The following is a 115343-nucleotide window of genomic DNA, read 5'->3' as shown; positions in this document are numbered from 1 at the left end:
TGCACATGTGCTTGGCTTCAATGACCACCGCAACACCCAGCGCACCCGTGACCTGCTGAATGGCCTCGGCGATCTGACGGCTGAGGTTTTCCTGGATCTGCAGGCGGCGAGCGTACATGTCGACGATGCGTGCAACTTTCGAAAGGCCCAGCACCTTGCCATTCGGGATATACGCGACGTGAGCCTTGCCAATGAATGGCAGCAGGTGGTGCTCGCACAGCGAATACAGCTCGATGTCCTTGACCATGACCATCTCGCTGGCATCGGAGCTGAACAGCGCCCCGTTGGTCACCTCTTCAAGGGTCTGCGCATAACCGCGACACAGGTACTGCATGGCCTTGGCGGCACGTTTCGGTGTGTCGAGCAGACCTTCGCGGGAGACGTCTTCACCCAGCTGCCCCAATATGGCGGTGTAATTCTGTTCCAGTGTCACAGGACTGTGTTTCCGTGTGGGTTTCGATAAACGCGAAGGCATGACCCCTTCGCCAAGGCGCACATAGTAACTTACGCGCAGTGACTGGTGCACGGCGGGGCTGCAAAACGGCGTTTTGTATCGGTTTGCTTACTCGATAGCAACGCACTGGCTACCCCTTTTTCCCGGGTGACGCGGTCTGATGGACAGGTTTTCAAATACTGTCCGTTGAACGAGTGAATCCGGGATGTTAAGTCGAATGGTAAAAGTGGCGATGTTCGCCGTCGTGTTGTCTTCAATGTCGGGCTGTTGGCCGTTCTGGCCCGGTCCGGGCGGACATGGCGGGGGAGGCGGCGGTCACCACCAGGGGCCTGGCGGTGGTCCGGGCTTCGGTCCTGGTGGCGGTCGCTAAGGTCAAGGGCGCAAGGCCGCCTTACGTCCCTATCGCCAGTACGCCATGGGGATGGCTATCAGCAGGAGAAGGCGACAAAGAACAGCCGTTATCGCTGAGCTGATCGTCGGGAAAAGCATTTTGATAAGGGGGTAGAGATGACCGCAGTCCAGAATGCGCTTATGCATTCAAATGGGGCAGGCATGCACTGAACTGCCAGCCGGGCGTTTGCCCGGCTATTCGTCGCGACCTTCCATCATCGTACGCTTGAGCATCACGTACACCGCGCCCGCGCCGCCGTGCCTGGCCAGGCATGAGCAGAAACCCAGAACCTGCGAATGCTGACGCAGCCAGGTGTTGACGTGGCTTTTGATCATCGGGCGCTTGCCGTCCAGTCGTACGGCCTTGCCGTGGGTGACACGCACGCAACGAATTTCGAGTTTCGTGGCTTCGGCCAGAAACTCCCACAGTGTTTCCCGGGCCAGCTCGACGTTCATGCCGTGCAGATCCAGCGTGCCTTCGAAGCTGATCTGCCCCAGCTTGAGCTTGCGCATCTGGCCTTCCTGAACGCCGTCGCGCGACCAGTTCAGCACGTCTTCAGGGCCGACATCGATCACGAACTGATCTGACAGGCCGTCGACTGTCACCGCATCGGTGCGCACGGTCGCCGACTGGCGCAAGCGGGCCAGCAACTTTCGATCAGTTCTGGGTTTGCCGACATCGGCGTGTTCATGTTTGATGGGCTTGACGCCACGCGTCTCGCTTCTGAACAGGGAAAAATCGTCGTCTTGCATGGGGCCTCCGCGAAGGGGGCTAGTTTAACCGGGAAGACGAAGCGCTCATTCGTGTTTTTTCATCAGGTGGGCTGACATGCTCAATCCACCGGAACTGCGTGGTCCGCGACCGCTTCTGCGCCACAGCCACATGCCCAGGAAAAACACCAGCAGACCGACCACGGCAATTACCGCAGCGCCCGCAGGATTGGCGTTCAAATCGCCGAGTGCCTGAGGATGCAGGATCAGACTGGACCCTCCGGTCAGGGCCAGCGCCACGCCGGATACCAGAAACACGAAGGCAATCGTCTTGCCGATTCGTGTCCGCCAGTTACTCCGCCCTTTGGGACGCAGCCTGCGGGCGTCGAAACCATCGGATATCTTCATTCCGGTTTCCTCAGTGTTTATCGGCGCTCTGACCAGAACAGGCGGACCTGGGTTCCCGTTCCGGACGCAAGGGAGGGTAATAAGGGATGGGCGGTTACGTGAAGTGCTTCACACAGCCTGCCCTCTGCGGCAGGGCTCAGATCAGGTCTTTGGTCAGTGCCAGTGTTGCAAAGTTGTCGGCCATGATCGCCATCTCGGTGCGATGCACGACCTGGGCGCTGACCACGCCGTGTGGGCTTGGCAGGTCGCGGGTGGCGCAGGCATCGTCGACCAGCGTGCAGCGATAGCCATAATCCTTGGTAGCGCGAACGGTGGTGCTGATGCTCGAGTGGCTCATGAATCCGCAGACCACCAGATCCAGATGACCCAGGCTCTGCAGCAGTTCATGCAGTCCGGTGCCGTTGAAGGCATTGGGCAGGCGTTTTTCAACCAGATGTTCGTCTGCCTGTGGCAGGAGCTCCGGGACCAGTTGCCCGCGCTCGCCCTGAGGGTCGAACAGACCGCCCACGGTTCCGAGGTGGCGGACATGCACGATCGGGCACTTCACGGCGCGGGCCCTGGCGACCAACTGGCCGATATTGGCCAGGGCTTCGTCGATGCCGGTAAGGGCCAGCGGACCGCTGAGGTATTCTTTCTGCGCGTCGATGATGATCAACGTGGCATTGCTCAGGCTGGCCGGCGCATGAACACGGCCGCTGAGTTGAAACATGGTCTTGATGGAAGGCATTCGAGGGCTCCTTTTGAATGGGGCTTTTGCGACATTGTCCTCTGGCTGAAGGGTTATGGGAATGGTCACTGTTGCAAGTCACGGTTTTAATGGCCTGCAGGGCATCTGGATGGCCGGATAGCTGGCGGTTTGCCTTGATGGCGGGTCGCGAATGGGCGAAACTTCCAGGCCTGCACGCGCCGCTCAGAGATCAGGCGCCTCGCATCGTCCTGCACCCGGCCTTTTCAAGTGGCCTGTCGTTTTCTCAAGGAGTCTTTCCATGATCACTTCCCGCTTGCGTACCGTGCGCGACCACATTCGTTGGGCCGTCAGCCGGTTTCACGAGGAAGATGTATTTTTCGGTCATGGCACCGACAACGCCTGGGATGAAGCACGGCAACTGGTGCTGGGCGCTTTGCACCTGCCTTGGGAAATTGCCGACAGCTACCTGGACTGCCGTCTGGAAGTGGATGAGATCTCCGAACTGCAAGGGTTGATCAAGCGACGCATCAACGATCGCATCCCGACGCCTTACTTGCTCGGTGAGGCCTGGTTTTGTGGCATGTCATTCATTGTCGATGACCGTGTGCTGATTCCGCGTTCGCCGATTGCCGAGCTGATCGAAGCGCGTTTTGCGCCCTGGCTGGCCAGCGAGCCGACCCGCATTCTTGACCTGTGTACCGGATCGGGCTGCATCGGCATCGCGTGTGCCGACGAGTTCAAGGACGCCGAAGTCGCCTTGGCCGACCTGTCGTACGATGCGCTTGAAGTCGCCAACCAGAACATTGAGCGCCACGGCATGGAAGACCGCGTCTACACCGTGCAGGGTGACGGCTTTGAAGGTCTGCCCGGGCAGCGCTTCGACCTGATCGTTTCCAACCCGCCGTATGTCGATGCCGAGGATTTTGCCGACATGCCGGACGAATACCAGCACGAGCCCGAGCTGGCGCTGGCCTGTGGCAGTGACGGATTGAATCTGGTGCGTCGCATGCTCGCCGAGGCAGCCGATCACTTGACCGAAAAAGGTTTGTTGATCGTTGAGGTGGGCAACAGCCAGGTCCATGTCCAGGCGCTTTACCCTGAAGTCGATTTCGCCTGGCTGGACTTCCAGCGTGGCGGACATGGTGTGTTCATGCTGAGCGCCGAACAGTGCAGCGCGCATCAGGCACTGTTTCAGTCGAGGGTATAAATCCCGGGTGGCGGCCCATCAGGTGCCGCCGTATCAACGGTGGGTCGCGATCCAGATCAGCAGGCCCGCCTGAAACACCGCAAATGTCACCAGGCAGGCAATCGTGAAACGCAGGCTGCTGTCTTCGCGCTTGTACTTGCCGACCCGGTCTTCATGCTGGCGAATGGTGACTTCCTGCTCCAACAGGTTTTTCTCGGCTTTCTCCAGCATGTGCGAAGCTTCGAGAATCTCGATGATCTGCACCTTGTCGTTGTTCCAGGTGCTGTGCAGATTGCCAACGTGCACGTCCTTGATGCTGCCTTTCATGTGCTGGGCGTCGGCGTAAACCACCTCGAAACCCAGCGTGCGCAAAAAGTGGTCGCGACGCAGGCGCGTGTCCTCGTTGAGGCCGTCCTTGCTCGCCAGCGCGACGCTTTCGATCTTGTACGAAGACCATTTGCGTTGCGCCCAGTGCACGCCATGTGCGATCAGAAAACGCCCGATGCCGCGGTTCCAGGGCTCGATCTGCAGGCCCGACTCAGGACCGAAGCGCACCATGCGTTTTTCATGGTCCACCCAGATATCCAGATTGTTCTGTTCCTTGCGCACGCGCTGGCCGGGCAACTGAATGTTGATGCGCAGCAGGCTCAGTTCCTTGCTGTGACGCTCGGCGCGCCCGAACTGAACGAAACGCAGCGGTCGCCCACCCGTGGCACGGTCGGTGGGCAACGGCGACAGGCGCAGCATCTGGAAGTTTTCCGGCACCACGTCTTCCCACGGCTGGGGTGGTGTGGGCGCAGCGGCTTCTGCGCTGTCGGGTGCAGCAACGGTTTCGGTCATGGCGGTATCAGTCATGGAGGCGGTCCTTTCCATGGCGTTGTGCAGCAAACACAAAGCCAGCATTCCGCTATCGGCAGTGTTTGCCCAGACTGAAGGGCCAGACGGCGGGTTTACAGATTACTGGCGTCAAATCTTCCGTCAGGCAGGCGGCAAAGCCTGGATGAAGCGCAGAATGCGGGCCGTAACCTGCCTGGCCAGCGGTTGAGTGGGATTGCGATAGGACAGCAGTTGTTGCTCCAGATTGTCAGGAACAATGCGCAACACGTGATTCATGCCCTCGATCAGCGCCAGTTCGGCATCCGGTTTGGCTTTCTGAAGCAGCAACGCATCGCCCACGCCTACCTGAATGTCGTTTCTACCCTGAACGATCAACGCAGGCATTGTCAGCGAACCAAAGGCGGCGGTAGGGTCCTGCCGAAACAGCGATATCAGATAAGGCTGCACACTCGGTCTGAACACCACTTCGAGTTCCTGCGGCACCTTGTCATCGGTCTTGCCCGCCTTCAGCTCGTCCAGCAGTTGGTTGCTGCGCTGTAACAGCTCGGGGGGCAGGCGCTCCTGAAATTGTTCGCGCAGCACCTGATCCACCGGGCGACCGGTGCCAGCAACCGATATCACTGCGGCAGCGTCGGCTTTCTCGGCGGCAAGGGCCGCCACCAGCGCACCTTCGCTGTGACCCAGCAAAATAAGTTGACCGAGGCGCGGGTTGGCGCGGATCGCTCTGACCCACAACTGCACGTCGGCCACGTAACGTTCGACACTCAGGTCGCGCTCATCGGGGGTCACCGCCTTGCTGGCCGCCACGCCGCGTTTGTCATAACGCACGCTGGCGATGCCGTGGGTGGCGAGGAAGACCGCCAGACGCTTCATGCTGTCGTTGCGTCCGCCTTCAGGGTTATTGCCATCCCGGTCGGTGGGGCCGGAGCCTGCAATGATCAGCACGACAGGCACCGGCCTGTCTGCGCGTGGCATCAGCAGCGTGCCGTAAAGCTTGCCGTTTCCGGTGTCCACGTTCATGGGGCGTTGCACGACGTTGGGGGTGGCTGCGCTGACCGTTGCGGCAAACAGGCTGAGTATCAATGTCATCGGCAGGACCAGCAGGCGCAGCATGTTTGAAGCTTTCATCGAAGAATTACCAGATAACATCGCAGGGCCATCATAGGGCAGGGTCTCGCTTGGACGCACGCCGTAACGGAAGGTTCGAGGATGAACTGTACGGCGAGCCTGCGTATACTGGCGCGCTTGATTCAATGATCTGGTTTTTTGGCTGATTTTTCGGAGCGCCCGCATGTCCGGCAACACTTTCGGCAAGCTGTTCACTGTCACCACCGCCGGCGAAAGCCATGGCCCGGCGCTGGTCGCTATCGTCGACGGCTGCCCGCCCGGTCTGGCGCTGGACCTGCAGGACCTGCAGCGCGATCTGGATCGCCGCAAGCCGGGCACCAGCCGGCACACCACGCAGCGCCAGGAAGCCGACGAGGTCGAGATTCTTTCCGGGGTGTTCGAAGGCAAGACCACCGGTGCCTCCATCGGCCTGCTGATCCGCAACACCGATCAGAAGTCCAAGGATTACTCGAACATCAAGGACCTGTTCCGGCCCGCGCACGCCGACTATACCTATCACCACAAGTACGGTGTCCGCGATTACCGTGGCGGCGGTCGCAGCTCGGCGCGTGAAACGGCCATGCGTGTGGCGGCAGGCGCCATCGCCAAGAAATACCTGGCGACCCAGGGCATTGTCATTCGCGGTTACATGAGCCAATTGGGTCCGATCCCGATTCCGTTCAAGACCTGGGATTCGGTCGAGCAGAACGCGTTTTTCTGTCCCGATCCTGACAAGGTGCCGGAACTGGAAGCCTACATGGACCAGTTGCGTCGCGATCAGGATTCGGTTGGCGCGAAGATCACCGTGGTAGCCGAAGGCGTCATGCCGGGGCTGGGCGAGCCGATCTTCGACCGTCTGGATGCCGAACTGGCTCATGCGCTGATGAGCATCAATGCCGTGAAGGGTGTGGAAATCGGTGCAGGCTTCGACTGCGTCGCCCAACGTGGTACCGAGCACCGTGACGAAATGACACCGGAAGGTTTCCTGTCCAATCAGGCCGGCGGCATTCTGGGCGGGATTTCTTCCGGCCAGCCGATCATTGCGCATCTGGCGCTCAAGCCGACGTCAAGCATCACCACGCCGGGCCGCTCCATCGATGTCGATGGCAACGCGGCGGACGTCATCACAAAAGGCCGCCATGACCCTTGCGTCGGTATTCGTGCCACGCCGATTGCCGAAGCCATGATGGCGATCGTTCTGCTGGACCATCTGCTGCGTCATCGCGGTCAGAACGCCGACGTCAGCGTCACTACGCCTGTGCTGGCTCAGCTGTAATGAGCGTGGCCACTGTCGCGGACCGCTAGCGTGGCGCCACTTCCCCAGGGGCGGCTTCCTTACTGGCGGCTGTCCGGTTTCTATCTGTGTTACTTCGCCTTGCTTGGCTCGTCCGCGCCTTTCATGGCGCTGTATCTGCACCACCTCGGGTTTTCCAGCGCGCGGATCGGCGAACTGATCGCCATTCCCATGCTGATGCGATGCGTGGCGCCCAATCTCTGGGGCTGGCTCGGCGACTACACCGGGCGGCGGCTGGCCATCGTGCGCTTCGGCGCGGTCTGCACACTGCTGGCGTTCTCGCTTATCCTGCTGGATCACAGCTATGCCTGGCTGGCGATGGTCATGGCTCTGTACGCGTTCTTCTGGCATGCGATTCTGCCGCAGTTCGAGGTGATTACCCTCGCTCATCTGCAAGGCCAGACCGCTCGATACAGCCAGATCCGCCTTTGGGGCTCGATCGGTTTCATTCTGGCGGTGGTGGTGCTTGGGCGGTTGCTCGAATGGTTCAGCCTGGACCTCTTCCCTCACATGCTTCTGATGGTCATGGCCGGCATCGCGATCAGCAGTTGGTGGGTGCCCAACGCGCAGCCGCCCGTTTCATCAAGGCCGTCGGACGAGGGCGGTTTTCTTCGGCAGTTGTCCCGTCCCGGGGTGCTGGCGTTCTACCTCAGTGTCGCGCTGATGCTGCTCAGCCATGGCCCGTATTACACGTTTCTGACCCTGCATCTTGAGGCGCTGGGCTACAGTCGCAGCCTGATCGGTGTGCTGTGGTCAGTGGGCGTGGTGGCTGAAGTCCTAATGTTCATGGTGATGAGCCGCGTTCTTCAGCGCTTTTCCGTGCGTCAGGTGTTGCTGGCCAGTTTTCTGCTGGCGGCGGTCCGGTGGCTGCTGCTGGGTGCATTTGCCGAACACCTGCCGGTCTTGCTGGTGGCTCAGGTGATGCACGCCGCGACCTTCGGCAGCTTTCACGCCGCTGCCATCCATTTCGTGCAACGTAGCTTCGGTCCGCGTCAGCAAGGCCAGGGTCAGGCGCTGTATGCCGCACTGTCCGGCGTCGGCGGTGCATTGGGCGCGTTGTACTCAGGTTACAGCTGGAATGCGTTGGGGCCTCTCTGGACCTTTGCCATCGCCAGCCTTGCGGCACTGGCCGCAGCCATCATGATTGTCACACCCAGGAAAGAGGAAGGTGTATGACCCGCGAACACTTGGCGCAGCAGATCATCGAAGCCGGCCGGTTTCTGTATGGACGCGGCTGGTCGCCTGCCACCAGCAGCAACTATTCGGTCCGGCTGTCGGCCAGCGAGGCGCTGCTGACAGTGTCCGGCAAGCACAAGGGCCAACTGGGCATTGACGATGTGCTGGCCACCGATCTGCACGGCAACACGCTGGAGCCCGGCAAGAAGCCATCCGCTGAAACGTTGCTGCATACCCAGTTGTACAATTGCAGGCCGCAGGTCGGTGCTGTATTGCACACGCATTCCGTGAACGCGACCGTGCTGTCCAGGCTGACCGATGCCGACCACCTGGTGTTCGAGGATTACGAACTGCAGAAAGCCTTTCAGGGCGTGGCGACTCATGAATCGCAAGTTGTGGTGCCGATTTTCGACAATGATCAGGACATCGCCCGTCTGGCCGCGAAGGTGCAGCCCTGGCTCGATGCCCACCCTGACTGCGCCGGTTACCTGATTCGCGGCCATGGGCTCTACACCTGGGGCGCGCAGATGAGCGATGCGCTGCGTCAGATCGAGGCGTTCGAATTTCTCTTTGAATGTGAATTGAAGATGCGCACGGTCTTGAACCGTTGACCGCCACGCGTTAAACACGTGTGTATGCCTGACCGGCCTGTAAAAGCCGGAAGGCCTTGCCAAGCCCGAGCCGAGGATTCAATGCCATGAGCAGCCTGTCCGTTTACCACGTTTCAAGTCCTGATGTGCCCAACAAGGTACTGACCCACCTTGAAGACATCACCTCGACCCTGGCCGAGCAGGGCGTGTCATTTGCGCGTTGGGAAGCTGCCGCGCCGATCACCCCGGGTGCTTCTCAGGAAGAAGTCATTCACGCCTACCGCACCCAGATCGATGCATTGATGACCGAGCACGGTTATGTGACCGTGGACGTCATCAGCCTCAACAGCGATCACCCGCAAAAAGCCGAATTGCGCGCAAAGTTTCTTGAAGAACATCGTCATGGCGAAGATGAAGTGCGCTTTTTCGTTGCCGGCAGAGGTCTGTTCACGCTGCACATCGAGGATTACGTGTACGCCGTGCTGTGCGAAAAGAACGACCTGATTTCCGTGCCTGCCGGAACGAAGCACTGGTTCGACATGGGCGAAAACCCGCACTTCGTCGCCATCCGCCTGTTCAATAACCCTGAAGGCTGGGTTGCGAACTTTACCGGTGAAGACATCGCAGGCCGTTTCCCAAGGCTTGAAGACTGATCTGTCCGCCGTTTGCTTATGTACCGCTCTAGAGGAGCCAGACCCTGATGTCCATCAAAGCCATCCTCACGGATATCGAAGGCACCACCAGTGCGGTGAGTTTCGTGTTCGACGTGCTGTTCCCGTTCGCCAAACAGCACTTGCCGGATTTCGTTCGCCAGAACGCTGACAAACCTGCCGTTGCACAGCAATTGCAGGCCGTGCGTGCCGACAGTGGCGAGCCGCAGGCCGATGTGGAACGGGTCATCGAGATTCTCTTGCAATGGATTGCCGAGGATCGCAAGGCCACACCGCTCAAGGCGCTGCAGGGCATGGTCTGGGAGCAGGGCTACAACGCCGGGCAGTTGAAGGGGCATGTCTACCCGGACGCTGTCGAAGCATTGAAGCGCTGGCACGCGGAGGGTTACAGGCTGTACGTCTATTCCTCGGGTTCGATTCAGGCTCAGCAATTGATTTTCGGCTGTTCTGAGGCGGGTGATCTTTCCGGTCTGTTCAGCGGCTATTTCGATACCACGTCCGGCCCCAAGCGTGACGCACAGTCCTACCGCACCATCACGCAAGCCATCGGCTGCGAGGCGGGCGAGATTCTGTTTCTGTCAGACATCGTCGAAGAACTGGACGCGGCGCAGGCGGCTGGCATGGTGACCTGTGGCCTGGTGCGCGCCGAGGGCGTTCTGGCAGGCCATGAAAACGTATCGAGCTTCGCGCTGATCGACCCCGCTGCCTGGTCATAACAGCTCCTCGAACGCTGTCGCCGGCGATTTCTGTCGGCAGCGTCCTGCCCTTGAGTGGGAAGCTGCCTTTCTGTAAGTGCGTTAATCCTGTTTGTTTTAAGCGTTGTTTTCAGTCGCTTTCTATCGTGTAACTTTCGCGTTTTCAAACCCTCGTCGAGCCAATACCACGGGTTTCATCGAGCGGGGCAGGGGAGCGGCCACGATGCGCAGTGCCATGACAGACAACGCGACAATGGGTTTATTGATAGAGCAGATGGTCAGTACGATCACTGAAATCGATGGTCAGACGGCGATCGAAAATGCCCTTCGATGGCTGAGGCAGGAGTGCCAGTGTGAACGGGCCATGTTTTACCAGGTCAAGGACTTGCAATTGCTGACGTTCGTGACGTCCAACGTCAATGATGTCTGGGGCGAAGCCTACCGTCGCCAGCAGATGATTTCCCACGATCCGGTGGTCCGTCATTTTCGTAACAACCTCGGGTTTCTGGCATTGGACGATGCGATCAGGCATTACCTTCCGCCTGCCTGGTATGAAGAAACAATCAATATCTGCGACCTTGCACCGGCGCTTTCATATGGTTACACCAGCCACTGCCGGGGTGTTGACGGGGTGACGTCAATCCTCACGCTGGCGGGGCTGAAGCGTAATACCACCCAGAACGACAAGTACCTGATCACCAGTCTGGTGCCTGTGCTGCATAGGGTCGGTCGTGGCTTACAGTTCAGTTCCAGAGGGCTCACCCGCAAGGAACTGGAGATTCTTCAGTGGGCCAGGGACGGAAAGACTGCCTGGGAGATCTCAATGATTCGGGAGATCTCCGAAGCCACGGTGAAGTATCACCTGAAGACCATCTACTCCAAGCTGGGCGTCGCCAATCGGGCTCAAGCGGTGGGGGAGGCACTGTGTCGAGGATTCATTACCTGACAGTCAAAACCTGGCACGCAAAAAAAACCGCGAGAACAAAAATGTAATCGCGGCGAACAAGGGATGAGAGAGCGTACAACGACGTCACCGGGGCACGGTGACGCGAAAACATTAGCGCGTATGGTAAGTCGGCAGATCGAAGCGGTGCTGACTTTGCAGCATCGAGATGGCCGGAAGCTCGCTGGCTTGTGCGGCCAGATCACGACGAATTGCGCTGATTACCCATTCCAGCTGAACTGGAGTGTGCAGTTGTGCATAAGACACGGAGCGACGGATCTGTTTGCCTTCATCGTTGCGCAGCGACAACAACACGCCGCCGTCAGGACGAGGCTGGGTGGTCACGGTGTAGTCGGAGAATACGGAAGCGAATTTTTCTTGAATAAAAGTCATGTCTAGCGGCTCCATTGCTCATGGGATAACAAGCTTGGAAGTACTAGTGCAGTGTCTGTGCCACATTTGGCGTTAAATTTTTTCCTTTAAAATCAATAGCTTAAAAACAGTGCTTTTCGAGGGCTTCGTGCATTTTGCATGAAAGCCTGTCGGGCATCCTGCATTTTGCCGTTTGAGGGGAACCAAATGGCTGGAAAGCGGACCAAGTCGGTATTTTTTCAATCGAGGGTCTGACTTGACCCTGATCGAACAGCTGGCAAGACTTGCGGTCAGTGTGTTTACCGCTGCCGGGTACATCGGATTCCCGGATGACCGTGCGCCAAGGAGTTATTGATGACCGATTCAAATACCAGTCAACCGAAGACTATGACTGACGAAGAGACTGCCGAGTTCGCTGAACAGGTATTCAACGTTGCACGTCAGGGCGATGCAGTGATGCTGGAGCGTCTGCTGAAAAAAGGCCTTCCTGCAGACCTGCGCAACCATAAAGGTGACACCTTGCTCATGCTGGCCAGCTATCACGGCCATCTCGATGCAGTTCGTGTGCTGCTTGAGCACAAGGCCAACCCGGAAATTCGCAACGACAACGGTCAGAGCCCGATTGCAGGTGCGGCCTTCAAGGGCGACCTCGCGGTGGTGAAGCTGCTGGTGGAAAATGGCGCCGAAGTGGAAGGGGCATCAGCCGACGGACGCACTGCGCTGATGATGGCTGCAATGTTCAACCGGATGGAAATCGTCGACTACCTGATCAGCAAGGGTGCCGACCCGCATGTTCGCGATGCCAAGGGTGTGAATGCGCTCGCGGCCGCCCAGACAATGGGGGCCACCGGGACAGCAGAGCAACTGATCAATCTGGGTGTTCAGCCCGTTTGACCTGGACCCTGCGGCTGTTATCAGCCTGAGGGCATAGAGGTGCGAAGGATTTCCCGCTATCCTTCGCGCCTCTTTTTTTGCCCGCAATCAGGATGTTTCTCATGAAAGACGCGCTCGCCGAATTAATCGGCAAAATCAGTTCGGGGTGCATGGGCGATGAAGAGATTCTGCGCGTGGCTGACGAAGCCGCTCAGGCCTACGCCGACCCGCAGGCTTTTCTGACCGCCAATCCTGATATCAACTATGACGACAGCTTTCCGATCCCGTTGGGTGAGTGGGTTGTGGTGGGCAGCTTGCCGGAGACTGTCCTGTTTCAAGCCGATACCTACGCTGACCTGTTCGAACAGATCGTCCAGTCGTTTGGCAAGGATGTGACGTTCAACATCAAGTCCAAACAGCTGAGCAAGGTAGAGCCGCTGGTGGCGCTCAACCGCATCCAGATCCAGCTGAGCAGCATGAACAAGGAAATGGGTGGCTATACCCTGGTGGATTTCAGCCAGCCGCTGGATGATGAATTGCAGGCGGTGCTGGTCTACGGCAAGGATGAAGCACGTGTGCTTGAACTGGCAGCGACGGCAGGCATTCATGCCGCACCGTCGCTGCAGGCGTTGCGCGGTTAACCCAGCGCAGTATCCAGAAACATCATCACCGCAAATCCGCCCATCAGCCCCAGTGTCGCCGATGTCTGGTGACCATTGCGGTGGGTTTCCGGGATGACTTCGTGTGACACCACAAAGATCATCGCACCCGCCGCCAGGCCCATGCTCAGCGGATAGGCAATGGCGAAGCCGCTGGAAATCCCCAGGCCGATCAGCGCGCCCAGCGGCTCCATAAGGCCCGAGCCGATGGCGACCAGCATGGCTTTGAACGCTGAAAGCCCCGTCGCCCTCAACGCCAGGGCTATCGCCAGGCCTTCTGGAATGTCCTGAATAGCAATGGCCGTGGTGAGCGGCAGGCCGACGTTCATATCGCCGCCCGCGAAGCTCACCCCGATCGCCATGCCTTCCGGCAGGTTATGCAGGGTGATCGCCAGCACGAACAGCCAGACCCGATTGATACGCTCCGAATGCGGCCCCTGACGGCCCACGCTTTCGTGTTCATGTGGCGTGAACCTGTCCAGGCCCAGCATCAACAACACGCCCAGCGCCAGACCGGTCACAACCGTCGCTGCCGCAAACGGCCCGGTGCCGGTGATTTCCCGAGCGGCTTCAAGCCCCGGCAGAATCAACGAGAAAGAGCTGGCTGCCAGCATCATGCCGGCTGCGAAGCCCAGCATGATGTCCTGAGTACGTTGCGCCACGTTACGGAAAGCAACTGCCATGACTGCGCCAAGGGCCGTCGCGGCGAAACCCGCGGTGCCGCCCAGCAAGGCGTAATTAAAATTGGTCTGGCTGGTACCGAAAAAAGCGTTATAGAGGCTGATGGCTCCGAGGATCACGACGATCACGGAAGCGAATATAAAGCCCAGGCTCACCAGCGGGCTGCTTTGAAGCTGGGCGAGCCAGGTCGCCCTCAGGGTTCTTGGGTGCGCGGAAGGTTGCATGCAGAGCGGTACCTTTTGCTGATGGGCCGGTAGCCAGAATCACGAGCTGAACACGATCAAACAGGTTGTTGAATTCGGAGCCTGAAAATAAGCAGTTGGTTCAACGGAACCCCCGAACTGCACGATCATCCTAGAAGTATCAGTAATCAATCAGGGGCAACACCATGGGTTCCACCTTCAACGGTCTGGTCGGTTTGATCATCCTGGCGCTCGATATCTGGGCCATCATCAATGTGTTGAAGAGCGGAGCGGAAACCGGGGCGAAGATTCTCTGGATCCTGCTGATTGTACTGCTGCCTGTATTGGGACTGATCATCTGGGCCATCGCGGGTCCGCGTGGCAACGTGCGCATCTGACGCCACACAGGTCTGGTCGAAGACGCCTGATTACGTGAGTAATCAGGCGTTTTTTGCTTTCTGGGGCCGGAAGGGCGACACCTGCGTTGTGGGCTGTGAGCACAGAGGTTCGACCTGTCATGTTCCGCGACGTAGAATGCGCGCCTTTGTTGCGGGCGGTCGGCCGTCCTGTCATCTGTTTTTTTCGGGAGCTTACCCATGAGTGATTATCAGGAAACGTTGTACGAAGGCTACGGCCAGCGCTTTCGTATCGAAAAAATGCTGCACGAAGTGCGCACCGATCACCAGCACCTGGTGATTTTCCAGAACCCGCGCATGGGTCGCGTCATGGCGCTCGACGGCGTGATTCAGACCACCGAGGCCGATGAGTTCATTTACCACGAAATGCTTACCCACGTGCCGATCCTGGCTCACGGTGCAGCCAAGCGTGTACTGATCATTGGTGGCGGCGACGGCGGCATGCTGCGTGAAGTGACCAAGCACTCGACAGTCGAGCACATCACCATGGTCGAGATTGATGGCACTGTGGTCGAGATGTGCAAGGAATTCCTGCCGACTCACTCCAATGGTGCTTTCGAGGATTCGCGTCTGAATCTGGTGATCGACGACGGCATGCGCTTCGTGGCGACCACCGAAGAGAAGTTCGATGTGATCATCTCCGACTCCACCGACCCGATAGGTCCTGGAGAAGTGCTGTTTTCGGAAAACTTCTACCAGGCCTGCCATCGCTGCCTGAACGAAGGCGGCATTCTGGTCACTCAGAACGGCACACCTTTCATGCAGCTCAGCGGTGTACAGACCACGGCCGGGCGCATGAACGGCCTGTTTGCTGACTGGCATTTCTATCAGGCTGCCATTCCGACCTACATCGGCGGAGCCATGACCTTTGCCTGGGGCGCCACCGACAAGGCGTACCGCAAGTTGCCGCTGGAAACCCTGCGTCAGCGTTTTGCAGGCAGTGGCGTTGTTACGCGCTATTACAACCCTGACGTGCACATCGGCGCGTTCGCGCTGCCGCAGTACGTGCTCAGTGCCATCAAGAAACCGAGCAACGACTGAGTCCGGCGTCCGACGTTTCAGGCCTGAGCGCCTGAAACGTCATACCTGCCGTGTGGGACGCGACACAATTTTCACACCTCTTGTCTCAGAATTGCGCGCGACGCTGAACGCGCAGATAGCCTCTGACCCTGAACAAGACGCGCTGAACGAGCCCCAAACGCCTGTCGATCAAGTACTATCTGCCCCCCTTGCAGCCTGCCGCTCACTCGATGGAGCGCCGGTGTCGCACGTCTGAACCCAACCCTGAATCCACCGGATCCTGACAACCATGGCCAAAACGGACGCCCAGATTCATCGGCAAGCCTTGTCCCGCCTGCAAAACCCGACCGTCAAATCACATCTGGCTTATACATTGCTCAGCGGCCTGGCCCTGATGGTGATGTACACGCTGCTGCGTATCGGTCTGTTGGTCTATAACCGCGAGATGATTGGCGACACACCTGCGTCGACCTTCATCGAGGCGCTGTTCAACGGCATGCGTTTCGACCTGCGTCTGACGGTCTATCTGCTGATCCCGCTGATGCTGTCGCTGTTCAGCGCTCGGGCCATGGCAGCGCGTGGCTTCTTCCGGTTCTGGCTGACCCTGGTCGGCAGCATCACGCTGTTCCTTGGCCTGATGGAAATGGACTTCTACCGTGAGTTCCATCAACGCCTGAACGGTCTGGTGTTCCAGTACGTCAAGGAAGACCCGAAGACGGTTCTGAGCATGCTTTGGTACGGCTTCCCGGTCGTGCGCTATCTGCTGGCCTGGGCCGTAGTCACCTGGCTGTTGAGTCTGGTGTTCAAAGGTATTGATCGCGTCACGCGCCCGCGCAATGCATTGTCGGGTGGCGGTGCTGGCACTCGCTCCATTGCGCCGTGGTACATGCGCACAGGTGTCTTCTTGCTGGTCTTGATCGTTGCCGTGATCTGCGCCCGTGGCACCTTGCGCCAGGGTCCGCCACTGCGTTGGGGGGATGCGTACACCACTGAATCGAATTTCGCCAACCAACTGGGCCTCAACGGTACGCTGACCTTGATCACGGCTGCCAAGAGCCGCATGTCCGAGGATCGCGATAACGTCTGGAAAGCCACGCTGCCTCAGGCCGATGCGCAACAGACCGTGCGCGAGATGCTGCTGACGTCCCATGACAAGCTGGTTGAGCCGGACATTGCTGCAGTACGTCGTGATTTCACGCCGCCTGCGGAAAACACCCTGCCGATCCGTAACGTCGTGGTGATCCTCATGGAGAGCTTCGCCGGTCACTCGGTCGGTGCGCTGGGCAGCGATGCCAATATCACGCCGAACTTCGACAGGCTGTCCAAGGAAGGCCTGCTGTTCGATCACTTCTTCTCCAACGGCACTCACACCCATCAGGGTATGTTCGCCACCATGGCCTGCTTCCCGAACCTGCCAGGTTTCGAATACCTGATGCAGACGCCAGAGGGCAGCCACAAGCTGTCGGGCCTGCCGCAGCTGTTGAGCACGGGTCGCAACTACGACGACGTCTACGTCTACAACGGCAACTTTGCCTGGGACAACCAGTCGGGCTTCTTCAGCAATCAGGGCATGACCAACTTTGTCGGCCGCGAGGACTTCGTCAATCCGGTGTTCTCCGATCCGACGTGGGGCGTTTCCGACCAGGACATGTTTGACCGCGGCGCCCAGGAGCTGAAGGCGCGTCAGGACGGCAAACCGTTCTATGCCCTCCTGCAGACGCTGTCCAACCACACGCCTTATGCCTTGCCGGAAAACCTGCCGGTCGAGCGTGTGACTGGCCATGGTTCGCTGGACGAGCATTTGACGGCCATGCGTTATTCCGACTGGGCGCTGGGCCAGTTCTTCGAGAAGGCCAAAAAAGAGCCTTACTTCAAGAACACCCTGTTCGTCGTATTGGGTGACCACGGCTTTGGCAACAACCGTCAACTGACCGAAATGGACCTCGGCCGCTTCAATGTGCCGCTGTTGTTGATCGGCCCGGGCGTGCAGGAAAAGTTCGGCCAGCGCAGCAGCACTGTCGGCACTCAGGTGGACGTCGTACCGACCATCATGGGCCGTCTGGGTGGTCAGACGCGTAATCAGTGCTGGGGACGCGATCTGCTCAACCTGCCGGAAGGCGACAAGGGCTTTGGCGTGATCAAGCCGTCGGGCAGCGAGCAGGTGGTGGCAATCATCAGCGGCAACCGTATTTTGATCGAACCGACCGAAATGCCGGCCAAGCTGCTGACGTACACGCTGGGCGCCACGCCGCACGCGGAAGAAGTACCCAACGCTCCGGACACCGAGGAACTCAAGCGTAAGCTGGAAAGCTTCCTGCAAACCGCGACCAAGAGCCTGCTGGACAACACCGCAGGCGTGGAAGCCAGCAAGAATAGAAACTGACCGCTGTCGTCTTTGCCCGATGTGAATGGGGCAAGACGCGCAGTTGACCGTTTCAGCAACGAAGAAGGCCCTCGGCATCCACTGCGAGGGCCTTTTTGGTTATCCGTTTGAGTCCGTTTTCCGCACGCAATCCATTGGAACGAATGGACGCGGCGAAAGGTCCAGAGTAGGTAAGTCAGAGTACCTGGCTTGCTTATTCTGGAGGCATTGATGAAACAGTGGGCCATTTTGTATCTGGACAAGGATGGTGTGCAGCAACGTCGTGAGGTGCAGTGGCAGGAACGCCCCAGCGAAGAGGATGCTGCACGTCTGTTGCGCAGGGACTTGTATCCCGTCACGGATGAGTTGGATCTCAATGACCTGGAAGGTCGAACCGATGAGCCGACCGTCAAGACACTCAAGGACCATAACAGTGTCCAGATCATTTCCATTACAGAAACGAACTGAGCCATCTGAAAAAAATCTTGATGCGCCAATCACTTGGCAATGGCCCCCTGATGGGTCTACTCTGCAAATGAGGCCGTGAAGACGGCCTCTGACACAGGTCCATCCCCGGCCTGTTCAAGGTCCGGTCAGCGACATGCTTGATTCCCCACGTCGGAGTAACTGCCGTGCGGTGGCCTTCTTTTCGATGGTCACTCGGGAAGCGTTGAAACTCTATCTATCGTTGCATAGGAGGACGTTTCATGAGCACAGCCTATCAAGAGGACATCAGCAGTAACGTACTGCGCCGCATGAAAGAAGGCGGTTTTGACTTCGCACGAATTCATCCCATCGAGTTCTATGCCATTTTTCCCGACGAGGAACGGGCGCGGCAGGCTGCAGACAAATTTCGTGGTGAGTCCCTTAATACACAGATCAATGTGCGCGACGACGGTGCCTGGCACCTGCAATTGAGCAAGGTGATGTACGCCACCTACGACGGTATCGGTGACTTTGAACAAGACTTTCAAATGGCCATTTCGCCAATGGACGGGGAGGTTGAAGGGTGGGGTGTGAAACAGGAGATCAGAAGGCTGCACGCCTGATCCGCTGCAACTGAATTTAAACATGTGGGCTGACCGGCCGACCTGGAGAAACCTGCCGGGGCGGCCGGTTCTGTTTTCAGGGGGCATTCGATCTGGCGCAGGAGCTGTTCACGGGCAGCTCGCTCGCCAGGGCGGCGTAAAGTCCGAAGCTGTTATCAGTGCGCAAAAAAAAGCCACTCAAGAGAGTGGCTCAAAGGGAAGTTCAGTCGGGAGCACATGACGGTGCGTGGTACTCGCCGGGAAATGGGGTCAAGGGCAAAAGTGACGTTTGATGCCCTGTTTGCTCGGTTGCTGGCGATTGTGGCGAACTAATATCGTGTTCGGAAATCAACTCTGACTATGCTGCTCATAGATTTCGCGACGCAAAGACGCTTCCGAATGACGCATGAAAGAGGTAGCTGGGGCGTTTGGCGCACAGGAATGGTGCGCAGCCTGCAGGATTTATATCTAACGTATTGATATTGAAGCGTTTATGCCGGTGGCACGGGCCTTGCGAAGCTTAAGGTGTCCATGGTGACAAGGAGTACGGCATGATCCGCACCTTTTATGACGAGATGTACGATGCTGGCGGTCTGGTCCGTCCGCACTATCGGGAATTCGCCCGCTGGCTGGGCGATACGCCCCCTGAGCTTCTGGCTCAACGCAGGCGTGAAGCCGATCTGCTGTTTCATCGCGCCGGGATCACGTTCACGCTCTATGGTGATGAGCAGGGCACCGAGCGGCTGATTCCGTTCGATACCATTCCCCGCAGCATTCCGGCCAGCGAATGGCGGGTTGTGGAGCGAGGCTGCATTCAGCGCGTCAAGGCGCTGAACATGTTTCTTGCCGACCTTTATCATGACCAACGCATCATCAAGGCCGGGATCATTCCTGCCGAACAGGTGCTGGCCAACGAGCAATATCAGCTGGCGATGCAGGGTCTGAATCTGCACCGCGACCTGTATTCGCACATCTCCGGCGTCGACCTGGTCCGTGATGGCGATGGCACCTATTACGTGCTCGAGGACAACCTGCGCACGCCCAGCGGCGTGAGCTACATGCTCGAAGACCGCAAGATGATGATGCGCCTGTTCCCCGAGCTGTTTGCGGCACAGCGCATTGCGCCCATCGATCATTACCCGAACCTGCTGCTGGACACGCTCAAAAGCTCCAGTCCACTGGATAACCCGAGTGTGGTGGTGCTGACGCCCGGGCGCTTCAACAGTGCGTTCTTCGAACATGCTTTCCTGGCCCGCGAGATGGGGGTCGAGCTGGTCGAGGGTGCCGATCTGTTCGTGCGTGATGATCGCGTCTTCATGCGCACCACCGATGGCCCCAAGGCCGTGGATGTGATCTACCGTCGTCTGGACGATGCATTCCTCGATCCGCTGGCCTTCAATCCTGATTCGATGCTGGGCGTGCCCGGTCTGCTGGCGGCGTATCGCTCTGGCAACGTGGTGCTGGCCAACGCCATCGGAACTGGCGTCGCGGACGACAAGTCGGTGTATCCGTACGTCACCGACATGATTCGTTTCTATCTGGACGAAGAGCCGATCCTCAAGAACGTACCGACCTGGCAATGCCGCAAGCCCGAAGAGCTGTCCCATGTGCTGGCCAACCTGAAGGACCTTGTTGTCAAGGAAACCCAGGGTTCCGGCGGGTACGGGATGCTGGTCGGACCTGCCGCCACGGCCGCCGAGATCGAAGCCTTCCGGGTGCGTCTCAAAGCCAAGCCGCATGCGTACATCGCTCAACCGACACTGTGCCTTTCGACCTGTCCGACGTTTGTTGAGAACGGCATCGCCCCGCGCCATATCGATTTGCGCCCCTTTGTTCTGTCCGGTCGTGAAACCCGCGTTGTGCCCGGCGGCCTCACCCGAGTGGCCTTGCGTGAAGGCTCGCTGGTGGTGAATTCGTCTCAGGGTGGCGGAACCAAAGACACCTGGGTGGTCGAGGATTAAGGATGCCTGCCAATGTTAAGTAGAACTGCCTCGGATCTTTTCTGGATGTCGCGTTACCTGGAGCGAGCGGAGAACCTCGCCCGCATGCTGGACGTGAGCTATTCGCTGTCGTTGATGCCTCAGGACGGGCGAGGCGACGGGCTGGATGAAATAGCCATGCCGTTGTTGATCACCGGCACGCTGGAAACCTATATCGAGCGGCACGGCGAGTTGCACGCCGAGCGCATGCTGCATTTCTTCGCTCTGGATGCGAGCAACCCTGCCAGTATCTATAGCTGTCTGGGTGCGGCCCGTGCCAGTGCCCACGCTGTACGCGGCCGGATCACTGCCGACATGTGGGAGAACATCAACTCCACCTGGCTGGAAATCCGTGGCATTGCCCAACAGGGCCTGACGCGTTACGGCATGAGCCGTTTCTGTGAGTGGGTCAAGGAACGTTCGCACCTGTTTCGCGGCGCGACCTACGGCACCATCATGCGCAACGACGCATTCCGCTTCATTCGTCTCGGAACCTTCATCGAGCGCGCTGACAACACCATGCGCATGCTCGACGCGCGTTATGAAATGCTTGAACTGCGTGGTCCTCAGGCCAACGCCGCCGCTGACAATTCCGCCGCCGGTTATTACCAGTGGAGCGCGTTGTTACGTGCGTTGTCGTCGTTCGAGGCGTATACCGAGGTTTATCGCGACGCACCGGGTGCCCGCCAGGTTGCCGAACTGTTGCTGTTGCGCGCTGACATTCCGCGCTCGTTGCGTGCCTGTCTGGAAGAGATGGACCTGATTCTTGCCAGTCTGCCCGGTGTCAACGGCCGGCCTGCCCAGCGTATGGCGGCCGAGATGGATGCTCGTTTGCGCTACACCAGTATCGACGAGATCCTGGATGAAGGTCTGCATGAATGGCTCAACGAATTCATTCCGATGCTCGCCCAATTGGGTGATGCTATCCACACTTCGTACCTGGAGGCTGCATGAGACTCTCAATTAGCCACGAAACCACCTATCACTATGATGATCAGGTGCGTTCCAGTATCCAGTACCTGCGCCTGACCCCTCACGACAGCGAGCGCCAGAAAGTGCTCAGCTGGCAATTGACGCTGCCACGCGAAGCGCGTGCACAAGTCGATCCGTTCGGCAATATTCTGCACGTCCTGAGCCTTGAAGAGCCCCATGAATCGATCATCATCGGCGCGCGCGGGCAGGTCGAAATCGACGCGTCCTGTGAAGCCGAACACGAAACCCAGTCACCGCTGCCGTTCCTGCGCGTGACGCGCCTGACCGAGCCGGATGAGGCCATTCGCAGCTTCGCGGCCGCGCAATGCGGCAAGCGTGTCGACCGCACTGCGTTGATTGATCTGATGCAGGCGTTGAATCAGCACATGACGTACACGCAGGGTGCGACGGAGGTCGATACCAGCGCGGCTAAAGCGTTCGCCGGACGCTCCGGCGTTTGTCAGGACCATACTCATGCCTTTCTGGCCTGCGCCCGGACTCTGGGCGTGCCGGCGCGTTATGTTTCGGGTTACCTGTGCAGCGAAGACAGCGATCATCTGTCCAGCCATGCATGGGCCGAAGCCTGGATTGATGACGCGTGGTACAGCTTCGACGTAACCAATCAACTGGCCATTCCCGAGCGTCATTTGAAACTGGCAGTGGGTCTGGACTATCTCGATGCGTGTCCGGTACGCGGGATGCGTCGTGGAGGCGGGGCAGAGCAGATGCACGCCAAGGTAGTGGTGTCGCCGATGGTGAGTGCGCCCAAAACCAAGGCCAGAGCTCAAGGTCAGACACAACATCAATGATTCCGAATACCTGATCCTGATATCAGGCCGTACACTCACCACGGTGCACGGCCTGATGTTCAAGCGGGTTATTCACGCATGTGAATATTATTCCGCCGGGTCATCCGTAATGTCATACAACGCGTTGTGCAACTCTTCATAGTTGCCGCCATTGATCACACTGTAATAACCCGCCTTCATCAGCTTGTCCTGCGCTTTACTGGCTTTTTCATTGGAACTGCTGAAAATGACGAACACAGCGTTCCTGTCATTGAGCACCAGCTTCATCTGGTTCACCAGGCGTACCTGATCGACGCGTACGGCGTTCAGTACAGTGCCGGCGTCGTAATCGGTCTGGCTGCGCACATCCATTGCCAGCTTGCCTTCCTTCAACGCCGCAACGGCTGCAGCCTGATCCACTTCGCCCGCCTGTACGGCAAGGCTGCCTGTCAGGGCAACGAACAACGCGATCCATTGGCGCATGGGCCTTTCTCCCTTCATTCGAGTGGGAAGAGTGGCATAGTTGCGCGCAGTTCGATAGCGCAAGTTGACTAGCCGAACAGTCGATTCAGGTTCGGCAGGATCAATAAAAGAGTGGTGGCGAAGACGATAAGACCCGCCTGACGTACTTTCGAATGTTTAAACATGGCTGACTGCCTTTTGTTGTTATTCCCGAGCGACAAAAGCTGACCGGTACATGAGCGGTAATGCGGCAGCTGGCAAAGGTGCAGGCCTTGAACAGGCGGGTTCGATCAAATGACCGCAACCTGACGCAGAACAGTTTTTTTATTGCGCCGTCCTGTTACAGACTTAACCTTAGAGGTCCCGTGCCCAGCGCTTTAGATCGGTTGGGAATTTAAACGGGCATTTTTCAATTAATTGGTTATCAGTGCGGGAGTCGTTCGGCTTACAGCCCTTAACTAGACACCTCAGGCCCGATGACGGGCTTGCTACCGTTCGTCCGGGTCGGAAAGCTCTTACATTCTCTGTTTAAGAGGTTATAGCTGTTTGTTTGCAGAGGGCGGTAGGCGTAGACATTTTCTGTCTTCGCGCGTGGCTGTACCGTTTCAGTTGTAGTCAGGTCTGCGAAGCGCCGCTTGATTTGCAGGGGCCGTCAAGGCAGGCTGCTCGCTTGCGCTGTCGCCCACTACCGTTTCAGGTCCTTTTATATGCCGTTACGCATCTGCATTCTGGAAACCGACATTTTGCGCCCGGAACTGGTCGAGCAGTATCAGGGCTACGGACACATGTTCGAGCTGCTGTTCGCTCGTCAGCCGATTGCCGCAGAGTTTGAAGTCTATAACGTGATGCAGGGCATTTATCCTCCCGAAGACGACAGCTTCGACGCCTATCTGGTGACCGGCAGCAAGGCCGATTCGTTTGGCAGCGATCCGTGGATTCAGGTGTTGAAAGCGTACCTGCTCAAGTTGTATGAGCGCGGCGACAAGCTCTTGGGTGTCTGCTTCGGTCATCAGTTGCTGGCGCTATTGCTGGGCGGCAAGACCGAGCGCGCCGTTCAAGGCTGGGGCGTGGGCATTCATCATTACCAACTGGCACCCGCCGCGCCCTGGATGACGCCAGCCGTGGACAAGCTGACGCTGCTGATCAGTCATCAGGATCAGGTCACCACCTTGCCCGACAACGCCACCGTGATTGCTTCAAGCGACTTCTGCCCGTTTGCGGCCTACCACATCAACCATCAGGTGCTGTGTTTCCAGGGGCACCCCGAGTTCATTCACGATTACTCGCGGACCCTGCTCGACATCCGCCAGGAGTCGCTGGGTGAGCAGATCTATCAAAAGGGCGTGGCCAGTCTCGATCACGACCACCACGGCGTGACAGTAGCCGAATGGATGATGCGATTCGTGGCGCACAAGCCGGATGCGGCGGCGGTGTAAGCTGAGTTCTTTCAGCAAATGAAGGACCGCGGGAGGCCTCACCATGCCTCCCACGTCAATATCCGAGCATTGACCTTCAGTGTTACAGCCAACCCGACCGTTTGAAACTTGCAAACAGCGCAGAACATCCTCCGACGATCACGCCCAGCACAATGAAGTAACCGTAGTGCCAGGTCAGCTCGGGCATGTTCTCGAAGTTCATGCCGTAAATGCCTGCAATCGCCGTCGGAAAGGCCAGAATGGCTGCCCAGCCGGCAAACTTGCGCTGCACGATGCTTTGTCGTGAGGACTCCAGCAGCAGGCCGATCTCGATGGTCTGGCTGGCGATGTCGCACAGGTTGCCCAGGTCTTCCATCTGCCGTTTGACGTGAATCTCGACATCGCGAAAGTAAGGCCGCATGTTTTTGTCGATGAAGGGGAAGCTAAGCTTCTGCAGCTCTTCGCCTACTTCCACCATTGGCGCCACATAACGCCGCATTCTCAGCAGATCCCGACGCAACGCGTGAATGTGCTGAATATCCGCTTCGCGCAACGACCCACCCAGGACGTTCTGCTCCAGCACTTCCAGTTCAGCGTGAATAGCTTCGGTGACCGGCTGATAGTTCTCGGTCACGAAGTCCAGCAAGGCATACAGCACAAAGTCTTCACCGTGTTCCAGCAGCAGCGGCCGTGCTTCGCAACGCTGGCGCACCAATCCATATGACTTGGAGTGGCCATTGCGGGATGTGATGACATAGCCCTTGCCTGCGAAAATATGGGTTTCGATGAACAGCAACTTGCCATTGTCGCGTACCGGGGCGTAAGTCACGATGAACAGCGCATCGCCGAAGGTCTCCAGCTTCGGGCGGCTGTGAACTTCCATCGCATCTTCCAGCGCCAGTTCGTGCAGGTTGAACTGTTCCTTCAGGCTGGTCAGTTCCTGGGCATTGGGTTGCTCCAGCCCGATCCAGACAAAGTGACCGGGCTTGGCGGCCCAGGCTGCGCCTTCGTCCAGTGTGATATCGGTAACTTTTTTGCCTTTGCTGTAAACCGCGGCTGCAACAACTCGGCCCATGGTGCTATCGCTTCTTCAATGTGGCTGTGGCGCAAGAGGGAATGCGCAGTAGCTGATCAGATTGATCAAACGCGGATGAGTTCGCCGGCAAACTAAAGCCCGCAGTCGCGGGCTTGTCGGTGGCCTCAAATAAAACTCTTCTTGTCCAGTTCGATGGCCGCGTCCAGGGTGTCCAGAAACGCTTTTCGGGTCTTGAGCTTAGTCTTCCCGTGGGCGTTCATGTTGATCTTCTTCAGCTGCGTGGCAACCGTGCGTGCTGTCTCGGACAAGGCTTCGACGCTGACCACCTGATCCAGAAAGCCCGCCTGCATGGCACCTTCAGGGTTGAAGATTTCGGCGTTGATCACCGAGCGATTGAATGCCGATTTGCGCAGGCGATCACGGGCCAGCTCGATCCCGGCGTGGTGCATGGTCATGCCGATCTGCACTTCGTTCAGGCCGATATTGAAGGGCCCTTCGACACCGATACGATAATCGGCCGACAACAGCAGAAACGCGCCCTTGGCGATGGCATGGCCAGGGCACGCGACAATGATGGGGAAGGGGTGCGACAGCATGCGTCGGGCCAGAGTCGAGCCCTGCGTGACCAGACTGCTGGCCGCTTCGGGGCTGGACGTCATGACTTTCAAGTCGTAGCCACCCGAGAGAATGCCGGGCTGACCGGTCACGATCACCACCGCCCGATCCTTTTCGGATTGATCCAGTGCGGCATTGAGCGCGGCGATGACGTCCGGGGAAATGGCGTTGACCTTGCCATTGTTCAAGGTCAGCGTGGCGATGCCATCGTCCAGGTGGTACGAGACCAGATCACTCATGACGCGATTCCTTTTTATTGAGGTGAGCAGACGTTACGCACCCGCGCTGGACAGGTAAAGCGCTGACTGGCGGGTCACTCATTTTTGCTGAAACACCGGTTACACCTGAATATCGTTAAGCTCGCAGTACTCGTCCCAGTCCATGCCCAGCGCCTCGGCAACTTGCGCATGGGCTTCCAGACGCATCTGTTTGAGCTGTTCCGGTGATTCGGCGATCAGCTCCAGCGCCAGTTCCCATGGCTCGATCCCCTGGCTTTCAGCTTCATCTTCGAAGGCCCACTGAAGCTGCTGCTTCTGTTCGGCCACGCTGAGCTGGCTGATCTCATCTTTCAGCGTGGGGTGGGTCGAGAGGTATTTCGCCAGGGCGGCTTCGTTCCACTCAAGAGCGTTCATGCGGTGTTCCTCGATCTGGCTGGGCGGCCGTAACCCGTTGCATCGCAGGCCGGCCAAACGGCGTGATTGTGCGGGAAGGGAGAAATACCTGCCAGTGGTGTCATAACACTTTGCCGTGTGTATCGCGGTAGAGTGCCAACGCAATTTTACCTGCCAACTGGAGAATATCGACATGATCAAAGTCAGCGTGCTGTATCCCTACAAGGAAGGCGCCCGGTTCGACCACGACTACTATCGCGACCAGCACATGCCGCTGGTGCAGTCCCTGATGGGCGAGCACTGCAAACGCTACAGCGTGGACAAGGGGCTGGGCGGTGCAACGCCAGGTTCCACGCCGGTCTACATCGGCATGTGCCACATCTACTGCGATTCGATTGAGGCATTCCAGGCTGGCATGGGGCCGCATCAGGAGCGGATCGATGCCGACATCATCAACTACACAGACCTGATTCCAGTCGTGCAGATCAGTGAGGTCAGGGCTGAGTAAGGCTCAATGGCCAAGTCCGGGTTTTGCGAATGAAGCGCCGCCCGACGGATCAAAACATTGACTGTCATAGCGTGGACTCTGACATTGCGAGGGCACGCCTGGCGGCGGTAGATGACTTCTTTGAAAAGCTTTATAGCTTTCCGTTTCGTACACATTGACCTTGGCGCGGCCGCTGACTTGCAGGTATTCAGTGGCCTTCAGATTGACCTTGTGGGCATGGTCGACGGGTTCGCCCTGACGCAGCATTTTCGGCGGACCGGGTCGTTGAATCGCAGTCTCTGCCGCGCCCTCGCAGGGGATGGCCGCGTAGCTCACATGGCCCTGCGCCGACGTGCATTTGAAGATCTCGCTGTGCGCCATGCCTGAACCCGCCGCCGCTGTGATCGCGAGCAGCATTGAAAGCCTTTTCATCGTCATCCTCCGTGAGTGGCGCAAGGCTACCAGCCCTTGTGCGCGGCGCAAAGTGTTCGTGGCAGCTCCGTTCGTCAGTCCCGTCGCACGCCTGAGCCAATCAAGCCTCTGAAGAACAGGTTGTATGTTTAACCCTATGGAGGCGTCTATGACTGGCAACAAGCCAAGTGACAACAGTACCGACAAACCGGATTTCAATACCGAATCACCGGATGCCGGCGATCCGCAAGTTGACCCGGTCAAGCCCGCGAAAACGCCTGCCAAGGAGCACGGCACCCAGGACGATTACCCGCCCTACGAATCTGACAAATAAGCCGACAGAACAAGTACTGGCCCCCGAAGCGATTCGGGGGCTTTTCATTTCAGGGGGTCATTTGTTTGCGTCGAGGTATTCCAGCAGGTCTTCCATACGCTGGTCGTTACCCATCCACCACAGCTTCATGCGCGTGCCGGGTACGACGTCCCCCGGATCCTTGATGTAGGTGGTGAGTTGCTCGCGGGTCCAGGTGATGCCTGAGTTTTTCATCGCGTCCGTGTACACATAGTCAGGATGCTGGCCTGCCTTGCTTCCGATGATGCCGTTGAGTGGTGGGCCAAAGGCGCTGCGGGCACCGGGTCCGATCTTGTGGCAGCCTGAGCAGAGACGGGTGAATACCGCCTTCCCGGCTTCTGCATCGCCAGCCCCTTGAGCCGTCGCGTGTATCGCCAGCGCGAGCAGGAATAACGCAGTCTTTTTCATCGATCTCCCATCGCGGGTCTGCACAGCCAGATGTTCAAGCGGTGCATGCTAACGCAGTCATTGTTGCGCTGAAACCTCCGGCCATTCAGAGCATGCGGCATGGAACCAGTTGCCCGGCCTGACCACCCATTGCCATCTCATCGTCCAGGACACGATCATGGCTCAGCAGGCTGTCAGCACTTTTCAGTTCGTCAAAGAATTCTCATGCCTTGCCGAGCGTTGCGAGGACAACTGTTGCAAGGTCTGGCCGGTATCGGTAGGGCCCAGGACCGTAGAACTCTGGGATCAGAAACTGCCCCAGTTGCTTAACCTGATAGTCAAGGATGACGGCGGCACCTGGATGAAAAAGACCGACGGCGACTGCGTGGCGTTCGACAACGGGCGCTGCTCCGTTCATGCGACCCACGGCGAAGATGCGCTTTCCGACACCTGCCGAATCTATCCGCGCATGTACCGGCGTATCAACGGCGCGCTGACCGGATCGGCCAGTATGAGCTGTCCCGAAATCGTGCGGCTGGTTCTCAAAAGTGCGACACCCTTTGCGCCAGCGCAGGTCACGGTGGAAGACAGGACGCTTTCTGCGTATCCGGACAAGGATTTCCCAGGCATCGATGCGGAGCAGCGCGCCGCTGTCGTTCAGCAACTGAACGAGCTGGTGCTTCAGAGCCAGCAGACCACCCGTCACGCTTTGCTGAGGGTGCTGGACCTGGCGCTAAAGCTGGAAAACATTGCCTGTGAGGACTGGTTTTACGCACTGCCCGGGCTGATCATGGATTACCAGACGCCTGCCGGCTCGGGCGAGGCGCCGAATGTCGATCCGGTCATGGTGGTGTTGATCCAGATGCTCAACGGGCCAGGCGTGACAGAGGCGATGCGCGAGCAGGTCATCCGCTCGGTTGACGTCACGCCGGCCCAAGGTGATCAGCCTCAGGGCATGCGGCTTAAAACCGAGTTTCTGGACCTGGCCGGCGGGCAGGCCGGGCAGACCCTGGAGCCTGTCTTGAAACGCTTTGTCTGCGCCGAGATGTCCCGCACCGGCTTTCCATTCATCTCGACCACCGCGTATGGCCAGGACTACGGCACAAGCCTGAGTCAGTGGGCATGCACACTGGCGCTGCGGACTCTGGCCTTGCGCTGTCTGCTGCTGGTGCACTGCGATCCGGTCACCCGGCAAGCGCCCGATGAGCAAGCGATTGTCGACCTGGTCTACCGCTTCTGTCGCAGCGCCAACCACAGCGTGGCGACGGGCGCAGAGCTGTTCTTCAGGCAGAAACTGGGTGAGCAGGGCCTGGGATTCCTGCGGGTGCTGACTGACCTGGCTTGATTTATCAGAATGCCCCCAGTCTGATTCCTGAAAAGCTCTCGCACCCGGCTGGGTGACGAGGGTTCATGACCTGCAGGCCCCACAGTGCCACGGCGTTCTGCCGTTAAAATCGAAAGCCCCTGCTATTCAGGGGCTTCGTTCAATATTCATGGGCGCAGGCTGGAACCACGACGATTCAAGCCGAGGCGCTCACAGCCCAGAATGATTCCCGTACAAACCATGCCCGCCAGCATGCCTGTAAATGCGAAAAATACCGCGCCTTCCAGGAAGGACTTCGGCAAGGCATGATCGCCTGCCGACAACATCGCGTGCATGGCATGGACAAGGTTTTCCAGGGTAAAGCACAGCCAAATCAGCAACCCGGTGACAATACCTCCCGCGATGTAACGCAGCGGCGTCTTCAGATAGCGCTCGATAAACCACAAGACTGGCCAGCCAGCGAGCATGCTCAGAAATGCCCCGACCAGACATGCCATAACAAATGCCGACAGACCGATGTCGGGACCGGAGAAAGCCAGTATTGTGGTCGTCCCCAGTGTCAGTGCGCCGGACAGCGGCACGGCATACAGAGCAGCGCGCTTCGTCGGGTGGCTCTGGTTATCGCTCTTGCACAATATTTGAATGCCGTAGATCGTGGCTGAAAAGAGTAATCCGAGAGCGATGCCACGACCTATGGCCAGTGGCAGGCTGTTGAGTGAGGCGCCAGCCAGCACCCATGCGGCCAGAGCTTGAATCAGCGCGTTGAACAGGTAGCGGCCCTTGGCGTTGTTACCTTTGGCCTCGCTGCGCAGCCATAACGGAATGCCCAGGACAACCCCGATGAAGCAGCCGTAGAGAAAACCCGGCATCAGGTTTTCTCCATTCCAGACTTCGGTTATCGCGCGGGTGATCGCAAACACGATGCCAGCACACAACGGCACAGCGGCCAGGCATAGCGCCTGCCCATGTCTTTCAGGTCTCAAACCGTTTTCCTTGAGTTCTGCGTCGGTTGCATGGTTTGACGCGGCTCCGTGTCGAGCATTGATACCGGATGTTCCTGTAGCGTATACCGCTAGCCGTCCAACGCTGTGCATGACCCACAGATGAGTAAATGAAACCAGGCTTGCCAAAATACATCGCAGGCACCCAGGCATCTTCTACTCGTCTTCCCATTCGAGCTGGAGCTGGGTTTCGATCACCAGACAGCAGTGCCAGAAGCTCTATAATAACGAGAAAAGCGTCTGCGCACTTTTTGCCTAGCCCGAGCCTATCGCCCAGCAGGTCTGTTATCTCACCAATGTACCCGCTGATGACGGCGTCGGTTTGCAGGAAAACCATGCGCAAACGAAAAAGCCCCGACGTTCGCAGGGAAGGTCGGGGCTTTTCGTGTATCGAATATGGCGGTGAAGGAGGGATTCGAACCCTCGATACAATTTCTTGTATACACACTTTCCAGGCGTGCTCCTTAAGCCACTCGGACACCTCACCGTATCTCGCTGACAACGTTGTGTCTGTCGAGGCGCGCTAATGTAGTCGAAAGCTTTTCGGAACGCAAAACTTTTTTTCAGAATTTTCATGCGGTTAAGCAGAAAAACGCGGTCTGTCCGCTGAAAGGTCTGCGCAGGCTGGCTGGCTCCGGGGTTTATGAGAAGGCCGGGCCGGCCAGTCGTGTCGTTCGATGGCTGCGCTCAGGCGCCGAAGCCTCCGTCGATGGTCAGGCTGGCGCCGGTGATGTAACCCGCTTCGGGGCCGGCGAGGTAGGCGACGAAGCTGGCGATTTCCTCGCTCTTGCCGTAACGCGGGATCGCCATCATGGCTTTGAGGCTTTCAGCGAATTCGCCGTGCGCGGGGTTCATGTCGGTGTCGACCGGGCCGGGCTGGACGTTGTTCACGGTGATGCCTTGCGGGCCGAGGTCGCGTGCCAGGCCTTTGGTCAGGCCGACCAGAGCTGATTTGCTCATGGCGTACGTCGCACCGCCAGCAAACGGCATGCGGTCGGCGTTGGTGCTGCCGATGTTGATGATGCGTCCGCCTTCGCCCATGTGGCGGGCGGCTTCCTGGCTGGCGATGAACACGCTGCGCACATTGATGGCCAGGGTTCGGTCAAAGTCCTGCACGGTGAATTCGTTCAGTGGGGCAATGGCCAGCACGCCTGCGTTGTTGACCAGAATATCCAGCCCGCCGAGGTTTTCAGCTGCGGTTTGAATCGCCTGGCGGATGGCTTTTTCATCGGCGCTGTCGGCCAGAATGGCCAGTGCGCGGCCACCATTGGCGGTGATGCTGCCCTGAATCTCCAGCGCAGCTTCTTCGGAGCTGACATAGGTGAAGGCCACGGCGGCGCCTTCCTTGGCCAGGCGCTGGACAATGGCTGCGCCGATACCACGAGAGCCGCCTTGAACGAAGGCGACTTTTCCGGCGAGGTTCGGATGCTGAATCATGGTGTTCTCCAATGTTTGAGGCGACGGAAAGTGGATGTGCGTAGACAGCGTAGTCGCAATAAGCTGTCTGGCGGCTGATACCGCACTGGAACCGAGCGCAGGTTAGGACTACTGTCGCAAGCTCGAATTTCAAGGAAATCAACCCTGATGGACGTTCATCCCGATAGCGCGCTGATCCTGATCGACATGCAACAGGGCATCAATCACCCTAAACTGGGGCGGCGCAACAACCCGCAGGCCGAAGAGCGCATGTCCGAGTTGCTGTCAGCATGGCGGGAAGCCGGTCGTCCGGTATTTCACGTCAGGCATTTCTCTACGTCGCCTTCTTCGGTGTTCTGGCCCGAGCAGTCCGGCGTGGAATATCAGCCAGCCTTTGCGCCGCACGCGGACGAGCGGGAACTGAGCAAGCAAGTGCCTGATGCCTTTTGCGGATCGTTTCTGGAAATGTGGCTGCGTTCCGACGGGATCAGGCAGGTGGTGATCGCAGGCGTTGTCACCAACAACTCGGTGGAATCCACTGCGCGCAGCGGCGGCAATCTGGGGTTCGAAGTGATTGTTGCGCACGACGCCTGTTTTACCTTCGATCAGGCAGACTTTTTCGGAACGCCGCGAAGTGCCGAAGAGGTGCACGCCATGTCACTGGCCAATCTGCACGGCGAATACGCCACGGTACTGTCCACAGCGCAGATTCTCTCTCAGCGCTGAGTCGAGGGATTCTGCAGGAAAACCACGTAACCCTTGAACCATGGGCTATCGCTCAGATAGCCCGGTGCCTGCCAGTCACCGCCTTGAATCAGGCCGACCTTGAACGGCAGGCCGAGACGACCGAGGCGGGGCAGGTACGCAGCGTAATCCGGGATGCTGTGGCGACCCTGATAGGTCTGCACCACCACTTCGTCCACCACGCCTTTCAGCTCGCCGATAGCGGTGATGTCGGCATTGCTGCTCCAGTCCATCAGGCCGGTGATGCTCAATCGATAGTCTTCAGGCAGGCGCTTGCGCAGGTCGCGGAGGAAATCTACGTACTCGTTCAGGTAGCGGGTACGGGCGTCGAAGTCGATCTGGATGCCGATCACTCGGGTGCCGGATGCCTTCCAGCGCTGAGCCTGACCAAGCAGTTGCCGGTAGACAGACTCCGGCCAGCGCAAGGTGTGAGCGCGGTAGACCAGCCACACGTGCTCCTGCGGCAAGCGCGTGACCGAGATGCCTTGCGCAATGAAGCTGACACGTTGCTGCGGATCGCGGCGCGAAGTGCTGACCTGGCCTTGCAGCACATACAGGGTTTTTGCCTGATCCATCACTGGCTGCGGCCTGACGCCCGCCCACAGCCAGAACGCATCGTACTCTTCAGCCTTGACCCCAGCGTCTGCCTGCCCGAACGTCAAAAGACAAAGCAGGGCCAGGCAGTGCTGGAGCCTTGGGCGCATCACCAATAGTACTGCTGGGTCTGGCCCCATTGGGTGCTGGCGAAGTCCTTTTTCAACTGGCGGAACCAGCCCTTGCGCACAGAGGGTTCGACTTCCTTGCCGCCGCAGGTGTTATAACCCGAAGGGCCGTAGCAGTTGACCGCTCGAAAGAGCGCGTAAGCCTTTTCGTCACGCGGCGCCTTCGGGTTACCGATGACGGCCTTGTAGCCTTCCAGTCGTGAAAACACTTCACCGCTGAAGCCTGGTGCGCTGCCGCCCAGAGTATCGGCGTTGCGCTTGCTGTCCAGCGGCATGCCGTCCAGGCTGTTGGCCCGGATAAACTCGCCCATGCAGTTCAGCGCTTTGGGGTCCTTGGCATTGAGATTCAGCGCGGCGGCCGTCTGCACGACAGCGGGGCAGGTGTAGTCGGATTCGGCTTTGCTCCCCGGCCATTGAAACAGGCTCAGCGAGGGACCTTTTTCATAGGTGTAGCCCAAGGCGTAACCCAGATTATCTTCCGGCAGTTTTTCCGGGAGACGTTTCAGGTCTTCGGCAAAATCTGCGTATCGGCTGCGCATCAGGTCTTTGTACAGCAGGACGAACAGCGCTGTGTTGCGCTCGGTCTCGGTCAGGCCTTGAGTCGTCTGCCTGCGCAGCAGGTCGGCATCGGCAACACGGCTGAGCAATATATAACGCACTTTGGCGGAGCGAATCGGCGAGTCGGCGGCGAACACGCTGGAGAGCTGTTCGTCGCGTTCGAAACTCATGGCCAGCGCCAGTTCCAGTTGTTCGCGTTGCAGCGGCTGAGTGGCGCGGGGCAGCATTTCCAGCCACAGCGTCTGTGCACCCTTGAAATCCTGGCGAGTCTGCAACGCCAGACCCCGCAGCAGATGCTGGCTGAACGTCAGGTAGTCTAAGTGCTCGGGCAGCTCTTTAGGCAGGTGTTCAAGGGCCTGGTCCGGGTTATCGAGGACATACAGCGCAAGTGCGCCTTGCAGATAGCGATAGAGCTCAGGTTGCTCGGCAAACAACGGTTCCTGAGTTTTCAGACCGGCTTCGCTCAATCTGGGGCTGGATGTTTCGCGCATGCGGATCAGATCGGTGACCGCCAACATCCAGGGTGTGCGCAGGTTTTGTCTGTCGCTGCCCAATACGGCCCGGTCCATCTCGATAACGATTGGCTCAAGGTCAGCCGACGCTTTGCCTTGCTGTTCAAGCTGCCAGGCATAATCCTCGGCCAGTTTCACGTCATCGCCCGCCAGCCAGTGCACCCGCCGCAAAAGCCCTTGGGCCGAATCTGCGTAATCACCGTCGGGATAGCTGTCCAGATACCGTTTGAACGAGGTTTCGACGTCTGCGAGCGCGGCTTTGTCGACCTTGTCGCGCTGCAGTTGGCTGTATTCGTCGAACACGTCCTCCTGAGCGCTGTTCAGTTTCGTACGGGCAGTCATGTACACGGCGGTTTGCTTGAGCCAGGGTTGTGGGCTGTCCGACAGCGCGGTGAAGCCTGTCAGTGCTTCATCGAAATTGCCGTTGTAGAAGGCACTGGCGGCGCGCAGGTACGTGGCGAACGCCTTGCCGGTAACGGATTCGAGCGCTTTCGGTTGCAGTGCTTCCCGTGTGTCTGCGTCCCAGGTGCAGGCACCCAGCATCTGCATGCGGCTCTCTGCCAGTGCCTTGCGTTCGGTATCGGTCAAGTCTTTGCTGGCCAGCACCTCGCTGATAAATGACTGGGCATTTTCATCGGAGTTGCTGCGACAGCGACTCCCTTCGCCGGACAGGAACTCATCACCTGCCGCCGGAGTAACGGCGCGCGTCAGTCCGAGCTTTTCGAGCATCGCTGTCAGTGGTGATTGCGCCGCCGCAGGTGTTGGCTCGCCGGGCCTTACGTCCTCAACGTTATCTGCAGCCATTGCCAGGTCAGTCGTGCCGAAGCGAAACAGCGAGAACGGCACTGCGCCAAAACCCTCGTCCCGCTCCAGATTTTTCTCGCCTGACAACTGGAACGTGTTCAGCCCCTGGTCGGCCAGCAGCAGGCGCAGATTCACCTCGCTGTCATTGCCCGGGCTCAGGAATGGCAGGTTGCTGCACGCATCCAGATTCTCCTTGAGCACCGTCCAGGATGGGTAGCAGGAATCGTCGCCACTGGCATTGGCCTGATTGAGAAGGGCAGAGCCCACCATGACCGCTGTAACGGTCAGCAACCGGGTACGCATGAGAAGTCCTTTAGTCGAGGGTGCGAGCGCTGCCGATAGTAGCTCAGCGCCTGCATCCTGGGCTGTTATTTTCTGGACTTCTTGGGGGCTGCAGGAAGAGGGGCGAACAGGGCCTGCAGGTCTTCGTCGCGCAGCTTCCAGTCGCCGCTGGCCCGACCATCGAGTACGCCCGCCGCCAAGGCGGATTTCTCACGTTGGAGGCGCTGGATTTTCTCCTCCACCGTGCCGCGCGCGATCATTTTGTAGACGAACACCGGCTTGTCCTGACCAATGCGATAAGCACGGTCGGTGGCCTGGTTTTCGGCTGCCGGGTTCCACCACGGATCGTAGTGAATCACGGTGTCGGCGGCGGTGAGGTTCAGGCCGGTACCGCCTGCCTTGAGGCTGATCAGAAAGATCGGCAGCTTGCCGCTCTGGAAATCGTGGATCGGCGTACGTCGGTCACGGGTCGAGCCGGTGAGCAGGGCATAGGGGATGCCGCGCTGCTTCAGTTCGGCCTCGATCAGGCTAAGCATCGAGGTGAACTGCGAGAACAGCAGGATCTTGCGTCCTTCGGCCAGCAGTTCATCGAACATTTCCATCAGGCTGTTGAGCTTGCCCGACGTACCTTGCTTGCTGTTGACCGGCATGTCCGGGTTGACCAGCCGCAGGTCGCAGCACACCTGACGCAGCTTGAGCAGCGCTTCGAGAATGATGATCTGGCTGCGGGCCACGCCCTTGCGGGTGATTTCGTCCCGGACCTTCTTGTCCATCGCCAGGCGCACGGTTTCATACACGTCGCGCTGGGCGTCGTTGAGGTCGACCCAGTGAATGATTTCGGTCTTGGGCGGCAGTTCGGTGGCAACCTGTTCCTTGGTACGGCGCAGCAGGAACGGTTTGATGCGCGCATTCAGGTGCTGCAGGCGATCCTGACTGCCGTGCTTCTCGATGGCGGTGCGGTAGTTGCTGTTGAACTCCTTGCTGTTGCCCAGCCAGCCGGGCATCAGGAAGTGGAACAGCGACCACAGCTCGCCCAGGTGGTTTTCCAGCGGCGTACCGCTCAGGCACAACCGCTGGCGGGCGTTGAGGTCACGTGCCGCCTGCGCGGCCTTGCTGTTGGGGTTCTTGATGTACTGGGCTTCGTCAAGAATCAGCAGGTGGAACGACTGCGATTTCAGCAATTCAAGGTCGCGGGGCAGCAAGGCGTACGTGGTCAGGATCAGGTCGTAGTCCTGCAGGTTGCTGGCGTCCTGATGACGATTGGCGCCATACAGCGCCAGCACCTTGAGGTCTGGCGTGAAATGCTCGGACTCGTCCAGCCAGTTGGGGATCAGGCTGGTCGGCATCACTGCCAGCGCCGGACGATCCAGGCGTCCGGCCTGTTTCTCCATCAACAGGTGCGCCAGCGTCTGCAGGGTCTTGCCCAGCCCCATGTCGTCAGCCAGCACACCACCGACTTCCAGTTCGCGCAGTGACTGCATCCAGCTCAGGCCTTCCAGCTGATAAGGCCGCAAGGTGGCGTTCAGGCCATCGGGGACTGCGACCGGTGCGTCCTTGATGTTGATCAGGCGCTCGGCGAAATGCCGCAGTCGGTCGCCGCCCTGCCAGGTCAGCGGCAGGTCTTCGAGTTGTGTCAGTCTGGCCGCGTCGGCCCTGCTCATGCGCAGCGCGTTGTTGCCTTCCTGACGCCAGTAGAAATCACCGAGCGTCGCCAGCACCGGCTTGAGTCGGCCATACGGCAGGGCGATCTGCACGGGGCTGCCGCCGCTTTGTGTGAAATGGTTCAGTTGCACCAACAGTTGTTCTTCGTCGCCGCGCTTGGCAACCGCCGAAGGGCTCATCAGTTCGGGATGACTGCGGATCAGATTGATCAGGATCGGCAGCAGGCTAAGGCGTTCGCCGTTGACGATGATGCCCAGTTCCAGATCGAACCAGTCGCGCTCGTTTTCCTCATCGATGACCGCGTACCAGTCTTCCACGGGCGTGACGTCGAAGCCGAACTCGTCCTGAATCTCGATTTCCCAGCCTTGTTCGCGAAGTCTTGGCAGATCGTCGAGCACGAAATGCAGCCAGGCCTTGTCGTTCGGCAACTCGTACATGTCGCCCGCGCTGTCGGGCAGGGCCTTGCTCTGCCGCGTGGAAACCTTGAAGCCCAGGTCAGTCAGTTGCTGGCGAAGCTGGCGTTCCTGTTCACCCTGGCGGCGGATGCGCAGGGTTTCGGTCTCGGTGTGTTCAATGATGTCGCTTTTCTGGTTTACCAGATCGCTGCCCAGCGAACTCACCAGAATGCTGACGTTGGTCGTGCCGACCGCGTAGTGCTTGCCGTAGGCGAAGGCCAGTGCGGCGCGATGCTGAATGTGCCGCTGCATGCGTCCGTTGCGCGGTTCGTAGGCGCTGAACTCGATGCTGGCCAGAATCAGTCGTGGCTTGGGCTGCAGGTTATCGACCAGTCGCTCGGGCAGTTTTGGCTTCTGCTCGATCTGCGCCTGGATATCGCGTTCATGGGTATTCAGCGCGGCCTGCAGCAGCGGCTGGTTGGTCGGGTCCTGGAGGAAGTACATGGCCGCGACACAGTGCTTGCAGTCGTTGCGCACCGGGCAGGTGCATTTGCAGGTCAGGTAATTGCGGTAGCGATCCGGATCCTTGAACAGCAGCGTCTGGGTGTAGATCTCCAGCGCCGAGCCTCGGCAGGCGGTGCGGATGATCTGAGGGCTGGAGTCTTCCAGCACGATGCGTTTCTGCCGGGCATAGTCGCGCCCGCGCTCAAGCGTTCGATCAGTGAACAGGTCTGTCCAGGCCGAGGCGAGGACTTTTTCGAGAATGGACGACAAGTTAAAAAAAGCCCTACGCCGCAGCGATGCTCAAAAAGAAAGGGAGCACGCCTGTGCTCCTTGAATATGTAACGATCAAAGTGGAGAGACTTTGATCAGCAGCGCCAGATTGCCGTTGTCCAGATAATTCAGCCCGCCGTTCTTGACCCTGGCAGTCTGCTTCAGGCGCTCGCTGCTCAGGACCACGCCATGCGGGTCCAGCTGGTTGACCCAGAACTGCGCATCGATGTCAGTGAAGCGATCCATCGCCAGGCTCACCGTCCCCTCGATGGGGAAGTGGCCAAGCTGTTCTTTACCGCTTGCGACGGCAATTTTAACGGGCTCAGTGCCAATCGTCTGCTGCCAGGCGCGCTGCATCAGCACCTCGTAGTTGCCACTGCCCTGCAATTTGGCGACCAGATCGCTGAGCGCCGGACTGCGCTCATCGGCGGCGGTGATCTTCTGCGCGTCGGCGTCCCAGTTTTCGGGCGCCAGCTGGCGTGTAGCCGCTGGCTCGCCGCTCTGGCGGAACAGGATCAGCTCTACCTGATAGGTGCCCTCGGCAAAGGCGCCTGGCGCGACGAGCACCAGCAGCAGGGACAATGAGCGAAACAGACGCATGTATGAATCCTTCAAGCAGTTGTCGGGGTCAAGCGCTCGAGCAGCGCTTCGATCGTGTTGAAACGCTCATCTGCGCGCTCCATCGGCACCATGAATTTGAACAGTGTGGCGCCTTCGAACTTGTAACGGTTGGGCTGGCTCTGGATCAGCTTGATCAGCGTCAGCGGGTCGACCGGCGTTTCGGCGGCAAACTCGATGCGTCCGCCCTGCGGCCCGGCGTCGATCTTGCGAATGCCCAATTGCTCGGCGCGCAGTTTGAGCTGCGTGATACGCACCAGCGCCTTGGTCGGCTCCGGAAGCAGGCCAAAGCGGTCGATCATCTCGACTTGCAGGTCCTTCAAACCCTCTTCGTCGGCGGCATTGGCAATGCGCTTGTAAAGGATCAGGCGAGTATGCACATCCGGCAGATAAGCCTCGGGAATCAGTGCGGGCACGCGCAGGTTGATCTCCGGCCCGCCGCCCAGCGGCTGGTCGAGGTTGGGCTGTTCGCCCTTGCGAATCGACTTCACCGCACGTTCGAGCATTTCCATGTACAGCGTGAAACCCACGGCCTGGATCTGGCCGCTCTGGCCGTCGCCCAGCAGTTCGCCTGCACCCCGTATTTCCAGGTCGTTGGTGGCAAGCACAAAGCCTGCCCCCAGATCCTGCGTATTGGCGATGGCTTCCAGACGCTTCTCGGCATCGCGGGTGACTTGCTTGCGTGGCGGTGTCAGCAGATAGGCATAAGCCTGGTGGTGACTGCGCCCGACACGGCCGCGCAACTGGTGCAGTTGCGCCAGTCCGAACTTGTCGGCGCGCTCGATGATGATGGTGTTGGCGCTCGGCACGTCGATGCCGGTCTCGATGATGGTCGAGGCGATCAGCACGTTGAAGCGCTTGTGGTAGAAGTCGCTCATGACCTGTTCGAGTTCACGCTCGCGCATCTGGCCGTGGCCGATGCCGATACGGGCTTCGGGAACCAGTTCGGCGAGGTCGGCGGCGCATTTCTCGATGGTCTTGACGTCGTTGTGCAGGTAGTAGACCTGCCCGCCGCGCAGCAGCTCGCGCAGCAGCGCTTCCTTGATCGTGGGCTTGTTCTGCTCCATGACGAAGGTGCGCACCGACAGCCTGCGCGCAGGCGGCGTGGCGATGATCGACAGGTCGCGCATGCCCGACACGGCCATGTTCAGCGTGCGCGGAATAGGCGTTGCGGTCAGGGTCAGAATGTCGACTTCGCTGCGCAGGGCCTTGAGCTGTTCTTTCTGGCGGACACCGAAACGGTGTTCTTCGTCGATGATGACCAGCCCCAGATTCTTGATCTTCACATCATCCTGCAACAGCTTGTGCGTGCCGATGACGATGTCGATCTTGCCTTCGGCCAGATCGGCCACTGCGGCGCTGACGTCCTTGGCCGATTTGAAACGGCTCATGACTTCGACGGTTACTGGCCAGTCGGCGAAACGATCGCGAAAACTGTTGTAGTGCTGCTGGGCGAGCAGGGTGGTCGGCACCAGAATCGCGACCTGACGCCCGCCATGCACGGCGATGAATGCAGCGCGCATGGCCACTTCGGTCTTGCCGAAACCCACGTCGCCGCAGACCAGACGGTCCATGGGCTTGGGTGCCAGCATGTCGGCGCGTACAGCTTCGATGGTGGTCTGCTGATCCGGCGTCTCTTCGAACGGGAAACCCGCGCTGAAGGTCGCATAGTCGGCTTTCGGATCGGCGAATGCGTAGCCTTCGCGGGCGGCGCGGCGGGCGTAGATATCCAGAAGCTCGGCGGCTACATCGCGCACTTGCTCGGCGGCTTTGCGCTTGGCTTTCTGCCAGGTTTCCGAGCCCAGGCGGTGCAGCGGCGCCATTTCATCGTCGCTGCCGGTGTAGCGTGCGATCAAGTGCAGGTTGGCCACGGGGACGTACAGCTTGGCGTCCTCGGCGTAAGCGAGCATCAGGAACTCGGCAACCTGATTTTCGACTTCCAGCGTGGCCAGGCCCAGGTAACGACCGACACCGTGGTCGATGTGCACCACCGGCGCGCCTTCACGCAGTTCGGTCAGGTTCTTGATGACTGCATCGTTATTGCCACCATCGGTGCGCTTTTCGCGGCGACGGCGCTGCATGACGCGCTGCCCAAACAGTGGACTCTCCGCAACCAGTGCAAGGGCCGGGTCTTCCAGCAGCAGGCCTTCGTCCAGCGGCGCAATGGTAATCGCCAGCCGATCCTTGCCATCCACGAAGTGGAGCCAGCTGTCGACCGTCTTGGGCCGCAGCTTGAGGCGCTCCAGCAACTCCAGCAGCACTTCTCGGCGACCTGCGGATTCGGCGGTGAACAGCACGCGACCGGGGAATTCATCGAGGAATTTTGACAGCGCCGCCAGCGGCTGGACTGCCTTGGCTTCAATGGCCAGATCCGGCAGGCTCTGTGCGGGGAAGCGCGAACGATCGCCGCCGGCCTCGATGTCCTGTTGACTGGCGACGACGCGAGGCCAGTTTTTCAGGCGCGCGAAGCAGTCTTCGACCGGCAGGAAAAGCTCGGCGGGTGGCAGCAGCGGACGCGATGGGTCGACGCGCCGCTCTTCGTAACGGTTGCGCACGTCTTTCCAGAAGTTTTCCGCCGCCTGCTCAATGCCTGGCAGCGAGAACACTTGAGTGTCCTGCGGCAGGTAGTCGAACAGGGTCGAGGTTTCCTCGAAGAACAGCGGGATGTAGTACTCGATGCCAGCCGGTGTAATGCCGCTGCTCAAGTCTTGAAAAATCGGGCTGCGGCGGAAATCGACGTCGAAACGCTCCCGGAAGCGCGCCTTGAAGCGTGTGACTTCTTCTTTCTTCAGCGGGAATTCACGCGCGGGCAGCAGGCGTACCGACTCGACCTTTTCGATGGAGCGCTGCGTGTCCGGGTCGAAGGTGCGCAGGGTCTCGATCTCGTCGTCGAACAGGTCGATGCGGTAAGGCACCTTGCTGCCCATCGGGAACAGATCGATCAGCGCGCCACGCACCGTGAACTCGCCATGCTCGTACACCGTGTCCACGTAGCGATAACCGCTGGCCTCCAGGCGGGTGCGCATGGCCTCGACATCAAGCTTCTGGCCGACGTCCAGCACCAGGCTGCTGCCCAGCAGGAATTTGGTTGGCGCGAGTCTGTGTAGGGCCGTGGTGATCGGTACTACGAGAACGCCGTGTTCCAGTTCCGGCAGGCGATACAGGCTGGCGATACGCTGGGAGATGATGTCCTGATGCGGCGAGAACAGATCGTAGGGCAGGGTTTCCCAGTCCGGGAAGTGCAGAACCGGCAGCGTGGGCGCAAAAAACTTCAGCTCCTGTTCCAGCCGCTCGGCACTCTGGCTGTCGGCGGTCAGAAGCAGGGTGAAGCGCTTGGCGGCGCTGGCAGCCTCGGCGATCGCCAGGCTCAGTGCGGCACCGGGAAGATTGCCCCAGTGGTGTTTGCCTGCAGCGGCAGAAAGAAGCGGTAGACGCAGAACTGGCACGGAAGGTCAGGCTCCAGGCGTTGCGACAGGGGCGGCGATTGTAGCGGGGGAAGGTGGTGGCTGTCAGTTTTCCGGTCGATTACCGTGTATTTACGGGCCGAAATTATGTAGTGCCTAACGATCTGACAGTCGCGCATTGCTCATAAACACTGGCTTGGTCATAATGTAGCCCCTTTTTTCAGCCCCTACATGTGGAAGGTTCCCGTGACTCAGAAGCCCGACCAGTGTCTTGGTGAATGGATCGATCGTGAAGCCCTCGCCGAGGCGATGATCCCGCTTATCGGTCAGCTCTACCGCAATAATAATGTGGTGAGTTCGATCTATGGCCGCAGCCTGATCAACCGTTCAGTCATCGCGATTCTCAAAGCTCACCGCTTTGCGCGCCATCGTCAGTCCGATGCGAGCGAGTTGTCCGTACACGAGACTTTCCCGCTCATCAAGGCGATGAGCGAGCTTAAACTGGGCGCCGCTTCGGTGGACCTGGGCAAGCTGGCGGTCAAGTTCAAGACCGAAGGCAACGGCCGTACGCCTGAGCAGTTCGTGCGTGACGAACTGGCCAGCGTTGTCGGTCAGCAGAACACCAGCCCGCGCAAGGGCACGGACGTTGTGCTGTACGGTTTTGGTCGCATCGGCCGCCTGCTGGCGCGCATCCTGATCGAGAAAACCGGTGGTGGCGACGGCCTGCGCCTGCGCGCCATCGTCGTGCGCAAGGGCGCGGAAAACGATCTGGTCAAGCGTGCCAGCCTGCTGCGTCGTGACTCGGTGCACGGTCCGTTCGACGGCACCATCACCATCGACGAAGCCAACAGCACCATCACCGCCAATGGCAACCTGATCCAAGTGATCTACGCCAAGAACCCGACCGAGGTGGACTACACCCAGTACGGGATCAAGGACGCTCTGCTGGTGGACAACACCGGTGTGTGGCGCGACGCCGACGGTCTGGGTCAGCACCTGTCCTGCCCTGGCATCGACCGCGTCGTCCTGACTGCGCCGGGCAAGGGCAAGCTGAAGAACATCGTGCACGGCATCAACCACGGCGAAATCACCGCTGACGACAAGATCGTTTCTGCGGCTTCCTGCACCACCAACGCCATCGTGCCAGTGCTCAAGGCAGTCAACGACAAGTTCGGCATCGTCAACGGTCACGTTGAGACGGTTCACTCGTACACCAACGACCAGAACCTGATCGACAACTTCCACAAGGGCGACCGTCGTGGTCGCAGCGCCGCGCTGAACATGGTCATCACCGAAACCGGTGCTGCCACGGCGGCTGCCAAGGCGCTGCCTGAACTGGCCGGCAAGCTGACCGGCAATGCGATCCGCGTTCCGACGCCGAACGTGTCCATGGCCATTCTCAACCTCAACCTCGAGAAGCAGACCACTCGTGAAGAAATGAACGAGTACCTGCGCTACATGGCGCTGCATTCGGACCTGCACAAGCAGATCGACTTCGTGAACTCGCAGGAAGTGGTCTCCACTGACTTCGTGGGCTCGCGTCACGCCGGTGTGGTGGACGCCGAAGCGACCATCGTCAACGATAACCGCGTTGTCCTGTACGTCTGGTACGACAACGAATTCGGTTACAGCCATCAGGTGGTTCGTGTGATGGAAGACATGGCTGACGTCAATCCGCCAGCGTTCCCGCAGTAAATATGCGCTGCCCGGCCAGTCCGGGTAGTGTGTGACGAAAGGGCCGGATCCTGTGCAAACAGGGTCCGGCCCTTTTTTGTGGGTTGGTGGCGGCGACAGATCGTGGGAAGATCGACGCCCGCGACGTAGAGCTGATAGTCGCGCAGGCGATGGCTCATGGAAGGGTGTTCGGATGAACAATGGTTCGGTCATGGATGGTGCGCAAAAACAACTCAAAACCAGTTTCTTCTTTCTGTTTCTGACGATATTCATTCCTTTCGGCCTGGGCCACTTCGTTTCCTACCTGTTCCGTACCGTCAATGCCGTGATCTACGTGGATCTGCAGGCTGACCTTGGTCTGCCTGCCAGCAGCCTCGGGTTGCTGACCGGCGTGTACTTCCTGACGTTTGCCGCTGCGCAGATTCCACTGGGCGTGATGCTGGACCGGTATGGGCCACGCAGTGTGCAGGCACCGATGCTGCTGTTTTCAGTGCTGGGCTCGGTCATCTTCAGCCTGTCCAGCACCGAGACCGGTCTGCTGATCGGGCGAGGATTGATCGGTTTGGGCGTCGCGGGCTCGCTGATGAGCGCCATCAAGGCCTGCGCCATCTGGCTGCCGGTCGAGCGTCTGCCGTTGAGCACCGCCTGCCTGCTGTCGATTGGCGGCCTCGGCGCGATGGCATCCACCACGCCTCTGCACCTGCTGCTCGAGGGGTTCACCTGGCGTGAGGCGTTTCTGATTCTGGCGCTGCTGACGTTCGGAGTGGCAGGAATCATTCATTTCAGCGTTCCAAGAACATACGAGGCCCGGCCTGCACGGTTTGCCGACATGTTTGCCGCAGTCGGCAAGCTGTACGCCTCCTGGACCTTCTGGCGTCTGGCGCTCTACTCAGTGTTCGCCCACGCCATTTACATGTCGGTGCTGTCATTGTGGATGGGGCCGTGGCTGCACGACGTGGCTGGTCTGAGCGAATCCGACATGGCCGGTGTGCTGCTGTTCGGCGCGGTCGCGATGGTCGCAGGCTCCCTGGCGTTCGGCACGATAACGGATTATCTGCGCCGCTTCGGCGTGCAGCCGATCATGGTGTGCGGCACTGGTATGGCAATCTTCATCGGCGTCCAGGTGCTCATGATCAGTGGGTTGCCGGTTTCGCCTTATCTGATTGCCATGGGCTTCAGCTTCTTTGGTACCTCGACCACCATGAATTACGCCATCGTGGCGCAATCGGTTTCGCCGGAACTGGCAGGAAGGGTGAGTTCATCCTTCAATCTGGTGGTGTTCGTGCTGGCGTTCATACTGCAGTGGCTGGCGGGGGCAGTGCTGAACTTCTGGCCGACTCTGGACGGCGTGGCGCATCCGCCAGAGGCCTATCAATGGTCGCTCGGACTGATGATCGCGCTGCAGGTGCCAGGGCTGTTGCTCTGGATGAGTTTCAGGCCATGGAAGCTCAAAGGATGAGGTCATTACGATAAAAATCGCCTGTGCGTGTGTAATACCTGTAGCTTCGCGCCCAGATTTGCTGGATCGCAACCTGCGTCGCGAGGCGTTTTGCGCAAGACATTCCCCCTGGTAATGGAGTACACGGCATGCGGCTGGCTGATTTCATCGTTCAGAATATCGAACCCATCCTGCAGCAATGGGAAGACTTCGCGAAAACCATGACCCCGGCAGCAGATGGCATGGACACGGCGGCCTTGCGGGACCACGCCGAGCAAATGCTGCTCGCGATAGCTGCCGATCTGCGAACGGCGCAGACCCACGCCGCGAGAATCTCGAAGTCTCATGGCGAGGCGCCGGATTCACTCAGTCGCACCGCTGCCGAGACACACGCCGACACTCGGCAGGTCTCAGGCTTCACGATCGGTCAGATGATTGCCGAGTATCGGGCCTTGCGAACCAGCGTGCTCGTGCTCTGGATGCCGCCGAAGGGCGTGACTAAAGATCAGGAGATTTCAGACATTATCCGATTCAACGAGGCGATCGATCAGGCGCTTGCCGAATCGGTGGTGACCTACACGCAGGCGGTAGATGCTGCACGAAACGTCTTTCTGGGCATTCTCGGGCATGACCTGAGAAGCCCGCTGGGCGCGATTTCGCTGAGCGCCGAGGTGCTGTTGGGGGCAGGCGACCTGCCTCCCGGAGCCACTAAAAACGTGTCGCGTATATTCACCAGTGTAAGACGGTCGGTCAGCATCGTCGGTGACCTGCTGGATTTCACTCGCACCCAGTTGGGCTCAGGCATTCCGGTGCGCAGGCGCATGGACGATCTGGCGCAGGCTTGTGAAGCCATGGTTGAGGAAGCGCGTGCCTATCATCCTGATCGCACTATCGTCCTGCTGTCCGAGCCCCGGCTTGCTGCCAGTTTCGATCGTTCCCGGATGGAGCAGGTCATTTCCAACCTGATTGGCAACGCGATCAAGCATGGCGATTCCGGTAAGGCCATTACAGTGACCCTGAGCGATGATCAGGGGGGTGCCTGCCTGTCCGTCCATAACGAAGGCGTTCCGATTGAAGAGGGTGCCAGGGCCGGTCTTTTCAGTCCGATGGTTCGGTACCTTGGCGAAGGCGGCGTTGAATACGGTGCTGGCGCAGGGTTGGGACTCGGGCTTTATATCGCGTCCGCTATCATCAATGCCCATGAGGGCAGTATCGATGTGGATTCCGTCGCTGGCAGGGGCACCACATTCACGGTCAGAATTCCGTTAGCGCCCAGCCCTTCTCCAGCATCGCTTTCCGCAATGCAGTGAATAAAAAAACCGTCGGTCAGTTACTTCCAGATACATAGAAACTTGCGAGCGTGCATTCACTCACAGTTTCAAGACTTGGTTATCGGAGGGATGGGATGATGATTGACGATCTCATCAAGTGGAACAGCCGCTGGCGGCTGAACAGGCGCGTGGTGTCTTGCAGGGTTTGCCTGGCGGGGCAGGAGGAAGCTGATCGCGGAGCGGTGTTCCTGCATTCCAAAGGTTGCTGGTGCGAGCACGAGAAATCCGATCCCTGGGCTGAGCTGGACAAGGCGTGCGGTCAGGCTGCGGACTGGAATCCGCAGGTTGCCACGGGCGCTCCGTCTTATCATTCGAGGTATGGGGCGCGCTGAATAGCCAGCGCCTGATGAGCCCCGGAGAGAATAAATGCAAGGTGCAGATGCAGAAAACCCCGGTCTGAACGACGTCAGACCGGGGTTTTTTATGGCGTGCTGCGACCCGTTGTCAGGCCGTCGCTGCAGCGCCAGGTGCTTCAAGCTTCTGGCCGCCCTTGCGGAACAGGACCAGCGTTGCGATCAGGCCCAGCACGGCGGCGCCGGTTAGCCAGATGCCCGGTGCTGCCTTGTTGCCCAGTGCATGGATCAGGTAAGTACAGGCTGCTGGCGTGAAGCCACCGAAGGTCGCAGTCGCCAGGCTGTAGGCCAGCGAGAACCCTGTGGTGCGGACTTCGACCGGCATGATCTCGGTGAGCGCAACGACCATGGCACCGTTGTAGGAGCCGTACAGGAACGAGAACCACAGCTCGACCATCAGCAGATGGCTGAAGCTTGGGTGTTCCACCAGCCACGACAGGGCAGGGTAGGCGGTGGCAATGGCCAGCACGGTGGCGGCTATCAACAAAGGCTTGCGCCCGATACGGTCCGAGAACGAACCCATGATCGGCAGCCAGATGAAGTTCGACACACCCACGCACACCGTCACCAGCAGGCTTTCGAGGTCTGTCAGGTTCAGCTCGTTCTTGCCGAACGTCGGTGTGTAAGCTGTGATCAGGTAGAACGACACGGTGGTCATGACCACCAGCGCCATGCCGCCCAGCACCAGACCGAAGTTCTGGCTGATCGAGCGAACCACTTCACGCAGGGTCGGACGATGCGTACGGGCTTCGAACTCGGGGGATTCTTCAAGTGAGCGGCGAATGATGAAGATGGCCGGCACAATCATGCAGCCAACCAGGAACGGCACACGCCAGCCCCAGTCAGTCATCTGCTCGGCGCTGAGCCAGTGGTTCAGGCCAACGCCCAGCAGACCGGCAAATACCACCGCCGCCTGCTGGCTGGCGGACTGCCAACTGACGAAAAAGCCCTTGCGACCCGGTGTCGAGATTTCCGCCAGGTAGACCGAAACGCCACCCAGTTCCACGCCTGCCGAGAAACCTTGCAACAGGCGTCCCAGCAGCACCAGCAACGGCGCAGCGACACCCAGCGTCGCATAGCCCGGTACACAGGCTATCAACAACGTGCCCGCAGCCATCATGGCGAGGGTAACGATCAGACCTTTACGGCGTCCGTGGCGGTCGATGTAGGCACCCAGAAAGATTGCGCCCAGCGGCCGCATCAGGAAGCCTGCGCCGAATGTGGCCAGCGACAGCATCAGGGATGCGAAAGCGCTGTCTGAAGGAAAGAAAGCTTTGGCAATGGCCGTGGCGTAAAAGCCATAGACCATGAAGTCGAACATTTCGAGGAAGTTACCGCTGACAACGCGAAAGATCGCCTTGCCCTTACTGGTTGTGGAGGCCATTTAGTTACTCGCTCAGGCTCATCGGCTTGGAGGCCGTTGTCGTTTTTATCCCGCATGCGTCAAAACCGTGAAGTATCCCGCTCATCACGCACATTTGTAACAGTATGTGTTACGTGGCTCAAAGACAACCGTTTCGGGAATTACCTATTAGCTGGAAGGGGATTGACAGCGCTTAAAGTGTCTGGAAACAACCATGTTGGTTGAGCAGCACAACACGTAACACTGGGCGTGTTGCAGGCAACGGCACCACCTGTCTGAAACTGCTGTGGGACTTGTCGGACTTTCGCCTGTACTGAAGGGCAGTGCTTCGCAAACGATCGATGTGATTAGAGTGAATGGCCGTTTCGGCCTTGCCCGACGCTGCCGGGCAAGGCACTCTTGCTGGCTTTTGACCTCGCGGTGCTCGGCATTGAAGGCGAGCGCTCCAGGATGGGTATTCAAGACACTGATGTGCAGGGCGCTGATTTGCAGGGAATAGGGTTACGAGGGCTGGGCAGGTTGGCGGTATGCCTGTGGCTGGTCATGTGTGGTGGCTGCGAGCGGGAGCGGACGCTGGAAAGTTTTGGCGGGCCGACCATGGGCAATCACTATTCAGTGGTTTACGCCCGTGACGCCACAACGCCCGATCGCGCCCATTTGCAGTCCGAAGTCGAGACCGTGCTGGCCGAAGTGGATCAGCAAATGTCGACCTGGCGGCTTGATTCGGACATAAGCCGGTTCAATGCGCTGCCCGCCAACAGTTGTCAGTACATGCCGCCCGCCGTGCTGGAACTCATTGATGTTGGCAGGCAGTTGTCGCAGGCGAGCAATGGGGCCTTCGATCTGACCGTAGAGCCTCTCATGGAGCTCTGGGGTTTTGGCGCTCACGCCTCCAAGACACAGCAGGTGCCATCCGCACCGCAACTGGAGCGTGCGCGGGGCCTGATCGGTTATCGCAATCTAAGAATCGACGGTCAGCGTTTGTGCAAGGACGCCGCCGTGCAGGTGGATCTCAACAGTCTGGCGGCCGGTCATACTGTTGATCGCATCGCCCGTTATCTGGAAACGGTCGGCGTGCACGATTACATGGTGCAGGCCATGGGCGAGATGCGTGTGAAGGGTCGCAAGCCGCACGGTGCGCCCTGGCAGGTGAAGCTGGAAGCACCCCGCGATGATCGAGAGACTGCACAGAGAATCTTCCAGCTGGACGACTACAGTGTATCCACCTCCGGTGATTATCGTGATCATTTCGAGCATGGACGGCACGCGCGTTCGCGTACCTTCGATGCGCTGAACGGTCTGCCGGTCAGTCATGCGCTTGCTTCGGTCACGGTGCTTCATCCCTCGGCCATGATGGCCGACGGGCTGTCGTCGCTGTTGTTGATTCTGGGACCTGAGCGGGGATGGAGTTACGCGCAAGAGCATCAAATTGCTGCTTTTTTTGTGATTCGTGCCGATAAGCGCTTTATCATTCACAGCAACGCGTCGTTCGACCGGCTCGTGATGGAGCGACCACTTTAAGTGCGGCACAGACAAAAGTGGCCTTCGACGCGACCAAGGGTTAATGTTCGCCGCCTCGGCGCAGCGCTAGGCTGCGCCGCGTGATTTAGCCAGAGATGCCAGAGTGGCGCCTCGGACTGTTCTAAAGGAGTACGCATGGCTGTCTACAACTACGACGTAGTGGTACTGGGTTCCGGCCCAGCCGGAGAAGGCGCGGCAATGAACGCCGCGAAGGCGGGACGCAAGGTCGCCATGGTCGACAGCCGTCGGCAGGTGGGCGGCAACTGCACTCATTTGGGCACCATCCCGTCCAAGGCGCTGCGTCACTCGGTCAAACAGATCATTCAGTTCAACACCAACCCCATGTTCCGGGCCATTGGCGAGCCGCGCTGGTTTTCGTTTCCGGATGTGTTGAAGAACGCGGAGATGGTCATCTCCAAGCAGGTTGCCTCACGCACCGCCTATTACGCCCGCAACCGGGTCGATGTGTTTTTCGGGACGGGCAGTTTTGCCGACGAGAACAGCATCAACGTGGTCTGCGCCAATGGCGTCATGGAAAAGCTGGTCGCCAATCAGATCATCATCGCCACCGGCTCGCGTCCCTACCGGCCGGCGGACATCGATTTCAGCCACAAGCGTATCTACGACAGCGACACCATCCTCAGCCTGGGACACACCCCGCGCAAGCTGATCATCTACGGTGCTGGCGTGATCGGCTGTGAGTACGCGTCGATCTTCAGCGGTCTGGGTGTGCTGGTCGAGCTGGTGGACAACCGCGATCAACTGCTGAGCTTCCTCGATACCGAGATTTCGCAGGCGCTAAGTTATCACTTCAGCAACAACAACGTGATGGTTCGCCACAACGAAGAATACGAAAAGGTCGAAGGCCTGGATAACGGGGTGGTTCTGCACCTCAAGTCCGGCAAGAAGATCAAGGCCGATGCCTTGCTGTGGTGCAACGGACGTACCGGCAACACGGACAAGCTGGGTCTGGAAAACATCGGCCTCAAGGCCAATGGCCGTGGCCAGATAGAAGTCGATGAAACCTACCGCACCAGCGTTGCCAGCGTTTACGGTGCAGGTGATGTGATCGGCTGGCCGAGTCTGGCCAGTGCTGCTTATGACCAGGGCCGCTCGGCTGCGGGCAGTGTGGTCGACAATGGCAGCTGGCGTTATGTGAATGACGTGCCGACCGGTATCTACACCATTCCCGAGATCAGCTCGATCGGCAAGAACGAGCACGAACTGACCCAGGCCAAGGTGCCGTACGAAGTGGGCAAGGCGTTCTTCAAGGGCATGGCGCGTGCACAAATCTCCGGCGAGCGCGTGGGAATGCTGAAGATACTGTTCCATCGCGAGACGCTGGAAGTACTGGGCGTGCATTGCTTCGGCGACCAGGCATCCGAAATCGTGCACATCGGTCAGGCGATCATGAGCCAGCCGGGCGAAGCCAACTCGATCAAGTACTTCGTGAACACCACGTTCAACTACCCGACCATGGCCGAAGCCTATCGGGTAGCCGCTTACGATGGCCTCAACCGGCTTTTTTGAGCGACTCCGGCCGGTGGCCTGAGCCGGCCGGGGCGACCGATTTCAGCGATTCCCGAGCGTGGCGGTGGCCAAACCGGGAAAGTCTGTAATCAGGCTGTCTACGCCGAAGTCAGCGAGCCTGCGCATCAGCGCCGGTTCGTTGACCGTCCATACCGACACATGCAGCCCCTGACGCTGTGCCTTTTGCAGGCGTTCAGGGGTGCATAACGTCCAGTTCAACGCCAGAATTTCGCAACCATAGTTCTGCGCGACCTTCAGCGGGTCGAGCCAGGCGTATTCGGCCACCAGTCCCCGCGAGATATCCGGTGTCAACTCGACCGCGGCGCGCAACACTTCACGGGAGCTGGACGTGATGGTGACCTTGTTCAGCAAGCCGTGACGCTGAGCCATTTCGCGGATTGCCAGCACGGTGTTTGCGGCGCGGGTGCGTGAGGCGCTTTTGACTTCCAGTTGCCAGTGTTCGAAGTTGCATTTTTCGAACAGCTCTTCCAGGCGCGGAATCGGGCAGGGGTTCACCCAGCCAGGTCCACCCTTGCGTGCGTCGTAGGTCACGAGGTCCGAGGCTTCATGTTCATGGACCTTGCCGCGCCGGTCGGTGGTGCGCTTGAGGGTCGGGTCATGGATGACGATCAGTTCCCCGTCACGCGACAGGTGCAGGTCCAGTTCGCAACGGTGAACGCCATGCTTGAGGCATTCCTGAAAGCTGGTCAGGGTGTTTTCCGGTGCTTCGCCCTTGGCGCCGCGGTGGCCGTAGATAAGGGTCACGTTTACTCCTGGCCTCTAAGGCGCCAACTACTTGTGTGATCGGATGAAGGGTTGATCATGAGCCCGAGGGCTGCCCTCGCTCCAGCGCCTGCCGACGTTGCTGCGCCTGACGTTGCAGAACGTGGCGGGCAATCAGCTGGCGCTGCGCATCGGGCAGTTGCACGAACTCGACCCAGGTGTCGAAACCGCCGTCGGCCTGCGGATCGCTCTGCGTGACTCTGGCGTGCAGCATCAGACCGGATGCCTGTGGCATCAGCACCATCTTGATCGAGAGCTCTTCGCCCACCGTATAATTTTGCAACGAATTGAACTGCATGCCGCCTTCGGACAGTTTGACCTGCTGCGGTGTGCCGAGCTTGCCCAGCGCGGTGTGGGCGACGACCTGGCCGAGCAGGTCGATGCGCTTGTTCAGCGACTTGAGAAAGCTGTTGAGCACGCGGTCCCGCTCATCGAGCTGGCGCAGCAGATGCTGGGATTCGAATTCGCTGACATGCAGCTCGCTGAGCAGGTCGAACAGCGCCGAGGTCTCTTTAATGGCCTCGTGGCTGGCGGTCTCGGCTGCGGACAGCGGGTTAATTTCCAGTGCGACGCTGGCATCGATACGGTAGTATTCGCGGCGTTCTGCTTCATCTAATGTCGACATGGCGAACCCATGGTAGCGGCGGTGGTCAGAGAGTCTCGAGTGTAAAGCTGCACGTCAAGGCCCGCCACACGGACGTCCTCATTCCTGCGAACAAAGTCCCTAATGTTCAGACCTCTTTTTGTATTCATCGGCACGCGCTACACACGTGCAAAACGACGTAACCATTTTGTTTCCTTCATTTCCCTGACTTCCATGATTGGCCTGGCGCTTGGCGTTGTGGTGATGATAGTCGTGTTATCGGTCATGAATGGCTTCGATCATGAAATGCGCACCCGCGTGCTCGGAATGGTGCCCCACGCCACCATCGAGTCCGGCGATCCGATCACTGACTGGAAGGCGCTGGCCGCCAGGGTTCAGGAGAACCCTCAGGTGCTTGCGGTTGCGCCGTTCACTCAGATGCAGGGTCTGCTGACCCATGAAGGCAAGGTGCAGAAAGTGCTGCTCAACGGCATTGATCCGGCTCAGGAACGCAAGGTGTCGATCATCGACAACTTCATCCAGCAGGGTAAGCTCGACAGCCTTGAGCCCGGCAGTTTCGGCATCATGATTGGTGACAAGGCGGCGGCCAAGCTGGGTGTGGCGGTCGGCGACAAGCTGACCTTCGTGGCGCCTGAAGTGTCGCTGACGCCTGCTGGCATGTTTCCGCGCATGAAGCGTTTCGAAGTGATCGGCATTTTTCATGTCGGCGCTGGCGAGATCGACGGCTACCTGGGCCTGACCAATCTCGACGATCTGGCGCGCCTGCATCGCTGGAAGCCCAATCAGGTTCAAGGCCTGCGTCTGAAGTTCGACGATTTGTTCGCGGCACCGCGTACGTCGTGGGAAATCGCCCAGAAGCTGGGTGAAAACAATTTCTACTCCCGAGACTGGACCCGCACACACGGCAACCTGTATCAGGCGATCCGCATGGAAAAAGCCATGATCGGATTGCTGTTGCTGCTGATCGTGGCCGTAGCGGCGTTCAACATCATTTCCACGCTGGTCATGGTGGTCAACGACAAGAAGGGTGATATCGCCATCCTGCGCACGCTGGGCTCCACGCCACGCCAGATCATGGCGATCTTCATGGTGCAGGGGACAGTGATCGGCGTTGTCGGCACCCTGATCGGCGCGGCGCTGGGCATTCTGGCTGCGCTCAACGTCAGCGCGGCGATATCGGCGCTCGAAGGGCTGATAGGCCACAAGTTTCTCAACGCCGACGTCTATTTCATCGATTACCTGCCTTCGCAACTGATGGCCCAGGACGTGTTCCAGGTCTGCGGTGCGGCGTTGGTCCTGAGTTTCCTCGCCACCCTGTATCCCGCCTGGCGTGCTGCGCGCACCCAGCCGGCGGAGGCGTTACGTTATGAGTGAGTCGGGCATGTCTGATAAAGCTGTATTGAGTTGCCGCAACCTGGGTAAATCCTACGAGGAAGGCCCGGAGTCAGTGGTTGTATTGTCCGGCCTGCAACTGGAACTTCACCCCGGTGAGCGCGTCGCCATTGTCGGCAGCTCGGGGTCGGGCAAAAGTACCTTGCTCAATCTGCTGGGCGGTCTCGATACGCCTTCGCAAGGCAGCGTCTGGCTGGCGGGTGAAGAGTTGTCGGCGCTGGGCGAGAAAGCCCGTGGACTGTTGCGCAACCGGGCGCTGGGTTTCGTCTACCAGTTTCACCATCTGTTGCCCGAGTTCACGGCGCTGGAAAACGTCTGCATGCCGCTGCTGATTGGCCGTACGGCGATTCCCGAGGCTCGCAAGCGCGCCACTGCTCTGCTGGAACGGGTGGGTCTTGGGCATCGCCTGGCGCACAAGCCTTCCGAACTGTCCGGCGGCGAGCGCCAGCGCGTGGCGATTGCCCGTGCACTGGTCAATCAGCCGGGGCTGGTGATGCTCGACGAGCCGACCGGCAACCTCGACCATCACACCGCCCAGGGCATTCAGGATCTGATGCGTGAACTGAGCACCTCGTCGCGCACCGCGTTTCTGGTCGTGACCCACGACATGAGCCTGGCCAGACAGATGGACCGCGTGTTGCGTCTGGAAGACGGTCGCCTCGTCGAGGCTTGATTCACCCGGCCCGGCGCAAGTCATCGCGTCGGGTTCTACACTTTTTCTACGGTGCTCCGCGAATGTTCAGACCGTTACCCATCTTCATCGGCATGCGCTATACCCGCGCCAAGCGCCGCAAAAGCTTTATCTCGTTCATTTCGATGACCTCGATGATCGGTCTGGCACTGGGTGTGCTGGCAATGATCGTGGTGCTGTCGGTGATGAACGGTTTTCAGCGTGAAATGAGCTCACGGATTCTCGGCATGGTGCCCCATGCCGTGATCGCTGGCACAACGCCTGTCGACGACTGGAAACCGCTGGCCGCCGCTGCCTTGAAAAATCCCGAAGTCACGGCAGCCGTGCCGTTCACCGACATGGAAGGCATGCTGTCCTATAAGGGGTCGATGCAGCCGATCCAGATCAGCGGTGTTGATCCGGCGCTCGAGCACGAAGTGTCGATCGTCACTCAACACATCACTCGCGGCAGCCTTGAAGACCTGAAGCCCGGCGAGTTTGGCGTTGTGCTGGGTGATCTCACCGCACGTCGCTTCCGGCTGAGTGTGGGTGACAAACTGACCCTGATCGTGCCCGAAGTCAGTAGCGCGCCGGGCGGCATCACCCCGCGTCTGCAGCGTCTGACGGTCGTCGGCGTGTTCAAGGTCGGTGCCGAGCTGGACGGCTCCATGGCACTGATCAACATCGCGGATGCCGCGCAGATGCAGCGCTGGCAGCCGAATCAGGTCCAGGGCGTACGTCTTGCACTGAAAGACCTGTACATGGCCCCGCAGGTGTCGACCGCCATCGCCGGTAGCCTGGGCGACGGGTATCGCGCCGATGACTGGACGCACACGCAAGGCAGTCTGTTCAGCGCGATGAAGATGGAAAAGACCATGATCGGTCTGCTGTTGCTGATGATTGTCGCGGTGGCCGCGTTCAACATCATCGCCACATTGATCATGGTGGTGAATGACAAGGGGGCCGACATTGCCATCCTGCGCACGATTGGCGCGACACCGAAGCAGATCATGGCAATCTTCATGGTGCAGGGCACGGTGATCGGTATCGTCGGGACGCTGATCGGCGGGGTGCTCGGCATCATCGCGGCGCTGAATGTCAGCAGTCTGGTGGGCTGGATCGAGCGGGTCAGCGGCCAGCACATCTTCAGCTCCGACGTGTATTTCATCAGCAACCTGCCGTCCGAGCTGCAGGGTGGCGATGTGCTGCTGATCTGCAGCGCCGGTTTCATCCTGAGCTTTCTGGCCACGGTCTATCCGGCCTGGCGCGCGGCGCAGATCGAGCCAGCGCACGCATTACGTTACGAGTGACCGGGCGGGTGATCGCCAGGCTCAGTCCTGTGTGCTCACCGCTTTACAGTCTGGCGGGTCTTGATGGTCGAACGGGCAAGGCTTCAGAGGCGATCCCGATCCCGATGTTTTCAATGCCCGGCACGATGAAGCTGACGTGACTGCAACCACCCGTCTGCATCGTGTCCGGCGACACATTGTCGCTGAAAGCACGCTGCAAACCCTATAAACTCGCCGCGTTAATTCATGATTCAGGTATCGCCATGCATCCCGCAGCCGAACACTCGCCGCTGGGCAAGTCCAGTGAGTACATTGCCATCTACACGCCTTCCTTGCTGTTCCCGATTCCGCGCACTGCGAAATGGGCCGAGCTGGGACTGACGGCCGAGACGCTGCCGTATCAGGGTGTCGATTTCTGGAACTGCTATGAGCTGTCCTGGCTGCTGCCGTCGGGCAAACCGGTGGTGGCGATTGCCGAGTTCAGTATTCCTGCCGATTCGCCCAATATCATCGAGTCCAAGTCGTTCAAGCTGTACCTCAACTCGCTCAACCAGAGCGCGTTCGAGACGCGCGAAGAGCTACAGGTCACGCTGGAGAAAGACCTTTCAGCCGCTGCCGGAAAGCCGGTCGGCGTGCGCATTCGCAGTCTTGAAGAGATCGAGCGTGAAGGGGTCGCGGCGTTACCGGGCGTGTGCATCGATGATCTGGACATCAGCGTCAGCAGCTATGATCGGCCGCAACCTGAGCTGCTGCGTTGTGATGAGTCGCGCGTCGTTGAAGAGAGCGTGTACAGCCATCTGCTCAAGTCCAACTGTCCGGTCACCAGTCAGCCGGACTGGGGCAGCGTAGTCGTCGAATACCGTGGTCCGGCGCTGGATCATGCGAGTCTGTTGGCCTACATCGTCAGCTTTCGCCAGCATTCGGATTTTCACGAGCAATGCGTGGAGCGGATCTTTCTCGACCTGCAGCGACTGCTCAAGCCGGAAAAGCTGACGGTGTACGCGCGCTATGTACGACGCGGTGGTCTGGACATCAACCCGTATCGCAGTACCGAGGCGCTTGACGTGGATAACGGCAGGCTGGCAAGGCAGTAAGTCTTGCGGCTCGTTGACTGATCGTTGATCGTTCTCAGGCCCTGGCGTGGGTACGATCATTAAATCCCGATATTGCCCAATGTCTGCAGGACGTTGCGCAGGGTGCCGGCGATGGTCGGGTGTTCCACTTCAAAGCGCTCCACTGCCAGGTTCACGCCGTCTGCCAGGCTGGGGTCCTCGTGAGTGGCGTTTTCCAGTTCTATTCTGGCTTGGATCTGCGCCATCAGTTCATGCAGATTGCCGCGTTCGTCCTCGGACAGCGGCGGATTCTGCTCAAGTTGCTCGCGCAAGGTATTGAGTTGGTCTTGCAGTTCACGGGCAGGCATGACGTGCTCCTTCAATAATAAGTCTGTCCCATGGACTACGCCGCTGGGCTAAAGGTTCGTGACGCCTTAAGACTAATCCACTCCAGAGCAGGCTGCATATGTGTCAGGGCTTTTCGCCCTTGCTGCGGCGTAGGCTGATGTCTGCAAGACAGGACTCCAGTTCACCCAGATGATCGATCACCGAATGCACGCCCAGCGCATAGAGCTTCAGCGTGGCATGAGCGCGTCGCTGTTCACGTTCGGCATCGCTCAGCGCTTTCCATTGCAGGGGCGACAACCCGCACAACGGCCCGCAGGACGCCAGGCCAATGGTCCACAGCCCGGCGTTGAGCCCGGATTGCAGCAGGCGGGGGTCACCACTGATCAGCACGCAGCCATCCAGTTGGCGTACACCCAGAGCCATCAGGGCGGTCCAGCATGCATCCGGGGCAGGCCACTGTGCTGCGGGGCGGGGCGCGGGCACGATCCAGTCGCGAATGGGCGCTGCAAGTTTATTACTGAGTGTTTCAGGGAGTTCATCGATCCAGGCACAGGGCAGGCCTTGCTGGCGCAGCGAGCGCAGGGCGTCCAATGCACCCGGTGTTGCCTCGGCGTGATTGCATTCCTCGTCGGCGGCAGGGCTGGCGGCCTGCGCGCCAAAGTCCACAAGGCAACCGCTGAGGCCAAACAGCAGGGCTGGGAAGGAGGGTTGCGGGTTGAGGACCGGCGCGAGCATGGTGATCTCTCTGAAATACCAAAGCACGCTACAGCCCTTTTATGACACTGCGATGAATGAGTGATGACTGCGTTTACCTGCGTTGCCTTACCGACAGAACTGCCTTATTTGTCACAGAACGCTTTATACTGCCGGTCCTTGCGTGTGGGGGCGTAGCACCCGCGTCATTATTTCGATCAGGAGTGTCAGCTATGCCCGTGACCGGTGCAGGCTTTATCAAACGTCTGGCTCAGTTGTCTTTCTGTGCCGGTATGGTGCTGGTTCCAGTTGTCGCGCAGGCGGCAGATGACGATCCGTGGGAAGGCGTCAACCGCGCTATCTTCCGCTTCAACGATGTCGTTGATACCTACACACTCAAGCCGCTGGCGAAGGGTTATCAGTATGTCGCGCCTCAGTTCGTCGAAGACGGTGTGCACAACTTCTTCAACAACATTGGTGACGTAGGCAACCTTGCCAACGACGTACTGCAGGCCAAACCAGCGGCCGCCGGTGTCGATACCGCCCGCCTGATCTTCAATACCACCTTCGGCCTGCTGGGCTTCATCGATGTGGGCACCCACATGGGTCTGCAGCGCAACGACGAAGACTTCGGACAGACGCTCGGCTACTGGGGTGTCGGCAGCGGTCCTTTCGTTGTGATCCCTCTTCTGGGGCCGAGCACCGTGCGTGATGCCATCGCCAAGGTTCCGGACACCTACACCACGCCGTATCGTTATATCGACCACGTACCGACCCGCAACACCGCGCTGGGCGTGAATCTGGTCGATACCCGCGCCAGTCTGTTGTCGGCAGAGCGTATGATCAGTGGCGACCGTTACACCTTCATCCGCAATGCCTATCTGCAGAACCGCGAGTTCAAGGTCAAGGACGGGCAGGTTGTAGACGATTTTTGATCGTCTCCGAGTGACGTGATAACGAATAAAGGCGACCTTAGGTCGCCTTTATTGTTTTTCCGGAATGTGAACCGTGACTCACTTCATGGACACGATGGACAGGCCCAGTTTCTGTCCGCCGCCTTCTTCGTCCGTGACCCAGACCACTTCAGTATCAGCTTCCAGGCCCTTGAGCGCGGGATGATCGGAATCAATGCTGACGTTCAGCTTGTCCCCGACGCTGAACGAGCGGGGCGCCTGGACCTGCATGCCGGAGCTTGAAAGGTCAATGCACACGGCGGGAATAACCTGTCCCGCATGGATCAGGTTGACGTCTGCGTCCACGCGCATGCGAATGTAATCCCGTTTCTCCTCGTAGTCGCGATCAGTTCGACTCATGTCCAGTCCTTCGTTTTGGTTGCTGAGGTGACCGTTCTTATAACTCCCGGCGATTTGCGATGTAAAGAGCGCAAAGTCCGCGCCGGAGTACGCTTGAAACGCCCGTCGGATGGGAGTACCGTCTGCGCCTTGAAGGGCACCTCTGAAACACGATGCGCAACCCGGTTGCGCACGGATCGTTAAAGAGAGGCTAGAAGCGAATCCAGTAAGCAGGTTCCGGTTGACCGGGCCGCCTACGCAAACCTGATCTGGCGCCGTTTGCCCACATGCCAAAAACCAGTGCCACGCTGCTGATAATCGACGACGACGAAGTCGTGCGCGCAAGCCTTGCCGCCTATCTGGAAGACAGTGGCTTCAGCGTCCTGCAGGCAAGTAACGGCTTGCAGGGTATTCAGATATTCGAGCAGAAAACCCCTGATCTTGTGGTTTGCGACCTGCGCATGCCTCAGATGGGCGGCCTTGAACTGATTCGTCAGGTGACGTCCATCGCTCCGCAAACGCCGGTCATCGTCGTTTCCGGTGCGGGCGTCATGAGCGACGCGGTCGAAGCGCTGCGTCTGGGCGCCGCCGATTACCTGATCAAGCCACTCGAAGACCTCGCCGTGCTTGAGCATTCGGTGCGTCGAGCGCTGGACAGGGCGCGCCTGCTCAAGGAAAACCAGGTCTATCGCGAGAAACTGGAAACCGCCAATCGCGAACTTGAAGCCAGCCTCCATCTGCTTCAGGAAGATCAGGATGCGGGCCGGCAAGTCCAGATGAACATGTTGCCGATCACGCCGTGGGCGATCGACGAGTTTCAGTTCGCCCACCAGATCATTCCTTCCTTGTACCTGTCAGGCGATTTTGTCGACTATTTCAGGGTCGATGAACGACGGGTTGCGTTTTATCTGGCCGACGTGTCCGGGCATGGTGCTTCCTCTGCATTCATCACGGTACTGCTGAAATTCATGACCACGCGTTTGCTGTTTGAATCCAAGCGCGGTGGAACCTTGCCTGAGTTCAAGCCCTCCGATGTACTGGGGCACATCAACCGTGGGCTCATCAGTTGCAAGCTGGGCAAGCATGTGACCATGGTCGGCGGCGTCATCGATGAAGAGTCGGGCAAGCTGACCTATGCCGTTGGCGGCCATCTGCCGCTGCCGGTGCTGTACACCGAGGGTCAGACGCGTTACCTGGAAGGGCGTGGACTGCCGGTCGGGTTGTTCAATGAAGCGACCTATCAAGACCATGAAATGGACTTGCCAGCGTCGTTCAGTCTGACCATGCTGTCTGACGGCATACTCGATCTGCTGCCCGGTGATACACTCAAAGAGAAAGAAGCCGTTTTACCTGAGTTGGTGAAGACGGCCGGCGGCAGCCTGGATGGCTTGCGTCAGGTTTTTGAATTGGCAACGCTAGGGGAGATGCCGGATGATATCGCCTTGTTAGTGTTAAGCAGGAATCTTTAATGAGTACCGGTAGAATCCAGTTCGCCGAGCAGGAAGGCACCTTCGTTCTCAAGTTCGTGGGTGAAGTGCGGTTGACGCTGTGTTCGGCCCTGGACGCGACTATCGAGCGAATCTTTACTGCGTTGAATTTTTCGGCGGTGGTGATCGATTTGACCGAAACTCGCAGCATCGACAGCACGACGCTTGGTTTGCTGGCCAAACTTTCGATCCTGTCGCGTCAGAAAGTGGGTCTGTTGCCAACGCTGGTGACCACGCATGAAGACATCACGCGATTGTTGCAGTCGATGGGTTTCGATCAGGTGTTCAACATCGTCGACCGGCCCATCCCGCGTCCTGAGTGTCTGACCGATCTGCCTTCGCAGGATCAATGCGAGGAAGTGGTCAAGGCCAAGGTGCTTGAAGCACACAAGATCCTCATGGGGCTGAATGACTCCAATCGTGAAGCGTTCCATGACCTGGTCAACGCGCTCGAAGGCCAGCGCTAACCGCAGTTTTCGCCTGCGTTTCTGAATAGCAGGCAGCAAAAAGGGCGACACCCGTGAGGGTGTCGCCCTTTTTAATGTTTTCAGGCCTTGGCGGAGAGCAGAGCCTCGAGCTTTTCCTGATCGCGAGCGAACTGACGGATACCTTCAGCCAGCTTTTCGGTGGCCATGGCATCTTCATTGGATGCCCAGCGGAACTGGCTTTCAGTCAGTTTATGGCCGGCCTTGCCATCTTCGCCGGGGTTGCCCGGAGCCAGCTTGCGCTCCAGCGTGCCGGTATCTTCAGCCAGTTGCTTCAGAAGGTCCGGGCTGATGGTCAAACGGTCGCAGCCAGCCAGTTGCTCGATCTGGTTCAGGTTGCGGAAGCTTGCGCCCATCACCACTGTCTTGTAATCGTTCGCCTTGTAATAGTTGTAGATACGGGTCACGGACTGCACGCCCGGATCTTCGGCACCGGTGTAGTCCTGACCGGACGACTTCTTGTACCAGTCGTAGATACGGCCCACGAATGGCGAAATCAGAAACACGCCTGCTTCGGCACAGGCAATGGCCTGAGCGAACGAGAACAGCAGGGTCAGGTTGGTTTGAATACCGTCCTTCTCCAGCTTCTCTGCGGCGCGAATACCTTCCCAGGTGGACGCCAGCTTGATCAGCACGCGGTCACGGCTGATGCCGGCCGTATCGTACAGACCGATGATGCGCTCGCTGCGCTCGATCAGGGCATTGGTGTCGAAAGAGAGGCGAGCATCCACCTCGGTGGAAACGCGGCCTGGGACGACCTTGAGAATTTCCTGGCCGATGGCTACGGCAAAGCGGTCGCAAGCCAGACCGATATCACCTTTGCTGCCGCTGAATGCGTCTGCCAGCAGTTGCGAGTTGCTCTCGCTCGACGCTGCCTTGAGCAGCAGGGAAGGGTTGGTGGTAGCGTCTTGTGGCTTGAGGCTTTTGATCGCGCCAAAGTCGCCGGTGTCGGCAACAACGGTAGTGAATTGCTTGAGTTGATCCAGCTTGGAAGTCATGAGCGTGCTCTGTCCTGTGCGGTTGGATGACATTACCCGAGCGCTGCCGCCCACTCAAGGCCATGGCGCATAAGGTTTGCGCATCAGCGGCGTCGAGGGTCGGCAATGTCGCGCAAACCTTGTCGAGAATGGTTTTGAGCCCATGGCGAGCTGCTTGTTCCCTGAACCTTGATTTAAGCGTTTTCCACCACGTCAAATGTTCAACATCGCATCCCTCGAGCGACCAGGCCATTCTGACCGGCCTGGTCGTACGATCAAATCAAAGCGACCACTTCAACGAGAACATCACGTTGCGTGGATCACCGTAAACGCCGCTGCCGGTCGCCGTCGGAATGCCCTGCCAGTATTTCTCGTCGAGCACGTTGTTCAGGTTCACTCGGGCGTCCCAGTGCTCATCGAAACGATAGCCAGCCATCAGGCCCACCACCGCATACGAATCCTGTTCCGAGCGACCGGTGCCGACACGGTTGTAGGTGTCGCTCTGAGCGAGCACATCGGCCCCGATGCGCAATTTGCTGAAATCGCCCGACAGGTGATACGTGGTCGCGGCCTTGAACAGGTGCTTGGGTTGCTCCGCTGCGAATCGATCACCCTTGTCGAAGTTCCGGTCCTTGACGTACTGGCTCAGCACCAGCGTGTAGGACGCCGAGGCCTGCCAGTTGGGTGTGAGTTCGCCGGTCACTTCTGCGTCGATACCGCGACTGCGTACTTCGCCCGCTGCCTCGTAGCAGGTTCTGTTCTGTTGCTGGCAAATGGCAGGCGGATTGACGATGGCGTAAGCACGGTTTTCCTGGGTCATGTCGAACAGCGCAATGGAAGCGTTCAGGCCGCCGTTGAAATATTCGCCCTTCAAACCGATCTCGTAGCTCTCGCCGGTCATCGGGTCAAGAATGGCACCGCTCACATCCTGCTGGTTCTGTGGCTTGAAGATCTCGGTGTAGCTGGCGTAGACCGAGTAGGTGTCGTTCAGGTCGTAGACGACGCCTGCATAAGGAGTGACTTCGCGCGTGACCTTGTAATCGCCGGTGTTGGCCGAGCGATTCTGATAGTCGTACCAGCTCACCCGGCTGCCAACGATGATGTGCAGCGGATCGATCGGGTTGAAACGTGCTGCTGCGTAAATGCCGTCTTCGGTCGCAGTATTCTGGCTGGCGTAGGCAGTGCGGGTATTGATGTCGGGCTTGGGAATCACGTTCGGGTTGAAGTTGTAGATGTCGATCGGTGTCGAGCCATAGAAGCCGCCTTTCTGATCGAACTTCTCTTCACGGCGGCTGACACCCAGCATCAGGTCATGCTCTCGGCCAAACAGCTTGAAAGGGCCGGACAGCGAGCCGTCGATGTTGGTCTGTACATCGGTGGTGTCGTACTGACCTGCCGCCTGGCCATAACCGTTGCCATTGGCCGTGAGGTAATTGGAATACATGTCCGACTCGGCCCAGATCTTCGCCGCTGCGATCTTGCCGCTCCAGCCATTGTCGAACCGGTGAGTGACGTCAGTGAATACACTGACGTTGTCCCGATCCCAGTAAGCCCAGTCGTTGCTCAGGAACGTGGAGCGGGGGAGGCCGAGGTACTGACCATTGGGTCCTGAAGGCAGGCTGCCCCAGTCCGAGGTCGCATCATCGCGCTGTTTCGACGCGCCGATGGTCCAGGTAGTCGATTCGTTCAGGTCTGCTTCCAGTATCCCGTAGAACGTCTGACGTTCCTCGTCGCGCTCGTCTAGAAAACTGTTGCCTTTCTCATAGGCCGTCACCACCCGGCCGCGCAATGTGCCCGATTCGTTCAGCTTGTTGGAGGCGTCCACTTCGGTGCGGTAACGATCCCAGCTGCCTGCGCTGGTCGTCACGCTGACCTGCGGTACTGCGGTGGGGCGCTTGCGGATCAGGTTCAGCGTTGCTGACGGGCTGCCCGCGCCTGTCATCAGGCCCGTGGCGCCGCGCACCACTTCGACACGGTCGTACATCGCCAGGTCAGCGCCAGAAATAGTGTCCAGCGTGAACGTGCTGACGATGGTCGGCAAACCGTCGTACATCAGATTGTCGATGCTGAAACCGCGCGCCAGAAACTGCTGACGATCCGTACCGAACTTGCGCAGGATGATGCCCGGCGCATATTTCACGACATCGTTCAGATCGTTCATGCCCTGATCTTCGATGCGTTGACGAGAGATCACGCTGACTGACTGTGGCGTTTCGCGAATCGACAACGGCAACTTGGTGGCGGTGCTCATGGAGCCTGTGGTGTAGGAGCCGCTACCTTCGGTGGTAGCCGTTCCCGCTAAGCCCGCCCGGGCATTAATGTCGACATTGTCCAGCGTCAACGCGCCCGACTGAGTTTCGGTGGGCGGATTGGTTTGAGCGGGAGCCGCCAAGGCAGCGGTTGAAGCGCCGATAATCGCAAGAGCGGTCAGCGAAGTGAGCGGACGAAACATGGTGGGTTTCCTACGATGGACCTGAGCGTTTGGAAAGTGGCGAACTACTTGAACAACGGGGCGCCGGACGTTTGGTCAGCCAGCGGGCTGGTCGCAGGATCCTAACAATTTTTTCACAATTGGATAAATGCTAATTACTCTCAGTTACATTTATATACATATTTGCATTTGTGAGATAAATCCTGATCGGGTTTCTGGAAGTGGTGTTGTGGGGCAGGTTGCGTAAGATGACGGTTCAAGCCGCAATGATCTGAGGGAACCAGCATGCAATTTCGACGTACATCGGTTGCGAGTGTCATCGCCTTCTCCGTCCTGTCTTTAGGCGCTTTCGCGTCGGATCTGCCGCCCGAGCAGTTACTTAAAAAGGCCGAAGCCGAACAAAAGGCCTACCTCGCGACCGTCAAGGAACTGGTGGACGTCGACACCGGCACGGGTCAGGCACCTGGCTTGAAAACCGTCAGCGCGCTGTTGGTCGAACGCCTGAAAGCGTTGGGAGCCGAAGTCACTACCACGCCCGCAACGCCCTCCGCCGGCGACAATATCGTCGGCACGATCAAGGGCAATGGCAGTCGGTCCTTTCTGCTGATGGTCCACTACGACACCGTGTTCGGACCGGGCACCGCAGCGAAACGCCCGTTCAGACAGGACGGCGAGCGCGCCTATGGCCCAGGCGTTGCCGATGCCAAAGGTGGCGTGGCGATGATCCTGCATTCGCTGAAACTGCTTCAGGACCAGGGCTTCAAGGATTTCGGCACACTGACCGTGCTCTTCAACCCGGATGAAGAAACCGGCTCCAGCGGTTCGAAAAAAGTTATCGCCGAACTCGCCCGTCAGCACGACTATGTATTTTCCTACGAGCCACCGGACAAGGACGCCGTCACGGTCGCAACCAACGGCATCAACGGTGTACTGCTGGATGTGAAAGGCAAGTCTTCACACGCAGGTTCCGCGCCGGAAGCCGGGCGCAATGCGGCAATCGAATTGGCACACCAGATGCTGCAACTCAAAGACCTGGGCGATCCAGCCAAAGGCACCACGGTCAACTGGACCCTGATCAAGGGCGGTGAGAAGCGCAACATCATCCCGTCCAGTGCCTCGGCGGAAGCTGACATGCGCTATTCCGACCTGGGTGAGAGTGATCGTGTCATCGCCGACGCTCAGCGCATCGTGCAGAAGAAACTCATCGACGGCACCGAGGTGTCGGTTCGTCTGGAGAAAGGGCGCCCACCTCTGGCGAAAAACCCCGGCTCCGAACAACTCGCCAAAACCGCTCAGACGCTGTACGGGAAGATTGGCCGCAACATCGAACCCATTGCCATGCGCTTCGGCACTGACGCAGGCTACGCCTATGTTCCGGGCAGCGAAAAACCGGCGGTGCTGGAAACCATGGGCGTTGTCGGAGCGGGATTGCATGCCGATGACGAGTACATCGAGCTGTCGAGCATCGCTCCCAGGCTTTACCTGACTGTGGCGCTGATCCAGCAGCTTTCGGAGTCCAAACCCTGACACCACCTGTCGACATTTCTGATGTTCACGGTTGACCTCGAACCTGATGCGCGATTAACTGTATATGCATACAGTTAATCACAAAAAAGGCTCGCATCATGAGTGTCACATTCCTTGGCCCCTTGTCCGCAGGGGGCATCAAGCTTCCCATGATCTCCATGTCGTCCATCGGCTCGCAGTCGCCCGTGATCGAAAAACATGTCTCGATGGCGGAGCTTTGCGAAGTACGTGAACCGGACTTCTTCATTGCTTCGATTCAGGACGACAGCATGCAAGGGGAGCACATCAGCAAGGAAGACATGCTGATCGTCGACCGCGGACGCTACGCCGAGCATGGCGACATCGTCATTGCTTCGCTCAATGAGACACAGGTGTGCAGGCGTCTGCATATGCGCGGGAATGTCGTGATGCTGGAATCCAGCCACAAGGATTACCCGTCGCAGGCTGTCACGGATAATGATGATTTGATTATCCTGGGGGTGGTGACGCAGAGTTTGAGGCGGGTTTGATTGACGAGGACATTGATCGCTTGATGAGCTGATTTGCAGTGAATGTCAGCAAACGCCACATCCCATTCCGATCAGACCACCACGCTCTACCATCAAGGACCCACAGGATTTCCTGGGCCGTCTAGGCCATGGTGCTTTTCAGTATGAAGGTACGGTCTGACCAATCAATGATCGGCAATGGGTTATTGAGCGGTAGTGATAGTGATGAGGTGCGCAACGCCAGGGCTATTCAGATAAACTGTGCGGCCGTCCCGGTTGATCCTGATCTGAGCCGTGTAGCTGACCGAATTATCCTTGCGTTTACGCATTGTGATCGTTCCCATTTTCCCTCGCTACATTCCTCATTCCGGTTGCTACATTGCAGCAACTGCTCCGAAAAAACCGCTTAAAACGACCAGATTTTGCTACAAATAGGCCAGTGACCATGCAACCAGATATTGCCCATAACCCCCGTCCCACAAGGCCCGCACTGTCCCGCCGCTTCTCCGTTGCGCCGATGATGGATTGGACCGATCACCATTGCCGCTTCTTCCTGCGCCTGCTCTCCAGACACGCGTTGCTCTACACCGAAATGGTCACTACCGGCGCTTTGCTGCATGGCGACAGCGCGCGCTTTTTGAAGCATGACGAGACCGAGCATCCGTTGGCGCTGCAGTTGGGCGGGAGTACGGCGGCGGATCTTGCGGCGTGTGCGCGGATGGCGGAAGGGGTGGGGTATGACGAAGTCAATCTGAATGTCGGCTGCCCGAGTGATCGGGTGCAGAACAACATGATAGGCGCGTGCCTGATGGGGCATCCGGAGCTGGTGGCGGACTGCGTCAAGGCCATGCGCGATGCGGTGAGCATTCCGGTGACGGTCAAGCACCGTATCGGGATCAACGGCCGTGACAGCTATGAGCAGTTGTGTGATTTCGTCGGCAAGGTGCACGAGGCGGGTTGCGAGAGTTTCACGGTGCATGCGCGAATCGCGATTCTGGAAGGGCTGTCGCCGAAGGAGAATCGGGATATTCCGCCGCTGCGTTACGACGTGGTCGCGCAGTTGAAGAAGGATTTTCCGCAGCTTGAGATCGTCCTCAACGGGGGCATCAAGACGCTGGAGCAATGCCAGGAACATCTGCAGACCTTCGATGGCGTGATGCTGGGTCGTGAGGCGTATCACAATCCCTATCTGCTGGCGGAAGTGGATCAGCAGCTGTTCGGCAGCACCGCGCCGGTCATCAGTCGTGCCGACGCGCTGGAGGCGTTGAGGCCTTATATCGAGTCGCATCTTGCCAGTGGCGGCAACATGCACCATGTCACCCGGCACGTGCTCGGGCTCGCTCAGGGCTTTCCTGGCGCGCGGCGTTTTCGGCAGTTGCTCTCGGTCGATATCCACAAACATGAAAACCCATTGATGCTGCTGGATCAGGCGGCGGCCTTCCTCGAAGGTCGCTAAGTTCGAGCAAACAGGTGTTTTCTCAATGACGTCTGGCCGTCCAGGCGTCGATTGTCTGCGCTGGATCAAATCAATCACGCTTTACAGTAGCTGCGCCGCACGGCTCGGGCTATGTTGACGGCATAATCCAACAAGGAAAGCCGCCATGCATAAAGTTCTTGTTCCTTTCGACGGTTCCGAGCACGCCACGCGAGCCCTCGGGTATGTCATTGAGCTGTCAGCCGATCTCAAAAAGTCGCTTGAAGTTCACCTGCTGAACGTACAGGCCAGTCCGATCGATTACAGCCTCTATCTGGCGCCGGACATGATCGAGGGTGTGAAGGCCGGTCTGAACAACGAAGGCAAACGTGTGCTGGATGATGCGATCGAACTGCTGACCGCTGCCGGAACACCCTTTCAGGCGCATGTCGATCTGGGCAATGTCGCGGAGCAGGTCGAGGCGCAGGTGCAGAAGCTGGGTTGCGACGCGATTGTCATGGGTACCCGCGGATTGAGCAGTGTGACGGGCCTGTTACTGGGCTCGGTCGCCACGCGGGTCATTCATGAAGCGTCGGTGCCGGTGACGCTTATCAAGTAAGCCGTCGACTATTGCTGTGCCAGCGAGCGCGGCTGGCGCAGCAGTTCTATGTGCTCGGGCGGTACCAGTTTGCGCAGGGTTTTGTACAGCGCCCGTGTCTCCAGCAGGTTCCAGATCCGCAGCATGGTTTCCAGCGCATCAAGCGGTTTGCTGATGAAATCCCGTGCGCCCAGTGCGAGGGCGCGCAGGCGAGTGTCACGCGTGGCATCTGCTGTCAACACCATGATCGGCACATAGTCATTGGTGGGAATGCGCCGGTTCAGCTGCTCCAGGACGGCAAAGCCGTCGAACTCGGGCATGTGCAGGTCCAGTACCACCAGATCAGGCTCGAAGCTGTTGAACAGGTCCAGTGTACGCAAAGGCTCGGTGCTGCTCAGTACGTTCGTCAGTCCTTCCCGGGCGAGCAGTTGCTCCATCAACTCAAGGTTGGGGCGCTGATCATCGATGATCAGGATACGGAAGTCTCCGGTCATGTCGGCTCCGGTATGTATTGATCCAGATAGGCGAGAAAGGTCGGCACCTGGATGGGTTTGGTCAGGATGGCGGTTGCGCCGGCCGCTTGCAAGGTTCGCTGAACGGTATCGCTGGCGTCTGCGGTGATCATCAGGATCGGCGTATGGGCGGTCGCTGGCAGGCGTCTCAGACGCTGCAATACCTCAAGCCCCTGAAGATCCGGCAAGTTGAGATCCAGCAGGATCAGTTGCGGAGCGTGCTGCCTGGCGAGGTCCAGACCCAGTTGCCCTTGCATGCTCGACAGCAACCGGATGCCAGGCCTGCGCTGCAGCAGCGTTTCTATCAGCGCCATGCTCGACAGATTGTCTTCGATGCACAGCACTTTGCCGTGATAGTCGGCAGTGGCAGGGCGTTGCACCGTCGGGAGCAGTTCGGTCGGGCGCGGTGCGGGTGCAGCGTCAGCCTGCACCTGAACGCGCGGCAGTCTGAGGGTGAAGCGGCTACCCTGTCCCGGCGTGCTCTGCACCGACAGTTGGCCCTGCATCATTTCCAGCATGCTTTTGCTCAGCGCCAGACCGAGGCCGGTGCCTTCGACATTCGGGTCGGCGCCCAGACGCTCGAACGGCTTGAACAGTTGGTCGATACGTTCGTCGTCGATGCCGTGGCCGGTATCGACGACGGTCACGGTCGTGTGCTCATCCAGTTGTTCGACTTCGATCTGCACCTGACCCTGGGGTCGGTTGTACTTGATGGCGTTGGACAATAGGTTGAGCAGCACCTGTATCAGGCGCTGGCGGTCGGCGATCACGCCTAGTTCGTCCGGCATGTCTGGCAGTTCGACCAGCCGGATGTTGCCGTCCGCTGCCATCGGCGAAACCAGCACCAGCGCTTCCTGAAGCACTGCCGACAGGGCAACCGGTTCCAGGCTCAGGGACAGGTGTCCGGCTTCGATACGGGCGATGTCCAGCACCTCGTTGATCAGCTTCAGCAAGTGCTGACCGGCACGCAGGATATGCCCGACCTGCGGCCTCTGACTGGCCGTCGAGTCCATGTCCAGCAACTGGGCAAACCCCAGAATCGAGTTGAGCGGGGTGCGCAACTCGTGGCTCATGCGTGAAAGAAACTCGCTCTTCGCCCGGCTGGCCCGCTCGGCTTCTTCGCGGGCCGTACCCAGCGCGATCTCGGCTGCGCGGCGGTCGGTGATGTCGCGAGTGATCTTGGAAAAGCCGCGCAGCTCGCCGTTGCCATCGTACTGTGCAGTGATGACCACGCTGGCCCAGAAACGGCTGCCGTCCTTGCGGCAGCGCCAGCCTTCTTCCATGTAATGCCCCTCGACCATGGCTTCATGCAACGCCATGTCCGGATGCTGCGGACACTCTTCGGGCTGGTAGAAAACAGAGAAGTGCTGCCCGATGATTTCCTGTTCGGTATAGCCCTTGATGCGCTCGGCACCGGCGTTCCATGTGGTGATGTAGCCTTGCTTGTCCAGCGCGAAAATGCCGTAGTCCTTCACGCCTTCGATGATGAGCCGCAGGCGTTCTTCGTTGTCCCGCAGGGCGCGTTCGCGCTCGGCGAGCAGTTGCCCGGCCTCGACCAGGCGCGTACTCAACTGACCGATTTCGTCTTTCTCGGGTGGCTGCGGCAGCAGGGGATGCCCGAGCGCCAGACGCTGCGCGTTGCGCTGCACCTGCTGGACCCGGGTAACGATGCCCCGCGACAGCATGAGCACCGCCAGAATGGCGCCGATGATGCCGCACCCGGCGGCCAGCAGGGTCGACAGCAACAACTGCTGGCGAGTGGCCGACGCGGCGGCAGTCCGTTCGGCCAGCAGCGTGTCCTCGCGCTCGCGCATGGTGCTGATGCGTTCGCGCAACTGATCGAGCACGTATTTGTTCTCGATCAGGATGCGCGTGATGTTTTCCGGGACCTCCAGGCTGAGCGCCTGCAGTTTCGCCAGTCCATCCGCCTTGGCGTGGATCAGGGGTTCGATCGACGTCAGGTACTCGCGCATCTGCTCGTCCTGAATATTGGCATCAAGCCGTATCAGCGCCGCGTCGATCAGTGGCTGTGCGTTCAGATAGCCGGGCAGGAAATCCGCCTGCCGGGTCAGCAGGTAACCGCGCACGCTGGCGGCCGCCTCGGCAATCTGGGTATGCACCGTCTGAATGTCACCCTGCACCAACAGCGCACGACGCACATCCTCTTCGGCCTGCGCGGTCTGACGCTCGGCGTGATAGATCAACCCCAGCGAGGACATCAGCACCACCAGCGGCATCGAAATCGCCAACAGTGCCTTGCCGCGCAGCGGTAGATCCTGCCAGCGACTGGTGGACAGAGCGGTCATCGCCAGTCGCCCGGAGCCTGTGTCACAAGGCCCAGCGCCACGCCACGCACGGCTGCCTGAGTACGATCCGATGCGCCGAGCTTGCCGATCACCTTTTCCACATGAGCCTTGGCAGTACCGGTGGTGATGCCCAGTTTTTCACCGATTTCCCGGTTGCTGAAACCGCCTGCTACCAGCCCGAGCACCTGGCGCTCGCGCGGTGTAAGCGCTTCGGGCAGGGCGGCGCCGCTGGTGTTACGTTCGGTCATGCGGCGCAGCAGACGTGCACTCACCGCGCTGTTCAGGGCTTCTTCACCACGGGCCACACGTTGCAGGCTGGCGATGACCTCGTCACGGCTGGCGTCCTTGAGCAGGTAGCCCACGGCACCGGCGCTGATGGCCGCTTCCAGATGATCGGTGCTGTCGTCCATGGTGAAGATCACTACTTTGAGCTTCGGCATGCGCTGCTGGAGAATCCGTGCCGCGCCCAGCCCGTTGAGTACCGGCATGCGGATGTCGAGAATCGCGATGTCCGGTTGCAGCTCCTCGCAGAGGTCAATCGCCTGCTGGCCGTTGGCGGCCTGGCCAACCACTTCGAATTCCGGATGACCCGCCAGCAGCGAGACGAATCCGGTACGGGTCACTTCATGGTCGTCCGCAAGAACCAGTCGCAGGGTGTCAGTCATTGAATTGCCTTGTCAGCAGTGAAAGGGACGGTCGCGCGCAATCGCGTACCGCAATCGGGACGGCTGATACAGGTCAGGCGGCCACCCATCAGGCTGGCCCGTTCCTGCATGGCCACCAGCCCCAGTTTCTGAACGCCGCTGCCGTCGCTGCGCTGGTCGGTCACGAACCCTCGACCGTTGTCCTCGAGCAACAGCGACACGTTACTGTCACTGATGTCCAGCGCCAACTGCACACTGCCAGCACCCGAATGCTTGAGCACATTGTTGATGCCTTCCTGAGCGATGCGGAACAGGCCGATCTCCAGGTGACTGGGCAGGCGGACCATCGAGCGTGAGCTCCAGTGCACGGCGATACCGGCTTCGCGCAGGCGGTCGGCTTCCTTGTCGACCGCCTGAAGCAGGCCGAAGTCATCGAGCACGGTAGGGCGCAGACCGCTGATCAGCTGCCGCCCCTCACCCACGCAATGCTGGGCAAGGTTGAGGATGGCCTGCAGGTCGGCACTCATCGGTTCGGGCAGTTCCGGACAGCGTCCCGCAAAGCCCTGCAGCCGCTGATGCAGTCCGGCGAGGGTCTGCGCCAGGCCGTCATGCAGGTCATAGGCCATGCGCTTGCGTTCGTCTTCCTGAGCGGTGAACAGCTGATGCACCAGCTCGGACATGGTTCGCTCCCGCGCAACCAGCGCTTCGAGCAGGCGGTTGTTCTCCAGATGCGCCGCCAGCAGCGTGGCGAGCAGTTGCAGGGATTCGATGTCTTCGTTGTCCGGGGCGTTGATCCCGACGCTGTTGGCGAGCAGCAGAGTGCCGAATGCGCCGTCATCCGCACCACGCAATGGCAGCATCAGCACACTGGGCAGTCTGGCTTGCGGGCAGTCCAGCCACTGCGGGCCGACGGCCAGCGTGTCGGCCACCTTGTCCATCGAGTTCAGACGTTCCTTGCTGCCATGGCTGGCCGTGATCGTGACCACGTTATCGCTGTTCCACTCCAGCAACAGGCCGTGGTCCATGGCCACGAAGGCACAGGCCCGTTGCAGCACGCGCTGGCGCATGGCTTCGGGCGGTAGCTGGGTCAGTTCCTGGCCCGTATCCACCAGCAGTCGCAAACGGGCAGCACGGCTTTGCGACTGGCGATACTGCGTGCGGATCGCCAGGGCGCTTGCCGGGTCATGGGGAGGGCTTTGCATGGGTAGGGCTCCAGCGAAGGGTGATGCGCGCGCGAGCACACCTTGAGTACTGCTATTAGAGCGCGTAAGGCGATTCTGCGCCTATCTGCCAGTTGGCATACGCAAATAACCCCGTTCGGCCGATGGATCAAACAGCGCATCAGGGCAAATTGGCAACCACTGAATCCCTGAACAGATCACCCCGAAGGAGAGTTGCGATGAAATTGAAATTGACCGCCCTGGCCATGTTCCTTGCTGTAAGCGCCCCCATGGTTCAGGCCGCTACCGAACCGGCCGGCGGTTACACCTATCGCATGGTGGCCGAGCAGCCAAGCAACGTAAATGATAGAGAGATCGCAGGTCTGTTCGATCGCTGGAACAAGGCGCTGAAAACCGGCAATTCGCAGACTGTGTTGTCCATGTATACGCCGGACGCGGTCCTGCAGCCGACAGTTTCGAACAAAGTGCGAGCCACCCCGGCCGAGATCAAGGACTACTTCGATCACTTCCTGACCCTCAAGCCGGTCGGTGAGATCAACTACCGTGAAATCCGCCGTCTGGGCCCGGATGCAGCTGTGGACAGCGGTGTCTACACCTTCACCCTGACGTCGGCCGAAGGCAAGCAGAGCAAGGTCCAGGCTCGCTACACCTTCCTTTACCACCGTGTCGGCAACGAGTGGAAGATCTTGAACCATCACTCTTCGGCCATGCCGGAAGTGCAGCCTGAGTATCAGGTCAGCCGTTGATAAGAAGCGTCGAGCCAATATGAAAAATCCGGAGCCCAGGCTCCGGATTTTTTTGTCGCCTGAAAAGGCTCAAGGCTCGCTTCTGACGCCGTTGACCTTGCGACAGTGAATCAGCGCATCGCGAATCATGAAGTTGACCAGGGTAGGGGAGACGCCCAGTTCCTTGGCGATGTCTTTCTGCGGCACACCATGCAGGCGGTACATCTCGAACGCGTAACGGGTCCGGGGCGGCAGCTCCGAGAGTGCGTCGGCGATTCTCTCAAGGCTCGAGAAGTTGATGTGCGAGGTTTCCGGCGAAGCGCCCTGAATCACCACATTCAAACCCTCTGCCTCGGGGCCGGTGTATCGCTGTTCCAGTGCCTGCTTGCGGTAGTGGTCGATGGCCAGATTGCGCACGATCTGAAACAGATAGCTGAGCTGTGCCTTGAACGTCAGCGTGACCTGAGGGGCCGAACGCAGCCTGAAAAACGCGTCTTGAACCACGTCCTCGGCACGTGACCGACAACCCACGATGCGTGCGGCAATCTTGACCAACAGCAGGTAATTGTCGACGAAAGCCTGGAGTAACGGTGAGTCGCACTTGCTTGTGAATACTTGTTCCGTCATGGAATTCACCTTGCTGCAAAGTCATTGGAGGGGGAGCCGCCTTGTGAGCCGCGCCATCACGTGGGGCGATAAATTAGTCTTAATGATAATTATTGTCAAATGCGAAAGCGCATCAGCGCACTTTAAGGGTGCGATTCCGCACCGTGCGCTCGACGCTCGTGCAGACCGGCCGAATGCGACTAATTATTTCCGAACGCCGTCCGTTCTCATGATGACAGGCCCGCCCATGGCGCAGGCCGGGATGACATCAGGAGAACACCATGCGTTTCGATCACACGCATCGCGGCTTTTACACCGGATCCAACGGACGGACGGTCCTGATATGAGCAGCTCCACAGGCCTGAAACTGTTCTGTCTGCCATATTCCGGCGCCAGCGCAATGTTCTACAGCCCCTGGCGGCGCACCTTGCCGGACTGGCTGAATGTGCGCCCGCTGGAACTGCCCGGCCGCGGCATGCGCATGGCGGAGCCGTTGCAGACGGATATGGTGCCGTTGGCCGGTCAACTGGCCGACGAAATCGCAGCCGAGCTCGACACCCCTTATGCGCTGTTCGGGCACAGCCTGGGTGGCCTGCTGGCCTTCGAGCTGGCTCATGCACTGCGCGCTCGCGGGCTGCCTGCGCCGCTGGCGCTGTTCACTTCGGCCACGGCAGGTCCTGCGCGCCGCGACGTCAGCGATTACGCGGTGGCCAGGACCGATGCGCAGTTGATCGACCGGCTTCGCACGCTCAAGGGCACCCGCGAAGAGGTCATCGCCAACGATGAACTCATGCAGATGATGCTGCCGATCCTGCGTGCAGATTTTCTGCTGTGCGGCAGCTTTGTCTATGGCGTGCGCGAGCCGCTGCATATCCCCATTCACGTGTTCGGCGGCAAGCAGGACAGCGTCAGCGTCGAAGAGCTGCTCGACTGGCAGGAAGACGCCGCGACGGGGTTTTCCCTGGACATGTTCGAAGGTCATCACTTCTATCTGGTCGACGAGCAGGCCCAGTTGCTCCGCCATCTGCGGCGTTACGCCGAACAACATTTGACTCGGTGGCGCAACAGCGCTGCGCGGCACCTGACCCGCGCAGCCGGCTGATGCCCGCTCGCCCGACGCGTCGCTGATCCTGCGACGCGCCTTTTTTGATACCCAGACCCGCTCTGGCAAGCCGAATCCAGCAGGAAACCCATCATGGACGCTTTCGAACTCCCCGACACTCTGGCTCAGGCGCTGCAACGTCGCGCTGCGAAAACGCCTGACCAACTGGCGCTGCGTTTTCTCACCGACGAAAACACCCAGGGCCTGGTGTTGACCTACCGTGATCTGGACCTGCGTGCACGCACCATTGCTGCCGCGCTGAAGCGTGAGGCTGCACCGGGAGATCGCGCGATTCTGTTGTTTCACAGCGGGCCTGACTATGTGGCGGCGTTCTTTGGCTGTCTGTATGCCGGGGTCATTGCGGTGCCAGCCTATCCGCCGGAATCCAATCGCCGTCATCATCAGGAACGCCTGCTGTCGATCATCGCCGACGCCCAACCGCGTCTGCTGCTGACCGGTTCCGACCTGAAATCCGCGTTGCTGCAAATGGACGAACTGGCGGCAGCCGATGCGCCGCAATTGCTTTGTGTCGACACGCTGGACAGTGCCCTGGCCGATGGCTGGCAAGGACCTGTTTTACAGCCTGATGACATCGCCTTTCTGCAGTACACCTCCGGCTCGACTGCCTTGCCCAAGGGCGTGCAGGTCACGCACGGCAATCTGGTTGCCAACGAAATGCTGATTCGCCACGGCTTCGGCATCGACCTCAACCCTGACGATGTGATCGTCAGCTGGCTGCCGCTGTACCACGACATGGGCCTGATCGGCGGTCTGTTGCAGCCGATTTTCAGTGGCGTGCCCTGTGTGCTGATGGCCCCGGCGTACTTTCTGACGCGCCCGTTGCGCTGGCTGGAGGCGATCAGCGAATACGGCGGCACCATCAGCGGCGGACCGGACTTTGCCTACCAGCTGTGCAGCGCGCGTGTCAGCGAGTCGGCGCTGGAGCGTCTGGACCTCGGTCGCTGGCGCGTCGCGTATTCCGGCTCCGAGCCGATCCGTCAGGACAGCCTCGATGCGTTTGCCGACAAGTTCGCCAGTTGCGGCTTCACCCCCGACAGCTTCATGGCGTCCTACGGGCTGGCCGAGGCCACGCTTTATGTGGCCGGTGGCAAGCGCGGCCACGGCATTCCTTCGTTGCGTCTGGACGAAGCGGCGCTGGCGCGCAATGTCGTGGAGCTGGGCGAGGGCAGCCCGGTGGTGAGTTGCGGCACCGGTCAGCCGGGGCACGGCGTATTGATCGCCGATCCGGGCACGTTACAGGTGCTGGACGACAACCACGTCGGTGAAGTCTGGGCGACCGGTCCCAGTATTGCCCATGGTTACTGGCGCAATCCTGAGGCGACGGCGAAGACCTTCGTCGAACACGACGGCAAGACCTGGCTGCGAACCGGCGATCTGGGTTTTCAGCGTCACGGCGAGCTGTATATCACCGGCCGCTTGAAAGACATGTTGATCGTGCGCGGTCAGAACCTCTATCCGCAGGACATCGAGAAAGTCATTGAGCGCGACGTCGATGTGGTGCGCAAAGGCCGTGTCGCAGCGTTTGCTGTGACTCAGGCCGGGATCGAAGGCATCGGCATCGCGGCTGAAGTCGGTCGCAGTGTGCAGAAAATTCTGCCACCGGAAGCGCTGATCAAGGCCATTCGTCAGGCGGTGGCCGATGCGTTTCAGGAAGCGCCGACAGTCGTCGTACTGCTCAACCCTGGCGCGTTGCCGAAAACCTCCAGCGGCAAGCTGCAACGTTCTGCCTGCCGCACGCGTCTGGCCGATGGCAGCCTGGACAGCTATGCGGTGTTCCCGGAAGGCGACTCGAGTCAATCCGCGCAGGCGGCATCAACTGGCTCCGATTTGCAGGCAAAAATCGCCAACGTCTGGTGTGATCAACTTCAGCGCGAGCAGATCTGCGCGGATGACCACTTCTTCCTGCTGGGCGGCAACTCGATTGCCGCGACTCAGGTGGTGGCGAAGCTGCGTGAGATGCTAGGCATCGACCTGAGCCTTCGGCTGCTGTTCGAAGCGCCAACCCTGGGCGCCTTTGTTGCGCAGATCGAAGCGCTGCAACTCGCTGCACAGCAGGGCGACGCGCCCGGCGAAAACGTCATCACCCGCCTGCCGGGCAACCAGCACTTACCGCAATCCCTGGCGCAGAACCGTCTGTGGTTTGTCTGGCAACTGGACCCACAGAGCAGTGCCTACAACATTCCTGGCGGATTGCACTTGCGTGGCGAACTGGACCGCACGGCCTTGCGCGACAGTTTTCAGCAACTGATCGAGCGCCATGAATCGTTGCGTACCCGCTTCTACGAACAGGACGGCGTAGCGCTGCAACGTATCGACCCGGCCGGGGAATTTCAGTTGCAGGTGCTGGACATCAGCGGTCTGTCTGGCGACGAGCGCCAAACCCGCGTGCGGGCTATTCGCGAAGAGCAGGCGCGCCAACCGTTCGACCTGCAAAACGGTCCGTTGCTGCGTGTGACGCTGGTGCAACTGGACGACGAAGAACATCAGTTGCTGGTAACACTGCACCACATCATCGCCGACGGCTGGTCGCTGAACGTGCTGATCGACGAATTCTCGCGTCTTTACGCTGCGGCTGTTCAAGGTCAGTCGGTTGAGCTGGCACCGCTGGCACTGCGTTATGCGGACTACGGCCAGTGGCAGCGCGAATGGCTTGCGCGTGGCGAGGCCGGGCGTCAGCTCGAGTACTGGAAGCAGCAACTGGGCGACGAACAGCCAGTGCTTGCGCTGAACACCGATCATCCGCGCTCGGTACGCCAGCAGTACAGCGCCGACCGCTACAGCCTGCGTCTGAGTGCCGAGTTGAGCGCCGCCTTGCGTAACACCGCGCAAGCCTGGCAATCGACGCCGTTCATGCTGTTGCTGTCCAGCTTCCAGACCCTGTTGCATCGCTACAGCGGACACACCGACATTCGCATCGGAGTGCCCGGTGCCAACCGCCCGCGTCACGAAACACAAGGCATGATCGGCTTCTTCATCAACACGCTGGTGTTGCGCGCGAAGCTCGATTCGCGCCAGCCATTCTCGGCGCTGCTGGCCCAGACCCGTCAGACGGCGCTGGACGCCCAGGCTCATCAGGACGTGCCTTTCGATCAACTGGTCGAGGCCTTCCCGCAGGCTCGCGAGCACGGTCTGTTTCAAGTCATGTTCAACCATCAACAGCGCGACCTGAGTGCCTTGCGCCGCCTGCCGGGATTGCTCGCCGACGAGTTGCCATGGCACAGCCGCGAAGCCAAGTTCGACCTGCAACTGCACAGCGAGGAAGACCGGAACGGGCGTCTGACGCTGTCTTTCGACTATGCCGACGAGCTGTTCGAGCGCGACACCATCGTGCGCATGGCGCAGCACTATGTTCGGGTGCTGACTCAGGTCGGTCAGCAGGCACAGATTGCGTTGGGGGATCTGCAGCTGCTCGGCGATGACGAGCAGACTCAACAGGGACAGTGGAGCAGTGCGCCCTGTGCGCCAGCGACACAATGGTTGCCGGAACAGCTCAATCGGCAGTTTCGCGAGACCCCTGAACGTATTGCGCTGATGTGGGAGGGCGGCAGCCTCGACTTCGCCAGCCTGCACACCCAGGCCAACCGTCTGGCGCACTATCTGCGCGACAAGGGCGTGGGGCCGGATATCAAAGTCGCTATCGCCGCCGAACGCTCACCGCAGTTACTGATCGGTTTGCTGGCGATTCTCAAGGCCGGTGGCGCTTACGTGCCACTGGACCCGGATTATCCGACCGAGCGCCTCGCTTACATGCTTAACGACAGCGGCGTCGAACTGCTGTTGACCCAGAGCCATCTGCTGGGCGATCTGCCGAGTGCCGAGGGTATCTGCACGGTCGCGATGGATGCACTGAATCTGGAAAGCTGGCCGGTGAGTGCGCCGGGTCTGCATCTGCAGGGCGATAACCTTGCGTACGTGATCTACACCTCAGGCTCCACCGGGCAGCCCAAGGGTGTCGGCAACACTCATGCCGCATTGGCCGAGCGCCTGCAATGGATGCAGGCTACCTACGCGCTGGATGACACTGATGTGCTGATGCAGAAAGCGCCGATCAGCTTCGACGTGTCCGTGTGGGAGTGTTTCTGGCCGCTGATCACCGGTTGTCGATTGCTGCTGGCCGGTCCCGGCGAACACCGCGATCCGCAGCGCATCGCGCAATTGGTCAAGGATTACGGCGTCACCACGCTGCACTTCGTGCCGCCGTTGCTGCAGGTGTTCATCGACGAACCGCTAGCCCGGCAGTGCGACAGCCTGCGCCGTCTGTTCTCAGGGGGTGAAGCGCTGCCGAGTGAGCTGCGCAACCGGGTGCTGGAGCAATTGCCGAACGTGCAGTTGCACAACCGCTATGGCCCGACCGAAACCGCGATTAACGTCACTCACTGGCATTGTCAGCGGGCGGATGGGGAGCGCTCACCAATCGGCCGTCCCTTGGGCAACGTGCTATGCCGGGTGCTGGACAACGAACTGAATCAGGTGCCGCAGGGTGTTGCGGGTGAACTGTGCGTGGGTGGCATCGGTCTGGCGCGGGGCTATCTGGGTCGTCCTGCGCTGACGGCCGAGCGTTTCGTGGCCGATCCGCTGGGCAAGGCGGGTGAGCGGCTGTATCGCACCGGCGATCGGGTGCGCTGGACGTCCGATGGTGCGCTGGAATACCTGGGGCGTCTCGATCAGCAGGTCAAGCTGCGCGGTTTCAGGGTCGAGCCGCAGGAAATCGAAGCGCGTCTGCTGGCTCTGCCGGGTATCGGCCAGGCGGCAGTGCTGATGCGCGACACGGTTGCCGGTCCGCAATTGATCGGCTATTACACCGCAGCGCTTGAGGGCGAAAGCGACGCTGAACAGGCTGAATGCATCAGGTCTGCGCTGGCGCTGGAACTGCCGGATTATATGGTCCCCTCGCAATTAGTGCGTCTGGACAGCATGCCCCTGAGCCCGAGCGGCAAGCTCGACCGTCGCGCCTTGCCCGAACCGCAATGGCAGACCCGCGAGCATGTCGAGCCGCAGTCGGCGCTGGAGAAACAGATCGCAGCCATCTGGCGTGAAGTGCTGGGTGTGCCGCGTGTTGGCTTGCGGGATGACTTCTTCGCGCTAGGCGGCCACTCCTTGCTGGCAACCCAAATCATCTCCCGGGTGCGTCAGGCCTGTGACATCGACCTGCCGCTGCGCACGCTGTTCGAATCCAGCGAACTGGGTGCCTTCGCCGAGCAGGTCGAGGCCATTCAGGCGTCCGGCGCACGTGGCAGTCTGCAGCCGATTGCCCGCGTCGACCGCGGTCAGTCGGTGCCGCTGTCCTATTCGCAGCAACGCATGTGGTTCCTCTGGCAGATGGAGCCGGACAGCCCGGCCTACAACGTCGGCGGTATGGCGCGCCTGAACGGCGTGCTGAACATCGAGCATTTCGACGCCGCGCTGCAAGCGCTGATCCTGCGCCACGAAACCCTGCGCACTACCTTTCCGAGCGCTGATGGCGTGGCGTACCAGAAAGTCTCGGAGCAGACCGGTCTGCAGATGCGCTGGGAAGACATCTCTGCGCTGCCTGCCGAGGTACGTCAGCAGCGGCTTCAGACACTGGCCGACCGTGAAGCGCATCAGCCGTTTGATCTGGAAACAGGACCGCTGCTACGTGCCTGTCTGGTCCGGGCGGGCGAGCTGGAACATTACTTCGTCCTGACCCTGCACCACATCGTCACCGAAGGCTGGGCGATGGACATTTTCGCGCGCGAACTGGGGCTGCTGTACGAAGCGTTCCTTGACGGCAAGCCGTCGCCGCTGGAACCCCTGGCGGTGCAGTATCTGGATTACAGCGTCTGGCAGCGCCAGTGGATGGAAGCGGGTGAACGCCAGCGCCAGCTGGACTACTGGACGGCACAACTGGGCAACGAGCACCCGTTGCTGGAGTTGCCCGGCGACCGACCTCGTCCGCCGGTGCAGAGCCATCAGGGCGAGTTGTACCGTTTTGATCTGCAAGCCGGTCTGGCGGCAAAGGTACGCGCTTTCAACGCACAGAACGGCCTGACCCTGTTCATGACCATAACCGCCACGCTGGCGGTGCTGCTCTACCGTTACAGCGGCCAGACCGACCTGCGCATCGGCGCGCCGGTGGCGAACCGGATTCGCCCGGAAAGCGAAGGCCTGATCGGCGCATTCCTCAACACCCAAGTACTGCGCGTGCAGCTCGACGGGCAGATGAGTGTGGCGCAGTTGTTCGAACAGGTCAGGCACACCGTCATCGAAGGCCAGTCGCATCAGGACTTGCCGTTCGACCATCTGGTCGAAGCGCTGCAACCACCGCGCAGCGCGGCCTACAACCCGCTTTTCCAGGTGATGTGCAACGTGCAGCGCTGGGAATTCCAGCAGAGCCGTGAGCTGGCCGGCATGACGGTCGAGTATCTGGTCAACGATGCACGGGCGACCAAGTTCGACCTCAATCTGGAAGTCACCGAACTGGATCATCGTCTGGGCTGCTGCCTGACTTACAGCACCGACCTGTTCGACGAACCGCGTATCGCCAAAATGGCCGGGCACTGGCTCAATTTGCTGCAAGCCCTGCTCGCCGATCCGCAGCAGCGCCTCAGCGAACTGCCGCTGTTGCAGGACGCCGAGCGTCAGCAGTTGCTCGACAGTCTGGGCGTCGAGGCGGGCGAGCAGCGCCTGGATCAGTGCATTCATGAGCTGTTTGCCGAGCGGGCGCGTCTGCGTCCGAATGCGCCAGCCCTGACTTTTGCCGGTGAAACGCTGAGCTACGCCGAGCTGGATAGCCGGGCCAACCAACTGGCGCGGGTGCTGCGCGAACGGGGTGTCGGGCCGCAGGTGCGTGTCGGTCTGGCGCTGGAGCGCTCGTTGCACATGGTGATCGGCCTGCTGGCGATCCTCAAGGCCGGTGGCGCCTACGTGCCGCTGGACCCGGAATACCCGCTGGAACGCTTGCAGTACATGATCGAAGACAGCGGTGTCGGCCTGCTGTTGAGTGATCGTGCGATGTTTGCCGCACTCGGCGAGTTGCCTGACGGCGTGGCACGCTGGTGTCTGGAGGATGACCTGCCATTGCTGGAGGGCTACCCGCACGACGAATTGCCGCTCCTCAGCCTGCCGCAGCATCAGGCATACCTGATCTACACGTCCGGCTCGACCGGCAAGCCCAAAGGCGTGGTGGTGTCCCATGGCGAAATCGCCATGCACTGCCAGGCGGTGATTCGCCGTTTCGACATGCAGCCTGATGACTGCGAGCTGCACTTCTATTCGATCAACTTCGATGCGGCTACCGAACGTTTGCTGGTGCCGCTGCTTGCTGGCGCACGCGTGGTATTGCGGGCTCAGGGCCAGTGGGATGCCGAAGAAATCTGCACCCTGATCCGCGAACAGCAGGTCAATATCCTTGGTTTCACGCCCAGCTATGGCAGCCAGTTGGCGCAATGGCTGGCGACCCAGGGCCAGACCCTGCCGGTGCGCAAGTGCATCACCGGTGGCGAAGCGTTGACCGGTGAACACCTGCATCGGATACGTGCGGTGTTCCAGCCCGAGCTGTTCTTCAACGCCTACGGCCCGACCGAAACCGTGGTCATGCCGCTGGCCAGTCTGGCCCCGCAGCAGTTGCCGGAAGGTGAAGCGAGCGTGCCGATCGGTCGTGTGGTCGGGTCGCGGGTCGCTTACATTCTCGATGCCGATCTGGCGCTGGTGCCGCAGGGCGCGAGTGGCGAGTTGTACATCGGTGGTCCGGGTCTGGCGCAGGGCTATCATCAGCGTCCGGGCATGACCGCCGAGCGCTTCGTGGCCGATCCATTTGCCGGGCGGGGCGGGCGTCTGTATCGCACCGGCGATCTGGTGCGCCAGCGTGCTGATGGGCTGGTCGAATACCTGGGCCGAATCGACCATCAGGTGAAGATTCGTGGTTTCCGCATCGAATTGGGCGAAATCGAAACCCGACTGCTGGAGCACGAAGGTGTACGCGAGGCCGTGGTGCTGGCGCTGGACACGCCCTCCGGCAAGCAACTGGCGGGTTATCTGGTCAGTGAAGTAGCGGCGCAGGGCGACGAGCAGCAGGCCCGCCTGCGCGAATCGCTCAAGTCGCACCTCAAGGCGCAATTGCCGGACTACATGGTGCCTGCGCACCTGATTCTGCTGGACAGCATGCCGCTGACGGCCAACGGCAAGCTTGACCGCCGGGCCTTGCCCGCGCCGGACCCGGAACTCAACCGCCTGCAGTACGTGGCCCCGGTCAGCGACCTTGAGCAGCAACTGGCCGCCATCTGGTGCGCGGTGCTGAATGTGACGCAGGTGGGGCTCAACGACAACTTCTTCGAGCTGGGCGGCGATTCGATTCTGTCCATCCAGGTGGTCAGTCGGGCACGTCAGGCCGGTATTCATTTCACACCACGTGATCTGTTTCAGCATCAGACCGTATACACCCTTGCAGCCGTGGCAACGACTCAGCAATTGATCCAGGCCGAACAGGGGCTGGTGACCGGCGAATCGGGCTTCACGCCGGTTCAGCACTGGTTCTTTGACACGCCGATTCCGACGCGTCAGCACTGGAATCAGGCGTTGGTGCTGGAACCTGTTACCCGATTGGAGGCTCCAACGCTGGAACTCGCGTTGCGCGCCGTGCTGGAACAGCATGACGCACTCAGGCTGGGCTTTGCGGAGCAAGGCGGTCGCTGGACAGCCATGCATCGTGCCTCGCACACGCAGGATGCGCTGGTACTTCAGGCGCAGGTGACTGATCCGGGGGAACGCGTCGAGTTGTTCGAGCAGGCTCAGCGCAGTCTCGATCTACACAACGGTCCGCTGTTGCGTGCCGTGCTGGTGGATGAGCCACAAGGTCAGCAACGCCTGTTGGTGGTCATCCACCACCTGGTGGTGGACGGCGTGTCGTGGCGCGTGTTACTCGATGACGTGCAGGCGGCGTATCGGCAGCTCAATGAGGCGGTGCCGGTTCGCCTGCCGGCCAAGACCAGTGCCTTCCGGGACTGGGCGAGTCGCCTGCAGGCCTATGCTGGCAGCGAGTCGTTGCGTGAAGAGCTTCAATGGTGGCAGCGCCAGCTCAGCGGTCCGACCGCAGCGTTGCCAGGCCATGCCCTGCAGGGCGGTCAGCAGAATCGTCACGCCCGAACCCTCAGCGTGCGATTGGACTCCCGTAGTACCCGGCACCTGCTGCAACAGGCGCCGAGCGCCTACCGGACCCAGGTCAACGACTTGCTGCTGACCGCATTGGCGCTAGTAGTGTGTGGCTGGACCGGTCAGGCCTCGACCCTGATTCAACTCGAAGGCCACGGCCGCGAAACCCTGTTCGACGACATTGACTTGACCCGCACCGTGGGCTGGTTCACCAGTGCCTATCCGTTACGCCTGACACCGGTCCTCGATCACGCAGAACCGGGCGAATCGATCAAGGCGATCAAGGAACAACTGCGTCAGGTCCCGCACAAGGGGCTGGGTTACGGTGTGCTGCGCTACCTGGCCGATGACAGCAGCCGCAGGGCCATGCAGGCCTTGCCCGTCGCCCCGATTACCTTCAACTACCTGGGCCAGTTCGATCAGAGCTTCGATGGCGATGCCTTGTTCCGGCCGCTGGAAGAGTCCGCTGGCGCGGCCCACGATCTTCATGCGCCGTTGCCCAACGAGTTGAGCATCGACAGTCAGGTGTATGGCGGTGAACTGGTGCTGCGCTGGACCTTCAGTGCCGAGCGCTTTCAGCCCGAGGCCATCGAAGCCCTTGCACAGGATTACCTGAAGCAGTTGCAGGCGCTGATCACCCATTGCCTGACCGAAGGCAGCGGCGGTCTTACGCCTTCGGACTTCCCCCTGGCCGAACTGGATCAGGTGCAGCTGGACGCGTTGCCGGTTCCGGCGTCCCGGATCGAAGACGTCTACCCGCTGACTCCGATGCAGGAAGGGATGCTGCTGCACACGCTGCTGGAACCCGGCACCGGTCTGTATTACATGCAGGACCGCTACCGCATCAACAGCGCGCTGGACCCGCAACGGTTTGCGCAGGCGTGGCAGGCGGTGATCGCCCGGCATGAAGCACTGCGCGCCTCGTTCTGCTGGGACATCGGCGAAACCATGTTGCAGGTCATTCACAAACCGGGCAGCACGCCCATCGATTACCTGGACTGGCGCGACGTGACCAGTGACCAGCAGGAGCCGCGCCTGCAGGCCCTGCTCAAGTCCGAGCGCGAGGCCGGGTTCAATCTGCTGCGTCAACCGCCGTTCCACCTGCGCCTGATCCGCGTGGACGAGGCACGTTACTGGTTCATGATGAGCAATCATCACATCCTCATCGATGCGTGGTGCCGCTCGCTGCTGATGAACGATTTCTTCGACATCTACACCGCGCTGGGCGACGGTCGCGACGCGCAACTGGCCCCGGCACCACGCTATCGCGATTACATCGGCTGGCTGCAACGCCGGGGGCTGGCGCAGGCGCGTGACTGGTGGCGACAGAACCTGGCGGGGTTCGAGCGGCCGACCCCGATTCCGAGCGACCGTCCGTTCCTGCGCGAGCACGCCGGAGACAGCGGCGGCATGGTGGTCGGCGACTGCTACACGCGCCTTGATGTGGCGGACGGCGTGCGGCTGCGCGAACTGGCGCAGCAGCACCAACTGACCGTCAACACCTTCGCCCAGGCCGCGTGGGCCTTGACCCTGCGGCGGCTGAGCGGTGATCGCGACGTGGTGTTCGGTGTCACCGTGGCAGGCCGTCCGGTGGAGTTGCCGCAGATGCAGCGCACGGTCGGGCTGTTCATCAACACCATTGCGCTGCGCATCGGCATGCCGGGCGATGGCCAGCGTTGCAGCGTACGTCAGTGGCTGAGCCAGTTGCTGGACAGCAACATGCAATTGCGCGAGTACGAATACCTGCCGCTGGTGACCATTCAGGAAAACAGCGAACTGCCCAAGGGCCTGCCGCTGTTCGACAGCCTGTTCGTGTTCGAGAATGCGCCGGTGGAAGTCTCGGTACTGGACCGCGCGCAAAGCCTGAACGCCACCTCCGATTCCGGCCGCACCCACACCAACTACCCGCTGACGGCGGTCTGCTACCCCGGCGACGACCTGGGCCTGCACCTGTCCTACGACCAGCGTTACTTCGACGAGTCGACCGTGCAGAGCATGCTCGGCGAGTTCAAGCGCCTGCTGCTTGCGCTGATCGAAGGCTTCCATGGCGACATGGCCGAACTGGCGCTGCTCGGCGAACCGGAACGTGAGTTTCTGCTCCACGGCTGCAACCAGAGTGCGCGCGCCTATCCGCTTGAGCGCAGCTATGCCGAGCTGTTCGAGGTGCAGGTGGCCGAGCATCCCGAGCGCATCGCCGTGAGCTGTCTGGAGCATGTCTCAAGCTATGCCGAACTGAATGACGCGGCCAACCGACTGGGCCATGCCTTGATCAACGCCGGTGTCGGCTTTGATCTGCCGATTGCGCTGCTGGCCGAGCGCGGGCCTGAACTGCTGGGCATGATCATCGGCAGCTTCAAGGCCGGCGCCGGTTACCTGCCGCTGGACCCGGCGCTGCCGAATCCACGCTTGAGCGGGATCATCGGCCAGAGCCATACGCCGGTTCTGGTGTGTACTGAACAGTCTGTTCAGCAGGGCAGGGCGTTGCTGGAGGGGCTGCCCGAAGACAAACGTCCGCAGCTGCTGGTCTGGGAAACCGTTCAGCGTCAGGCAACGGCGCAGCACAATCCGGGACGCTACAGCGCCCCGGACAACTTGGCCTATGTGATCTTCACATCGGGTTCCACCGGGCAGCCGAAAGGCGTGATGGTCGAACAGAGCGGCATGCTCAACAACCAGTTGAGCAAGGTGCCGTACCTGGACCTCAGCGCCACGGACGTGATTGCCCAGACCGCTTCGCAAAGCTTCGATATCTCGGTCTGGCAGTTCCTCGCTGCGCCGCTGTTTGGCGCACGTGTCGACATTGTCCCCAACGACATCGCTCGCGATCCTCAGGCGCTGCTTCAGCATGTGCAGGCGCAGGGCATCAGCGTGCTGGAAAGCGTACCGTCGCTGATCACCGGTCTGTTGGCCGAAGAACAGGCGACGCTCGACGGCCTGCGCTGGATGCTGCCGACGGGCGAAGCGATGCCGCCGGAACTGGCCAGTCAGTGGCTGCAGCGCTACCCGAACATTGGATTGGTGAATGCCTACGGTCCGGCTGAATGCTCGGACGACGTGGCGTTCTTCCGGGTCGATGCGGCGTCCACGCGCAGCCCGTACCTGCCCATCGGCTTGCCGACCGACAACAACCGTTTGTACGTGCTTGATGAAGCGCTGGAGCTTGTGCCGTTGGGCGCGGTGGGTGAGCTTTGCGTGGCGGGTACAGGGGTCGGACGCGGGTATGTCGGCGATCCGCTGCGCACTGTGCCGGTGTTTGTGCCCAACCCGTTCGGTGCGCCGGGCGAGCGGCTGTATCGCACCGGTGATCTGGCGCGGCGTCGCGGTGATGGCGTGCTGGAGTACGTCGGCCGGGTCGATCATCAGGTCAAGATCCGCGGCTACCGCATCGAACTGGGCGAGATCGAAACCCGCCTTCAGGAACACGCCGCGATTCGTGAATCGGTGGTTCTGGATATCGACGGCCCGCTGGGTAAGGTCCTCGCTGCCTACCTGGTCCCCAACGGTGTAGTGCAGGATCCCGACGCCTTGCGTGATGATCTGAAAACCCGGCTCAAGGCCAGTCTGCCGGACTACATGGTGCCCTCGCACCTGGTGCTGCTGGAGCAGATGCCGTTGACCTCGAACGGCAAGCTGGACCGCAAGGCCCTGCCTGCGCCCGACGTCAGCCAGGCACAGCAGGACTATGTCGCGCCACAGAGCGAAATGGAGCAGCAACTGGCGACGATCTGGGCCGATGTGCTGAAGATCGAGCGGGTTGGCATCACCGACAACTTCTTCGAACTGGGCGGGCATTCACTGCTCGCCACGCAGGTGGTCACGCGTGCTCAGAAGCAGCTTCAGCGCAACGTACCGCTGCGGGCGATGTTCGAGTTCAACACCGTGCAGGCCCTGGCGCAGCATCTGGAAAGCCTGGGCGGGCCGAAGGTCGATGAGCAGAAGTTCGACCGGCTGGCCGACCTGATGGCGGAACTGGAAGGGCTCTGACCGGCCTGTCGTCGGGCCGTCGGCTTTGCGGATGAAAAACTCGTGATCGAGTGTAAATCCGCAGGCCTGCGGCGCGTTTTCAATGGAAGGAATAAATGCCTGAGCCGCCCGGGTCTCAACCCCCGCCGACTGAGGCCATTCAAACGGTTTCGCTCATCAAACAGCGTATTGAGGGTTGCATAGATGTCAGTCGCTACCAGGTTTATCGATGATCAACCGGCACGGGTTGCTTCAGCGCCGGTCGAGACGCTGTACCAGTTCGACGAGTCGCCCTTGCTGGCGCGGCAGAGTCGCCAGGAATCCAACGCCCGTAGCTATCCACGGCGCATTCCGCTGGCACTCAAGCGCGCCAGGGGCATTCATGTCGAAGATGTCGAAGGACGGCGGTTCATCGATTGTCTGGCAGGCGCTGGCACGCTGGCGCTGGGTCACAATCACCCGGTGGTGATCGAGGCGATTCAGCAGGTCATCAGCGACGAATTGCCGTTGCACACGCTGGACCTCACCACGCCGGTCAAGGATCAGTTCGTGCAGGACCTGTTCGGGTTGTTGCCCGAGGAGCTGGCTCGTGAAGCGAAGATCCAGTTCTGCGGACCGACCGGCACTGATGCGGTGGAAGCAGCCTTGAAACTGGTGCGTACGGCGACTGGACGCAGCACGGTGCTGTCATTTCAGGGCGGCTACCACGGCATGAGCCAGGGCGCGCTGAGCCTGATGGGCAGCCTGGGTCCAAAGAAGCCGCTGGGTGCGTTGCTCAGCGCAGGCGTGCAGTTTCTGCCGTATCCCTATGATTACCGCTGCCCGTTCGGGCTGGGCGGCGCGCCGGGCGTGAAAGCCAACCTGCATTATCTGGAAAACCTGCTCAACGATCCTGAAGCGGGTGTGCAGTTGCCAGCGGCGGTGATTGTGGAAGTGGTGCAGGGCGAGGGCGGGGTGATTCCGGCGGATCTCGACTGGCTGCGCGGCGTGCGGCGCATCACCGAAAACGCTGGCGTGGCGCTGATCGTCGACGAAATCCAGAGCGGTTTCGCCCGCACGGGCAAGATGTTCGCCTTCGAGCACGCCGGAATCATTCCGGACGTCGTGGTGATGTCCAAGGCCATTGGTGGCAGCCTGCCGCTGGCGGTTGTCGTCTATCGCCAGTGGCTCGACACCTGGCTGCCGGGCGCTCACGCCGGGACTTTCCGCGGCAATCAGATGGCCATGGCTGCAGGTTCGGCGGTGATGCGTTATCTGAAGGAACACAACGTGTGCGAGCACGCCACGGCGATGGGCGCACGACTGGTTTCGCATCTGCGCGAACTGCAGCGTGATTTCCCGCAACTGGGCGACATTCGTGGGCGCGGGTTGATGCTCGGTGTCGAGTTGGTCGATCCGGCCGGTGCGCGTGATGCTCAGGGGCATCCGCCGGTGTTTGCGCGGCTGGCACCGTTGATTCAGCGCGAATGCCTCAAGCGCGGGTTGATCCTGGAACTGGGAGGTCGGCACGGCAGCGTCGTGCGCTTCCTGCCGCCATTGGTGATCACCGCCGAACAGATCGACGAAGTGGCCGACATCTTCGGTCGCGCGCTGAATGCCGCGGTCGCTCAGCTTTAATTTTTCGACGTAGCGATACGTTCAATCCCTATAGCCGTCATGAATTGGCACGGCGGCGCTGAACCCTCATGGAGAGCAACAATGACTTCAGTATTCGACCGGGAAGACATCGTCTTTCAAGTGGTGGTCAACCACGAAGAGCAGTACTCGATCTGGCCTGACTACAAAGCCATCCCCAACGGCTGGCGCACCGTGGGCAAGAGTGGCTTCAAGAAAGAATGCCTGGCCTACATCGAAGAAGTCTGGACCGACATGCGCCCGCTGAGCCTGCGCCAGAAGATGGAAGCGCAGACCGCTGTGAGCCATTGACCGGCACACATCTCACTGGATAGGCACAGACCTTGTGGGAGGCTGCTTGCCGACGAGGCGTTTTTTCAGTTCACCCTTCATCGGCTGGACTGACGCTATCGCCGGCAAGCCGCCTTTCACGTTATCTGCGTTCAGCCAGCCTTCAACGCCCCGATAATCTGCTCGATATCCCGCTGCAACTCAGCCAGCGGGTCTGCGCCGTCGATCCCCAGCACCAGCAATGTGCTGCCTGCCTCGGCAATCGCGGTCTTGACCGGCTCGGGGGGCTGGCGGTGGTCCAGCACCAGGGCCACATCGTTGTCCTTGAGAGTCGACGTCAGTTTCTGTATCGCTTCTGGCGTCCACTGCTCGTCGGTCAGTGCCTGACTGTCGATCAGCTCCAGATTCAACCCACTGATCAGGTAACCGAATCGGTCCGACAGACTCACCACGCTCAGGTTGTCGGCGCTGGCCAGACTCGCTTCGCTGTCGGCGCTGAGCTTGAGCAGGTGCTGTTTGAGCGCAGCCAGGTTGCTCTCGATCTTCGGCTTGGCGGCTGGCGCCAGTCGGACCAGATCTGCTGCCATCACGTCGGCCATGCGCCCCATGTTGTTGCTCGCCAGCCAAGGCTGACTGTTCAGGCCATCGACACCTTGCCCCGGCTGAACCGCAATGCCTGGCAGGCTGCCATCCACCGGGCGTGCGGCATCGATTTCAACGATGCGGATGTTGCTGCGGCGGGCATTGGGGTACAGCGGATCATCGGCCCAGATCGAGCGCAGCCCGATCACCGCATCCGCCTCCACGGCCAACCCGCGCAATGCCTCGGCACCACGCCCGGTGAAATAGGCCGTCTGGCGTGAGCCGGGCAGGTTGGCCGCTGCGGCACGTTCCAGCACCACGCCGCTGTCCTTGAGCAGAATCTGCCCCAAACCATAGGTGATCGGCAGGCTGGCGAGCACGCGTACCGGCTGGGCGGGTTGCGCTGTGACATCAGATGCAGAGACGGCATTGCAGAGCAGGCCGGTCATGGCCAGCGCCAGGGTCATACGTCGCAGAGTGAACATTTATCCGATATTTCCTTTGAGGCTGGGCACAGTGCCGCGAGCGATGGCGGCCAGGGCGAAAGCGACGCCGGCCACCAGAATGATCGCAGCGCCGGACGGCACAGGCAGGTCGAAGACGATGGGCAACAGGATGCCGCACAGGGTGCTGACGGTCGCAATCGCCACCGAGATCCAGAAGAAGCCCTTCAGCGACTGGCTCAACAGTCGAGCAGCGGCGGCTGGAATCACCAACAGGGCGCCGACCAGAATCGCGCCGATGACCTTCACCGCCGCCACTGTGATCAGCGTCACCAGAATCACGAACAGGTAATCCAGCGCCTTCACCGCCACGCCACGGACGGCGGCCAGTTGCGGGTTGAAGCTGGCCAGCATGATGCGGTTGTACAGCGGCAGGCTCAGGCCCATCACTAGCGAACCGACGATCAGCAGCACCAGCAGGTCGTTGCCGTTGACGGTCAGCACCGAGCCAAACAGCACGTTCTCCAGAATGTGCACATTGATCTTGCCCGCCAGCACCAGCAGCAGGCTTGCACCCAGCGCCAGCGAGACCGACAGAAACACGCCGATCAGCGTATCGGGCGCGAGGCCGGTGCGGTTGCGCAGGTAGTTCAGCACGATCCCGAACAGCAGGCAGTAACCGAACAGGCTGCCATAGGGGCCGGTGTAGGGCTCGCCGAGCAGGATACCGATGGCCACGCCTGTCAACGCGGCATGGCCTACCGCTTCGGAGAAGAACGCGAAGCGCTTGACCACCACCAGCGTGCCCAGACCACCCAGTACCGGGCCGATCAGCAACCCGGCAAGCAGAGCGTTGACCACGAAGCCGTAGGCCAGCGCCTCAGGCAAATAGCCGGACGACGCCAGGCCTTGAATGAAAAGTCGAAAGCTCTCGTAGTCCATCACAGAGCGCTCCCGTTCCTGACGTCTGCCGCACGCGGGTGCGCCGAGAACAGGGTCAGCAGCCGTTCCGGTGTCAGTGCTGTCTGTGCAGGTTCATCGAACAACACCCGGCGACTGAGTCCGGTCACCTGATCGGCAAGCCGTTTTACGGCTTCCAGGTCGTGCTCGATCCACAGCACAGTGATACCGGACCGACGCCAGTCGCCCAGCAGGCGTTCGAAAACTTGAATACCGGCTTCATCCAGCGCCGACATCGGTTCATCCAGCACCAGCAACTGCGGGGCCGGAATCAAGCCCTGTGCCAGCAGCACGCGCTGGCGTTCGCCACCTGACAGCGCACCCATTCGACGTTTGCGCTTGTCCTGCATGCCGACCCGCTCCAGTGCTTGGCCGATAGCCGCCGCGTAATGCTTTGACAGACCCAGAAAAGCAGGGCGTCGCTGGCACATGGCGGCCATGAAGTCATCGACGGTCATCGGCAGGCCGCGGTCGAATTCCAGCGCCTGCGGTACGTAGCCGATCAGGCCGGGCGAGCCGGGCCATTGCAGGCTGAGCTGGCCCTGGTGCGGTGTCTGCCCAAGCAGGGTCTTGATCAGCGAACTCTTGCCACCGCCATTGGGGCCGACCAGCGCATGCACGCTGCCTGCTCGCACGTTGAAGGTAATGCGATCAAGAATCGTGGTGCGGCCCAGCGTGAGGCTGACGTCGCTGAATTCAACGCCAGGTCCCTGACGCGTGATCTCAAGGTTTTGCGCAACGGTCATGCGCCTGCCTCCTGAATCGCCCGGACCACGGTATCGAGGTTGCCGGCCATTTCCTTTTCGTACTTGTCGGCGCTGTATTCGCCATAGGAAATGTGCGACAGCGGGTACAGCTTGACCCCGGACTCACGCTGGATGGTCTCGACGTAGGTGGACGGGAAGTCCATCTCCGAGAAGATCACCTTTACGTCCAGCTCACGCAATTGGTCGATGGTTTTCTTCAACTGGCTCGGGCTCGGTTCGATGCCGTGAGCCGGTTCCACCACTGCCGTGACCTCAAGGCCGAACTCGCGCAGCAGGTAATCGTAGGCGGCATGCACCGTGGCCACACGCAGGTCGGCGTTGGGTGCCTTGGTCAGCTTGGCCAGGGCGTCGGCGCGCATCTGCCGCAGGCGCTTGCCGTAGGCCCTGGCGTTGGCGGTGTAGGTCTTGGCGTTGTCCGGGTCTAGCTTGCCCAGTTCGCGGGCGATGTTGTTGACCTGTGCAATGGAAGCGCTGATCGACAGGAAGGTGTGCGGGTTGACCACCTTGCCTGCACCGCGTGCGGCAACGCCGGTGGCGGCCAGCAGCGGCACGTCGGCGTTGGCTTCGATGGTCTTGATGTCTGGTGTTTCGCTGGCGGCTATCATGCGGTCGGCGAAGTCGTCATGGCCGACGCCATTGAGCACGACCACGTCGAGCGAACCGATGCGCTTGATGTCCTCGGCACGCGGCTCGTAGGCGTGGGGGTTGAAGCCCGCCGGAATCAGCGGCACAACCTCGGCCTTGTCGCCGACGATATTGGCCACGTAGCTGTAATACGGGTGCAGGGTAATACCAATGCGCAGGCGCTTGGCCGGATCGGCAGCGTGGCTCAACGGCGTCATCAGCGTGGCGCACAGGCTGATCAGCAGAACACGCAGCAAGGGACGGCGTTTGAAAAAAATAGGCATGGGAGAGCGGTCTTCTCTGATGATTTCAGTGCTGATGCTGGCGAGTGACACCAGCGTCGAATTGCGCGACAACCTGCTGCCAGCCTGCGCCGATCAGGGTCTTGTCACTGAGGTCGGCCGGTGCAGCCGTGGCCTTGCGGTTGATCCAGATGTCCGCCTGAGCGTCCGGCGAGGAGTCGACCCGCATCAGGAACGAGCCCGCAACGGTCGGCGTCTGGCTCAGGCCCAGATAGGACTGCCCCAGCATCTGCCATGCATGGCCGCCACGGCTCACGGAGCTGGCGTCTTCGGCGAACGGCGCAAAACCTTCCTCGCCCAGTTGTTGCGGCGTCACCTGCGTTGACTGTTCCTGGGTCAGCAGGCGGATCTCATCCAGTGTCACGCGCAGGTCCGCGTAGATGCCCTGTTCGGCGGCAGTCAGGTCGCGGCGGGCATCCAGCTGGTGGCTGGCCACGCCAGGGTCGTCCTGACGTTCGCCACGCAGGCTGACGACGCCAGCGGCAGCCGCCAGGATCAGCAGGCATAACAGCAGGATGTAGAGGGTTTCATGCCCGGCACCGGCCGGGCGCACGATCTGTCGGGTTGGCGTACTCATGGGGCCGGGATGTCCGCTTGGTCGATTTCCACGACATGGCCGGGACCGGCATCGAACAGTACGTAGAACTCGGAGGCGGGGCGCTTGAAGGTGACGGTAGAGTCCTCGCCCAGTTTGCCGGGCACCAGAATGGTCTCGTCATAGCCGATCACGTCCAGAGTCACGCCCGGCGCGCCGCTGCCGTCGGAGAAACCGCCGGTGCAGCGGATCTGTTCATTGTCGATCTGTTTGCACTCGCACATCGGGTTGTGCGCCAGCGCGCCGGTGCTCAGGCCCAGGCCGATCAGGCAGAGCGCAGCGGCCGTCAGCCGCCGCAGGGAGAAGCGGGCATTCATGGTTTGGCTCCTTGTTTTTTCAGCCAGGCCACGGTGGTGGGCGAGGCCTGTTGCAGGGGAATGGAGGTCTGATGCACGGAACCGTCCCAGCCTTCCATGGTGATCCACAGTTCCGAGTCGGGGTGGGTGGTTTCCGGGATCTGCATGAAGGCGCCCATGCGATAGCCGCCGCCGAAGAAAATCACCCCCGCGGTACGCAGACTGCGGGGCTTGCCGATGCGCAGGTAAGTCGCCTTGACCCGGTCGATGCAGGCGTTGCACAGCGCAGCGTTGAAGCCTTTCATGTAACCCGACGCACCGGACAGGCGCGGCGCCTCGTTGCGGTCTTCGGCCAGACGCAGGCTCCACGGGCCGACCTTGAACTCGCCGATCTCCCGTTGCCCGAGGCCCGTATCGCCACGGTCCAGGGCGTTATCGGCAAAGTACTTGGGCATGAAACCCAGTGGAATCAGGATCAGCAGAACGTTGATGTGGAAACGCCATTTGTGCCAGAAACGGCTCAGTGACGAAGCGGGTTGCGCGACAGCGGCCTTGCTCACAGGTTGTTCTCCGGGGTGCCGGTCGCCAGTGGCGGCCGTGGGGTTTGCCGGTTGGAAATCGGGTTCATCTTCGCCTCGCGCTTGAGGGCGTTAAGTGTGGCCAGTGCGGTACGTTTGCTCCAGATCAGCAGGCCGCTGAGCACCATCATGCTCAGCACCAGACCGAAGAACGCCCAGATCAGCTTGATCCAGATGCCGCCGAAGTCGCCGGTGTGCAGTGGACGCATCGACTCGGTCACGAACTCCAGCTTGTTGCGGTCGGACAGCAGGTGCGAGGCGGCAATTTCACCGCTGTACGGGTTGATTTCGGCGGTCTGGTACATCAGCGGATACCAGCTGCGGCCGCCGACCTGCAGGTTGCTGTAGGCGTTGAACGGTGGCGTGATGAAGCTGGCTTCAAGCCCGGGAATGCGTTCCCTGGCGATTTCCACGGCCTTTTCCAGGCTGATGGTTGGCGCAGGGCTGCCGTCGGCGGTCAGCGGCACGGCGCTGTGCGGAATGATCGAAGCGACCTGCGAACGGCTGGAGATACTGATCTGGTTGTCACCGAGGATTGCCTGAATCAGAAACCAGGTGCCGGTGATGGAAATGACAGCAATGAACCAGATCGACCAGACGCCACTGAGCCGATGCAGGTCGCCCCAGAAGATTCGTGGGCCCTGGCTGAAGCGCAGCGGTTTGAAGAAGCCTTTCCAGAATTTCTTGTAGACCACCAGCCCGGTGACCAGCGACGCCAGCAGCGGCAGGCCGAGAATGGAGACCAGATACCAGCCCCACGAATAGCCATTGGTGAACGGCACCAGCCACCAGCCGTGCAGGGCGCGGGTGAAACGACGGAAATCGAACGACGGCGTCAGGCCCTGAATCACCCCGGTATAGGGGTTGACGTAGGCTGGCACAGACCGGCCGTCGGGGTAGGTCACGAACACGCTCAGGGCAAAATAGTCGCCGTCGGGCTGCATGATCGTGCCGACGATCAGGTCCGGTTCGTTGCGTTCGATGGTGGCGCGAATCTGCTCGAAATTCATCCGTTCGGCGCTGTCCGAAGGCGGGTTGTCGCGTATTTCCGGCATGGCCAGCCACATGATTTCCTTGCTGACCACGGCCAGGGTGCCGGTCACACAGACGATCAGCACAAAGAACCAGATGGGCAGGGCCAGCCAGCTGTGGACGAGAAACCAGATTTTCGAGCGGGATTTCTTCGACATGGGTAAACGGTCTCGATTCACGGTATGGAGCGGCCTTCGGGCAGGCATGGGCTCTCGGTGGGGCAACATCTGAAAAACGGGCGCGGTTCTACCGACAGACCCTGCATTCAGTTAAAGACGAATGAGAATACGAAAGATGTAGTTTTTTCTCGCGCTTAAATGAAAGGAAATGTTTCAGAGTGGTCATGGGCGAGGGTGAATGCCGTACGCCGGCTAATTTTCCGCCCGCCGGTTACGTTCAATCTGGACATTGGCGTTGCGTCGGGCCGCAGGGGATCAGGCGCTTTTGCCATCAAGGGAGAGTCATCATGAGTCATGCGTTGAGTTTGGATATCCGGCCGTTGCTGGCGGGGGCAGGTACGTTGCCAATGCTGGTACAGGCGCCCGAGCCAGGTCTGGACTTGATGGACGCACTGGGCGAGTTCAAGCCGCTTGTAGCAGAACATCTCTATCGCGCCGGAGGCATTCTGTTTCGCGGTTTCGACGTGGGTGGTCCTGAGGCGTTTCGCGAGTTCGCCGCAGGCTTCGGCGACCCGCTGCTCAATTACGAATTCGGTTCCACGCCCCGCAGCAACGTGACCAAAGGCGTGTACACCTCCACCGAATACCCGGCGCACCAGAGTATTCCGCTGCACAACGAGCAGGCCTACACCCTTGAATGGCCGATGAAGATCTGGTTCTACAGCATGATCGCTGCGCAGACCGGCGGCGAAACACCCATTGCCGACAGCCGGGAAATCTACCGTCGCATCCCGGCGCGTATTCGTGACCGTTTCATCGAAAAGAAGCTGATGTACGTGCGCAACTACGGCAATGGGCTGGACGTGGAATGGAGCCAGGTGTTCAACACCGAAGATGAACGCGTGGTCGAGGCCTACTGCCGCGCCCACGCCATTGAGTGCGAATGGAAGGATGACGGCGAACTGCGCACCCGGCAGATCTGCCAGGCGGTGTCGCGCCATCCGGTTACTCACGACACTGTCTGGTTCAATCAGGCGCACCTGTTCCACATCTCCAACCTGCAGCCGGAAGTGCGCGAAACCCTGCTGGATGTGGTGGACGAAGAAGACCTGCCGCGCAACGTGTATTACGGCGACGGCTCGGCCATCGAAGAGACCCTGCTCGACGAGATTCGCGGCGTGCTTGACGAGTGCACCGTCAGCTTCCCGTGGCTGGAAAACGACGTGCTGATGCTCGACAACATGCTCACCGCCCACTCCCGCGCCCCGTTTACCGGCAAGCGCAAAGTGATCGTGGCGATGGCTCAGGGGCATTCGGACAGTTAATTCGCCCGTTAAGCCTTCGCTGCGGACAGGACGTGAAGTGTCTGCCTGACGGCGTAACCGTGGTAGGCGCATTGCCGGCGATAAAGCATCGCCGGCAAGCCGCCTCCCACAGTCGGTTGAGCGCAGCAAGGCATGTGTATGACGCTGCGCGTCCGATCTGGAAGGCGCGCACATGTCTCTGCCGATCTCCCTCAAAACCTTTCTAAATATTTCCCCGCCAATTCGTTCTTGTTGAGACGGCCGCGCCACACGGTCAGCCCCATTCAGCAAGGACATGCCCCATGAACCCCGAACACGCCCAGAAACTCGCTCGCCGTTTTGTCGAGTTACCCTTGGAAAAACGTCGCTTGTTTCTCGACGGCATGCGTCGTGAAGACATGGATTTCTCGCTGTTCCCGATCCCGTCGTGCGAGGGGCTGGCCGAGCGTGACGGGCTGTCTTACGCGCAGCAGCGCATGTGGTTTCTCTGGCAACTGGACCCCGGCAGCGCAGCCTACAACCTGCCGATGTCAGTGTGCCTGAAGGGCGCGCTGGACCTGCCGCTGCTGGAGCAGGCCTTCAGCGCGCTGGTCGAGCGTCATGAGAGCCTGCGCACGACCTTTGGTCAGGAAGGCGACCGGGCTTTTCAGCGTGTGGCACCTGCGACTCCCGTGCGCATCGAATTGACTGACCTGAGTGCGATGCCGGTCGATCAGCGCTGGGTCGCGGCGCGTCAGGCCATGGCCGGGCAGGCGGTGCAGGCGTTCGATCTGCAGCACGGGCCGCTGTTCACGGTGCGCGTCTTGCGTCTGGCCGCGCAGGAGCATGTGCTGCTGCTCAACCTGCACCACATGATCACCGATGGCTGGTCGATGAACGTGCTGATCGACGAGTGGCTGCGAGGCTACGATGCGCTGGTCGCCGGTCAGCCGCTGCCGTTTCAGCCGCTGGTCGTGCAGTACCGCGATTACGCCGTGTGGCAGCGCAGCTGGCTGGAAGCCGGCGAGCAGGAGCGGCAGCTGGATTACTGGCGTGCGCATCTGGGCGACGAACATCCCGTGCTGGAGCTGCCGACAGACCGCCCGTACCCGGCCTTGCCCAGCCACGAAGGTGCACGCCTCGAACTGGCGCTGGAGCCCGAGCTGCTGCGCAACCTGAAAACCCTCGCCCAGCGCCACGGCGTGACGCTGTTCGTGGTCCTGCTGGCGACCTTCAAAAGCCTGCTGCACCGTTACAGCGGACAGACCGATATCCGGGTCGGCGGGTTGATCGCCAACCGCACCCGCAGCGAAACCGAAGGGTTGGTCGGCTGCTTCATCAATACTCAGGTGCTGCGCAGCGAAGTCACGGCACAGACGCGCTTTGTCGATCTGCTGCAAACCGTGGCCAAGGCTTCGACCGGCGCACAGTCGCATCAGGAGTTACCGTTCGATGCGGTGATCGACGCCCTGCAGCCCGAGCGCAGTCAGAGCCACAACCCGCTGTTCCAGGTGATGTTCAATCACCAGCCGGTGGTCGCCGATCTGCTCGACAAACAACTGGCCTGTGGCTTGCGCGTGGCCAATCTGCCTGCCGAACAACAGGCACTCGCCCAGCGCTCCCACGCCGCTGCCAGTGACCTGATGCTGGCCACCAGCGGTGAAGGCGAGCAGTTGAACGCTGCATTCACCTACGCCACCGATATTTTCGACGAGGTCACCATTGCCCGGCTGGCCGCGCACTGGCGCAACCTGCTGGCGTCGGTCTGTGCCGATCCACTGCAAACCGTGTCGCAACTGTCGATGCTGGCGGCTGACGAGCGCATGCAATTGCTGGATGTCGATAACGCGATCAACGACGATAGCAGCACGCCTGCGCATCGACTGTTCGAGGCGCAGGCCAGACGTACTCCGGATGCCGTGGCGCTGATCCTCGCCCAGGGCGCCGATTCGCCCAGCCTGACTTACGCCGAACTGAACGCGCGTAGCAATCAACTGGCTCGACGCTTGTGCGAGCGCGGCGCAGGGCCGGGTGTGCTGGTCGGCGTGGCGCTGGGTCGTTCTCTGGAAATGCCTGTCGCGCTGTTGGCCGTGCTCAAGGCGGGTGGCGCTTATGTGCCGCTGGACCTGTCGGCGCCGAGCGAGCGTCTGCGGCATGTCATGGAGGACAGTGGCCTCAGGCTGCTGCTGACCCACAGTGACCGCCTCGCCGCATTGCCAATGCCGGAGGGTCTTGATTGCCTGTGCATTGATCAGATCAGTGACATGACGACCAACAGACAAGACCTGGAGGTTCCGGTCGATCCGGCCAGTCTCGCTTACGTGATCTATACCTCCGGCTCCACCGGACGGCCCAAGGGGGTGGCGATCAGTCATGGGTCACTGTCTGAGTTTGTCACCCTCGGTGCCGATTACAGCGACCTGCGTGACGGCGACCGGGTGCTGCAGTTCGCGACTCACAGCTTTGACGGCTTCGTCGAACAGTTCTACCCGCCGTTGTGCCGAGGCGCAGCCGTGGTGCTGCGTGACCAAAGGGTGTGGGACAGCGCGACCTTCCATCAGGCAGTCGTCGAGCATCGCGTGACCCTGGCCGATTTGCCCGCTGCCTACTGGCTCACGCTGGTGCAGGACTTCGCGGCCAGCCCGCCCGCGCACTACGGCGCACTGCGGCAGATTCACGTGGGCGGCGAGGCCATGGCCGTCGAAGGGCTGCGTCTGTGGCGCGACGCGGGTCTGGGCCATGTGCGCCTGCTCAACACCTACGGCCCGACCGAGGCCACCGTGGTGTCGAGCATTCATGATTGCAGTGCGTTGATGCCCGAAGCGGTGTCCTGGCGTGGCGTGCCCATTGGGCATGCGCTGGCCGGACGTCGTCTTTACATCCTCGACGACGACCTGAACCTCCTGCCGCAAGGCGCGGTGGGCGAGTTGTACATCGGCGGGCCAGGGCTGGCACGGGGTTATCACGCTCAGCCGGGGCTGAGTGCCGAGCGTTTCGTCGCGGATCCGTTCGTAGCGGGTGAGCGCCTGTATCGCACCGGTGACCGCGCCCGGCAGCGTCTGGATGGCGCCATCGAATACGTTGGCCGGGTCGATCATCAGGTGAAGATTCGCGGCTTCCGCATCGAACTGGGTGAAATCGAGTCGCGCCTGCAGCAGTGCGATGACGTGCGCGAAGCCGTGGTGCTGGCCATTCCTCTGGCGGGCAGCACGCACCTGGTGGCCTACATCGTGCCGCACACCGCAGCCATCAGCGAAACCGGGCAACTGACGTTGCGCCAACGCATCAAAGCCGAGTTGCAGGGCAGCCTGCCGGATTACATGGTGCCGACCCACCTGTTGTTGCTGCCGACTCTGCCGCTGACCCCCAGCGGCAAGCTGGACCGCAAGGCCTTGCCCGCGCCGGACGCCAGTCAGTTGCAGGCTCTTTATCGTGCGCCGCACAGCGAGGTCGAAATCTGCCTCGCAGCCATCTGGCAGGAAGTCCTGCACACGGCGAGGGTCGGGCTCGATGATCACTTCTTCGAACTGGGCGGCCATTCGTTGCTGGCCGCGCAAGTCATTGCCCGCATCAAGACGCAACTGGGCGTCAGCCTGCCGTTGCGCGTGCTGTTCGAAAAACCGGTGCTGGGCGATCAGGCCGCCGAGGTCACGCTGCTGACCGCCAACACCCCTGACAACGACTGGAGCGATATGGACCAGTTCATGGATTCGCTGGAGGAGTTTGAAGCATGACCGGGACCACTGCTGCACGTATCGCGAAACGTTTTGTCGGCCTGTCGCTGGAGCAACGCCGACAGTTTCTCGCCCGGCTGCGTCAGGACGGCAAGGACTTCAGTCTGTTGCCGGTACCGGTCAGTCGTCATGACTTCACCGAGATCCCTCTGTCCTTCGCTCAGCAGCGCCTGCTGTTCCTCTGGCAGCTCGATCCGTCGAGCGATGCCTACAAGATGACCACCGGCCTGCGTCTGCATGGCATGCTGAACGAGGCGGCGCTGACCCGTGCATTCGACCATCTGATCGAGCGCCACGAAGTGCTGCGCACCGTGTTCCAGACCGACGGCGACCAGCCGCTGCAAATGGTGCTGCACGACCAGCACGTGGCGCTGGAGCGCAGTGATCTGTCCGCGCTCGACACCGTGCAACGCGATGCCGAACTGGCCTTGCAGGTGGCGACTGTCACCGCTCAGCCTTTCGATCTGCGTTCGGGTCCGCTACTGCGCGTTCACCTGTTCCGCCTGGCCGACCAGGAGCATGTACTGGTGGTGTGCATGCACCACATCGTCTCCGACGGCTGGTCGATGGATGTGATGATTCAGGAGTTCGTCCACGCCTATCAGGCATACAGCGAAGGCCGCGAACCGAGCCTGCCGGAACTGCCGCTGCAATACGCCGATTACGCGATCTGGCAACGCAGCTGGCTGGAGGCGGGCGAGGGCGAGCGGCAACTGGCTTACTGGCGCGATCAATTGGGCACCGAGCAGCCGCTGCTCGACGCGGCACAGGATTTCCCGCGGCCGGTTGCGCAGAGCTATCAGGGCGAACACCTGCGTTTCGATTTCGGTGCCGACCTGTCGTATCAACTCAACGCTTTTGCCCGCACTCACGGGATGAGCCTGTTCATGCTGGTGCTGGCCGGTTTCTCGCTGTTCCTGTCGCGCAAGGCCGGACAGCGCGATATCCGTATCGGAGTGCCCAACGCCAATCGGGGCAGGGCCGAGACGGAAGGGCTGATCGGCTTTTTCATCAATACCCAGGTGCTGCGTTGTCAGGTTGACGAACGCTTGAGTTACCTGGACCTGCTGACGCAGATTCGTGACACCTCGTTTGGCGCGCAGGCGCATCAGGACGTGCCGTTCGAACAACTGGTCGATCATCTGGCACTGGAGCGCAATCTGGGTCACAACCCGCTGTTCCAGGCCAAGTTCAACCAGAACGTGGTACTCAAGCAGAAGACCGCGCTCAGACTGCCGGGTCTGGACGTCAGCGAATACGCTTTCGACAAGCAGGGCGCGCACTTTGACCTGGCGCTGGACATCACCGATGACGGCACGCTGATTCATGGCGACATGGCCTTTGCCAGCGACCTGTATCGCCGTTCGACGGTCGAGCGCTTCGTGCCTGAATTGCTGGCCCTGTTCCGGACCTTGCTCGCTGCGCCCGAGGCGCCGCTGTTCAGTCTGGGCGCTCTGGCGGTCGAGCAGGCACCACGTCCGCTTGAGCCCGCTCTTTCGGCATTGCAACAGTGGCATCGTCAGGTCGAACGGCAGCCGCATGCGCTTGCGGCCCGTTATCTGGACTGCACCTTGAGCACGCTGGAGCTGGATCAGGCCGCCAATCAGCTCGCCCGCCACTTGATTGGACTGGGTGTACAGCAAGGCCAGCCGGTCGCTGTATTGATGGAGCGCTCGCTCGACTGGCTGACGTCAGTACTGGCGATTTTCAAGGCCGGTGGCGTGTACATGCCGCTGGACGTCAAGGCGCCGAATGCGCGTTTGCAGCAGATGCTGGCCAATGCGAAGGCCAAAGTGGTGCTGTGTGGCGAAGGCGATGCGCGGGCCGGGTTGCTGGCAGTCGAGGGCTGTCAGGGCGTCAGTTGGACGCCTGCGTTGTGGCAGGACTTGCCCGCCAATACCCTCGAACCGACGCTTGTCGCCGAGTCGCCGGCCTACGTCATTCACACCTCCGGTTCCACCGGCCAACCCAAGGGTGTACTGGTCAGCCATGGCGCTTTGGCCAGTTACGTACGTGGTTTGCTGGATCGACTGCAACTGGCTCCCGACGCGAGCATGGCGCTGATTTCGACCATCGCCGCCGACCTGGGCCACACCGTGCTGTTCGGCGCCTTGTGTTCCGGTCGCACCCTGCACGTGCTGCCTGAAACCCTCGGGTTCGACCCGGACGGCTTCGCCCGTTACATGGCCGAACATCGGGTCGGCGTGCTGAAAATCGTCCCCGGCCATCTGGCGGCGTTGATGCAGGCCAGCCAACCCGCCGATGTGCTCCCGCAACACGCATTGATCGTCGGCGGTGAAGCCTGTCCGCCGACGCTGGTCGAGCAGATTCGACAGCTCAGGCCGGAATGCCGGGTGATCAACCATTACGGCCCGAGCGAGACCACGGTCGGGGTGCTGACCCACGAAGTGCTCGCGTTCGACCCGTTGCGTCCTGTTCCAGTGGGCACACCGTTGCCGGGCGCTCAGGCGTATGTGCTGGATGACGTGCTCAACCTGAGCGACACGCAGGTGACCGGTGAGCTGTACATCGGCGGCGACAGCGTGGCGCTGGGGTATCTCGGACAACCTGGGCTGACCGCCGAACGCTTCGTGCCGGACCCGTTCGCCCAGCATGGCGCTCGGGCCTACCGCAGCGGCGACCGCATGCGTCGCAATCATGAAGGACTGCTGGAATTCATTGGTCGCGCCGACGATCAGGTCAAGGTGCGCGGCTATCGGGTCGAACCTGGCGAAGTGGCGCGGGTGCTGCTGGCACTCGAATCGGTCAGCGAGGCCTGCGTACTGCCGCTGCCAATGGAAGGCGACGAATCGCGCCTGCAACTGGTTGCGTACTGCGCAGCATCTGCCAGCGCTGAAGCCCTGCGCGAACAACTGGCTTCAAGGCTGCCGGACTACATGGTGCCTGCGCAGATCATGCTGATCGACCGCCTGCCGCTGACGGCCAACGGCAAACTCGACAAACGTGCCTTGCCCAAGCCGGGCGTGGTTCACCAGCGCTACACCGCACCGGTGGGCGAGATCGAGGAAAAGCTTGCTGCGGTCTGGGCGGATGTCTTGAAGCTGGAGCAGGTCGGCAGCAGCGACAACTTCTTCGAGCTGGGTGGCGATTCGATTCTCAGCCTGCAAATTATCGCCCGCGCCAAGCGTCAGGGCATCAAGCTCAGCCCCAAGCAGTTGTTTGAAAAACAGACCATTGGCCAGTTGGCGTCGGTGGCAAAGCTGATTCAGAAAAAACCGGTGGCGACGGTGGAGCAGAGCAGCGGTTCATTGCCCTTGCTGCCGATTCAGGCGCGTTTTTTTGAGCTGGAGATTGCCGAGCGCAATCACTGGAATCAGGCCGTGATGCTCAAGCCGCGAACGGCACTCGACGCGACCCGGCTGCAAAGCGCGCTCACTGCGCTGATCGAACACCATGACGCCTTACGCCTGGGCTTCGTCCAGCAGGACGGCCAGTGGCACGCGAGCTTTGGTGCGCAGGACGTACGCAATCTGCTCTGGGTCCATGAACTGGACAATCGCGAGCACCTGACCGCGCTGGCCGACAAGGCCCAGCGCAGTCTGAATCTGCAAGCCGGTCCGCTGCTGCGCGCCGTGCTCGTCAACCTGCCGCAAGGCGAGCAGCGCCTGCTGCTGGTCATTCACCATCTGGTCGTCGACGGCGTGTCATGGCGGGTGCTGCTGGAAGACCTGCAACAGAGTTATCAGGCGCTGGCCGCTGGTCAGCCACTGACGCTGCCTGCAAAAACCAGCGCGTTCCAGCGTTGGGCTGAACAGTTGCAGAACCATGCAAAGAGCGACGCACTCACAGCCGAGCGTGATTACTGGCTGCAGGCCTTGAAGGGTGCCGATCAACCGCTGCCTCGCGACAAGCCGAATGGCACGCAGCGCAATCGCGACGCAGCCCATGCATCGTCCTGGCTGAGCAGGGAACTGACCCATCAGTTGCTGAAAGTCGCGCCGTCGGCCTACCGCACTCAGGTCAATGACCTGCTGCTGACGGCACTGGCGCAGGTGCTCTGCGAGTGGAGTCGACAGCCATCCGTGCTGATTCAGCTGGAGGGTCATGGCCGCGAAGACCTGTTCGATGACATGGACCTCAGCCGCACAGTCGGCTGGTTCAGCAGCCTGTTTCCGGTCCGCCTGACGCCTCACTCCACGCTGGCTGAGAGCCTGTGCGGCATCAAGGAACAACTGCGCGCGGTGCCGAACAAGGGCATCGGTTACGGCGTGTTGCGATATCTGCGCGAGCCGTCGTTCGCCCGCGAATGGGCTGCGTTGCCCGAAGCGCACGTCACGTTCAACTATTTGGGCCAGTTCGACGCCAGCTTCGACAGCCAGAATGCCCTGTGGCTGCCAAGCGCAGACAGTGCCGGTGTCGCACTGGATGAAGACGGCCCGCTGGCCAATAGCCTGAGCCTCAATGGCCAGGTGTTCGACGGCCAGCTGCAGATGAACTGGACGTTCAGCCGCGAGCAATACCAGCCCTCGACCATCGATGCTCTGGCGCGTCGTTACGAACAGGCCTTGACCACCCTGATTGAACATTGTGCGGCCGGGCATCAGGGTGTCACACCGTCGGACTTCCCGCTGGCCCGCCTGAGTCAGGTGCAGCTTGACCGTCTGTCGGTGCCTGCAAGCAACATTCAGGACATCTACCCGCTGGCACCGATGCAGCAGGGCATGCTGTTTCACAGCCTGTTCGAACAGGATGCGGGCAACTACATCAATCAGCTTCGTGTGACGGTAAACGCGCTGGATGTGCCGCGTTTCAAGGCGGCCTGGCAGTCTGCAGTGGACGCTCATGACGTGCTGCGCAGCTGTTTTGTAAGCCACGCCGAGCAGTCGCTGCAAGTGGTGCAGCGCCAGGCTGATGTGCCTTTTCTGGTACTGGATGCGCGCGGCAAACCGGATCACTGGCTGGATGATTGGGCCAACGACGATCGGCAACAGGGCTTCGATCTGGCACAGGGGCCGCTGTTGCGACTGGCTCTTTTGCAGACCGGCGAACACGCTTATCAACTGATATATACCAGCCATCACATTCTCATGGACGGCTGGAGCAGCTCGCGCCTGCTGGGTGAAGTGCTGCAACGCTACAGCGGCCAGCCGCTGCCGAAACCGGCCGGGCGTTATCGGGATTACATCGAGTGGCTGAGCGTTCAGGACGCTGTTCTCAGCCAGCGTTTCTGGACCACGCAACTGGCCGAACTGGACGAGCCGACCCGGCTGGTGCAGGCGCTCAAGTCGTCGCCGAGTGGGCAGGGGCATGCTGATTACGTACACCTGATCGATGCAGACGGCACCAGACGCCTGAGCGAGTTTGCTCGTGAGCAACGCGTGACCCTCAACACGCTGGTACAGTCTGCGTGGCTACTGGTGCTGCAACGCTACACCGGTCAGTCGAGCGTGACCTTCGGTGCCACCGTGGCCGGGCGCCCGTCGGACCTGCCAGGCGTCGAGGAACAACTCGGTCTGTTCATCAATACCCTGCCGGTCATTGCCAGCCCGCGCCCTGAGCAGACCGTTGCTGACTGGGTGCAGCAGGTGCAGGCGAAAAACCTGGCGCTGCGCGAGCATGAACACACGCCGCTGTATGACATTCAGCGCTGGGCGCGGAGCGGCGGCGAAGCGTTGTTCGACAATATTCTGGTGTTCGAGAACTACCCGATGTCCGAGGCGCTGCAGCGTGCGCCGGACGGGCTGACGTTCAGCGAGTTGCGTAATCAGGATCAGGCGCATTACCCGCTGACGCTGGTGATCGAGGCTGCCGACGTCCTGTCGGTACGCTTCAGTTACGACCGTCAGCACTTCAGCGCCGAAGCGGTCGCGCAACTGGCCGCGCACTTTGGTCATTTGCTGCACCGCCTGAGTGCCGACGCATCCGCCTGTCTGGGCGAATTGTCGCTGCCGGTCACCTGGACACAGGCGGTACAGGTCTGGCCGACCACGCAGTGCGCTCATCAGCGTTTCGAGGCGCAGGCTGCACAAACACCTCAGGCCATCGCCCTGGGTCTGGGTAGCGAACAGTTGAGCTACGACCATCTCAACCGCCGCGCCAACCGGCTGGCCCACAAGCTGCGCGAGCAGGGCGTCGGCCCGGACGTGCGCGTGGGGCTGGCGGCCGGGCGCAGTCTGGACATGATCGTCGGCCTGCTGGCGATTCTGAAAGCCGGTGGCGCCTACGTGCCGCTGGACCCGGATTACCCGCAGGACCGCCTGGCGTTCCTGATGCAGGACAGCGGCATCGAACTGCTGCTGACCCAGGCATCGGTGCTGGACTTGCTGCCGGTTCCGGCGCATGTGCAGTGCCTGTTGATCGAGGCTTCGCTGGACGGCTACAGCGCCGATAACCTGATCAATTGCACAACGCCGGACAACCTGGCCTACGTGATCTACACCTCGGGTTCGACCGGCAAGCCCAAGGGCACGCTGCTCGCGCACCGCAACCTGATGCGCCTGTTCGCGGCCACCGATGACTGGTTTGGCTTCGACGAGCAGGACGTCTGGACGCTGTTTCACTCCTTCGCCTTCGACTTCTCGGTCTGGGAAATCTTCGGCGCGCTGCTGCATGGCGGTCGACTGGTGATCGTGCCGCGTCACACCAGCCGCTCGCCGGAAGACTTTCATGCCTTGCTGATCGAGCAGCAGGTCACCGTACTGAACCAGACCCCGTCGGCGTTCAAGCAGTTGATGCACGTGGCCTGCGAAAGCGGAAAAAACCTGGCCCTGCGTTCGGTAATCTTCGGTGGCGAAGCCCTGGACGTGACCAGCCTGACGCCCTGGTTCGAACGCTTTGGCGATCAGTCCCCCACATTGATCAACATGTACGGCATCACCGAAACCACCGTTCACGTCACGTATCGGCCGATCACCCAGGCCGACACGCAGAACCCTGCGAGTCCCATCGGCGAGGTGATTCCTGACCTGTCGTGGTACGTGCTGGACGCCGACTTCAATCCCGTCGCTCAGGGGCGCAGCGGTGAACTGCACATCGGTCATGCGGGCCTGGCGCGGGGTTATCACAACCGTGCGGCGCTGACCGCCGAACGTTTCGTGCCTGATCCGTTTTCGAAGGATGGCGGACGCCTGTACCGCACCGGCGATCTGGCGCGTTATCGCACGGCAGGCGTGATCGAGTACGCCGGGCGTATCGACCATCAGGTGAAGATCCGTGGCTTCCGCATCGAACTGGGCGAGATCGAAGCGCGTTTGCAGGTCCACGCCCAGGTGCGCGAAGTGATCGTGCTGGCGCTGGAAGGGCAGTTGGTGGCGTATGTGGTGCCGACCGACCCTGCACAGGACCCGCACACCCTGCGTGAAACCCTGAAGAACGAGCTGAAAGCCCACCTGCCGGACTACATGGTGCCGACCCATTTCGTGTTGCTGGATGCCATGCCGCTGACCGCCAACGGCAAGCTGGACCGCAAGGCACTGCCTGCGCCGGATGCCACTCAGTTGCAGGCGCAGTTCGTGACGCCCGAAGGTGAACTGGAGCAACAGCTGGCCGCGATCTGGGCCGAGGTGCTGAGGATCGAGCAGGTTGGTCGTACCGACAATTTCTTCGAACTGGGCGGACATTCACTGCTGGCGGTGCAGATGCTGGTACGTGTGCGTGAACAGTTGCAGCACGAGGTCAGCCTCAAGGATCTGTTCGAACACCCCGTGCTCGCCGATTTCAGCGTCACGATTCAACAGAAAAACGGCGAAAGTGACCATGCACAGGACGAATTGACTAAATCACTGGAGGCTCTCAAACGTTTATCAGCGGAGGAAATTGATAATTTGCTGGCCTGATGGTGTTGCGTGGCGCAAGGGCATTTTTATTCCCTGATACAGCGCAGGTTTGCAGCAAAAAACAGACTGTGGGAGAGGGCTTGCGCGCGAAAAACGACGATGCGGTTTGCCTGACCAACCGCATCCATGGATCGCTGGCAAGCCGCCTTCCACAGTCCAGTGTCTGCCGCGAGATAGCGTTTCGTCAGGGCACAGCGCCCGTTCCCTCAGGAATGCTTCAGTTCAGTTGTTCAGGAGAAACACCCGTGCACCAGTTGCTTGACTCCGTTAAATCGCTGTCCCCCCGTGAACGCAAGGCGCTTGCGGTCCTGCTCAAGCGCCAGGGGGTGAATCTTTACGGAGTCACGCCGATCTTCCCCAGGGAGACGCAGGAACCGGCTGCGCTGTCCTTTGCACAGCAGCGGCAATGGATTCTCTGGCAACTGGAGCCGCACAGCGCGGCCTACAACATCCCGCTGGCTTTGCGGCTGCATGGTCCGCTGAACCGTGAAGCCCTGCGTCGCAGCGTCGAGGCGTTGATCGAGCGCCACGAAACCCTGCGTACACGCTTCGAGCAGCAGGGTGACGAAGCGTTTCAGGTTGTGCATCCGGCGTCGGCTTTTGTGCTGAACGTCGACCGGCTTGTCGATGGCCAGTCGGTCCAGGATTACGTCGATCACGAAGTGCAACAGCCGTTCGATCTGCAGCACGGACCGCTGCTGCGCGTCAGGCTGTTGCAGCTTGCCGATCACGAACACGTGCTGGTCCTGACCCAGCACCACATCGTGTCCGATGGCTGGTCAATGCCGATCATGGTCGAGGAACTGCTGCAGGGGTATCAGGCGATCAGCCAGGGGCGCGCGATCGAACGTGAGCCGCTGCCGATCCAGTACGCTGACTATGCGATCTGGCAACGCAACTGGCTGGAAATGGGTGAACAGGCACGGCAGCTGGAGTACTGGAAAACCCAGCTCGGCGATCAGTCAGTGGTGCTGGAATTGCCCACCGACCGTCCACGTCCGGCTGTGCGCAACCTTCATGGCGCACGCTTGAATATCGAGCTGGACGCCGCACTGTTGAACCGCCTCAAGTCCCTCGCCCGTGAGCAGGGCATCACCGTGTTCATGCTGTTGCTGGCCTCGTTCCAGACCCTGCTGCATCGCTACAGCGGGCAGGACGATGTGCGCGTCGGCGTGCCGATTGCCAACCGCAACCGCAGCGAAACCGAAGGGCTGATCGGCTTTTTCGTCAACACTCAGGTGCTCAAGGCCGAGTTCTCGGCGCAAACCAGCGTGGCCGAACTGCTGCAACAGATCAAACAGACTGCTTTGCAGGCTCAGGCCCATCAGGACTTGCCGTTCGAACAATTGGTCGAAGCCCTGCAGCCGGAGCGCGACCCGAGTCGCAGTCCGCTGTTTCAGGTCGCTTACAACCACCAGACCGAAGCCCGCAACGAAGCCCGCGAGCTGGCAGGGCTGCGTCTTGAATATCAGCTGTCCGACAAACACACCGCGCAGTTCGATCTGACGCTGGACACCTGTGAGCGTCTGGACGGGCTCGGCGCATCGTTGACCTACGCCACTGACCTGTTCGACGCATCCACCATCGAGCGCATGGCGGGTCACTGGCGCAACCTGCTGCAAGCCATGACAAGCGATGTACAGCAGCGCATTGCCGACCTGCCGTTGCTGAGCGCCGAGGAGCACGAGGCGACCTTGCAGGGCTGGAATGCCGGTCTGAAGGTTTATCCGACCGAGCAAGGCGCGCATCAGCGTTTCGAGGCGCAGGCTGCACAAACACCGCAGGCCATCGCCCTGAGTCTGGGTAGCGAGCAGTTGAGCTACGACCATCTCAACCGCCGCGCCAACCGGTTGGCCCACAAACTCCGCGAGCAGGGCGTCGGCCCGGACGTGCGCGTGGGGCTGGCGGCCGAGCGCAGTCTGGACATGATCGTCGGCCTGCTGGCGATCCTGAAAGCCGGTGGCGCCTACGTGCCGCTGGACCCGGATTATCCTCAGGACCGCCTGGCGTTCCTGATGCAGGACAGCGGCATCGAACTGCTGCTGACCCAGGCATCGGTGCTGGACTTACTGCCGGTTCCGGCGCATGTGCAGTGCCTGTTGATCGAGGCTTCGCTGGACGGCTATAGCTCTGAAAATCCGGTCAACCATACGACGCCGGACAACCTGGCCTACGTGATCTACACCTCGGGTTCGACCGGCAAGCCCAAGGGCACGCTGCTGGCGCACCGCAACCTGATGCGCCTGTTCGCGGCCACCGATGACTGGTTTGGCTTCGACGAAAAGGACGTCTGGACGCTGTTTCACTCCTTCGCCTTCGACTTCTCGGTCTGGGAAATCTTCGGCGCGCTGCTGCACGGCGGTCGACTGGTGATCGTGCCGCGTGACACCAGCCGCTCGCCGGAAGACTTTCATGCCTTGCTGATCGAGCAGCAGGTCACCGTGCTGAACCAGACCCCGTCGGCCTTCAAGCAGTTAATGCACGTGGCCTGCGAGAACGACAAACCCCTGGCCCTGCGTTCGGTGATCTTCGGTGGTGAAGCCCTGGACGTGACCAGCCTGACGCCCTGGTTCGAACGCTTTGGCGATCAGTCTCCCGAACTGATCAACATGTACGGCATCACCGAAACCACCGTTCACGTCACGTATCGGCCAATTACTCAGGCCGACACGCAGAGCCCTGCGAGTCCCATCGGCGAGGCGATTCCTGACCTGTCGTGGTACGTGCTGGACGCCGACTTCAATCCCGTCGCTCAGGGGTGCAGCGGTGAACTGCACATCGGTCATGCGGGCCTGGCGCGGGGTTATCACAACCGTGCGGCGCTGACCGCCGATCGCTTCGTGCCTGATCCGTTTTCGAAGGACGGCGGACGCCTGTACCGCACCGGCGATCTGGCGCGTTATCGCTCGGCAGGCGTGATCGAGTACGCCGGGCGTATCGACCATCAGGTGAAGATCCGTGGCTTCCGCATCGAGCTGGGAGAGATCGAAGCGCGTTTGCAGGCCCACGCCCAGGTGCGCGAAGTGATCGTGCTGGCGCTGGAGGATCAGTTGGTGGCGTATCTGGTGCCGACCGACCCTGCACAGGACCCGCACACCCTGCGTGACACCCTGAAACGCGAGCTGAAAGCCCACCTGCCGGACTACATGGTGCCGACCCATTTCGTGTTGCTGGATGCCATGCCGCTGACCGCCAACGGCAAGCTGGACCGCAAGGCACTGCCTGCACCGGATGCCACTCAGTTGCAGGCGCAGTTCGTGGCGCCCGAAGGTGAGCTGGAGCAGCAACTGGCCGCGATCTGGGCCGAGGTGCTGAAGGTTGAGCAGGTCGGTCGTACCGACAATTTCTTCGAACTGGGCGGGCATTCACTGCTGGCCACGCAGGTCATTTCGCGTGTTCGTCAGCAGCTCAGTGTCGAGCTGTCCTTGCGACATCTGTTTGAAGCCCGGGATCTGGCCGCATTCGCGCAGTGCGCAGGTCAGGGTCAGGGTCAGGGTCAGGCTGCCGGCACGCCGTCGTTTGTCAAAGCCGACCGCAGTCAGCCGCTGGGTCTGTCTTACGCCCAGCAACGTCAATGGTTCCTCTGGCAACTGGACCCGCAAGGCACGGCCTACAACACGCCTGCCGTGTTGCGCCTGAGCGGCTCGCTGGATATCGCTGCGCTGGAAAACAGTTTCAGCGCATTGATTGCCCGTCATGAAACCCTGCGTACCACCTTCCGTCAGGACGGCGAGCTGGCGGTACAGGTTATCCATCCGGCCCGCGCCTTCACCCTGACGGTCGAGCCGGTGCCGAGCGGGCAGAGTATTGAAGCTGTTGTGCAACGCGAAGTGCAGCGTCCGTTCGACCTGGAGCGGGGGCCGCTGCTGCGCGTAAAACTGCTGCATCCGGGCCGCGACGAGCACGTACTGATCCTGACCCAGCACCACATCGTGTCCGATGGCTGGTCGATGCCGATCATGGTCAAGGAACTCGTGCGTCTCTACGAAGGCTTCAGTCAGGGCCATGATGTGCAGCTGGCCGAGCTGACCAGGCAGTACGCTGATTACGCGCTCTGGCAACGAAGCTGGATGGAAGCGGGCGAGCAGGCCCGGCAGTTGGCGTACTGGAAACAGCAACTGGGTGACGCGCAACCGATTCTGGAACTGCCTGCCGACCGACCGCGTCCGGCGTTGCAAAGTCATGCCGGGGCGCGACTCGCCATCGAGCTGGATGAGGCGTTGATCGAAGGGCTGAAAAACGTGGCCCGTCAGCAGGGCGTGAGCCTGTTCATGGTGCTGCTGGCCTCGTTCCAGAGCCTGCTTCATCGCCACAGCGGTCAATCCGACATTCGGGTTGGCGTGCCGATTGCCAACCGCACCCGTGCTGAAACCGAAGGTCTGATCGGCTTTTTCGTCAATACTCAGGTGTTGCGCGCCGGGTTCGACCTGCACACGACCTTCGATGAATTGTTGCAACAGGTCAAACACACCGCGTTGCAGGCTCAGGCGCATCAGGAGCTGCCGTTCGAGCAACTGGTCGAAGCGCTGCAGCCCCAACGCAGCCTCAGTCACAGTCCGCTGTTCCAGGTCATGTTCAACCACCAGAATCAGGCCAGCGCCGAAGTGAGCGAAGTGGCGGGGCTGCAGGTTGAATCAGTCGAACTCAACAGCTACCCGGCGCAGTTTGACCTGACCCTGAATACCGCCGAACACGAGGGTGGGTTAAGTGCGGGCATGACTTATGCCACCGCATTGTTTGATCGCAGCACCATCGAGCGCATGGCCGGGCACTGGCAAACCCTGTTGCGAGCCATCTGCGCCAATCCCGGCCAGCGCATTTCCGAACTGCCGATACTGAACGACGCCGAACGTCAACAGATGCTGGATTGGAACGCCACGGCTGCGGCCTTCCCGAGCGAGCAGTGCATTCATACGCTGATCGAGGCTCAGGTTCAAAAAACGCC

At 60.4% G+C, this 115343-nt stretch carries 90 protein-coding genes and 1 tRNA gene (1 of these 91 running past the window's edge); 48 read left to right on the top strand and 43 right to left on the bottom strand.

The window, feature by feature from the left end:
- The 4 genes from folE to JTJ32_RS18475 form a co-directional block, all read right to left on the bottom strand.
- A protein-coding gene (gene folE, locus JTJ32_RS18490; RefSeq protein WP_002552836.1) for a GTP cyclohydrolase I FolE crosses the window boundary here: on the bottom strand, window positions 1-433 show its 5' portion. It extends 113 nt beyond the left edge of the window; only the first 433 of its 546 coding nucleotides appear in the window; its start codon is at window positions 431-433; its stop codon lies beyond the left edge, outside the window.
- A gap of 606 nt (window positions 434-1039) precedes the next feature.
- Entirely contained in the window at window positions 1040-1597 is a 558-nt protein-coding gene (locus JTJ32_RS18485; protein ID WP_099228987.1) for a Smr/MutS family protein, read from the bottom strand.
- Window positions 1598-1642: 45 nt separating this feature from the next.
- Window positions 1643-1963 carry a hypothetical protein gene (locus JTJ32_RS18480; protein ID WP_210042901.1) on the bottom strand — a complete coding sequence of 107 codons (321 nt, stop codon included), beginning with the start codon at window positions 1961-1963 and terminating at the stop codon, window positions 1643-1645.
- Window positions 1964-2099: 136 nt separating this feature from the next.
- Window positions 2100-2690: a cysteine hydrolase family protein gene (locus tag JTJ32_RS18475; RefSeq protein WP_210042900.1), complete on the bottom strand. Its 591-nt coding sequence runs from the start codon at window positions 2688-2690 to the stop codon at window positions 2100-2102.
- Between the two features lie 259 nt (window positions 2691-2949).
- On the opposite strand from JTJ32_RS18475, the gene prmB reads away from it, so the two are divergent.
- On the top strand, window positions 2950-3858 hold the full coding sequence (gene prmB / locus JTJ32_RS18470; protein WP_099228984.1) for a 50S ribosomal protein L3 N(5)-glutamine methyltransferase: 909 nt from the start codon (window positions 2950-2952) through the stop codon (window positions 3856-3858).
- A 33-nt stretch (window positions 3859-3891) separates the two neighbouring features.
- On the opposite strand, the gene JTJ32_RS18465 is transcribed toward prmB, so the two are convergent.
- Together JTJ32_RS18465 and JTJ32_RS18460 are read right to left on the bottom strand one after the other, a co-directional pair.
- A complete protein-coding gene (locus JTJ32_RS18465) occupies window positions 3892-4692 on the bottom strand; it encodes a hypothetical protein (protein ID WP_099228983.1) in 801 nt (266 codons plus the stop codon).
- Between the two features lie 123 nt (window positions 4693-4815).
- Entirely contained in the window at window positions 4816-5823 is a 1008-nt protein-coding gene (locus JTJ32_RS18460) for an alpha/beta hydrolase (protein ID WP_210042899.1), read from the bottom strand.
- Window positions 5824-5965: 142 nt separating this feature from the next.
- Between JTJ32_RS18460 and aroC the strand changes: the two genes are divergently transcribed.
- The 6 genes from aroC to JTJ32_RS18430 all read left to right on the top strand — a co-directional run bounded on the left by aroC (window position 5966) and on the right by JTJ32_RS18430 (window position 11153).
- The gene (aroC, locus tag JTJ32_RS18455; protein WP_099228981.1) at window positions 5966-7057 is read left to right on the top strand and encodes a chorismate synthase; all 1092 of its coding nucleotides are present in this window, start codon (window positions 5966-5968) and stop codon (window positions 7055-7057) included.
- Window positions 7058-7087: 30 nt separating this feature from the next.
- The gene (locus tag JTJ32_RS18450; protein WP_210042897.1) at window positions 7088-8251 is read left to right on the top strand and encodes an MFS transporter; all 1164 of its coding nucleotides are present in this window, start codon (window positions 7088-7090) and stop codon (window positions 8249-8251) included.
- The gene (locus tag JTJ32_RS18445) at window positions 8248-8862 is read left to right on the top strand and encodes a methylthioribulose 1-phosphate dehydratase (RefSeq protein WP_210042895.1); all 615 of its coding nucleotides are present in this window, start codon (window positions 8248-8250) and stop codon (window positions 8860-8862) included. The genes JTJ32_RS18450 and JTJ32_RS18445 overlap by 4 nt, the downstream gene beginning before the upstream one ends.
- 86 nt (window positions 8863-8948) lie before the next feature.
- The gene (locus tag JTJ32_RS18440) at window positions 8949-9494 is read left to right on the top strand and encodes a 1,2-dihydroxy-3-keto-5-methylthiopentene dioxygenase (RefSeq protein WP_184323218.1); all 546 of its coding nucleotides are present in this window, start codon (window positions 8949-8951) and stop codon (window positions 9492-9494) included.
- 47 nt (window positions 9495-9541) lie between these two features.
- Entirely contained in the window at window positions 9542-10228 is a 687-nt protein-coding gene (gene mtnC, locus JTJ32_RS18435; RefSeq protein ID WP_210042893.1) for an acireductone synthase, read from the top strand.
- Between the two features lie 202 nt (window positions 10229-10430).
- On the top strand, window positions 10431-11153 hold the full coding sequence (locus tag JTJ32_RS18430; RefSeq protein ID WP_210042891.1) for a helix-turn-helix transcriptional regulator: 723 nt from the start codon (window positions 10431-10433) through the stop codon (window positions 11151-11153).
- Between the two features lie 111 nt (window positions 11154-11264).
- On the opposite strand, the gene JTJ32_RS18425 is transcribed toward JTJ32_RS18430, so the two are convergent.
- Window positions 11265-11543, bottom strand: a complete 279-nt coding sequence (locus tag JTJ32_RS18425; protein ID WP_024688140.1) for a DUF3509 domain-containing protein — start codon at window positions 11541-11543, stop codon at window positions 11265-11267.
- Window positions 11544-11876: 333 nt separating this feature from the next.
- Here JTJ32_RS18425 and JTJ32_RS18420 point away from each other — a divergent pair, with 333 nt between their 5' ends.
- Window positions 11877-12416, top strand: a complete 540-nt coding sequence (locus JTJ32_RS18420; protein ID WP_004880928.1) for an ankyrin repeat domain-containing protein — start codon at window positions 11877-11879, stop codon at window positions 12414-12416.
- Between the two features lie 101 nt (window positions 12417-12517).
- Window positions 12518-13036, top strand: a complete 519-nt coding sequence (locus JTJ32_RS18415) for a hypothetical protein (protein ID WP_099228975.1) — start codon at window positions 12518-12520, stop codon at window positions 13034-13036.
- On the opposite strand, the gene JTJ32_RS18410 is transcribed toward JTJ32_RS18415, so the two are convergent.
- Complete coding sequence (locus JTJ32_RS18410; RefSeq protein ID WP_210042889.1) at window positions 13033-13959, bottom strand: ZIP family metal transporter; 927 nt, start codon at window positions 13957-13959, stop codon at window positions 13033-13035. The genes JTJ32_RS18415 and JTJ32_RS18410 overlap by 4 nt on opposite strands.
- 164 nt (window positions 13960-14123) lie before the next feature.
- Between JTJ32_RS18410 and JTJ32_RS18405 the strand changes: the two genes are divergently transcribed.
- The 8 genes from JTJ32_RS18405 (at window position 14124) to JTJ32_RS18370 (ending at window position 22503) form a co-directional block, all read left to right on the top strand.
- Window positions 14124-14315: a PLDc N-terminal domain-containing protein gene (locus tag JTJ32_RS18405; protein ID WP_057408127.1), complete on the top strand. Its 192-nt coding sequence runs from the start codon at window positions 14124-14126 to the stop codon at window positions 14313-14315.
- Window positions 14316-14513: 198 nt separating this feature from the next.
- Complete coding sequence (gene speE / locus JTJ32_RS18400; RefSeq protein WP_099228973.1) at window positions 14514-15374, top strand: polyamine aminopropyltransferase; 861 nt, start codon at window positions 14514-14516, stop codon at window positions 15372-15374.
- A gap of 268 nt (window positions 15375-15642) precedes the next feature.
- Window positions 15643-17736, top strand: a complete 2094-nt coding sequence (locus JTJ32_RS18395) for an LTA synthase family protein (protein ID WP_210042888.1) — start codon at window positions 15643-15645, stop codon at window positions 17734-17736.
- A 210-nt stretch (window positions 17737-17946) separates the two neighbouring features.
- Entirely contained in the window at window positions 17947-18183 is a 237-nt protein-coding gene (locus tag JTJ32_RS18390) for a hypothetical protein (protein WP_099228971.1), read from the top strand.
- Between the two features lie 239 nt (window positions 18184-18422).
- Window positions 18423-18764 (top strand): ribonuclease E inhibitor RraB, encoded by a 342-nt coding sequence (locus JTJ32_RS18385; RefSeq protein WP_122419010.1) that lies wholly within the window; start codon window positions 18423-18425, stop codon window positions 18762-18764.
- 530 nt (window positions 18765-19294) lie between these two features.
- Entirely contained in the window at window positions 19295-20704 is a 1410-nt protein-coding gene (locus JTJ32_RS18380) for a circularly permuted type 2 ATP-grasp protein (RefSeq protein ID WP_099228970.1), read from the top strand.
- A gap of 12 nt (window positions 20705-20716) precedes the next feature.
- Window positions 20717-21676, top strand: a complete 960-nt coding sequence (locus JTJ32_RS18375) for an alpha-E domain-containing protein (RefSeq protein ID WP_004880946.1) — start codon at window positions 20717-20719, stop codon at window positions 21674-21676.
- Window positions 21673-22503, top strand: coding sequence for a transglutaminase family protein (locus tag JTJ32_RS18370; protein WP_210042886.1), 831 nt, complete (start codon window positions 21673-21675; stop codon window positions 22501-22503). Before JTJ32_RS18375 ends, JTJ32_RS18370 begins: the two co-directional genes overlap by 4 nt.
- Before the next feature lie 87 nt (window positions 22504-22590).
- Here the strand turns inward: JTJ32_RS18370 and JTJ32_RS18365 are convergent, their stop codons facing one another.
- Window positions 22591-22965 carry a rhodanese-like domain-containing protein gene (locus tag JTJ32_RS18365; protein ID WP_099228968.1) on the bottom strand — a complete coding sequence of 125 codons (375 nt, stop codon included), beginning with the start codon at window positions 22963-22965 and terminating at the stop codon, window positions 22591-22593.
- A gap of 686 nt (window positions 22966-23651) precedes the next feature.
- Here JTJ32_RS18365 and JTJ32_RS18360 point away from each other — a divergent pair.
- Window positions 23652-24380: an amidotransferase gene (locus JTJ32_RS18360; RefSeq protein WP_099228967.1), complete on the top strand. Its 729-nt coding sequence runs from the start codon at window positions 23652-23654 to the stop codon at window positions 24378-24380.
- An 82-nt stretch (window positions 24381-24462) separates the two neighbouring features.
- On the opposite strand, the gene JTJ32_RS18355 is transcribed toward JTJ32_RS18360, so the two are convergent.
- The 3 genes from JTJ32_RS18355 to JTJ32_RS18345 all read right to left on the bottom strand — a co-directional run bounded on the left by JTJ32_RS18355 (window position 24463) and on the right by JTJ32_RS18345 (window position 26642).
- A complete protein-coding gene (locus JTJ32_RS18355; protein ID WP_099228966.1) occupies window positions 24463-25434 on the bottom strand; it encodes a magnesium and cobalt transport protein CorA in 972 nt (323 codons plus the stop codon).
- 125 nt (window positions 25435-25559) lie between these two features.
- Entirely contained in the window at window positions 25560-26249 is a 690-nt protein-coding gene (locus JTJ32_RS18350; protein WP_210042884.1) for a crotonase/enoyl-CoA hydratase family protein, read from the bottom strand.
- A gap of 99 nt (window positions 26250-26348) precedes the next feature.
- The gene (locus JTJ32_RS18345) at window positions 26349-26642 is read right to left on the bottom strand and encodes a DUF6388 family protein (RefSeq protein WP_099228964.1); all 294 of its coding nucleotides are present in this window, start codon (window positions 26640-26642) and stop codon (window positions 26349-26351) included.
- A 172-nt stretch (window positions 26643-26814) separates the two neighbouring features.
- On the opposite strand from JTJ32_RS18345, the gene JTJ32_RS18340 reads away from it, so the two are divergent.
- Window positions 26815-27129 (top strand): EthD family reductase, encoded by a 315-nt coding sequence (locus tag JTJ32_RS18340; RefSeq protein ID WP_099228963.1) that lies wholly within the window; start codon window positions 26815-26817, stop codon window positions 27127-27129.
- 3 nt (window positions 27130-27132) lie between these two features.
- Here JTJ32_RS18340 and JTJ32_RS18335 read toward each other — a convergent pair whose 3' ends face one another.
- Window positions 27133-27540, bottom strand: a complete 408-nt coding sequence (locus JTJ32_RS18335; protein WP_210042997.1) for a DUF4124 domain-containing protein — start codon at window positions 27538-27540, stop codon at window positions 27133-27135.
- 148 nt (window positions 27541-27688) lie between these two features.
- On the opposite strand from JTJ32_RS18335, the gene JTJ32_RS18330 reads away from it, so the two are divergent.
- Window positions 27689-27853 (top strand): DUF6021 family protein, encoded by a 165-nt coding sequence (locus JTJ32_RS18330; protein ID WP_184323224.1) that lies wholly within the window; start codon window positions 27689-27691, stop codon window positions 27851-27853.
- 57 nt (window positions 27854-27910) lie between these two features.
- Here the strand turns inward: JTJ32_RS18330 and JTJ32_RS18325 are convergent, their stop codons facing one another.
- Window positions 27911-28279, bottom strand: coding sequence for a c-type cytochrome (locus tag JTJ32_RS18325; RefSeq protein ID WP_099228960.1), 369 nt, complete (start codon window positions 28277-28279; stop codon window positions 27911-27913).
- Between the two features lie 157 nt (window positions 28280-28436).
- On the opposite strand from JTJ32_RS18325, the gene fliB reads away from it, so the two are divergent.
- Window positions 28437-29603, top strand: coding sequence for a flagellin lysine-N-methylase (gene fliB / locus JTJ32_RS18320; RefSeq protein WP_210042882.1), 1167 nt, complete (start codon window positions 28437-28439; stop codon window positions 29601-29603).
- Between the two features lie 146 nt (window positions 29604-29749).
- Here the strand turns inward: fliB and JTJ32_RS18315 are convergent, their stop codons facing one another.
- The 3 genes from JTJ32_RS18315 to JTJ32_RS18305 all read right to left on the bottom strand — a co-directional run bounded on the left by JTJ32_RS18315 (window position 29750) and on the right by JTJ32_RS18305 (window position 32020).
- Window positions 29750-30736, bottom strand: coding sequence for a hypothetical protein (locus tag JTJ32_RS18315; protein ID WP_210042880.1), 987 nt, complete (start codon window positions 30734-30736; stop codon window positions 29750-29752).
- Window positions 30737-30980: 244 nt separating this feature from the next.
- Window positions 30981-31070: transfer RNA gene (locus JTJ32_RS18310), tRNA-Ser, on the bottom strand.
- A gap of 200 nt (window positions 31071-31270) precedes the next feature.
- Window positions 31271-32020 (bottom strand): 3-oxoacyl-ACP reductase family protein, encoded by a 750-nt coding sequence (locus JTJ32_RS18305; RefSeq protein ID WP_210042879.1) that lies wholly within the window; start codon window positions 32018-32020, stop codon window positions 31271-31273.
- Window positions 32021-32167: 147 nt separating this feature from the next.
- Here JTJ32_RS18305 and JTJ32_RS18300 point away from each other — a divergent pair, with 147 nt between their 5' ends.
- Window positions 32168-32725, top strand: coding sequence for a cysteine hydrolase family protein (locus tag JTJ32_RS18300; RefSeq protein ID WP_099228955.1), 558 nt, complete (start codon window positions 32168-32170; stop codon window positions 32723-32725).
- Here the strand turns inward: JTJ32_RS18300 and JTJ32_RS18295 are convergent.
- The 5 genes from JTJ32_RS18295 to mfd all read right to left on the bottom strand — a co-directional run bounded on the left by JTJ32_RS18295 (window position 32716) and on the right by mfd (window position 42516).
- Window positions 32716-33447, bottom strand: a complete 732-nt coding sequence (locus JTJ32_RS18295) for a DUF3142 domain-containing protein (RefSeq protein WP_236059362.1) — start codon at window positions 33445-33447, stop codon at window positions 32716-32718. The two genes, JTJ32_RS18300 and JTJ32_RS18295, sit on opposite strands and share 10 nt — an antisense overlap.
- Window positions 33447-35642 (bottom strand): tetratricopeptide repeat protein, encoded by a 2196-nt coding sequence (locus JTJ32_RS18290; protein ID WP_210042878.1) that lies wholly within the window; start codon window positions 35640-35642, stop codon window positions 33447-33449. The genes JTJ32_RS18295 and JTJ32_RS18290 overlap by 1 nt, the downstream gene beginning before the upstream one ends.
- A 65-nt stretch (window positions 35643-35707) precedes the next feature.
- Entirely contained in the window at window positions 35708-38452 is a 2745-nt protein-coding gene (locus tag JTJ32_RS18285; RefSeq protein ID WP_210042877.1) for a DEAD/DEAH box helicase, read from the bottom strand.
- Between the two features lie 75 nt (window positions 38453-38527).
- On the bottom strand, window positions 38528-39052 hold the full coding sequence (locus JTJ32_RS18280) for a CsiV family protein (RefSeq protein WP_099228951.1): 525 nt from the start codon (window positions 39050-39052) through the stop codon (window positions 38528-38530).
- Window positions 39053-39063: 11 nt separating this feature from the next.
- Window positions 39064-42516 carry a transcription-repair coupling factor gene (gene mfd, locus JTJ32_RS18275; RefSeq protein ID WP_210042876.1) on the bottom strand — a complete coding sequence of 1151 codons (3453 nt, stop codon included), beginning with the start codon at window positions 42514-42516 and terminating at the stop codon, window positions 39064-39066.
- Between the two features lie 189 nt (window positions 42517-42705).
- On the opposite strand from mfd, the gene JTJ32_RS18270 reads away from it, so the two are divergent.
- The 4 genes from JTJ32_RS18270 (at window position 42706) to JTJ32_RS18255 (ending at window position 47249) form a co-directional block, all read left to right on the top strand.
- Complete coding sequence (locus JTJ32_RS18270; RefSeq protein WP_083185824.1) at window positions 42706-44169, top strand: glyceraldehyde-3-phosphate dehydrogenase; 1464 nt, start codon at window positions 42706-42708, stop codon at window positions 44167-44169.
- Between the two features lie 172 nt (window positions 44170-44341).
- Entirely contained in the window at window positions 44342-45607 is a 1266-nt protein-coding gene (locus JTJ32_RS18265; RefSeq protein ID WP_210042875.1) for an MFS transporter, read from the top strand.
- Between the two features lie 128 nt (window positions 45608-45735).
- Complete coding sequence (locus JTJ32_RS18260) at window positions 45736-46896, top strand: sensor histidine kinase (RefSeq protein ID WP_210042874.1); 1161 nt, start codon at window positions 45736-45738, stop codon at window positions 46894-46896.
- A 95-nt stretch (window positions 46897-46991) separates the two neighbouring features.
- Window positions 46992-47249, top strand: a complete 258-nt coding sequence (locus JTJ32_RS18255) for a hypothetical protein (protein WP_184323237.1) — start codon at window positions 46992-46994, stop codon at window positions 47247-47249.
- Between the two features lie 112 nt (window positions 47250-47361).
- On the opposite strand, the gene tcuC is transcribed toward JTJ32_RS18255, so the two are convergent.
- On the bottom strand, window positions 47362-48654 hold the full coding sequence (gene tcuC / locus JTJ32_RS18250; protein WP_099228946.1) for an MFS transporter: 1293 nt from the start codon (window positions 48652-48654) through the stop codon (window positions 47362-47364).
- A gap of 522 nt (window positions 48655-49176) precedes the next feature.
- Here tcuC and JTJ32_RS18245 point away from each other — a divergent pair.
- Both JTJ32_RS18245 and sthA read left to right on the top strand, forming a co-directional pair.
- On the top strand, window positions 49177-50154 hold the full coding sequence (locus JTJ32_RS18245) for an FAD:protein FMN transferase (RefSeq protein WP_184323313.1): 978 nt from the start codon (window positions 49177-49179) through the stop codon (window positions 50152-50154).
- A gap of 135 nt (window positions 50155-50289) precedes the next feature.
- A complete protein-coding gene (gene sthA, locus JTJ32_RS18240) occupies window positions 50290-51684 on the top strand; it encodes a Si-specific NAD(P)(+) transhydrogenase (protein ID WP_099228945.1) in 1395 nt (464 codons plus the stop codon).
- Between the two features lie 42 nt (window positions 51685-51726).
- Here sthA and JTJ32_RS18235 read toward each other — a convergent pair whose 3' ends face one another.
- Together JTJ32_RS18235 and JTJ32_RS18230 are read right to left on the bottom strand one after the other, a co-directional pair.
- The gene (locus tag JTJ32_RS18235; RefSeq protein ID WP_210042873.1) at window positions 51727-52449 is read right to left on the bottom strand and encodes a glycerophosphodiester phosphodiesterase; all 723 of its coding nucleotides are present in this window, start codon (window positions 52447-52449) and stop codon (window positions 51727-51729) included.
- A 55-nt stretch (window positions 52450-52504) separates the two neighbouring features.
- A complete protein-coding gene (locus tag JTJ32_RS18230; protein WP_210042872.1) occupies window positions 52505-53092 on the bottom strand; it encodes a PilZ domain-containing protein in 588 nt (195 codons plus the stop codon).
- A gap of 102 nt (window positions 53093-53194) precedes the next feature.
- On the opposite strand from JTJ32_RS18230, the gene JTJ32_RS18225 reads away from it, so the two are divergent.
- The 4 genes from JTJ32_RS18225 (at window position 53195) to queF (ending at window position 57516) form a co-directional block, all read left to right on the top strand.
- Window positions 53195-54445 carry a lipoprotein-releasing ABC transporter permease subunit gene (locus tag JTJ32_RS18225; RefSeq protein WP_210042870.1) on the top strand — a complete coding sequence of 417 codons (1251 nt, stop codon included), beginning with the start codon at window positions 53195-53197 and terminating at the stop codon, window positions 54443-54445.
- Between the two features lie 7 nt (window positions 54446-54452).
- A complete protein-coding gene (gene lolD / locus JTJ32_RS18220) occupies window positions 54453-55136 on the top strand; it encodes a lipoprotein-releasing ABC transporter ATP-binding protein LolD (RefSeq protein ID WP_173335977.1) in 684 nt (227 codons plus the stop codon).
- Window positions 55137-55198: 62 nt separating this feature from the next.
- Window positions 55199-56443, top strand: coding sequence for a lipoprotein-releasing ABC transporter permease subunit (locus JTJ32_RS18215; protein ID WP_184323240.1), 1245 nt, complete (start codon window positions 55199-55201; stop codon window positions 56441-56443).
- A gap of 242 nt (window positions 56444-56685) precedes the next feature.
- Window positions 56686-57516, top strand: a complete 831-nt coding sequence (queF, locus tag JTJ32_RS18210) for an NADPH-dependent 7-cyano-7-deazaguanine reductase QueF (RefSeq protein WP_210042868.1) — start codon at window positions 56686-56688, stop codon at window positions 57514-57516.
- A gap of 59 nt (window positions 57517-57575) precedes the next feature.
- On the opposite strand, the gene JTJ32_RS18205 is transcribed toward queF, so the two are convergent.
- Together JTJ32_RS18205 and JTJ32_RS18200 are read right to left on the bottom strand one after the other, a co-directional pair.
- Window positions 57576-57842 carry a DUF4404 family protein gene (locus JTJ32_RS18205; RefSeq protein WP_099228938.1) on the bottom strand — a complete coding sequence of 89 codons (267 nt, stop codon included), beginning with the start codon at window positions 57840-57842 and terminating at the stop codon, window positions 57576-57578.
- A 103-nt stretch (window positions 57843-57945) separates the two neighbouring features.
- The gene (locus tag JTJ32_RS18200; protein WP_210042867.1) at window positions 57946-58557 is read right to left on the bottom strand and encodes an HAD superfamily inactivated hydrolase PcrP; all 612 of its coding nucleotides are present in this window, start codon (window positions 58555-58557) and stop codon (window positions 57946-57948) included.
- A 191-nt stretch (window positions 58558-58748) separates the two neighbouring features.
- On the opposite strand from JTJ32_RS18200, the gene JTJ32_RS18195 reads away from it, so the two are divergent.
- Window positions 58749-59450 (top strand): MlaA family lipoprotein, encoded by a 702-nt coding sequence (locus JTJ32_RS18195; protein ID WP_210042866.1) that lies wholly within the window; start codon window positions 58749-58751, stop codon window positions 59448-59450.
- A gap of 78 nt (window positions 59451-59528) precedes the next feature.
- On the opposite strand, the gene JTJ32_RS18190 is transcribed toward JTJ32_RS18195, so the two are convergent.
- Window positions 59529-59828, bottom strand: a complete 300-nt coding sequence (locus tag JTJ32_RS18190) for a PilZ domain-containing protein (protein ID WP_004881036.1) — start codon at window positions 59826-59828, stop codon at window positions 59529-59531.
- 266 nt (window positions 59829-60094) lie between these two features.
- Here JTJ32_RS18190 and rssB point away from each other — a divergent pair, with 266 nt between their 5' ends.
- Together rssB and rssC are read left to right on the top strand one after the other, a co-directional pair.
- A complete protein-coding gene (rssB, locus tag JTJ32_RS18185) occupies window positions 60095-61276 on the top strand; it encodes a two-component system response regulator RssB (protein WP_004881038.1) in 1182 nt (393 codons plus the stop codon).
- On the top strand, window positions 61276-61761 hold the full coding sequence (rssC, locus tag JTJ32_RS18180; RefSeq protein ID WP_004881040.1) for an anti-sigma factor antagonist RssC: 486 nt from the start codon (window positions 61276-61278) through the stop codon (window positions 61759-61761). Before rssB ends, rssC begins: the two co-directional genes overlap by 1 nt.
- A gap of 80 nt (window positions 61762-61841) precedes the next feature.
- Here the strand turns inward: rssC and tal are convergent, their stop codons facing one another.
- Both tal and JTJ32_RS18170 read right to left on the bottom strand, forming a co-directional pair.
- Entirely contained in the window at window positions 61842-62777 is a 936-nt protein-coding gene (gene tal / locus JTJ32_RS18175) for a transaldolase (protein ID WP_099228935.1), read from the bottom strand.
- A 259-nt stretch (window positions 62778-63036) separates the two neighbouring features.
- Window positions 63037-65208, bottom strand: coding sequence for a TonB-dependent siderophore receptor (locus JTJ32_RS18170; RefSeq protein ID WP_210042865.1), 2172 nt, complete (start codon window positions 65206-65208; stop codon window positions 63037-63039).
- A gap of 264 nt (window positions 65209-65472) precedes the next feature.
- On the opposite strand from JTJ32_RS18170, the gene JTJ32_RS18165 reads away from it, so the two are divergent.
- The 4 genes from JTJ32_RS18165 (at window position 65473) to JTJ32_RS18150 (ending at window position 69235) form a co-directional block, all read left to right on the top strand.
- The gene (locus JTJ32_RS18165; protein WP_210042864.1) at window positions 65473-66714 is read left to right on the top strand and encodes a M20/M25/M40 family metallo-hydrolase; all 1242 of its coding nucleotides are present in this window, start codon (window positions 65473-65475) and stop codon (window positions 66712-66714) included.
- Window positions 66715-66812: 98 nt separating this feature from the next.
- Window positions 66813-67223, top strand: a complete 411-nt coding sequence (locus tag JTJ32_RS18160) for a LexA family protein (RefSeq protein ID WP_210042863.1) — start codon at window positions 66813-66815, stop codon at window positions 67221-67223.
- A 424-nt stretch (window positions 67224-67647) separates the two neighbouring features.
- Complete coding sequence (gene dusA / locus JTJ32_RS18155) at window positions 67648-68658, top strand: tRNA dihydrouridine(20/20a) synthase DusA (RefSeq protein WP_210042996.1); 1011 nt, start codon at window positions 67648-67650, stop codon at window positions 68656-68658.
- Window positions 68659-68803: 145 nt separating this feature from the next.
- The gene (locus JTJ32_RS18150) at window positions 68804-69235 is read left to right on the top strand and encodes a universal stress protein (protein ID WP_099226519.1); all 432 of its coding nucleotides are present in this window, start codon (window positions 68804-68806) and stop codon (window positions 69233-69235) included.
- Between the two features lie 8 nt (window positions 69236-69243).
- Here JTJ32_RS18150 and JTJ32_RS18145 read toward each other — a convergent pair whose 3' ends face one another.
- Genes JTJ32_RS18145 through JTJ32_RS18130 form a run of 4 tightly spaced genes read right to left on the bottom strand, consistent with a single transcriptional unit; the run spans window position 69244 to window position 73878 of the window.
- Window positions 69244-69708, bottom strand: a complete 465-nt coding sequence (locus JTJ32_RS18145; protein ID WP_004881182.1) for a response regulator — start codon at window positions 69706-69708, stop codon at window positions 69244-69246.
- Window positions 69705-72032: an ATP-binding protein gene (locus JTJ32_RS18140; RefSeq protein ID WP_184323253.1), complete on the bottom strand. Its 2328-nt coding sequence runs from the start codon at window positions 72030-72032 to the stop codon at window positions 69705-69707. The genes JTJ32_RS18145 and JTJ32_RS18140 overlap by 4 nt, the downstream gene beginning before the upstream one ends.
- Window positions 72029-72697, bottom strand: coding sequence for a response regulator (locus JTJ32_RS18135; protein WP_099226517.1), 669 nt, complete (start codon window positions 72695-72697; stop codon window positions 72029-72031). Before JTJ32_RS18135 ends, JTJ32_RS18140 begins: the two co-directional genes overlap by 4 nt.
- Window positions 72694-73878: a sensor histidine kinase gene (locus JTJ32_RS18130; RefSeq protein ID WP_210042862.1), complete on the bottom strand. Its 1185-nt coding sequence runs from the start codon at window positions 73876-73878 to the stop codon at window positions 72694-72696. Before JTJ32_RS18130 ends, JTJ32_RS18135 begins: the two co-directional genes overlap by 4 nt.
- A 197-nt stretch (window positions 73879-74075) precedes the next feature.
- On the opposite strand from JTJ32_RS18130, the gene JTJ32_RS18125 reads away from it, so the two are divergent.
- Window positions 74076-74603 carry an SgcJ/EcaC family oxidoreductase gene (locus JTJ32_RS18125; RefSeq protein ID WP_099226515.1) on the top strand — a complete coding sequence of 176 codons (528 nt, stop codon included), beginning with the start codon at window positions 74076-74078 and terminating at the stop codon, window positions 74601-74603.
- A 69-nt stretch (window positions 74604-74672) separates the two neighbouring features.
- On the opposite strand, the gene JTJ32_RS18120 is transcribed toward JTJ32_RS18125, so the two are convergent.
- Window positions 74673-75209 carry an RNA polymerase factor sigma-70 gene (locus JTJ32_RS18120; RefSeq protein WP_099226514.1) on the bottom strand — a complete coding sequence of 179 codons (537 nt, stop codon included), beginning with the start codon at window positions 75207-75209 and terminating at the stop codon, window positions 74673-74675.
- 322 nt (window positions 75210-75531) lie between these two features.
- Between JTJ32_RS18120 and JTJ32_RS18115 the strand changes: the two genes are divergently transcribed.
- The 4 genes from JTJ32_RS18115 to JTJ32_RS18100 all read left to right on the top strand — a co-directional run bounded on the left by JTJ32_RS18115 (window position 75532) and on the right by JTJ32_RS18100 (window position 91308).
- Window positions 75532-76290 (top strand): thioesterase II family protein, encoded by a 759-nt coding sequence (locus JTJ32_RS18115; protein ID WP_099226513.1) that lies wholly within the window; start codon window positions 75532-75534, stop codon window positions 76288-76290.
- A gap of 93 nt (window positions 76291-76383) precedes the next feature.
- Window positions 76384-89403 carry a non-ribosomal peptide synthetase gene (locus tag JTJ32_RS18110; RefSeq protein WP_236059361.1) on the top strand — a complete coding sequence of 4340 codons (13020 nt, stop codon included), beginning with the start codon at window positions 76384-76386 and terminating at the stop codon, window positions 89401-89403.
- Between the two features lie 183 nt (window positions 89404-89586).
- Window positions 89587-90999 carry an aspartate aminotransferase family protein gene (locus JTJ32_RS18105; protein ID WP_184323255.1) on the top strand — a complete coding sequence of 471 codons (1413 nt, stop codon included), beginning with the start codon at window positions 89587-89589 and terminating at the stop codon, window positions 90997-90999.
- 81 nt (window positions 91000-91080) lie between these two features.
- Window positions 91081-91308 (top strand): MbtH family protein, encoded by a 228-nt coding sequence (locus tag JTJ32_RS18100; protein ID WP_005770699.1) that lies wholly within the window; start codon window positions 91081-91083, stop codon window positions 91306-91308.
- Window positions 91309-91439: 131 nt separating this feature from the next.
- Here JTJ32_RS18100 and JTJ32_RS18095 read toward each other — a convergent pair whose 3' ends face one another.
- The 8 genes from JTJ32_RS18095 to JTJ32_RS18060 all read right to left on the bottom strand — a co-directional run bounded on the left by JTJ32_RS18095 (window position 91440) and on the right by JTJ32_RS18060 (window position 97624).
- Window positions 91440-92354, bottom strand: coding sequence for a metal ABC transporter substrate-binding protein (locus JTJ32_RS18095; protein ID WP_210042859.1), 915 nt, complete (start codon window positions 92352-92354; stop codon window positions 91440-91442).
- Complete coding sequence (locus tag JTJ32_RS18090; RefSeq protein ID WP_058431263.1) at window positions 92355-93254, bottom strand: metal ABC transporter permease; 900 nt, start codon at window positions 93252-93254, stop codon at window positions 92355-92357.
- Complete coding sequence (locus JTJ32_RS18085) at window positions 93254-94018, bottom strand: metal ABC transporter ATP-binding protein (protein ID WP_210042857.1); 765 nt, start codon at window positions 94016-94018, stop codon at window positions 93254-93256. Before JTJ32_RS18085 ends, JTJ32_RS18090 begins: the two co-directional genes overlap by 1 nt.
- On the bottom strand, window positions 94015-94881 hold the full coding sequence (locus JTJ32_RS18080) for a metal ABC transporter substrate-binding protein (RefSeq protein ID WP_231660749.1): 867 nt from the start codon (window positions 94879-94881) through the stop codon (window positions 94015-94017). Before JTJ32_RS18080 ends, JTJ32_RS18085 begins: the two co-directional genes overlap by 4 nt.
- Window positions 94882-94972: 91 nt before the next feature.
- A complete protein-coding gene (locus tag JTJ32_RS18075) occupies window positions 94973-95542 on the bottom strand; it encodes a DUF6162 family protein (RefSeq protein WP_184323257.1) in 570 nt (189 codons plus the stop codon).
- Window positions 95539-95877 (bottom strand): hypothetical protein, encoded by a 339-nt coding sequence (locus JTJ32_RS18070; protein ID WP_210042855.1) that lies wholly within the window; start codon window positions 95875-95877, stop codon window positions 95539-95541. Before JTJ32_RS18070 ends, JTJ32_RS18075 begins: the two co-directional genes overlap by 4 nt.
- Window positions 95874-96416, bottom strand: a complete 543-nt coding sequence (locus JTJ32_RS18065; RefSeq protein WP_099226506.1) for a PA2404 family protein — start codon at window positions 96414-96416, stop codon at window positions 95874-95876. The genes JTJ32_RS18070 and JTJ32_RS18065 overlap by 4 nt, the downstream gene beginning before the upstream one ends.
- Complete coding sequence (locus JTJ32_RS18060) at window positions 96413-97624, bottom strand: PepSY-associated TM helix domain-containing protein (protein WP_184323258.1); 1212 nt, start codon at window positions 97622-97624, stop codon at window positions 96413-96415. The genes JTJ32_RS18065 and JTJ32_RS18060 overlap by 4 nt, the downstream gene beginning before the upstream one ends.
- 308 nt (window positions 97625-97932) lie before the next feature.
- On the opposite strand from JTJ32_RS18060, the gene JTJ32_RS18055 reads away from it, so the two are divergent.
- The 4 genes from JTJ32_RS18055 to JTJ32_RS18040 all read left to right on the top strand — a co-directional run.
- A complete protein-coding gene (locus tag JTJ32_RS18055) occupies window positions 97933-98910 on the top strand; it encodes a TauD/TfdA family dioxygenase (RefSeq protein WP_099226504.1) in 978 nt (325 codons plus the stop codon).
- Window positions 98911-99191: 281 nt separating this feature from the next.
- Window positions 99192-102602 carry a non-ribosomal peptide synthetase gene (locus tag JTJ32_RS18050; protein WP_210042854.1) on the top strand — a complete coding sequence of 1137 codons (3411 nt, stop codon included), beginning with the start codon at window positions 99192-99194 and terminating at the stop codon, window positions 102600-102602.
- The gene (locus JTJ32_RS18045; RefSeq protein WP_210042853.1) at window positions 102599-110398 is read left to right on the top strand and encodes a non-ribosomal peptide synthetase; all 7800 of its coding nucleotides are present in this window, start codon (window positions 102599-102601) and stop codon (window positions 110396-110398) included. Before JTJ32_RS18050 ends, JTJ32_RS18045 begins: the two co-directional genes overlap by 4 nt.
- 245 nt (window positions 110399-110643) lie before the next feature.
- Window positions 110644-115343: non-ribosomal peptide synthetase (locus JTJ32_RS18040; RefSeq protein ID WP_210042852.1), on the top strand; the 4700-nt coding region annotated here is incomplete at its 3' end.

This window comes from Pseudomonas alliivorans (genome assembly GCF_017826695.1).
In the GTDB taxonomy this organism is placed as follows: Bacteria; Pseudomonadota; Gammaproteobacteria; order Pseudomonadales; family Pseudomonadaceae; genus Aquipseudomonas; species Aquipseudomonas alliivorans.
The sequence above is the reverse complement of the archived record's forward strand: the minus strand, read 5'-3'. Positions and strand labels throughout refer to the sequence as shown.

What these genes read in the sequence shown, in the direction of transcription:
- JTJ32_RS18430 (WP_210042891.1), top strand. Translation starts at nt 10,431, where the DNA reads ATGCGCAGTGCCATGACAGACAACGCGACAATGGGTTTATTGATAGAG.
- JTJ32_RS18165 (WP_210042864.1), top strand. Translation starts at nt 65,473, where the DNA reads ATGCAATTTCGACGTACATCGGTTGCGAGTGTCATCGCCTTCTCCGTC.
- JTJ32_RS18370 (WP_210042886.1), top strand. Translation starts at nt 21,673, where the DNA reads ATGAGACTCTCAATTAGCCACGAAACCACCTATCACTATGATGATCAG.
- JTJ32_RS18085 (WP_210042857.1), bottom strand. Translation starts at nt 94,018, where the DNA reads ATGACCGTTGCGCAAAACCTTGAGATCACGCGTCAGGGACCTGGCGTT.
- JTJ32_RS18415 (WP_099228975.1), top strand. Translation starts at nt 12,518, where the DNA reads ATGAAAGACGCGCTCGCCGAATTAATCGGCAAAATCAGTTCGGGGTGC.
- mtnC (WP_210042893.1), top strand. Translation starts at nt 9,542, where the DNA reads ATGTCCATCAAAGCCATCCTCACGGATATCGAAGGCACCACCAGTGCG.
- JTJ32_RS18330 (WP_184323224.1), top strand. Translation starts at nt 27,689, where the DNA reads ATGACTGGCAACAAGCCAAGTGACAACAGTACCGACAAACCGGATTTC.
- aroC (WP_099228981.1), top strand. Translation starts at nt 5,966, where the DNA reads ATGTCCGGCAACACTTTCGGCAAGCTGTTCACTGTCACCACCGCCGGC.
- JTJ32_RS18410 (WP_210042889.1), bottom strand. Translation starts at nt 13,959, where the DNA reads ATGCAACCTTCCGCGCACCCAAGAACCCTGAGGGCGACCTGGCTCGCC.
- JTJ32_RS18325 (WP_099228960.1), bottom strand. Translation starts at nt 28,279, where the DNA reads ATGAAAAAGACTGCGTTATTCCTGCTCGCGCTGGCGATACACGCGACG.
- rssC (WP_004881040.1), top strand. Translation starts at nt 61,276, where the DNA reads ATGAGTACCGGTAGAATCCAGTTCGCCGAGCAGGAAGGCACCTTCGTT.
- JTJ32_RS18060 (WP_184323258.1), bottom strand. Translation starts at nt 97,624, where the DNA reads ATGTCGAAGAAATCCCGCTCGAAAATCTGGTTTCTCGTCCACAGCTGG.
- JTJ32_RS18395 (WP_210042888.1), top strand. Translation starts at nt 15,643, where the DNA reads ATGGCCAAAACGGACGCCCAGATTCATCGGCAAGCCTTGTCCCGCCTG.
- JTJ32_RS18125 (WP_099226515.1), top strand. Translation starts at nt 74,076, where the DNA reads ATGAAATTGAAATTGACCGCCCTGGCCATGTTCCTTGCTGTAAGCGCC.
- JTJ32_RS18440 (WP_184323218.1), top strand. Translation starts at nt 8,949, where the DNA reads ATGAGCAGCCTGTCCGTTTACCACGTTTCAAGTCCTGATGTGCCCAAC.
- JTJ32_RS18245 (WP_184323313.1), top strand. Translation starts at nt 49,177, where the DNA reads ATGTGTGGTGGCTGCGAGCGGGAGCGGACGCTGGAAAGTTTTGGCGGG.
- JTJ32_RS18255 (WP_184323237.1), top strand. Translation starts at nt 46,992, where the DNA reads ATGATGATTGACGATCTCATCAAGTGGAACAGCCGCTGGCGGCTGAAC.
- JTJ32_RS18110 (WP_236059361.1), top strand. Translation starts at nt 76,384, where the DNA reads ATGGACGCTTTCGAACTCCCCGACACTCTGGCTCAGGCGCTGCAACGT.
- JTJ32_RS18390 (WP_099228971.1), top strand. Translation starts at nt 17,947, where the DNA reads ATGAAACAGTGGGCCATTTTGTATCTGGACAAGGATGGTGTGCAGCAA.
- tal (WP_099228935.1), bottom strand. Translation starts at nt 62,777, where the DNA reads ATGACTTCCAAGCTGGATCAACTCAAGCAATTCACTACCGTTGTTGCC.
- JTJ32_RS18200 (WP_210042867.1), bottom strand. Translation starts at nt 58,557, where the DNA reads ATGCTCGCGCCGGTCCTCAACCCGCAACCCTCCTTCCCAGCCCTGCTG.
- JTJ32_RS18350 (WP_210042884.1), bottom strand. Translation starts at nt 26,249, where the DNA reads ATGAGTGATCTGGTCTCGTACCACCTGGACGATGGCATCGCCACGCTG.
- JTJ32_RS18205 (WP_099228938.1), bottom strand. Translation starts at nt 57,842, where the DNA reads ATGCCTGCCCGTGAACTGCAAGACCAACTCAATACCTTGCGCGAGCAA.
- JTJ32_RS18460 (WP_210042899.1), bottom strand. Translation starts at nt 5,823, where the DNA reads ATGTTATCTGGTAATTCTTCGATGAAAGCTTCAAACATGCTGCGCCTG.
- JTJ32_RS18300 (WP_099228955.1), top strand. Translation starts at nt 32,168, where the DNA reads ATGGACGTTCATCCCGATAGCGCGCTGATCCTGATCGACATGCAACAG.
- JTJ32_RS18385 (WP_122419010.1), top strand. Translation starts at nt 18,423, where the DNA reads ATGAGCACAGCCTATCAAGAGGACATCAGCAGTAACGTACTGCGCCGC.
- JTJ32_RS18135 (WP_099226517.1), bottom strand. Translation starts at nt 72,697, where the DNA reads ATGACTGACACCCTGCGACTGGTTCTTGCGGACGACCATGAAGTGACC.
- JTJ32_RS18095 (WP_210042859.1), bottom strand. Translation starts at nt 92,354, where the DNA reads ATGTTCACTCTGCGACGTATGACCCTGGCGCTGGCCATGACCGGCCTG.
- JTJ32_RS18120 (WP_099226514.1), bottom strand. Translation starts at nt 75,209, where the DNA reads ATGACGGAACAAGTATTCACAAGCAAGTGCGACTCACCGTTACTCCAG.
- JTJ32_RS18425 (WP_024688140.1), bottom strand. Translation starts at nt 11,543, where the DNA reads ATGACTTTTATTCAAGAAAAATTCGCTTCCGTATTCTCCGACTACACC.
- JTJ32_RS18380 (WP_099228970.1), top strand. Translation starts at nt 19,295, where the DNA reads ATGATCCGCACCTTTTATGACGAGATGTACGATGCTGGCGGTCTGGTC.
- JTJ32_RS18340 (WP_099228963.1), top strand. Translation starts at nt 26,815, where the DNA reads ATGATCAAAGTCAGCGTGCTGTATCCCTACAAGGAAGGCGCCCGGTTC.
- JTJ32_RS18230 (WP_210042872.1), bottom strand. Translation starts at nt 53,092, where the DNA reads ATGTCGACATTAGATGAAGCAGAACGCCGCGAATACTACCGTATCGAT.
- JTJ32_RS18055 (WP_099226504.1), top strand. Translation starts at nt 97,933, where the DNA reads ATGAGTCATGCGTTGAGTTTGGATATCCGGCCGTTGCTGGCGGGGGCA.
- JTJ32_RS18105 (WP_184323255.1), top strand. Translation starts at nt 89,587, where the DNA reads ATGTCAGTCGCTACCAGGTTTATCGATGATCAACCGGCACGGGTTGCT.
- JTJ32_RS18445 (WP_210042895.1), top strand. Translation starts at nt 8,248, where the DNA reads ATGACCCGCGAACACTTGGCGCAGCAGATCATCGAAGCCGGCCGGTTT.
- JTJ32_RS18045 (WP_210042853.1), top strand. Translation starts at nt 102,599, where the DNA reads ATGACCGGGACCACTGCTGCACGTATCGCGAAACGTTTTGTCGGCCTG.
- JTJ32_RS18375 (WP_004880946.1), top strand. Translation starts at nt 20,717, where the DNA reads ATGTTAAGTAGAACTGCCTCGGATCTTTTCTGGATGTCGCGTTACCTG.
- queF (WP_210042868.1), top strand. Translation starts at nt 56,686, where the DNA reads ATGCATCCCGCAGCCGAACACTCGCCGCTGGGCAAGTCCAGTGAGTAC.
- JTJ32_RS18335 (WP_210042997.1), bottom strand. Translation starts at nt 27,540, where the DNA reads ATGAAAAGGCTTTCAATGCTGCTCGCGATCACAGCGGCGGCGGGTTCA.
- speE (WP_099228973.1), top strand. Translation starts at nt 14,514, where the DNA reads ATGAGTGATTATCAGGAAACGTTGTACGAAGGCTACGGCCAGCGCTTT.
- JTJ32_RS18365 (WP_099228968.1), bottom strand. Translation starts at nt 22,965, where the DNA reads ATGCGCCAATGGATCGCGTTGTTCGTTGCCCTGACAGGCAGCCTTGCC.
- JTJ32_RS18270 (WP_083185824.1), top strand. Translation starts at nt 42,706, where the DNA reads ATGTGGAAGGTTCCCGTGACTCAGAAGCCCGACCAGTGTCTTGGTGAA.
- JTJ32_RS18170 (WP_210042865.1), bottom strand. Translation starts at nt 65,208, where the DNA reads ATGTTTCGTCCGCTCACTTCGCTGACCGCTCTTGCGATTATCGGCGCT.
- JTJ32_RS18265 (WP_210042875.1), top strand. Translation starts at nt 44,342, where the DNA reads ATGAACAATGGTTCGGTCATGGATGGTGCGCAAAAACAACTCAAAACC.
- JTJ32_RS18100 (WP_005770699.1), top strand. Translation starts at nt 91,081, where the DNA reads ATGACTTCAGTATTCGACCGGGAAGACATCGTCTTTCAAGTGGTGGTC.
- JTJ32_RS18405 (WP_057408127.1), top strand. Translation starts at nt 14,124, where the DNA reads ATGGGTTCCACCTTCAACGGTCTGGTCGGTTTGATCATCCTGGCGCTC.
- JTJ32_RS18360 (WP_099228967.1), top strand. Translation starts at nt 23,652, where the DNA reads ATGCCGTTACGCATCTGCATTCTGGAAACCGACATTTTGCGCCCGGAA.
- JTJ32_RS18140 (WP_184323253.1), bottom strand. Translation starts at nt 72,032, where the DNA reads ATGACCGCTCTGTCCACCAGTCGCTGGCAGGATCTACCGCTGCGCGGC.
- JTJ32_RS18280 (WP_099228951.1), bottom strand. Translation starts at nt 39,052, where the DNA reads ATGCGTCTGTTTCGCTCATTGTCCCTGCTGCTGGTGCTCGTCGCGCCA.
- JTJ32_RS18215 (WP_184323240.1), top strand. Translation starts at nt 55,199, where the DNA reads ATGTTCAGACCGTTACCCATCTTCATCGGCATGCGCTATACCCGCGCC.
- sthA (WP_099228945.1), top strand. Translation starts at nt 50,290, where the DNA reads ATGGCTGTCTACAACTACGACGTAGTGGTACTGGGTTCCGGCCCAGCC.
- JTJ32_RS18295 (WP_236059362.1), bottom strand. Translation starts at nt 33,447, where the DNA reads ATGCGCCCAAGGCTCCAGCACTGCCTGGCCCTGCTTTGTCTTTTGACG.
- JTJ32_RS18315 (WP_210042880.1), bottom strand. Translation starts at nt 30,736, where the DNA reads ATGCCTGGGTGCCTGCGATGTATTTTGGCAAGCCTGGTTTCATTTACT.
- JTJ32_RS18420 (WP_004880928.1), top strand. Translation starts at nt 11,877, where the DNA reads ATGACCGATTCAAATACCAGTCAACCGAAGACTATGACTGACGAAGAG.
- JTJ32_RS18115 (WP_099226513.1), top strand. Translation starts at nt 75,532, where the DNA reads ATGAGCAGCTCCACAGGCCTGAAACTGTTCTGTCTGCCATATTCCGGC.
- JTJ32_RS18485 (WP_099228987.1), bottom strand. Translation starts at nt 1,597, where the DNA reads ATGCAAGACGACGATTTTTCCCTGTTCAGAAGCGAGACGCGTGGCGTC.
- dusA (WP_210042996.1), top strand. Translation starts at nt 67,648, where the DNA reads ATGCAACCAGATATTGCCCATAACCCCCGTCCCACAAGGCCCGCACTG.
- JTJ32_RS18160 (WP_210042863.1), top strand. Translation starts at nt 66,813, where the DNA reads ATGAGTGTCACATTCCTTGGCCCCTTGTCCGCAGGGGGCATCAAGCTT.
- JTJ32_RS18195 (WP_210042866.1), top strand. Translation starts at nt 58,749, where the DNA reads ATGCCCGTGACCGGTGCAGGCTTTATCAAACGTCTGGCTCAGTTGTCT.
- tcuC (WP_099228946.1), bottom strand. Translation starts at nt 48,654, where the DNA reads ATGGCCTCCACAACCAGTAAGGGCAAGGCGATCTTTCGCGTTGTCAGC.
- JTJ32_RS18305 (WP_210042879.1), bottom strand. Translation starts at nt 32,020, where the DNA reads ATGATTCAGCATCCGAACCTCGCCGGAAAAGTCGCCTTCGTTCAAGGC.
- JTJ32_RS18080 (WP_231660749.1), bottom strand. Translation starts at nt 94,881, where the DNA reads ATGACGCCGTTGAGCCACGCTGCCGATCCGGCCAAGCGCCTGCGCATT.
- JTJ32_RS18355 (WP_099228966.1), bottom strand. Translation starts at nt 25,434, where the DNA reads ATGGGCCGAGTTGTTGCAGCCGCGGTTTACAGCAAAGGCAAAAAAGTT.
- rssB (WP_004881038.1), top strand. Translation starts at nt 60,095, where the DNA reads ATGCCAAAAACCAGTGCCACGCTGCTGATAATCGACGACGACGAAGTC.
- JTJ32_RS18475 (WP_210042900.1), bottom strand. Translation starts at nt 2,690, where the DNA reads ATGCCTTCCATCAAGACCATGTTTCAACTCAGCGGCCGTGTTCATGCG.
- JTJ32_RS18150 (WP_099226519.1), top strand. Translation starts at nt 68,804, where the DNA reads ATGCATAAAGTTCTTGTTCCTTTCGACGGTTCCGAGCACGCCACGCGA.
- JTJ32_RS18465 (WP_099228983.1), bottom strand. Translation starts at nt 4,692, where the DNA reads ATGACTGATACCGCCATGACCGAAACCGTTGCTGCACCCGACAGCGCA.
- JTJ32_RS18260 (WP_210042874.1), top strand. Translation starts at nt 45,736, where the DNA reads ATGCGGCTGGCTGATTTCATCGTTCAGAATATCGAACCCATCCTGCAG.
- JTJ32_RS18130 (WP_210042862.1), bottom strand. Translation starts at nt 73,878, where the DNA reads ATGCAAAGCCCTCCCCATGACCCGGCAAGCGCCCTGGCGATCCGCACG.
- JTJ32_RS18050 (WP_210042854.1), top strand. Translation starts at nt 99,192, where the DNA reads ATGAACCCCGAACACGCCCAGAAACTCGCTCGCCGTTTTGTCGAGTTA.
- prmB (WP_099228984.1), top strand. Translation starts at nt 2,950, where the DNA reads ATGATCACTTCCCGCTTGCGTACCGTGCGCGACCACATTCGTTGGGCC.
- JTJ32_RS18190 (WP_004881036.1), bottom strand. Translation starts at nt 59,828, where the DNA reads ATGAGTCGAACTGATCGCGACTACGAGGAGAAACGGGATTACATTCGC.
- JTJ32_RS18345 (WP_099228964.1), bottom strand. Translation starts at nt 26,642, where the DNA reads ATGAACGCTCTTGAGTGGAACGAAGCCGCCCTGGCGAAATACCTCTCG.
- JTJ32_RS18075 (WP_184323257.1), bottom strand. Translation starts at nt 95,542, where the DNA reads ATGAGTACGCCAACCCGACAGATCGTGCGCCCGGCCGGTGCCGGGCAT.
- lolD (WP_173335977.1), top strand. Translation starts at nt 54,453, where the DNA reads ATGTCTGATAAAGCTGTATTGAGTTGCCGCAACCTGGGTAAATCCTAC.
- JTJ32_RS18070 (WP_210042855.1), bottom strand. Translation starts at nt 95,877, where the DNA reads ATGAATGCCCGCTTCTCCCTGCGGCGGCTGACGGCCGCTGCGCTCTGC.
- JTJ32_RS18225 (WP_210042870.1), top strand. Translation starts at nt 53,195, where the DNA reads ATGTTCAGACCTCTTTTTGTATTCATCGGCACGCGCTACACACGTGCA.
- fliB (WP_210042882.1), top strand. Translation starts at nt 28,437, where the DNA reads ATGGCTCAGCAGGCTGTCAGCACTTTTCAGTTCGTCAAAGAATTCTCA.
- JTJ32_RS18145 (WP_004881182.1), bottom strand. Translation starts at nt 69,708, where the DNA reads ATGACCGGAGACTTCCGTATCCTGATCATCGATGATCAGCGCCCCAAC.
- JTJ32_RS18090 (WP_058431263.1), bottom strand. Translation starts at nt 93,254, where the DNA reads ATGGACTACGAGAGCTTTCGACTTTTCATTCAAGGCCTGGCGTCGTCC.
- JTJ32_RS18290 (WP_210042878.1), bottom strand. Translation starts at nt 35,642, where the DNA reads ATGCGTACCCGGTTGCTGACCGTTACAGCGGTCATGGTGGGCTCTGCC.
- JTJ32_RS18480 (WP_210042901.1), bottom strand. Translation starts at nt 1,963, where the DNA reads ATGAAGATATCCGATGGTTTCGACGCCCGCAGGCTGCGTCCCAAAGGG.